The following is an 84,671-nucleotide window of genomic DNA, read 5'->3' on the forward strand; positions in this document are numbered from 1 at the left end:
TTTAAAATTGATATTTGCAGCATAAGTATCTTTAGGGAGTGAATCTGGCGCATAATAAAACAAGCTCTTTTTTACGCCATATTTCTGAGGACCGTTTTTAAGCTGTATTCTGCCAAACATTACACTATCTACAAATTGTTTCAGCTGATCAACTTCTTCTTTTTTGGGTTGTACCAGTTGTTTCATTATTGCACCCAGCCACGATCCGGCCCCACCTTCGTCGCTTAAACCGGCAATCCAGGCCCGGTTATCCTGCGTTACCTGTTGCTGTTTTTCATTATCATAAGTAATCACTGAAGGACTTCTTTTAAAAACAGGATCGGCCTGGTTAAACCATTGTTTGGTTGTTAAAAAATTACCATAACTAGCAATAACATCACTTTCGGCTTCAATTACTTTATAATTTATCGTTTGCTCCAGGCCATCTTCATAAGTAATTGACAGCCTTGCCCTTCCCCAGGTATTCCCCTTTACGGAATAAGTTTTCCATCCATTTTTGGTAGAGGCTAAAACACTTACTCTCAAGGCGTTTTCGGGCAGAACCTGAATAGATTTAATTTTTTTAGGGTAGCTGATAAATAATTTTCCTTCCACATCTTTAGGCAGCACATAACCTGGAACAGCTATCGCTACCGGTCTTTTATTCTCGATCAGTTTACTTTCGATATCTTTTGCCGTTCCTGAAAGGATAAACTGAAGGGCATAACTTCGGCTTTCGCCAGGCTTTAAAAAGGTCGAAGTTGCGGTGTTCCATTGCTCGGCATTTTTCCATTCATTTTCAGCATAGGCTTTACTGTACACCATCCATTCGTAAAAGCCTTCGAAAGCAATTCCACGGGGTGTCCGGTCGTCATTAAGCGGATTGTAAGCTTCAAATGGTGTATGCCCTAAAGGCGTGACAAGCAAAGATGGTGCATGACCACTTAAGCGGGTAACCTGCAAATAACCCGCATCTTTTCCGATGTAGGGATCGTAAAAAACATTTTTAGCATGGGTTTGCTCCAATGTACGGCCTTCTAAAATATTATCGAAAATCATCGGGATACCCAACGCACCAATTTCTACGTTTTTATCGGTCTTGTTTTTGAGTTCGAAGCGGAGCACCAGTTTTCCATTTAACATTTCCCAGATCCGTTTAACCTGTAACGGAATATCAGCAGGAAGCGTTGCAGCCAGATCGGCCGCAGCGAGTACGTTTTTACCCATGGAAATATTTTTTACGGGACTTCGTTTTGCAGCCGTGCTGAAACTTCTCCAGCTTTCTTCGCCCATATAGCGTAACTTTAAATTGATATCGCCCAAATGGTATAAACCATCTGAACTCCGCACTTTTAAACTGTCGCTGGGTACAAAATCGAAATCCTTAACCATTTTGGGCTGAAGACTTGCCACTGTTTGGGACGACTTAACGAGCTTTAGGGTAAATGCTCCGGTGTAATAAGTCGAAAACCCATTGTCGAGGCCCAAGGTAGATGGCTTTTTGCCTAAAGCAACCCATGGCGACTGGGCCATAATTACCTCAATATTTAGAAAAGATAAAATACAGCAAAATATTGCTTTAAAAGTTATTATAGATATAGATCTCTTCTTTTGTGGTTTGCGATTCATGATGACAAAGTGGATTTAGGGATGTGGTTAAATCAAAAATAAAATTTAAAAGATAAAGCTGGCATCGAACTTAAAAATAGCGCAAAATCGGTAAAGAATTGGTGTATTTATGGGGAGTTGGGCCTGAGGCGGAGCGGATAACGGCGCGACAGTGCATAGCAGCGAGCAAGATGAACAAAATAGGTTGACTCAGATTTAACTTCCCGCAGATTACGCAAAACACGCAGATGATTAATCCCTGAGAGGAAGCCAACCCCATCAGCACAGCCCCATATACCTAAACGCGATTGCACCGGCAGCTCCGAATGAAATGGGGACTATGGCGGAAAGCGCGGCTGACATTGATTGAAATGCAGGAATTGCTTTCCTATATCAAATTATTAACCATTTAAGAAATATAAGAGCATTTAAGGCACAACGATTATATTGAAATACCCGGAGCATTTAACTTCCCGCAGATTGCGCAAAACACGCAGATTATAAACGCCTGAAGGGGAAACCTAGGCCATAAGCACTACATCGGCTACCTAAACGTGATTGCAGCGGCAGCTCCGAATGAAATGAGGACTATAGCGGAAAGCACGACTGACATTGATTGAAATGCAGGAATTGCTTTCCTATATCAAATGGCTACCAATTAAAAAGTATAAGGGCATTTAAGGCATTATAGCATAAGATCTTCCACAAGTTCAGCCTACAGTGCGGATTATTAAACTGCTTTACATTTCTCTTGTAGCCACGCTACCTCTTCCGTTGAAAGAAGTGGCTGTAGCTGATCAAATACCATTTGATTATACTGATTTAACCAGGCGATCTGATCTGGTGCCAAAAGTGCTTTATTGATGATCGTAGTATCGATAAAACATAAGGTTAAGGTTTCGAAAGTGAGAAAGTCGCCAAATTCACTATTGCCCTGAGGGATACATAAAACCAGGTTTTCGATACGTACACCATGTTTTCCCGGACGATAAATCCCCGGTTCGATGGAGGTTACCATATCTGGCTTAAAGGCAACATCTACATTAGCCGGGCTAATATTCTGAGGTCCTTCGTGTACATTCAGAAAAAAACCAATACCGTGACCAGTCCCATGACCAAAATTTATGGCGTGCTCCCACAATGGTTTTCTACAAATAGCATCGATTTGATAACCCTTGGTACCTTCCGGAAAAATCAGTTTTGAACCTTCTATCAGGCCTTTTAACACCAAAGTATAATCATCGGCCTGGGTTGATGAACAATTACCAATGGGCATTACCCTAGTGATATCGGTTGTACCATACAAATACTGGCCTCCTGAATCGACAAGAAACAAACCATCAGCTAAAATTTCCTGATTGCTTTCTGCTGTTACACTATAATGCGGCAATGCACCGTTTGCATTATAGCCAGCAATCGTATTAAAACTTAAACCAACGAAAGATGTCTGCTCGGCCCTAAACGTGGCCAGTTTATCTGCTGCAGACCATTCTGTAATCTTTTCTTTTCCCAAATGATCTTCCATCCATTTAAAGAATTTCGTTAGCGCTATGCCATCGTTTAACATCGCTTTACGAATATGATTAACTTCTGTATTATTCTTTAGGCTTTTTAAATATGTACTTGGGTTAATGCCTGAAATGATTTTGGAATCAACTGGCAAGCACTGATACAAGCCGAAACAGGTACGTTTTGGATCGATAAAAATCTGTGCATTTTTTGGGAGGTTTTTTAATGCATCTGCCACCACATGGTAAGGGTGCAAAGTTATGCCCTGTTGATTTAAAGTATCGATATCTGTTTGTGATAATTTCTGCTTGTCGATAAAGAGTTTCACCTCAGCAGGTGCAATAAGCGCAAAACTTAAAGTTACCGGATTATAATCTACATCTTTTCCCCTCAGGTTAAAAAGCCAGGCAATGTCGTCAAGCGACGAAATGAAATGATAATCTGCCCCATTTATTTTTAAAGCAGCCCTTACCTCGTTTATTTTAGCCGAAATGCTAAGACCCGCAGCTTCTTCGCCAATTAAAAAGGCATTTTCTACAGGTAACCCTACCCTATCGGGCCAAATCGTGCTGATAAAATCAACGTCAGTAATCTCAATTTCACGCTGAGCCAAACTATTCTGCAGCTCGAGGGCTAAGCCAACCGTAATGAGTTGATGGTTAAAACCTACTTTTGCACCCTTTGGTAAAACCTGGAGCAACCAATCGATGTACTCGGGTGTATGAGGCACTTTCAACTTTACCAGTTCGTAACCGGTATCGCTCAGTTGTGTTTCAGCCTGTGTAAAATATCGCGAGTCAGTCCACAGCCCTGCAAAATCCTGAGTAATGACCAGCGTTCCGGCTGACCCTGTAAATCCGCAGGCAAAAGGAATAGCCTTATAATGCGCAGGTAAATATTCACTAATATGAGGATCTGCCGCGGTAATGATATAAGCATCTACTTTTTGTACAGCCATTAATTGGCGTAAGGCCTGCAATTTTTCTACAAAGGTCATGTTGAAGAAGGGTTTTTGTCGGGCCAAATTTAAATATTAGATTGACATGGACGCTTAAACAAACAAGAATTATACAAATATTACGCAACCTATCCTGATGGCCTTAGCAAATTGGTTTACCCTTAAAAAATATTAAGCACCAATACAAAAAGAGGAATTAAACATACCGGTCAATTACGGGCGCTTTAACCACCTCATAACTATCTGATTGCTGAAAGCTACGTACATTAAAAACAAGAGCTGATTCTCTTTGGGCCAATGCGTGGATACCTAGTGTAAAACGTTGTTGAAAGCGTTTTAGACAAACCTCTTTAGGGCAAATTATTTCATAACGGTCTATATCTTCCACAATCACATCCAGTACATAATTGGGCCACTGTTTTTTAATCAGATTCGGCAACCAGCTAAACTGCTGCATACTAATCAGTTTCCCCATTCCTTCAATTGCTGCTGGAGGAATATCTCCTCCTACAATCTGGATCCAGCTGCCTTCAACTTCATCAATAATACCCAACACTTTACATCCAGACAGCACCAACCATGGATCTTCCATGCCGGCCCGCATTAACTGATAGGATACGTCTTCTAAAAATTCATGTTTAAAAAGGTATGTAAGTTCGATCATAAGCTATTTCATTTTTTATCGGCAGATTATTAAGTCGTAATCCCTGTATCAATGTTACCAGTCAAACGTTTTATGGAGATCGGTTTGCCGAAATAACATTTAAAGCAAGAATCTACCGTTAATATCATCATGGCGTACATAAATGGTTGCTTTCATCAACAGTTACACCACTTTAGTACATAGGTAAATTAATATAGGCTGTACAAATGTTATCAATGTAGGCCTCAATTCCTATACTTTAGGTACAAAAAGGGTAAAAGTACGGTACGATGGGGCGTATCAATAAGGCATTTTATATGATACCATAACATTTAGGCACCTATACCATCAGGTTCAGTAACGCTTTCTTCATTGATTTAGGAAAAATTTAATAAACAAAGCAAGCATATTGAGATGAAGCCTGTGTTAAGCCAATAACAATAATCGATGTGCAGTTCGAGATTCCTGCACATCGAATGTCGTGTGAAGCCAGCTAAATGGGTTTGATTTAACTGAACAAGCCTGCAAAAATTTTATTCGAATGTAATTTTGCCTGATGATCGTAAATATGTGAGGTACTCATAATCTCGTTTACACCGTATTTCGACACAAAAGCTTCTAAATTCTCTTTGATCGTTTTAGCACTGCCGATAAATGAATAATACAACATTTGTTCCACCGCTTCTTTTTCCAACTGGTCCCAATACACATTAATATCATCGACTGCAGGTTTCAACAACTCTCTTTTACCTGTAATAACACCTAAAAACATACGTTTTACAGAGCTTGATAAACGTTCTGCTTCTTCATCAGTATCGGCAGCAACTACATTTACACAGGCCATGACATAGGGTTCCTGTAAAAATAAAGATGGCTTAAAGTTATTTCTATAAATGGAAATGGCCTGTTCGAAATAGGCCGGGGCAAAATGACTGGCAAAAGCATACGGAAGTCCTTTTTCTGCTGCCAAGCGTGCACTATCGGTACTCGAGCCCAGCACCCAGATCGGAATATCCAATCCTTCACCAGGAATAGCCCTTACACTCGCACGATTATTATCTGCAGAAAACAATTGCTGTAATTTATCTATATCTCTTGGGAAACTATGAACAGCACTAAAATTTTCACCACGGATGGCCATCGCCGTAACCTGATCGGTTCCAGGTGCCCTGCCTAAACCCAAATCGATACGATTGGGATACAAAGATGCCAATGTTCCAAATTGTTCGGCCACAATTAATGGCGCATGATTGGGCAGCATAATACCCCCCGAACCTACACGAATACGGTTTGTACCACCGGCAATATAACCAATAAGCACCGCCGTTGCCGAGCTGGCAACACCAGCCATGTTATGGTGTTCGGCAAACCAGTAACGTGTATAGCCCAAATTTTCAGACTGCCTGGCTAAATCGAGGCTTGTTTTAAAAGTATCTGCAGCAGTAAAACCGTCTAAAACGGTTGCAAGATCGAGAACGGAATAAGGTACGTTTTTTAATAAGTGATCAGCCATAAATTAAAGGGATAAAATCTATGCTGCAAAAATATCTTTAATAAAACCAAGTCAAGTTTATCTGGATATATATGACGTTTAACCAACACTAATCAACACATTGATGATAAACATTGAAGATTCTAAAGAATGAGGGCGTTAATTAGATGGTCGGGACTACACAGTTGTAGGAGTATGTATATTCTTGTAACAAAAAGAACGAACCTGCGCTCTTAGCTTAATTAAACTTATAATTCGGTTAGCCAAACCATTAATGGTGACGTATATTTTTTTATAGGTATTCCAGAATATTTTTATGGATTGTAGCTATTGCCCGCATCTTGTAAACTTAATTGACACATTTTTGCGTTAAATTAGTAAATAAGAAAAAGACTTAAAATTAATCCGTACAGATAGTTCCCTTTTCGGTACGAAAAGGCGTAATTTCGTTATAAGAGAAACAGATTTTTTGAAGATGATTAAGTGCATAGCCATAGACGACCAGTTTAGTTCCTTAGCGGGGCTACAAAAATATATCGAGGATACTCCAAACATGCGGCTCGTCCAGCAGTATACTGATCCAATTACGGCTTTAAGAGAGCTGGCCAACTCAGAAACGGTTGATGTAATTTTTATGGATGTGGAAATGCCCCAGATTTCTGGCCTGGAACTGGCCAAGGCCATCCGGTTTAGAACCAGAAAGCTCATCTTTACTACTTCGCACCAGGAATACGCTTTTGATGCTTTTGAAGCTGCAGGAGATGCTTATTTGCTTAAACCCTATAGCTATGCCAAATTTGCCACGACCATTACCCGGCTTTTTGGACAGGAAATGACAGGTGGGGCCAACGAGGATTATTTTCTGGTTAAAAACAAAGAAGAGGAACACCGTGCGGTGATGGTTAAATATGAAGATATTATTGCTTTTGAGAGTTTTCATAATTACATTAAAATACATACTGTAGAAAAAGTAATTATTGCTTACTTAAGTTTAAAAGATGTTCGGGAGCAGCTGAGTATTAAAAAAGATTTTATACAATTACACCGTGGTTATATTGTTGCCATTGATAAGATTTTGTATGTAGATGGCAACCGGATTACACTGAATAACCACATTAGCTTTACCGTAGGCGATATTTATTATAATGAATTTAAAAATTTTATTGCTGAAAAGCTAATCATCAGTAGCCGTAAAAAATAACGGCTACTGACTTTTTTTTTAAATAAGTACAATACCAGAATTTGTAGAAGAGGAAAGAGAATTTGTTGTTGGATCAGAAGCAAACATCATTTCTTTTTGCGTATGGTTTGTATAGTTTTTTTTGAATACAAACAGGGTTCGTTTAACCAGATTCTTAGTTTTCATATTTCTTTTTTTTCGAAAACTAGCTGCATCGGCCCCCTATAATATAAGTTGTTACATGAATAGTAATTTTATCTTTATGGATAGTTTGAAGTCGCTAACTTCATACGCCTGGCTTTACAAGCATAGAGTGCATTTAATTGCCTGGATTTGCTTTATTTTTTGGGAATCCATAATCATTGGTCTTGCTTCGGGTTCATTTGGCAAATTCGGCAACTATGTTGTGCACTATATGGTGCATATAACCTTTTTTTATCTTCATGTGTGGTTACTTGAAAAAGCCACTTCCTTTCCTCGTCAGGCGATTTATAAAGTTCCTTTGTTTGTTATTTTAGAACTTTGCATATATGTTGGCTTTGTCTATTATCTTGATATTTTTTTAAGGGAGTACACTAACTTTATCCCTACTCCACCTGCATCAACCAATACCCGGATACTTACATTATTATGGAGATCATCCTTTTTTATGCTCTTTTCAACAGGTTTCTTTTTCTTAAAACAATTTATTGGAGAAAAGCAGGAAAAATCCCGTATTGAAAAACAGCGTTTTCAAATGCTTATTGATAAGGAAAAAATGGATAAGGAACTGGCCATGTCTAAGAATGCTTTTATGAAAGCACAGATTAATCCCCATCTGCTTTTTAATACATTTGAGTTTGTACACCAGAAACTAAGCACCTACTCTCCTGAAGATGCCAAAGTGATGCTTTATCTTTCTGATATGATGCGTTTTGCCGCCAACACGCAGCATAATGAGGGCTTTGTATATCTTAGTGAGGAAATTTCGCAATGTGAAAACCTGATTGGTTTGCACCGCATTACCCAGGGCGCCATTTATATTGAACTGGCCAGCGGACCTGATCTTGGTGAAATCAAATTAATTCCACTTGTTTTGCTTACGATTTTGGAAAATATGTTTAAACATGGAAACCTTAATGATATAGAAAATAAGGCCACAATAGATGTTTATACCTTTGATGGCAAACTGCATATCGAAAGCCGCAATTTACCCCGCTTAGTAAAAAGTAAGGTAGGCTTTGGCTCTGGAATGGATAATATCCGTAACCGGCTAAAATATGCTTACCATCAAAATGCCGAAATGACCGCTGGCATTAACGAAGAAGGTTTTTATACTTTAAGCATCAGTATTTCATTAAATGCGTTAACAATAGAATCTGAAGAGAAAAAAACCGAACAAACGATCCATGTTTAACATTTAAATTTAGCTGAAATAAGAAAAACTTCCCTTAACCACACCCTCCGCTCCGGGAAAAATATTATCGCTTTCTTTTTTTTAATGTAACAGAATTATTACTATATTAAACCGTCTTAATTGACGTTCTGATATTTAGATAATTCTTCGTTAATGAATTAAGTATAAATCTTAACCAAACAGATTAAAAAATGAGAAAGGGTACAATATGCTATGTAAATCAAAATAGTGGACATGGTATTATTAAAGATGAAAATGAGCAGAAAATTCAATTTTTTCTAATGGAACTTCAGGAAGAAATCAGGATTAATGATGAGATTTCTTTTGAAATCGAGCTTACCGCACGGGGACTTGCTGCAACAAAAATACATTTACTGAATACGGTAGAATTAACATCCTAAAATGTAGCAGACAGGTGATCAGGAATTTATCTCTGATATTTGAAATACCGGATATTTAACATGATTTAAAATCCTCATTCAAGATTACCATTTCTCAATAGGTTGATAACCGGGTTTATCTTCCTTCCGGCTAAGTTTCTTTGTAAAATCGTCACCAAAATCATGGTTATAAACTTTAAAGCTGATTTCCCATTCATCCTTTATCATCGGAGGTACAAATTTTTCAAACAGTTTTTCAAATGATCTGAAATTGACAAAGGGTTTGCAAATGACCATATATTCAGAATCCGACTTCACTATAATTTCCTCAACAAGCTTTGGCCACCTCAATTTAATCTCATTCGGTAATTTCTGATATTCCTGCTGATCAATAAACAGCCCTATATTTTGGATAAGCGCTGCAGATAAGGAACTGCCCAACAATGGTTTCCATTCCCCACCCTCTTTTGTCATCCTTCCCAATAGCTGATCATGATCAAGCACGGTCCATGGCTCAGCTCTCGAAAGCTGGATAAGCTGAAAATGCATAACATCGCCATTAGGCAGATTAAAGAAAAAGTCGAGTTCGATCATCAATTATGAGGTGATAGCGGGTATTGCAAAATCAAAAGTATTGAACTATTTGTAAAGCGCAAAAAACATAGCGATGAAAGGTTTAATTAGTATTTCTATTCCTCAATTTTAAATTATTAAACCGAACAATTTGATGTGTTTTTTAAATATTAAATAACTGTTAAATAAAAAATTGATTTTTGTCATCAAAAAAATTCCAAAAACGTGTTAAAAACGTAATATTAAACATACAAAAAGTTTAATATTAGCAATTATTAAAATATCTTTGCTGCATGAAAAGTGCCAAATCAACCACGCTATTGTTCCTTTTAATTACTTCATTTTCTTGTTTATCTGTAGGGGTTCTTGCTCAAAACAAACAAACCAAAGAAGCTGATATTTTTGAGAACACAGCCCATCTGAATGGCAACGACATGATTGAGCGATTAGCTGCCCAACGCAGTGCATTTAACAAAAACCGTTCTAAAAATAGCCTTCCAAAGGCTGAATATATCATTAACAGGACTAACCTAACCCTCATCAGCTTTAACGGCTTAGATTATTTCGTAAAAAACAATAGGGTAATAGGCATACAGGGACTAACTCTTTCGGATGAAGTATTAAACCAAATTACAGACAAACTGGTGCTTTTAGACAGCATCCAGTTTAATTACAGTGAGCGGTCGAATACGGAGCATTTTAATCCAAACATTGATTTTCAAAAAATCAGGAATATCGACCGTCAGTTTTTGATTACGCTTAAAATGTTATCGAGCACGGTAAGAGACATTGCTGCACTTGCAAAAAATGAAAATCCATCTTTAACCGTTGAGACCAACATTACAAAAATGCGCTTACCAAATATTGATCAGGCCGCAGAAAAATCAAGTATGCAAACGCTGGTATCCTTATCAAAATAAAAGCATAATATTTCTTATTTCAGTTGGTACAGGACAATAATTAATCTGTTTTCTTTTCCGCATACACTTCGGCAATCTGAGCAGAAAGATATTTAAAAGCAACTGGCATTTCGGTAGCTGCATTTTTGATGCTTCCTTCTATAAAGATGAAACCTTTGTAATTTATTTTGTGCAGGGCTCTTAAATAGGGTTTAAAATCGTCGCCCATCACACCAGGCAACGATCTGTTTTGTTTTTCGGCCACCTCACAAAATGCAACCAATGCGCCAGCTGCAATAATTTCATCTGGCGATTCCCCTTCACGCATCATGTGAAATATATCCGCATTTAGCCTGAAATTTGGATGATCAATCTCCCTTACAATTTCTGCTGCAGACTTTAACGAGGTGATGAAGTTGGTTTCGGTGGTTTCGAGATTCTCTAACACAATGGTCACCTTATATTTTCCGGCAATTTGCCCCAGTTTTTTGCCCAAACGAATAAAATCTGATTTTGCCTTAACGATATTATAATCTGCCGGAATACTCCTTGCACCCGAGCTACCCAAAACAATAAACTTGATTCCCGCTTGCTGCGCTCTGGAAAGAACCGTTTCGGTATATGCTAAAACCTTTGCTTCATCTACATCTGGCCCGGCTATTTTTATACTCGCCGGGTAAAAAAGATTGCAGGTTAACACTTTACATTTAGCAGCTTTAATCTTTTTCAAATTGTCACGAAACTGATCGTCTGTTAAAACAGGCGAAAGCATCTTTGGAACCGATTCGCCAATCATTTTAAAACCCGAAACGTAAGCTAAACTATCCTGTGTTAAACCAGATACAATACCTAAACGTGGGTAGGCCTGTTTACCGGAAATAAAACCACAAAAACCGATGTAGATCAGGCAGGAAAAAAAAGCTAAATAAGTAGTTTTCGTATTTCTCATATTATTCTTCAAATCATTTGGTTAAAAAAATGAAATCTTAAAATTCACCACTCCTATTGGTTTAAAGATAATATAAAATCTGGTCATTAGGTTTTACATGAACAGAAATAGGAATTTTGAGGATAACCGAATAAACAGGGGGCCGTATTAACCGAATACAATAATGACCTCAGCCATTCGGCAGTTTTTAAATCCAGTTCGTCGACAATTAAGCTGTGTTGGTATAATAGCGGCATTTCTGCTGCAACGTTTTCGGGGTACAGGCGTCTTATCTACAAAACAATCACAAAATATTATTTAAAAATATAAACAACAGCATTATGAAAACCTCAATCAAAACCCTAACAAAATCGCTTTTAGTAGCTATCGTTTTAAGTTCTTCTATTTTCTCTACAAGCGTAATGGCCGATGAGAAACAACCCACCAAAGTTTCTGCGCCTAAAAACGTCAATCAAGTAATTGTAAGCGGAAATGTAGAAGTTACCTTAATTCAAAGAGAGAAAGAAGGCATTAGCTACAATGATGACAATACAGGCAAAGTGAAAGTAACACAAGATGGCTACGCATTAAAAATCAGTTCAGAAGATAAAGAAGTGGCGAAGATTACGCTTTATGTGAATAATATTTACAGGGTTAAGGCATCTGACCACGCGGTGGTAAAAACACAAGGCAAACTGGATGTTAAATATCTTCAGGTATTTTTAAAAGGAAATGCAGTTGCCGAAATCAATTCAGATACAGAAAGTTTATATACCGTAATCGAAAACAATGCCGATCTAAAATTGAGCGGTGCTACTGATAAACATACTTTGGTAATGGGTAAAACACCAAAACTAAACCTGGATAGATTTGCTGCTCTAACAACAGAAATGAGTAACCCGGATACAAACACCTTGCAAACGGTTGCCCTGGCGAAATAACCGCACAAAAAGAAATAAAAAAAGCGACAGTGATGTCGCTTTTTTTTGTTGGAAGAAATTCCTCCATTTATTTAAAATCAGGTACAGGGAATACATATCCACCAAATAAAATATACGACCATAACAAGGTCCAGAAGATGTTGAATATTTGCGCGGTAACGAATGTAAATGCGGGTTTACCGCCTTGAAGTTTGACCAGTGAGGAAAATTTAGCTTCCATACCAATCGAGATAAATGCGATTGCAAACCAAACGGTGCGTAAACCGTTTAAGGTTGGTGCAACACTTTTTGCTGTGGCCGGAGATAACAAAAAGGAAAATACTAAAGATGCCGCCACGAAACCCAATACAAATTTCGGGAATCGTTCCCATACAATTTTCAATCCCGGGCGTTCTGCTTTAATGACTACGCCATCTTCACTTTTAGGCTTTTTATAGGCCCACCATATGGCAATAAAAAAAGCAGCAACACCAATAAAAACATTTTGCGAAAACTTGGCAATCACACCTGCCTTAACAGCTACTGGTCCAACCAAATCGCCTGCAGCCGTTACCGTTGCCGTTGTGTCTAAGGTTCCTCCCAGCCATGCGCCACCAATTACCTCAGGAATATGAAAATACTTTACTGCCCAGGGTAAAATAATCATCATCGGGATCGCCATGATCAACACCAGCGTGGTTACATAAGATAACTTACGTTTATCACCATTAATAGCGCCAGCGGCAACAATTGCAGCAGAAACGCCACAAATAGATACTGCTGAAGCCAATATCACACCAAATTCATCATCAACTTTTAATTTACGGCTTAACCACATGGAAAAAAACCAGACTACAGTAACGACAATAATAGCCTGTATAATACCCGGTAAACCGGCCTTAATCAAATCGGCTGATAAAATAGTGGTACCCAATATCACCAAACCTGTTTTAATATAAAATTCCGATCGTACAGCTTCTTTTAACCAGGACGGCAACCTAATCAGGTTACCCAGTGCAATACCGATTAGCAATGCAAATACCACGTATTCTAATCCGAAATACGATACACTTTTATTACCTCCGATAATAAAGGAAACGATCGCTAAAAAATAAATAAGTGCAAAACCACCAGCAAACCGCGCAACATTGCCCCCTGATACACCTATCGCTATCGAAGCTAAGGCCAGAAAAACGACACCCGTTTCAACAATCAACAATAAGTTAGATGCGGATAATATTTTACCCAAAAGATCCTCACTGTTTGCCCATTTAAATGCAGGCAAACTGATAACAGTACCATAGCTGGTTAAATAAAGTACAGTGGCAATAATAATTGTTCCCAATATAACGGCCCACCAATCTTCGGTAAGCGCTTGTAAAAATGTTTTCTTGTCTGGGCTTATCCCAGCATCGGTTAGGGCTCCAGTAGTATCGGCTGCGTTGTTTCGATTCGACATAGTTGATTATTTATGATGTTAATTTGATTTCAATGCTAAAAATAATAACGGATATAGCTCCATTTTACTGTAAACGATGCCCAATATCGAACTAAAGTAAATATTCAGAAGGATTTTATCCGTAACAAATATTTGACGTGGTGAATGTTTATCCCTTTAGCTAAGTTTATACCTAAAGCGCAGAGCCTATTGTTATTAAATAAAAAAGTCGCCAAATATATGGCGACCTCAAAAAATAATTCTGTTTATGAATGGTGATTAGAGTTGACGTTATACCATTGGGTCAGACTCATGCTCTAGCCCTTTCTGTTTTTTCTTTCCGATACTTTGTACCATTTCACATTGCTGTGGATTTTTTTCGAATGGAGGGCTAACCATAAAAAGTGTCGACATTAAGGTTGCCAATCCAACAAGTAAACTGTTGGTTGTGGTATTTTGATGATTTTCCATGATATGATGATTAAAAAATTGCGGATACATTAACTGCAGAAATTAGTCCTGTTGTTTGATGCTGAACCATGCCAATTACTTCCCATTGTTCGGCACCGCTACTTTTAGGAATATTCAGCGCTGCAGTTCCTGATTTTGTATTCTTTAGCGATAGGGTTAAGGTTTTCCGTACGATCTGAACATGAGATAATTTAAGTCCTGCATTTTCCCCACGTTGTACGTGAGTACTTCCGTTTTTTTGTACGAGTGCAAAAACAAGGTCGTCGCCAGCCTGGGTATCTTTCGCCTCGTAATTTATTTTCAATACTTCCCCATCTCTTCTGGTATCGAAGGCCAAACTGGCGGTATGCTGTTGATTCAAAAGCTGTTTGTTAATGGCATTTCTCACATCACTTTCATTAGATCCAATAAATTCCTGAGCGCCGTTAATCACCAATTGAGGCGTATAAACCTGTGCATTTAACCAGGCACTATATTCTTTTTGCCTTTTTGTATTTTCGGGACTAGCAAAAACGTCTTTCCAGCCTAGGCTATCAAAATAATCGACATGATATCCAAGCACGTACACTGCTTTTCCTTTCGATTCTTTCTCTATTTGAGCCAGTAAATCTTCTGCTGGCGGGCAGCTTGAGCATCCTTCAGAAGTAAATAACTCCAGAACGGCAAAACCTTTTCCATTAACAGGCTGTTCCGCTTTTTTTTCCGGGCCGATCCTACCCAAATAAATGCACTGAGTGCTATTATCCCTACAATAACTGCATTTACGATCGCTATTCTTTTTAGTGTTTTCATAATTTCTATTCTTTTTTTATCAAAAATAAGCGCGTAGCATCGCTGAAATGAGCTTGAAATAGCTGAACCGGACAAATTAATGGAAGAGCTGGACAGGGAGCAGATAAACAAGACAAAGGCGCAGCAGCCTGAAATTAAAAAGGCTTGAAAACAGATACCTGCTTCAAGCCTTTTCAACACCTTATCAGGGATATGGTATCCTTACCTATCTTCCATCCACGAAAGAAAAGCAGGTGTTTTTTCCTTGTTAATCAATAATTTATCAGGGGTTTCAATCACCAGTTTTACAAATAACTTTCTTAAGAAATAATGTTCAATTTCTTTAATGGCTTTAAAATTTACCAGATATTGGCGGTTAACCCGGAAGAACTGTTTAGAAGATACCAGTGCTGTAATCTGATCAAGCGATTGGCTTAAGGCAAACTCCTGCTTATCGAAACACATAATGGTTGAAGCATCATTTCTGATGTAAAAGAAAGCAATGTTTTCGGTTTGCACGGTGGTATATTTCTGGTTTTTAAACACCAAAAAGCTCTCTTTTCCAGCCGGACTATTTAATTTGGTTAATAAATTGTTTAAATCGGGGATTACCTTCTGCTGAAAAAAATTCTGAAGGCCGTCTACTTTTTGAAAGGCTTCCTGAATATCTGTTTTGGAAAATGGTTTTAACACATAATCTACACCGTTTCGTTTAAAAGCCTCCAGAGAATATTCATCAAAGGCGGTACAGAACACAACCGGACAATTAACTTTAACCTGTTTAAATATTTCAAAACATAATCCATCTGCCAATTGAATATCCATAAATATCAAATCGGGTTGCGGCTGTTCTGTCAATGCTTTTACCGATCCCTCAATACTCTGGTACTGCCCTATTATTTTAACATCGGGCCTCAGACTCAGGATTATATTTTCGAGTGATTTAGCTGTTTTTAGCTCATCCTCAATGATGATGATGTTCATGAATTAATGGGAGTTTAATTTTAAAAATCTGGCCATCATTACTAATCTCAATTGGTTTTTCGAGAAGATGCTGGTAGCGTAGTGTGATATTTTTTAGCCCCACCCCTAATGAGTTGTTACCGGCTATTTTTAAACGGATAGGATTTTCCAAAACAATTTGTCCATCGACAGCGTACAAACTGATCTGCAGAGGTTTATCCAACGAAACAACATTATGTTTAATACAGTTTTCGATTAACAGCTGCAGCGTAAAAGGAGGAATTAAGGTCTGTAATACTGCTTCATTTAAAGTAGAGGTAAAGATGAAACCACCATCAAACCGTGCTTTTTGCAAAAACAAATAAGCATTCAGTATTTCCATTTCTTCCGACACATGAATCAGGTCTAATTTACGGCTCTCGAGGGTATAGCGATAAAAATTAGACAGTTTGAGGATAAAATCAACAGCCTCTTCATCGCCAATTTCTACCATGGCTTTTAGGGTATTGAGGCTATTAAAAAGAAAGTGTGGATTAACCTGCTGTTTTAGCAATTCGTACTGCGCACCCAAACTGTCACTTTTAATTTTCTCCAGTTCCATGTTCACCTGCTGATTTTCGTAATTTTGCTGTAACAGATGGAGGAACATATAAAAAATTAAATTGATCAATATCCCCCTTACCTCCACCATCAACATCACCGGACCGAAATTAATGTGCGAAAGAATCAATTGCTGAATCCATGCCAGGCAAAGCATCACCCCAATACCAATTAAAAGACTTTTAAATAACCTGGAGTAGGAAATGCCTTGTTTGCCAGGTCTGCTGCGCTTTCGCGACAGCATATAAATATTCAAATACCACATCAACAAGGCAAATACCGAAGTAATGCCCGCATTTACCGCAGCTTCGGCGGCGTTAAAATGATGCTCTGCTATTTGAGGAACAGAAGATAAAAGTCCAAGAAAAATGGAACTTACCCAAATAATAACAGGCGAAATCTTTAAAGGGCTTTTAGTCATGTTCGTTTTTAGCCAGGCCAATTAAGGTGGGTTGGGATAATCAAAAATAATAATTTATTACACTTAAATTTAAAGAATATGACGACTTCGTTTTAAGCTAAGCCACATCATTCTCTTCATTTTTCACCTAAAGTAACCACCCCATTCTTACAGTTAAACCATTTCGAACCTGAACCAGACAGATTGGGTATTGAAATAGACAATATCAGGTTTAGATTAATCGAAAAGCTATTTTTTTTCTTTAACAATTTTGTTAAACAAAAATATTAAAATATTTATATTTGCAAACGAATTGTTTAGCATTCAATAATAAAAGACATGAGTTTAATCATCAGATCGCTTAGTTATACCCATCCTGATGGAGAAAAGCTTTTCCAAGAATTAAATTTAACGCTTGGCAAAGGTGAAAAGGCAGCCCTGGTTGGGCTTAATGGCATGGGAAAATCGACCTTGCTACAGCTTATTGCAGGCACCGTTTTGCCTACATCCGGAGAAATTATGCTTTCTGAAAGTTGCTGGTACGTGCCTCAACATCTTGGTCAATACGATCATCTATCTATTGCTGAGGCACTAAAAATAGATGTGAAGCTTAATGCGATGCAAGCCATCCTTAACGGAAGTGTAGATCCGGTTTATTTTACTGATCTGGATGATGACTGGGAAATTGAAGAGAAAGCAGAAATGGCCCTGGCGAAATGGGGCCTTGAACATTTTAGTGCTCATCATTTCATGGGAAGTTTAAGCGGTGGTCAAAAAACAAAAGTATTTCTTGCCGGTATTGAAATTCATCAACCAAGGATTATTCTTCTTGATGAACCCACTAATCACCTGGATACAAACAGCCGCAGGATGTTATATGATTTGGTTACACAACATCAGGCAACAATTTTGACCGTTAGCCATGACAGAACGCTATTAAATCTCCTTCACAAAACTTTAGCGCTTAGCCAAACAGGAATAGAGGTTTTTGGTGGCAATTTCGACTTTTATCTGGAGCAAAGACAAGAAAAAGTTAATGCTTTACAAGCAAAACTCGAAGAACAAACCAAAACTTTAAAGCAAAGCCAGCAAAAGGCCCGCGATATGGCTGAGCAACGTCAAAAAAAGGAGGCAAAAGGTAAAAGTGCGGGACAAAGCAATTCCTTACCCCGTATTGTTGCGGGCGGACTTAAAAGTAAAGCAGAGCAAAGTACAGCTAAGGTATTGGATGCTCATCACGAGAAAATATCTGGCCTCGCTGAGCATATCAGGGAAACCCGATCGCAAATACAGCAATACCAGGCACTGCACATTAATATAGCAGCTTCTCATCTTCACCATGGTAAGATTTTGATTGATGCGAATAACGTTAACTATGGTTATCATGGCAACACTTTATGGGAAGCGCTAAGCTTTCAGGTAAGATCCGGAGACCGTTTGCATATTGAGGGCGATAATGGTGCAGGCAAAACCACCTTGCTTAAGATGATTACCGGAGCCATAGAACCTACAGAAGGCCAATACATGAGCCCGGATTTTTCATATCTTTATCTCGATCAGGATTATACCATGATAAAGCCCGACCTCAGCCTTTATGAGCAGGTGCAAAAATATAATCATGATGGATTACAGGAACATGAACTAAAATCGTTGCTTATTTATTCACAGTTTAGTCAGGAGATGTTTGATAGAAAATGTATAGGATTAAGTGGTGGTGAAAAAATGAAACTGGCTTTATGTTGCCTGGCAATAAGTAAACAAGCGCCTGATATGCTTATTCTCGATGAACCCACTAACAACCTCGATGTTCAGAGTTTGGAGATCTTAACTTCGGCCGTAAAAAACTTTACAGGTACGTTATTGGTTATTTCGCATGATCAGCATTTTATAAAAGAAATTGGCGTAACCAGCCAGATTAGTCTCACTAAAAACAGCCTTCATCTATAAAAAATGCCACTTAAAAATACAGGTACAGAACAACTGATAAAAGACACTGCTAAAAAGATATTGTTTGCCGAAGGCAAGCTTCATGCGACCACGCAGGAAATAGCTGATGCCGCTGGTGTAAACAGAACGGCGCTTCACTATTATTTTCGTTCCCGAGACCTGTTAATTGCAGCTGTATTTCAGGAAACCATGCAGGGACTAAGCAAACGCCTTAACGAAAGTATGGAATCTGAAAAACCTTTTAAGCAGAAAGTTGAACACCTGATAACGGTTTTTTTAGAAGATATGATCGCTTTCCCCTATCAGGAGACATTTTTGGTAACTGAAATTAATACTTTGGGTAAAGAACTTATGGGCAATATCCAAACAAATCCGGTTAAGCAATTTTTAAAAGAAGTACAGCAGGAAATGGAAAAGGGTACGATCGTAAAAACCGACCCGGCACATTTTTTAATGAATCTTTTTTCGCTCCTTTCCTATCCATTGATGATGGCTCCATTATACCAGCAATTGTTCCAAATTACCGTTCAGGATTTTAATGCATTAATGTTAGCGCGCAAGAAAGTAATTATGCAGCTGATTTTTGGTTTATAATATTGACTGAGCGATTTTAAGTAGATGATAGCGCTCTGGATATTGTTATGTCCAACTCGATTGGGAATCACTTAGTGTTCAATAATCATCATACAATACGCTTTAAGATTCCCGCATGCGCGGGAAAGACGACCGCTTTATTAGAATCTTTCAATGATAGCCTGTCGAAGGACAATGTTTTCACGCCCATACTTAACTTTTAACTTCATAACCTTACCTGAGCCCATCACTCCTGTCCTGCTCAGGCTTAACAATGTATAAGTCAAAACCTAATTTGTCTGTTTCATCCCGAAACGGCTAATTTCCTCCTGCTAAGCGCATTAATTTTGACATACCAAAGCGGGTAAAACCTTAAATGTCAACAAATTTTAGCACGATGGAAAATCAAAATAATTACAGCCGCAGGCGCTTTTTAAGTGTAGCCGCACTAACCGTTGCCGTTGCAGAACTTGGAGGATTAAACCTTTTAAATGCGCAGGAAAATGTAAAGAAGACATCTGGCAACCCTAAATCGCACAGCAATGCATCTTTCGATGTCATAAAGCAGATTCAGGCCGGCGTATTAAATATGGCTTATGCAGAAAGCGGACCAGCAGATGGTGAACCCGTTATACTGTTACACGGATGGCCTTATACCATTCATAGTTATGCAGATGTAACGGCTTTACTTTCTGCTAAAGGCTACCGGGTAATTGTTCCACACCTTCGCGGCCATGGCAGCACACAGTTTCTTTCGGCTAAAACGCCAAGAAATGGACAACAATCGGCCATTGCAGCAGACATTATTGCCTTAATGGATGCCCTAAAAATAGATAAAGCCATAATTGGCGGCTTTGATTGGGGCGCAAGAACGGCCAATATTATGGCTGCATTATGGCCTGAGCGCTGTAAAGCAATGGTTTCGGTAAGCGGATACCTTATTGGAAGCCAGGAGGTAAACCAAAAACCATTGTCGCCCAAAGCAGAATTATCATGGTGGTATCAATTCTATTTTGCGACTGAGCGCGGCCGTTTAGGTTATGAAGCTAACCGAAAAGATTTCGCCAAACTGATCTGGCAAACCGCTTCTCCGGAATGGAAATTTACCGATGCCATTTTCGAAAAATCAGCAGTTGAACTCGATAATCCAGATCATGTTGCCATTGTCATCCATAATTACCGGTGGAGATTGGGGCTTGCAGAAGGGGAAGCACAATATGATAAATACGAAAAAATACTAGCCACATTTCCAGTTATAACCGTTCCGACCATTACGCTCGAAGGTGATGCCAATGGTGCCCCACATGGTAATCCTGCTAATTATGCAGCTAAGTTTACGGGCAAATATGCACACCACAATCTCGATGGCGGCATTGGACATAATCTTCCTCAGGAAGCACCCCAGGCATTCGCAGACGCCATTATACAGGCAGCTATGATGGCCTGATAAAAACTATTCATCTTAAAAATTCAAATATTCACAATAAAATTTCAAAAAAATGGAAAATCAAAATGCAATTGAATCGACAAATACTTTAAATGTAGTTATCAACAAAGTACTTTATACCGGAAAAGTTCATGTAAGCGGTGGCCGTGAGGGCTTTGCCAAAAGTAGCGATGGTTTGCTTGATACCGCATTGTCATCTCCTGGCAGTGCAGGAAAAGGAACAAATCCTGAGCAGTTATTTGCTGCAGGCTGGGCTGCATGTTTTATTGGCGCAATGAAACATAATGCACCTCAACTTAAAATTGCCCTTCCAGCAGATGCGGCAATTGATGCAGAAGTTGATCTGGCTTTGGCCGACAGCGGCTTTAGCCTTCAGGCAAGATTAAATGTAATTTTACCCGGACTTACTTACGAAGAAGCCAAAACAGTAGTTGAAGCTGCGCACCAAACCTGCCCGTACTCTAAAGCTACCCGTGGCAATATCAATGTACAGATCAATGTAGCGATATAACCTGCACAAAGCAAAAAAGCACCCTGAATTAAAATCCAGGGTGCTTTTTAATTTATAAATTTAATGCTCTTGCTATACAGGTAAAGCGGTTTCGCGTTTTGCCTGCGTAATTACAAGCGAGCTGTTAAGTGTACCTATATTATCCAAACGCCCAAACTTATTAATCAGAAAATCGTTATAAGCGATCATATTTCTTGCTACAACCTTCAGCATAAAATCAAAACCTCCGGTAGTATGGTAACATTCCAGTACTTCATCGAGCTTGCTTACCTCCTGCTGAAATAACCTGAAGGTATTAACAGAATGGTTGGTAAGCTGAACCTGCAAATAAGATATCATGCAGTGCTCAAATTTATTTGGATCGATTAATGCCACTACCGAAGAAATGAATCCTAAACGTTCTAAGCGTTTTACACGTTCCTGAATGGGCGATTTTGACAAATGCAGCATTGCAGCCAGTTCCTTATAGGTTAGCCTTGCATCTTTTTGTAATAGTGTTAAAATATCTCTGTCTGTTTGGTCAGGGGTGTATAATTCCATTATAGTGGTTAGTCTATTTATCTCTTTTCTAGGCTTAGTTTATAATGAATATCCAAATATATAAATACTCTCTGTTAAACCCTTAAGCGGAGCACAAAAAAAGAACAAAATTTTGGCAAAAAGTATAATTAAAACTACCAACAGAATTAAATTCCGCAAAAAGCTATTCAACAGGACATTTTCCGTATTTACCAGCCACCTTCGTTTTAATTGTCAATGCGACAGATATTTGTTTAACGAATGAAACAACTGCGAGAAGCAGTGCGTTGATTTAGTTTAGTTAATGATACCAAGAGCGCCAGCGCGATGCCGGCGCTTTTGCTTTTTAAACTCCCTACCATTATCCTGTATAAATCTGCGATAAAAACCTCCAAAATCAAAATAATCTTTAAGCCTGGTCTTCTATTTCCAATCTTCTTACAGCAAGATAAATTCGTCACGTTGAAAAATCCGCATCATTTTTTTTTGGAATATTGAATTTTTAGTACTTACTTTGAAATACAAAGCACTTTACATAACATAGAAATATGAAGCAATTTATTCATCAGGCTTATCATAATTTGCAAATCAACCCTATAAATCAGAAATGATGAATACCGAAGAGCAAAAATTAAGGTTACATTCAAAAACATACGTCGGTATCATCATTACCGGACTGGCCATCAGCGGATTAACTGCATTTCCGTTAGAAACCGAAATGGCTTATCTGGTTAAGTACAGTGAAATTTTACCGATCAGCCTTCAAACCTGGCTTGGAGCTGTTTATCAAGCCCTTAAAGCGACCAATCTGCAGTATCCTTTTTTAAGTTATGGCACCGATTGGCTGGCATTTGCCCATATCATGCTGGCCATACTTTTTATCGGGCCATTAAAAGATCCTGTAAAAAACAAATGGGTAATCGACTTTGGTATGATCTGTTGTATCGCGATTATTCCATTGGCATTAATTGCCGGAAACATCCGTCAGATCCCTCTATTTTGGCAATTGATAGACTGTTCTTTTGGCATTTTCGGAATTGTCCCGTTAATATTATGCCGCATTAATATTAAAAAAATTGAAATATTAGCAGAACATTACGGATTATGGACTTTGTAGACAAACATTCTATCGTAAGGAAAATATGGGGCAATACAGATGTTATTCTTTTTATTTTCGCCGGTGCTGCAGCAGAATTTAGCCTGAATAAAGCTGTTGATTGGTTGTATTTTACGGGAAAACTGCCTAAAGATCCGTTGGGAAGATTATTTTCGACAGTGGCCTATGCTCAAAAAATCGTATTTTCTTCTGTAACCGAAGCAACTGCTGCAATAGATCAGATTACCAAAATCCATCAGCATGTTGAAGCCGGAAGAAACGCTAAAATTCCGGATTGGGCCTATAGAGATGTCCTTTTTATGCTGATTAGCTATTCCATCAGCGCTTTCGAAGTGCTGGAAAGAAAACTCACCTTAATAGAAAAAGAAGAAATATTTTCTACTTTCTATAAAGTTGGGCACCGCATGGAAATAAACGGACTTCCGGGCAATTTTGCAGCGTGGCAAATGATGCATGAGCAACAGCTACAGGAGAATTTAATCTACAGCTGCTTTTCTCATGATCTTTATGATCAGTACAAAAAACACCTGGGTTTTCTGAGATATTCATTAATGCGAAAAATACAAGCGCTGATCGTTCCGTTAAAAGTGAATGAATTACTTAAGCTGGGAAATGGAAAAGCAATTAAACCAGTGCTTACTTTATACAAAATAAGCCGGAAACTAAAGGTGAACAAACCTTTAAGAAACCTCATTCTTCCAGCAGCATACAAGGCACAGATTTTGGGCCTTGAAGCTGTTGAATAGCAAAAAGAATTGTATACGTCAATATAATTTTGTCATCCTGTCCAAAGGACTCCTATAGAGAGCCTGTCGAAGGGCCTGTTAATTACGCTTTGAGGGGTTTCGACAGGCTCAACATGACAGCATTTGAGGTGAAATCGTCATTATGATACAACTTCTTATTTATTTTCTATTTCCAGTCAAATGGGAGTACCCAATTGGCCGGATCCATTAATTTCTGTCTGGTAAGGCTGGCATTAGGATTACCTGCTTTTAAGAGTTTTTGATAAATGCGATCTGCTAAAAAAGCCGGGTTGTTCTGCCTGCGGGCAATCCGAACCAGATCTGGCCAGCGGTTACCTTCAAAAGCCAGCTCCAGTGCAGCCTCATCGATTAATTTACCTTCCAAGCCAACCATATCCGTCTGGTAACTAACATCAATTGCGGTTACTACTGCCCTTCCCCTAATGCCACAGTTACGGTACCAGGTACCTGAAACATCGTTATTTTTTCTGGCGTCGAAATAATACGGGGAGCTTTGCGGATAAGGCGTAATCATGGTATTTAACTCCGCTACAGAAACAGGTGCCTGTGCCCCAGCGGTAAATGTACCTACATAATAAGTATTTCTGATTCCTGTGTTTAACAATGCCCAGCCTAATTTGGTTTGTCCGTCTCTGTTGGCCGCCTCCGAAAAACGAAGGTGCAATAAAGGAGCCCTGTAAATGCCCCATTTGCCGCCATTATCGGTGAGTTTGGTAATTTCATCGCCCATGGCAGAAGCATTGAATGACAATTTACTTCTTGGATCGAAGGGAACACCACCGTAGGTCATCTGGCTATTCCAAAGGTCTTTTATGGCTTGTGATGGCTTAATCTGATAACTTTTTAATGGCGAACATAAGTCAATCATCGGATTTACAGGTTTAAATGCCGTATTGTAAGGCATAGACCAAAACCATTCTGAACTCCACGCACTTGATGTGGTTGGTAAGCCAAAAATAGCTCTCCAGCCTGCATCTAAACTATTGATTAAACTCGTAGGGTCTTGTCCGCTTCTGCTAAATAAGATGGCTAAATTGGCATAAGCCGGATCTCCGGAGTTATTGATCTTGTAAAAATTAAACCTAAAGTTATCATTCCCGTTATTGTTTTCGGCATTCATCAGTTTCGCATAATTTTCTGCTGCCTTGATGTAATTTCCTTTCCACAAATAAAGATCACCCAACAGAAAGGCTTTTGAAGCAAATAACTTTTGGGTACTGTTGGCATCAATGGTAACCAGCAAGGATGTTCCTGTCGGGTAAGCATAAGCTTCCTTATAAGGCAGGCTTTCGTTAAAGGCAATTAATTTATCCAATAGCTGGTCGAATGGTGTTTTCGGGTAATTGGTCAGGTTTTTTAAATCATCTACCGTTTCGATCGCATCGGTAATATAAGGTATGCTACCGTACTGGATGCCTAAATGCAGATAAATCCAGCTCCTTAATGTAGCAATATCAGAGTAACGTTTGTTGTAATCGTCCACACTCATCCGACGATCATCGACCATCATTTTAAAGTTTTTGAGCACATCGTTACAATTCACAATTACCTGATAATATGGTCTTGGATCAACATATTGATTGTTTTTTGTTTCGGTATGTGCTGATAGCTCCTGCAGATCGGTACTTGATTTCGAAGTAACATCCATTAAATCACCCCGGAGCTCGTTCTGAAGGATGTAGAGTTTTTCCAGTCCCAAAAACTGGCCATAAATACCTATAACCGCAGCATCTGCATCAGATACCGTTTTAAATGCATTTACACTATCCAGTTTATCTTCTGTTGGTACGTCGAGCATTTTTTTGCAAGACCAGGAACCTGCCGATAAAATACCCAATAACAAAAGGGATGCAATTTTTTTATTTAAGTTCATTTTCATGAGTATATCTTTCTTAATTATAATCCAACTCTAACACCTAGCTGAAAAGACCTGAACTGTGGCTCAAGCGTGGTATCTACGCCCTGACTAAATAAACTTCCGGAGTTGCTAAATTCTGGATCATAGCCTAAATAATTGGTTACGGTAAACAAGTTATTAGCGGTAGCATAAATTTTTGCGTACTTAATGGCTTTCAGTTTTAAAGGCACATTATAGGTTACATTAACCGTTCTCAAACGTAAATAAGCACCATCTTCTATCCAGCGATCAGAAAAACGGGCATTCCCAACCGGATCGCCATAAGTCGCTTTGGGTATTGTTGTAATTTGTCCATCACCTTTCCACCTGTTATTGATATTTGGAGTCTGGTTGTAATAAGTACTTCCGGATTCTAACTGTGACCTAGTATAATTATAAACATCATTACCACTTACAAAAGTGATTAAGGCATCTAAACTCCAGTTTTTGTAAGTGAAGGTATTATTAAAACTTCCGAACAAACCTGGATTTGGGTTCCCAATAACGGTGCGATCAGCATCATCAATGATCTTATCGCCATTACTATCGACAAACCTAACATCGCCACCCGTAAAAGGCACCAGCGCTCCTGAACTGTTGCGGCTAGATAAACCCAAGGCCGCAGCCTCTGCATTGGTTGCATACACGCCATTGGTTTTGTAACCATAAAACTGATTAGCCGACTGACCAACCTGACTGATATAAGCACCACCTGCATAACTGGTTATAACTGAATTTCCATCCGGTAAACTGGTCATTTTATTGCTCGATGTACCAATGGTTAAACCCGCATCCCATTTTAATTTTTCATTTAGAATCCGGCCGTTCAGGGCTAAATCTAAACCATTTGTTTGCATGCCGCCATTATTGCTGACAAAAGAAGCTGTACCGGTAACCACACTCAGCAATTGATAGCTTAACATATTTTTGGTGCTGTTTCGCCAATAATCTAAACTGATGTTTAAGCGTTCACTAAAAAAGGAACCATCTATACCCGTATTAAACTTGCGTACAGTTTCCCATTGCAGGTTCGGATTGGCAAAATTGCCGGTTACAATCCCCCTAATGCCCAATACATTCTGAGAGGTATAATATTTTCTGGCGGTATAATTCCCCACATCATCATTTCCAACTAAACCGTAACTCATTCTTAATTTCAAAAGGTCAACACGGTGTAAATTGCGCATAAATTGCTCCGAAGAAATCACCCAGGCAGCACCAATGGCGGGCAAAACAGCATAACGGCTTCCATTAATCCGCAACCCATCGTCGAAGTTTAAGAAACCCTGACCGGCTTTTGCGCCAAAACGTGAAGAACCATCAACAGCCATCGAAAAGTTAACCAGGTATTTATCGGCGTAACTATAATTGGCAGACAGGTAATTGTTTAGCGTACGCCATTTCCCAATATCACCACCAAAAGTTCTAAAAGCAGCATTACTGTTCCCAATGCTAATTAATTCGTCTGTTGCAGAGTTAAAACCCAAAGCATAATCCTGCTCACTTTCGCTCTGTGAGTAACGCGTACCTACTATTGCATGTAGCTTGCTGTATAAACCGAAAGACTGATCGTAAGTTAAACGCAAATCGTTAAACACATTAAAAAACCTTCCTACCTGTGTACCTAAACGGCTATCGCCCACATAATTGGAAAGCGTATCGTTGGTTACCCCTTTTCTTGGAATAAACAGTGTTTCCTGTGTTTTATCGTAAGTTACCCCACTTAGGTTAGATAATTTAAAGTTTTTGTTAAAAGTAAAATCAAAATTGATGTTACCATAAAACCGATAAGCCTTTTTCAAATTTTGTCCTTTTTCGATCAAGGCTCTTGGATTACTCACCTGTAAAGTATCATAATCGGCTAAATTAGGTGAAACGGCTCCTGCAGAATTTACTTCATTCCTGGCCATAAAAGGCGATTTAACCAAAGCTAAAAACAGCGGATTGGTTACCGGAGCAATGCCCTGGTCTTTTAAACGCTGCTCGGTATAGGTAAATGATAAACTGGTGCTTCCCTGCAATTTTTTAGTCAGGTTTAAATCGCTGTTAAAGCGTGTGCTGTATTTTAAGTTATCGGTACTATCAATCACGCCCCTGTCTCTGGCATAAGCGGCTGAAAGTGCATACTTGGCAATATTATCACCCCCGGTAACCTTTAAAAAATAATTCTGATCGAAACTGCTTTTTAATACTTCATTCTGCCAATTGGTTTCGTTGTGGTATTTAAAATAATCGGGATTCGCCGGACTATCGTTCATATATGGTTTTGCGGCAATAGCACTATTGCTCAATCCCTGACTTTTTAAGATATCTGAAAGGTATAACCTATAATCAGCAGCACCCATTACAGGCAGGTTTTTAGGTTTGAAATTAAAACCAGCATAGCCGGAGAAATCGATATTCGTGGCCAGATCGTGGGCACGGTTGGTGGTAATTAGTACCACTCCATTTGCCGCTTTTACGCCATAAGTTGCTGCCGAAGCTGCATCTTTAATAATACTGATGTTTTCAATATCCCTAACATCGATAAACTGGAGCGGGTTATTAACATGACCTTTAATGAGTGAAGTACCGTAGTTATTGGCGTCGAAAATCATTCCATCCACCACATATAAAGGCTGATTGGTGGCGTACAAAGAGTTAAACCCTCTGATGAGCACATCGGCACCTACCCCAGGTGTTCCTGAACGCCTGGTCACTTTAACACCTGCTGCCCTGCCCTGAATGTAACTCATTACACTTTCAGAATTGCTGGCCCAGTTGCCTTGCAAACTCACATTACTGATGGCAGGGATTGCCCTTGCCTGAGAAACGGTACCTAATGGGGTTAGCACCTCGTTGTAAACAGAGGTAAATGACAAAGGATAAAGTTTGGTTCTAATTTCTTTGTCTTTGTAAACGGGTAGCACCTTGGTTTGGAAACCATTACCTGAAATAATAATACTGGCTTTATAATCGGGTACAACTACAGTAAACCTTCCTTTTTCATCAGTAATGGCGGCATTAAAACCAGTAACGGTAATATTGATACCCACTAAAGGTTTATTGGTGTTTCCATCGAGTACAACTCCCCTTATTTTTTCGCCCTTAACGGCGCGGGCTTTTATTTTTACGGTAGTGGTATCTGTTTCGGTTTTCATCGAATCTACTTCCTGTGCCTGTGCCGCTAAGCCAAACACCAGTAAGCAAAGTAACATGCCCCAAACTTTTTTTATCGTTGTAAAATTATACATAGTATTTTTTTTGAAAGCAAGATTCATAATTAAGGTAAAACTGGTTCGAAGCGGAGATAATCCAGTATGAGTGTACTTACATTTACATTCGTACTGTTTGCAGCGGTTAACCTCACCTGAAAATTACCAAAGTCTGCAGGCGTATATTCTCCTAAATAGGTTTCGCCATAGGTTAAGGGATTTACCAAATGCGTATAAAATAAAGTATAACTTAAGGTGGTTGGATTATAAAAAAAGTAACGCTGCGTAAATGCCGCCACCTGCGGATCGCCGGGTAAACCAGAAATGGCCCTGGCATACACTTTATATTTGACCACCGGCAAATTGGCTTTGGTATAAAACACCCCAAATTCGGCATACTTATGGTCGTAAACCTCAATATCGTTAAAAGTTTTCCCTAAATTATCGAGTTTAGTACGGTATAAAATCGTTCGTGCAGCACTAAAAGACAGTGGTTTTTCCCCTTCGATTTTAAATTCCTGTACTTTATCCTTTAAACGGAAAGGCAGCGCATTAACCACATGCACCATTCCATTGCTGGCGCGGTACGAACGGACAATATTGGCCTTATTGATTGGCACCTTTACCCCTTTTAATGAAATAAGCGTATCTGGCAATTTTTCGATCGGAAACACGCCTTTTATCGTTAAATCTTTAACCAGGAAGAAAGAAGCATTTAAATTCGGATTAATACTTGGATAATAGCTGGAAAGTTTTGCTGATTCGGCCGTAAAAGCGGCATCCTGTAATATAAAATAAGTGTACTGCTGACTTTCGTCTCTCAGGTCGGCCACATTGACCCAGTACGTATTTCTGGATACCATGGGCGGATTTGGTGCAAAAATTGGATTACCCAATACATTATAACCAATTACAGTAGCGTTTGCGGTATCGATAACGGTAACGGATAGATTATTGATGTAATTTTTTTGCAAAGCACCATCCGTGCTGGTGAGCATATAATCCCAAATATTCTGTTTGGTTGGAACTGCCTGATCTACGGTATACAATACCCCATTTTTCACAAACTGGCCAGCACCGGCTACACTACCTTCTTCGAATTTCGTGCTGGTAAAAACACCAAACTTATTATTAAGCAATTTTAACCTGGTGGTATCGCCTATTTTGTTTAAGGGATAAGTAGATAATGCAATGTGGTTGGCTACAAAATCTTTCAATTTTGCGGGATCAGAAACAATTGCAGCATCTAAATTGGCTAAAGCCTGATTGGTTGGGGCCCAAACCGTATAATTTTGCGCACTGGCAAGCACTTTATCATAACCGGTTGTTTTAACATAACCGTTAAAAATGCTTACGTTGGCCTGAGCATCAAGCTTTTGCGCAAGATCTAAGCTGTTATCTACATTGGTAAGCTCGTTATGCAGTTCCAGGTTATCTTTACAGGAATACAAAACTGTAGTGATGCTGAGCAGGGCAACGTATATGATATATTTTCTAGTCATTATTTATAATTTTAGTTCTATGGCTCAATTCGTTATGGGCGTTTGTAAATCAGGCCCGACGGACTAAATCTTGGATAGTTCTGGTCATCATCAATTGGAATAAAGTGAATCATATCCATATTCATAATCCCACTTCCATTACCGCGCAGTGTTGTAAACCTTACCCAGTGTTTATCAGTAGTTTTAATATCGACCACACCAGCGAGTTTCCCGACCATAACCGACCATAAGTTATTTTGTGAGATGGGCTGTAAACCATTTACGCCATTGCTTACTTCAGCAGTTGTAGCCATATAGCGTTTAAAGCCATTGGTTAACATTAATCCATCTGCAGAAGGCAAAGCCGCATTGGCGGTAGGCACCCCGGAACTGGTTAATGTTTGTGCGAAATCGACCAGATTGGGTAGTAACTGCTCTTGAGGTGTACCCACATCTACCCCAACCTGTGTAAGTGGTCCAGAGCCATTGTAGGTATAACAGATCCAAACTTTGTATTTGCCTTTTACCAGCATAGGGGTTCTGATTTCCATCCAGATGGAACGTGCCGTATTACTGGTGGTTGGGTTAAATTGAATAACATCTCTATTGGCATAACTCCGCCCATCAGATGCACCTATCGGGGTTGACGACACGGCATAAACAGGGCCGATTGTGCCCGACCGGTAAGCATCTAGCCTGATGCCCGCGGTAATTAATTTTCCATTTTGCAAGAGCTGGATGGTTTGTCCGGGTGCACGCCAGGCTGCCAGTAATTTTAATTCCGGCTGATCGCCAATATCGAAGAAAACGCCTGTAGGTACCCTTGGTTTAATTTTGTAAAAACCTTTCGATTCGTGTAAAACCCCATTTGAGGTAGTCACATTACTAAACGTTCTGTTAACTTCTACTCCTGGTTCAATCACCCCATTAAATTCATCATCATTTAATAAAATTTTCGTTCCCAGTAATTTGGTGGTTATGATTTCACTCGGCACCAATGTTGCCAATGAAGGCGACGAAACAATATCAGGGGTATAACTTGCGCCTGTTGAAATATGATAAGCCACATACATCCACAAACTATCGGCATGGCTTTTCGGATTACCTGTTTTAGAAAGTTTGGCTTTTAAAGCGGCATAATTGTTAAAACCTGCGGCTTGTAATGCCGAATCGGATTCGAGAATTACGGTCTGAAAACGGCGTGTAGTATCAGGAATTACAGCTTGTACATAGTTTAACGAGTCGTAAAAACCGGTTTCTTTTAAGGCCTGGGTAAAAATGCTGTATCTGTTATTACCTTCAATGGTAGCAGCCAGTGTTTTAGTTGAAGGGATTAACACATGATCGATTACATGGATAATGCCATTCCCAACCCGAACGTTCGACTGGGTAATCAGCGCCTGTTTGTTGATAATAAAGCTACTTATACCATCTTTAAAAGTAACGCCCGTTTGCAGGTACTGACCATAAAGGGTAATCTGCGTTAACTTACCATCGGTAAATTTACCTGTGGCCACGGTATCTGGCAAAACGTGGAAACGAACAACATCTTTCAGCTCTGCAGCTGTTAATTGATCGACTGCTGTTTTATTCAAACTTTTTAACCAATTGTTCACTGCATTATTATCGGGGGTAAACATGGTGTATTTACCATATGCGGCCAAATAACCCTTTGTACCAGATCTTTCTAAGATTTGGGTAAACAAAGAAAATTTATCAGGATTTTTCTCCAGAAACCCGGTAATGTTAACATCATCGGTGGTGGTTAATGTTAAACTTTCTCTTTTACAGGCATTAATCATGAAGATTACAAATGCACTGAGTATAACCAAATAGGTAATTTTGCGGAGGTCTAATTTCACTTTCATATCACTTATTCTATTTAGTGTAAAATGGATTTTGTACAAGATTAGGATCGGTAAATAACTCGCTCTGATAAATTGGCAGGTAATGGCTATTGGGATCTCTAAATTTGGTAATGGCCGATTGCTGAAGCGTAGGCGATACGGTTTTTGCAGCAATATCTAACAGGATATCAATGCGGCTGTAGTTATTGCGTTTGGCATGGCGTAAAAGATCGAACCATCTTTTGCCTTCAAAAGCAAATTCTCTGGCACGTTCGGCCAAAATATAATCGCATAAAGCTTCAGGTTCTGAAGGATCTACAGTAGCTTTTGTGGCATTAACAGCATTACGTCTTAACCTCAGTTCATCAACCAGCGCCAAAGCTTCTGCACCACCCCCGGTTAAAGCCAAAGCTTCGGCTTTAATCATCATAATATCCGAATAACGGTAAGCCTGCCATTTTACATAAGATGGATTTTCGGTACCATATTTTTGGATGGTAAAAGCCGAATTGTAGTAAGAAGCCGCTCTGATATCATAGTTATTATCCGGATCAACATCATCTGCAATAAAAATTTCGGTGCTCAAAAACGGAGAGCCGATAAAACGTCGTCGGGTATTTACCAATAAATTATAAAAGGGGTTTTCAATCGCCTGATCAAATTCAAATATGGTTTCGATGGATGAACCTTTAAAAAACACATTATTGTACCAGCCAGCTGCACCAACCAGGGCAAACCGTTGCGAGCTGATGATTTTATTACACTCGGTAATACAATTCGGATAATCTTCCATCCACAGGTACACATCGGCTAACAAAGCATTTACGGTAAATTTGGTTACCCTACCTTTATCTAACCTTGTGCTGCCATAAGTGGTAACCGCGCCTTGTTCTGCTTTTTTTAAGTCGGCAACAATTTGTTTTAAAATATCAGCCTGTTTGGTTTTTGGCAGATCCTGTAAATCGGTATCTTTTACGGTAGCGGTTAATTTTAATGGTACATCTCTAAAAGTACGCAACAGGTAAAAATACATTAAGCTTCTTAGGGTAAGTGCTTCTGCCACGTAACCGTTTAATGCTGCATCGGTAAAAGTGGGGTCGGTACCTTTAACACCAGGAGCAAAATCGAGTACAGTATTGCAATAATTAATGGTACGGTAAAATGCTGCCCATTTTGCTGTGGTATTATCCTGGGTAATATTTACATTGATAATATCCGTTTCTTCGGTTGTAATGCTGGGCCCTCCCGCAATCATATCTGCCCTAAGCTCACCATACATAAACATGTATTCCAATAAAGATTTATCAGAAATACCCGGAGGCGGTGCCAGCAAAGAGGCATAACAGCCAGAAACTGCTGCTAATACATCTTCTTTCGTTTTCCAGAACTCCTGTCTGGTAATCCCATCTCTAGGTTGAAGATCGAGCCATTTGTTACAGGAGCTGCTCATCACCAGCATCAATAATAAACAAGTGCTATATATAATATTTTTCATCAGTTTTGAATTAAAAGTTAGCAGTTAAACCGAAAGTGATTGTCTTAATTGGCGGTGTGGTAGAATTATCGATCACCGTGTTCGACCCATTTAACTTAATTGGCACCTCAGGATCCTGACCCGTATACTTGGTAAATGTTAAAATATTCTGCACGGTAAGGTTGGTGGTAAGCGATTTCATCCCCAATCTCTTCATAAAGGTTTTGGCAAAGTCATATCTTAATACCACCGAGCTCAACCTTAAAAATGAGCCATCTTCAATGTACCGGTCGGAACCTAAAAAGTTATAACCCGTAGCATACATGGCCCTTGGCATGTCGGTAACATCTCCCTCTTTTTTCCACCGGCGCAAAACGGCAGTACTTTGGTTATTAAAGCCGTACATATTGGTGGTATTAATTTTAGTACCGTTAATAATGTCGTAACCGGTGCGGAAAGTGAAGTTAAAACCTAAACGAAGGTTTCCGTTGATGGTAAGGTTAGATCCAAATCCTCCTGTTAGTTTCGGGTTACCATTACCCAGGTACACAATATCTTTATAATCGATATTCCCGTCGTGGTTAATGTCTTCATACATGGCATCACCCGGCTGGAAAACATAATCGATAGACGGATAAGCAAAACGCATATAAATTTTATCGCCGTTCGGTCCAACAATCTGGTTTCCATTTTCATCCAATGCAACTGTTGCGTTTTTATCAGGATATACCCCTTTAAACTTGAAACCATAAAACGAACCGAAAGGATTATTTTCCTGCACAAATACCTTGTACACGTTGTTACTGGTTACTTTAGCCTTGTTCTCTCTTGGGTATAAAGGCGAAACCTCGCGGATGACGTTTTCGTTATGCGCAATATTGAAAGAGAGGTCTAATCTTATTTTTTTCTTTTTGATCACCGTGGCATTCAGGTTTACTTCCCAGCCCTGGTTATCCATGGTACCCACGTTCATATCAACACCGCCATAACCGTTATAACTCGCTACCTGTAAACCCGGATAAAACAGATCGGTAGTGCGTTTACGGTATAGATCGAAATCGATATTTAAGTTTTTAAAGAGGTTTAAGGTAATACCCAGATTGGATTGGGTAACGGTTTCCCACCTTAAATCGGTTAATTCCATATTGGTAGAATACACCCCGGCGTTATCCAGGTAACTGAAACCGTAATTCTGATAAATATTAAAGTAAGAATAATCGTTACGCGGAACGTTACCACTTTTACCATAACTGGCCCTTAAACTAAAATCGTCGACATATTTATTCGCCTTTTTCATAAAAGGTTCGCCGGATATCCGCCAGCGACCAGAAACTGAAGGGAAAAGACCGTATCGGTTAGCCGCACCGAACCTGGAATTACCATCGCCCCTGATACTACCATTGATGATGTAACGGTCTAAAAATTTGTATTGAACGTTAGCCAATAAACCTACCGACCGGGTTTGACCTAAAGATGAGGTTGCAGAACCGGTATAATTGGTACGGCTATCAACCGAAGGATCGGTTAAATAAGATGATGCCGTATTGGTTGCGAACAGGTACTGGCCTGTACGACGGCTATCTTCACTATCAAAACGTAAAAAGCCAATAATATCGTGTTTATCGTTCAGTTTGGGCGTGTAAGCCAAAGTCATGCTGGTGTTCATGGTAAAAGAATCGCCATCAGCATCTGAAGCCGTATTCACCACCGATTCGGTATAAGGACGGCCTGTTGCAATTTGAGGCAGGAAGGTTTTTACCTTGGTATTGTTAATATTCACCATAAAACTTCCATTCAGGCGTAACACACTTGGCAAAATTTCGTACTGCAAACTAAATTTGGGTGTGATACGCTCACCCAATTGGTGATTACTACCTGCCGATGCCATGGCCAATGGATTAAAAGTACCGGCATAAGCACCTTGTGCAGTTGCAGCAGGGCTGAAAAAGTTTGAAGTTAAATTGCCATATTCATCGTACTCATAAATACTTTGGTTAGGCATTTTGGTATAAGCAACATCTCGAACGCGGGTATTAAAAAGTCCGTTCTGGTCGATATGGGTATAAGAAATATCCGAACTAAACCTGATTTTATTCGACACCATATAATCTAAGTTTACCCTTGCCGAAACACGGTTTAAATCAGTACCAATGGTTGTACCCGTTTGGTTAAAATAGTTCACCGAAGCACGGTACCGGGCTTTTTCACCACCTCCTGAAATAGAGAGGTTATGGTCCTGCAGGTAACCTACCCTGGTAATGGCCGATAGCCAATCGGTATTGTTGCTGTAGTTGTAATAATTGTAGGGATCATTCGGATCGTACTGAAATTCTTTTGCATATTCTGAAGTAGAGAACTGGCGGCCTGCGTTATAATATTCTTCCAAAATAAGCGACGAATACTGGTTACCATCCAACATGGGGATGGGACTTGGCTGTTTAGAATACGAACCTTTAAAGTTATAAGAAATAGCCGGCGGACCAATCGAACCTCTTTTTGTGGTAATGATTAATACTCCGTTTGCTGCCCTCGATCCCCAAACAGCTGTAGCCGCAGCATCTTTTAGCACGCTAATTTCTTTAATATCAGATGGGGCAATATTTAATAACTGACCATAATTGTTCTCATCGGAAGTGGCAAAGTTAAAATCAGAAGGAATGGTAATATCATAAGGCATCCCATCCAATACGATTAAGGGATCGGTAGCACCATTGATGGAAGATGTACCACGGATGCGGATCTGCATCGGTGCACCCGGATCACCTGTACTAGCGGTAATATCAACACCTGCCATACGACCTTGCAAAGCCTGATCGATTGATGCCGACTGGAGGTCTTCAAGTTCTTTGGCATCGATGGTAACCGTAGCCGAAGTCTGGTCGCGTTTATCGATCGTCATTCCACTTCCGTTGCTCGTTTTAGCCCTCGAAACAATCTGAACTTCATCCATTTGATTATCAGACGCCTCCAACTGAAAATTGATCACGGCTTTATCGATATTCACCGGGGCCGAAGACTTATAACCGATGTAAGAAACCGAAATTCTATAAGTCTTATCTGCTACCGGTAAAGTGTAATTTCCGTCAATATCTGTCGAAACACCTTTAATTACCCTTTTGTCCTTATCAACAATTACAACAGATGCACCAATAATAGGCTGTTTATCTTTTTTATCAATAACCTTTCCCTTTACATAATTAATTTGTTGTGCATAGCTTAGGGATGATACCAACAAACAGCATAGTAAAATAAAAAAACTATAATTATATCTTTTAGTCATCTCGGTTTAGAATTGATATTTTAAATAAGAATTGATTTGGTGAATCACCGTTCTGTTAGATAATACGTTGCTCCTATCGGTTGTACCGAGCAAAACATTCACAGAAGTATTGGTTACATCTCTTAGTGTGAGTGTATTAGTGGTATTGGTGGATACCGTAACCTTGGCTGCATCACCCGAATCGTTTTTAAGCAAACTTTCAAAAGAGCCCGTTTTCTGTCCATCACTGGCTACCGTACCTTTAATAATGTGGTATTGGATAAATTTGGCTACCCGGCTAATGTCTGCGGCATCTGTTGGCGCATAGTTTGGCGTTCCGTTGGCTAATTTTGGTAATAACCCAGCGGTTACCGCAGCTTGTATAGCCGCATTTGTTGGAATAAAAACCGTGTAAGAAGTTCCATCTGTAACCCCCTGGATAGCGCCTGTTGCCGCAGTGTAAAGGGTCAGGTTATTTTTGAGATATTGAAAGAAGGAATAATAAGGATCGGTTGTTAAAGTTCCGTATTTTTCGATATGCTTGCTTACCGGAAGTACACTATACATCAGTACTTTGGCCGCATAAGCATCAGCACCATTAACTGCTGTGGCAACCGAATCGATCTTAATACTTTTATCGGCAACTGCTGGCAAATCTTCTGTCCCTGCTGAAGAGAAAAAACCATTATTGTACTTAATGTATTCGCCACCCGAAGTTTCTAAAATACCAGCTGTGGTGGCAAAATTTGGTACGGCACGATCGCCCAGCGGGATAATGTGCGTTTGCAACAACCGCCTTAAAACATTCAGGTCGCCCCTGATGGGTGATGAAGGATAAAAGGGATCGTATGAGAATCCTAAACTAACTAATGTGGCATCAGGAATGGGGATAACAATGTATCTTAAAGAGGCTGTTTTAATCGGAATGGCATAACCCAATACATCAAGCGCCTGTTTCATAATGTAATAGGTAGGATCTAAATTTACTTTCCCGTAAACGGTTGAAAATACGTTGGCATTTTGGGCCGCATTTACGCCGTAAAACAATCCGTTACTTAAAAACTGTTTGTCTACCACATTTGCAGGCGTAAGTTTAGTGGCCTCGCCTAAAAAGCTGTTAACCGTATTAAACTTGCTTGGCCATACGGTCGTTCTGTATAAATGGGAATTGATAAAATCCCTGATGATGTCTGACCGTAAAGAGAACAGCTCATTCAGCTGTGCTTTATAATTTCCGGGTTGTAACCTGTTTTTTGCATAATATTTTAACAGCACCTTTGCGTAAGCTTCTACCGCCTCATCAGTTGGTGCAAAAATGGTATACATACCTATCTGTGCATCGTTGGCGTCTTCTTTCAGATAATTTTCGTTGTTGGGCGAAAAACCAAGCAGTATGCTATAGTTTTTAGCGTAAACGTTATCGCTTTTTCCTGTTAACACCTGGTAGCGATGGGTAATGTCAGTATTTAAATTATAGCTTACATATTTATCTAAAAGGGATTTGAAAGCGCCATATTGTGCCTTAGTGCCAATATACTGATCGATGCTTTGTGGTGGGGTAAGTACCTTATCTACGATATGGATTACGCCATTTTCGGCCACAATATCCTGTTCGATAATTTTTCCAGGGCCAACATTTTTTCCGGTAAAGCTTGTATTGGGATAAAAATAGTTATAGTCTAGCGCACTAATGCCTGCAAAAGTGACGAAGGGTGTTAGAAAAAAGGGCAGGTTTTTATTATTGAAATCGGTTGATAAATAAGTTCCGTTACGGTTACCCGCAATTACCTTTATCGCTTTACCATCATTGTCTACGCCATCGTAAACAAAATCGTAATAAACAGTGCGTCGCCTGAAACCAACATTTTTAACGAAACCTTTTGATGTTAAGTTATCGCTTAAACGTTCTACCTTCTCTCCATCGTAAGTCATCGAATAACGTACAATTGCCGAAGCCAGTGTTGCATTGATTTCGGTTAAGTTATTTTCAGACATGTAGGTGGTAAAAGCCGCATCTGTTGGTGCAAAAACCGTCCACGAACCCGCCGTACTCAAGGTTTCTTTGTAGCCCGATTTATCTATACAATCTAAAAATCTGGTAAAATTTCCTTTGGCCTGGAGTTGTTGATAAATTGGATCGGCTAATGTTTCAGGACGGCCATAGAACTCATCAAATTCTTTTTTCCGGCAAGCGCTGAGAATGAATATAATCGTCAAATTAACGATTAAAAATTTTTGTAAAATTTTACTCATAGCAATTTCATTGGATAAACGGCCATTAAATACTGGGCAATAAAAAGCTATGGATCTAAATCAATTAGAAATTAAAAAATGCAAAAACTGACTTAAAGGGGTGAGTAGATTTTTACTGCATAGAATCGTATTAACGTTCGTTAATTAAATAGTTGGTTAAAAAGTTATTTGGTTAGTGAATTATTTCTTAAATATAAAAAGGTCGATCAAAACTCCCATCCTGTACTATCCTGTCTTTTTACTATAAAATATTATCATAAAAAGATTATATCCACCTACACTACACATAAATCGTTTTAAGTAGGACTGAGTGCCTTTAAAAAAAAATAAACAACAGCATTATTGGTCAAAAAAAATATGAAGAGTACAAGAAATAAGACAAAATACAAAGGTTATTATCCAATGGGCTGTGAAGTATTATCTAATGAAATGCTGCTGGGTTTTAAAGCTATTTGGTATTCATCCATGCTTCTGGTATGGCAATCACACAGATATTCATCGATCGGTTGTCTTTCGACAACATTGCAGACTGAATTTCGATTTTTTTACCATCCGGACTCATGGTGGGATGCGGATGATCTGCGGCGCTTTGTTTATGTCCTGCCGAGAGCAATTTCATTTCATGCGTTTTCCTGTTAATGAGATAAATGCTCCTCGAAAAATCGTCGCCAACCGCCCATTTACCATCTGGCGAACCGCTAACATGCCAAAGCCCGCTACCTGTTGGCGTTTGCCCTTCAATTCTCATTTCCCTTGTCCTTAAATTTACAATCGCCAGCCCGGTGGGTTTTTCTCGGGTACCTGATGGTCCCCAGCCATTTTCCTGCCCGGGATTAGCGCCGTTTACCCCGGTTTGCGGAGCAGATACAGCACCCGTTCCGGGTATAGGCCTGTGCCCCATAATGGCCATGGCTACCTCATCGCGCGAAATTACGGCCTCGTGGGTAACCCATTCATAATCAGCCTCCGGATATAGCGGCCGTAATCCCGTTCCATCAGCCATTACCGTCCAGGTTCTTTGCGGCGATTTCCCTCCGGTTTCCCAGCAAAAAACAATTTCGCCGGCAAGCCAGGGATTGGTTTGTATATGCCCTACCTGAAAAGGAACGGAAACTACATATTTGATTTCGCCGGTATATATATTCATCCCTGCAATACCCGCAGGACCAGCGCCCATTTTCCGTGGTCCGAAGTTCGGTTCCAGTTTAGTTCCTGCTACAAGATGTTTAGCCGCTTCTTCTTTACCCACCCTGAAATAAGCCCAGTTTTCGTCGCCATCAAGCGCCATATCGCCACCTGCAGCAATTTCTTCGGGCGTAGTTCCACAAATGCGCTCGTAAGTGGATAAGGATTTCATTTTGCCAGATTTACTATCTGCAAATACCTTCGCCAGATCTACCTCTACAATTTTCACTGCGCCGCCTGCGCGTTTATTCGAATCCACATTCCGCATAAAATAGAGCTTCATCGATTTTCTGGCCACATTCAACATTCCGGTATAACCACCTTCGGTCACCTGAACCAGGTCTCCTGTTTGCTCATTTACAGCCATTGCCTCGCCTTTAACCCTGCCCGACCGAAAAATGAGCCATTGCCCGTCAGCAGTCCACTGGTTATGCGTTTGGTAAATTTTCGAATCTCCGGCAGGCGTACTGGTTAGAAAAGTAAGTACAACACCTGTAACTGGATCTTTAAGCACTTTTCTTTCCGAAGGAAAACGTTTACCCATCTGTGCGTAACTAGGGGAGTAATTAAACACAAACATGCAGGTAAAAACGGTTAGGAGAAAGGAACAGGAGGTATATTTCATCGTTATTTAGATTAAAAGCGGTTTTCTATTTATACATCTGTACTGAACTATCGTTGATGACAAAAGGGTGCTGCTGTAGCAAACGATAAGTTTCTGCTCCTGCCAAAAGCACCGGGCCATAACTATGCGCAGCAAAAACATTTACAGGCCTGTAATAATAAAACGCTGGATCGAAGCCCATACCCGTGCCCACACAAGTACCTTCTACCTGGCCATTTGCATTTATTTTAGTACTCACCGCATTCCAGGCCAGCAGTGCCATGGGGCCATAAGCCTTAACATCAAGCCAGCCTTTGTTTACCGCACGGGCAATGCAATAGCTATAAATAGCAGTAGCTGAAGTTTCCAAATAAGAATCGTTACGATCTAAAAGCTGATGCCAAAAGCCTGTTCCATTCTGTAAAGCCGCCAAACCTTTTACATGTGCTTTTAACATTTTCAAAAGGTAAGGTCTGTCGGGATGGTTTGCAGGTAAAGCATCCAGCAATTCTATTTTGGTCATAAGTGCCCAGCCATTGGCCCTCCCCCAGTGAAACTGGGGATGAGGATCCATATCCTGAACCCAGCCATGCATATACAATCCTTTTTCGGGGTTAAACATCCGTTCTGCAAACAATCTGTATTGTTTCACCGCCTCATCAAAATATTTAGCTTCACCAGTTAACACGCCCATCTGGGCAATAGCCGGCAGGCTCATGTAGAGATCATCAAGCCATAAGGTATTGGGTTGTGGCCTGTTTCTGGCCAGTGTGCCGTCTTTCAAACGGAACTCTTTGGTCATGATATAATTTAAATAATGATCAATAACCGGACGGAGATCCGCATTTACCTCACCTGTTCGTTGCGCTTTGATCATTGCAGCCGCAATAGAACCTGCATCGTCCAATGCATGCGGATCTATTACCGAACGAACGGGCGTTACAGCCCCTTTATTTGTTTTTAAATACTTTTGATAAGCGGAAACAACGGCTGCCAAAAAATTGACGCGCTCAACCGTATAATCCTTAAATTTCCGATCTCCGGTGGCGGCAGCAGCCTCTAACATACCCGTATAGGTAACGCCCCACTCGTAACTCGTTAAACGGTAGTCTCCAGGCTTAAATATCGAACTGGAATCGGCTTTCTTTAAATCCGAAATCACCTTTCCCGAAACCTTATCGATCAGTTCGAAAGGAGTAGTTTTATCCAGATAGTTATAAACCCGATCAAGCGATACTTTAATATCTGCCATTTTTGTCTCGCCATAAGGTGTAACATAAGCTGGTTTCAGTAAATGTAGCGGCGTGGTAACATCATTACCTTTATGTTCAACATATTGTGCAAAAGCAGGCACAGAAGCGCATACCGCAGTAGAAAGGAATAATATTTTAAATCCTGAAGGTTTAATCAGATGGGTAAAAACAAACATAGTGGATGGCTTAAACTATATCATTATTCCCCAAACGGGAATAAAACATATATGGGTTTATAAATGGTTAATCAAGCCAATCTATAATAATTTAAAAAAAGAAGCGACCTGCTCTGTCCTGCTTCTTCCGTAAAGAAATTATTACGCTACGCACAAATGTTGATTTTTTTTCCCGCTCTTTGCCGCGGGGCATGGTACTTTGGAGCGCCAAAGTACCCAAAGCGCTTTGTCAATCCGGCAAGGTGGCTTCTCACTGCCCCAGGCTCATCAAAAAAACAGCGGCACTTCGTTTTGTGTTCAATACCTTTGAAAAGCTGAGAATCATGATTATTGAACACAAAACCACTGCGTTTAAGGTTTGATAGTGCTATTTGTTCTATTCTGCAGCTGTTTTTTTGATTTTTCTGCCACTTGGGATTGACGACGTTCTTCGACAAAGCCTGAACTTTATTAACGTTGGTTAGCAAAGTGCATAAGAAATTAAAGAAAAACGTTGTGTCTTAAGGGTAGGTCTGAAATTAGCAGGTTTTTAGGTACGGATTAAAATAAAAAAGGGTAAACATTCTTCATGCTCACCCTCTCCTTTGTTTAAAGTCATCACAAATTAAACAAATCCTACCTACATGAATGGATAGACAATTAATTCATGCTGCAACAAAAATAATACAATCCCGTTAAATTCGTTCATTGCAAATTGTAATCTGTTTGACAATAATCAAGAAACCTATTTGAAAGGGTTATATTTATGCTCCAGGGCAGCTTAAACAGGCTGAACAGCCACCAGCTGCATTTCTTTTTCCTTTCCGCGCAGTTTAATTGCACCTAATAACTGGGTGGTATAATGGTCGGTTAACTGGAGTTCTTCAACCAGCGCGATGGATACGAGCATTTCCTGGTTAAATTCCTTACACATATTCTGGATTCTTGAAGTGGTATTCAGCACATCGCCCGAATAGGTAATATCACGCTTTATAATTCCAACTTCACCTGCTATCACTTTTCCACAGTGAATACCGGCTTTAAAAGCTGGCAATAAACCATATTTTTCATGGTATTTATTCCTGAGCTGTAACAGATGCGCTTTAATATCAAAAAAACAATTGATGCATTTATTGTTCCTTAATCCTTCATCATAACGCCAGGCAATTACCACCTCGTCGCCTACATATTGGTATATTTCTCCCCTGTTTTCTAAAATAGGATTGGTAATATCGATGAAGATATCTTTTAGTAATTCATGGTATTTTTTATCGCCGAGACTTTCGGCAATGGAGGTGGATGAGTTTAAGTCGAGAAACATAAAAATCCGTGATTCTTCCTTAGGCGTATTGTACTTTCCCCTGATGATATCCCAGAAAATCCCTTGTCCAAATTTACTGTTTATCTGAAGCAGCAACTGCGTAATGGAAACCACAATGGCCCACACCAATCCGTTTTTCAAAAATCTTTTCGAATCGCCCAATTCATAGAGGCTCAGTAACTCGTTTACAATCAAAATCACGCATAAAAATGATCCGGCCACAATAAGAAGGGTATAACCGTAAGGCTTATCGTTATATTTTACATTTACAAAAAACACAAGCAAACTCCCTCCTAACAGCGCGCCAAAAAGGCCAATAACTGCATTGAGTAAAATAGAAGAAACTAAGGTATAACCAGGAACGGGCCCTAAAGAATTTCGAGTATGCAGCACAAGATCTTCAAAAACCGCAATTACCACCCCAGTCATCATCCAGGCCAGGATAATGATGAATAATTGTTGAAGTTTCTGCTGTGTTTGGCGATTGATTTTTACTGACATCGTGATTTTTATTCAAAATTACTGATTCAATATACCCTAAGGTTCTACTAAAATAATGAATATAATCTGATATGGCTGTGCTTAACGATTGAATAATACCCATAAAAAGATCTGAGCTTCATTCAGGTGCCTGTACATCAAAACTGTTCGCTCCCGCACAAGCACTGTTCGAAAATGAACATGCCGCAATCAGCATTAAATAAAAAAGATGCATTACAGCGCGCTTAAGCAGACATTTTCTTTTTGGCATCCGCTTGGTTAACCCTGAAACTGAAATACCGGTAAAGCTGATTTTTATTAGCACGCCATCATAAGCTCAACAAATTTTAACATTTAAATAAAAAACACCATGAAAACCTCAATTAAAACGCTAATCGCCATGGCATCTGCCGTAATTACCTTAACAGTTAGCTTTCCAAACCATTCAAGGGCGACAGAAAAAACAGAAACAGTGCTCAATAAGATTCAAAACTTCAGGAGGATTGTGATCAAGGGCAATGTTGAAGTGATGCTGGTGCAGCGGCCCGCCATCGGAATATCCTTTGCAGATGATAACGCTGGAAGTGTAAAAGTTATGCAGCAGGGCGAAGTGTTACGCATTACCGGCCTCAATAAAGAAACCTGTAAACTTATTATTTATGTAAACGACATCTACCGCATTGAGGCTGATCAAAACGCAGTAGTGAGAACAGAAGCAAAGCTTAGTACTAAATATCTCCAGATTATTCTTAAGGGAAATGCTTTTGCCGACATAAACAGCAGCAGTGAAGGTTTATATACTGAAATTCTCGACAATAGTACTTTAAAACTCAAAGGCAACACCAATCGCCATACACTGGTGATGGGTAAAGCACCAAATTTAACCATCGATCGTTTTGCTGCCACTGAAACAGAGGTCACCCAGGTGGGAACCGGGGAAGAAATTGCTGCGTTGGTTCTTTAGCTTGATTAAAAAAACTGGATTAATTAATTTAGAAAACAGTTGACGATCACTACTGGAAGGCCTAATGGATTCCAGTAGTGCTATCTGATAACCTAATATTATTATTTCAGATATAGAAAGTATTAAAGATGTTCGGAATTTACAACAATCGATACAGTCTGACCAGCATATTGCTTCAGCGGCAGATCTAAGTCAAACGTCTGCGTATCGCCCCCGCTTATCTTAAGGCTAACCTTCATTTTTTCATAAAGATGAGAAGGATCTGCAACATAAAGTTGATATTTTCCTTTCTCTATTTTTTTAAGCATTAAAATTGATGGAATATCTGTTGATAAATTAATTTCATCATCCTTAAAAGACATATTTCCCGCATAAAATACCATCTGCCATATCTTCAATTTATTATGATATACCGCCTGAAGCTTTTCGTTATTGAACTTGATTATAACATTTTTCTTTTCAAGGTAATGTTTCATTTCAATAGAATTTTTGATAGCCGGTACCAGGATATAGGCGTATTTCTCATTTTCAGGCCGAATACCATGCTGTAAGCTTAACTGAAAAACGGATTTCTGCTCTATCTTTTTATTAGCTTCCTCACCAGTCATACTCACCCCTGTCCAATCACTAATCCTGTTTTCAGCAGATAGATGCGCATTGCCACCTTGAGGAAACACATATCCTACATGATCATGCAATACCCATTCTACCTGATTTTTAAAAGTTAGGTTGATGCCTTTTTGATATCGGGTAACACGACTACCAGCGCATATGGTTAGTCCATTTCCAGAAAGCATTACCTGATTTAAAGTAGTGGCAACCGGATAAGGCAGGGTTGACTTGATACCTGCTCCTAAGCATACAATTTCATCATCAAACATAAACCAGGATTTTTTTGCTGACGTATATAGATCATTATCCATTACATAAGCGGTAGCTCCGTAGCTTGAATCAGACACTCCTCCTGAAAAGGAATGTGTTCCTCTCCTATCTCCTACACCTGGCGCCTTATCTTTAATGGTAGGCAAAGTATCTGGCAGTGTAGTGCCGGGTAGTTTGGTCCAATTCCATAGTGGAAATATATTGTAATATTCATTCCCTTTTAATTGAAGGTTCATGGTTCCTTCTGAGCCCCAAAATCCTTTCTGATTCTCCAGATTGCCAATCTCTTGTGAGTACTTTCTGTTTGAAACAGCATGTATCGACATCAAGTATGAAGGCCGGGTGTGCACCGTATAATCAGTATTCCAATAATGACGGTGGAAGGGTTCCACTTTGAAGAAAACAGGTTCTTCACCTTTCATCCTTTTTCTAATAGCACTATATTGTTCCTTTCCCTGTGGATCAATCCGCTCCAACTTTTCGAGATATGAAGAGTAGTCTTTTTGTATTGCACCAATACGCGAAATACCCCTACCCATCACATTCCAATCCATCCACTTCCCACGGATAACGCCAAATATTGATTCCAGTATAAATTTTCGAAATAGATCCAGTTTCTCACCTTTCAGCGCATACTTGGTTCCAAAAGTATAAGCAGCAGATTTAACCACGCTTGTCATAAACTCCACCCCATATCCACCATTGTACAGATACCCATAGTGCATATCGTAAGAAAGATCGTATTGAATTCCTTCTCCTGTGGTGTATTGAATGGGCAAGTAAGCCTCCTTCACCCCCACTTCTAACATTTTTTCATTCGCTAGCAAAGCACCTATAAATATCCAGCCCATCGCAATCTGGGCTTTATTGGCTCCAAAATTAAACCTGTGCATAGGGTTATTCCGTCCGATACTGGTAACGGAAGTATCTTTACAAATTACAGCCAGCGTATTTCTTTCCAACTCACCATCTAAGGGCGAATCGCCAAACCTCATATTGACAAGGCTTAAAGCTAAAGTTTGTGGACGCGTAATACCCTGCTGATACCAATTGTCACAATAAGGCAAAGGTTTATGATTAATGAAATAACTCAGGCTTTTATGTATGGCCTCCAAAATCTGTTTATTCTTATAATAACTACTTTTAGGAAATGAATAAGCTAATGTCATGGTCCTTATCCTTTCCAATACAGGTAACCAACCTGGCTTGATGCGTTTATGATCTGCATAATTTATAGATTCCCATTTTCCACTCTTTAGATTTAAACCTATCAGATTATCTTCCACCCGTTTATCCAGGCTTTTTATATCCTTTACGTCATCAATTTGCTCCTGATGAACCCGTTGTAATATGGTTTGGAATACGGATTGCGCTTTTGTATGGCTAAAAAAAGTTGAGCCGAGTATAAATAAGAAAACTAAAAAAACGGGCTTCTTCATATCGGCAAATATAAATTTTCGCTTGCTAATACCGAATTGGTAAAGGATATGTTAGTCTATGGAGTGATGGAGTGTTTAATTTCTTAATTTACCACCAGATAAAGTAAGGCAAAACACCATAAAATTAAACTGTTTTAACTTTCACCATCTTTCAAAACCCTGATTGCCTCAGCGATCTCATTTTCTCTGCTAATAATTCTAATAGAGGCTTTTTGGCCACTAAATTAAAACTCCAGATATCATCGGTGATAAAAATAAAATTGCCCTCAAAACTGTAAATGTAGTCTCCCCCTTCCATTCCGATTATCCAGTCTTCTTTTTTCGGGTCAGGATAGGCCTGTAAAACCCTCATACAATATTCGCGAACCTCATTTTCATCTCTAAAATCTTCCAAAATAGATAAAATGCTATCTTCCTTATTCAGGTTATATTTTGTTAGCATTTCATCTATCTTATTTTCCATAAATCATCTATTTTTCATTACAAGTGATTCGCCAATTCTAATTCTATTGCATTCCTAATCAGTAAAGCCGTTTCTTCTAATATTTTTGGTGATGTTGCGGTCTCATCATCAACCGGGGTATGAAAATATGGATTAAAATCGGCCCCAACAAAACCGAAATAAGAAGCATACCCGTATTTTTTGGCTACACTAAGCTCTCCTAAGGCAACATCCTTCAGCTGAGTAATCGACTTGTTATCAAAGGCTTTATGGATTGTATTCTCCATATTTGAGCTATAATAAACCCTCCTCTTAGGATCAACAGCATCAAGTTTTTGTATTCCGTCAGTTGTTTTTTGATATGCGTTTATGGCAAAACTCGCACCAAAATGCACCCACAGCCTGACATTTTCTGGTTTTGGTGCCCTTTTATCAATAAATACATGAGTTCCCCTATGATCTTCCAGTTCGTGAGATGAATTTGCGATAAAAACAAAGGTATACGGTGGTTTGGTAATGCTTACCCATTCGGCGATGGCATTAAAAATTGCAATTCCAGGTCCGCGCTCTCCACCACAGGTAAACCAGCCGCTAATTGGAGTAGAAACAATGACTTCTTTTTTGCCAGATCCAATTTTGGCGATTACGTTACGTGCCTGTACATCTTTTAAACTGCCTTTAATCTGAAGGGAAGCTGTGGCACCGCTGATTAACTGTGCGGTATCTTTTGGTGCAATCTGAACCACAGGAATTTTCCACGATGCATTTGGTTGGGTATTTAAAGCAGCTATTTGGCCTGCTTCATTATCCACAATCAAAATTATAGCACTGGCATGCCGGGCAATCAAATCATTAAAGCGATCGAGTTTTTCTAAACGGTCAATGTATTGACGGTCTTCTTTTTTTAATCTGATGATGGCAATTTTTCCCGAAACTGACTGTTTGTTCTTATCTGCATCAACTAAAACCGCATTTAAAGAAACATTGGCCTGGGCAACAGGCCAAAGCGGAAATACATTTAATACTTTATTTTTTACTTGTAGTGAAGCGCTTTCCAAAAAATACTGCTTCACCGGAAAATAAAGGTATTCGGTTTTATACCCTAATTTATCCAGTTTATTTTTCAGCCATGCCGATGTTTGGTTGTCGCCATCTGTCGCAGTTCTGTGAATCCCAAAGTCAACGTATTGCTTTACATCGGCGAACAATTTATTGCCATTAAAAATAGGATCACCGGCTTTATCTTGTGCCCATGTGCTTTTTGCCAAAACAGTGAGCATAAAAATTCTGAGTATTATTTTCATTTGATATGGATTTGAGAAATTGTAGTAAAACAAAACAGGCTACCAAAGATGGCAGCCTGTTATTTATCGTCTTATTTATATTCAATAGTGATGTTGTTTAACTTTCCGGTAAAGTTAAAGGGTGCTTTGTAACGATCGGTTACAGTCGAATTTCTGTCTGCACCTACGTCGATCCCATCTTTATATATTGCAATTCTACCTTCTGCGGCAACAACATTGCGCTCGCCTACCTTTTTATCATTGATATAAATCGCCTCAGTACCTGCAGGTGCATTTTTATCTTTACTTTCGTGAGCCGGCGCAGTGAAATTAAATTCGAACTTCAGTTTTGATTTGCCAACTGAAACCGGAACATTCGATTCCAGATACTTAACAATGCTGCCTGTATTATGTGCCACTACAAATTTCCCATCTTTAATAAATAAACTTAAACCTTCAAATTCAGAACCGGTAGCAAATAAAACCCCTTGTGCTCCTGCCGATTTGATATCAACATCTGCAGTAATTGAAAATGCATCGTTCTGGAACTGTGGTCCGCTAAGGGTTAAAAACTGCTCAATACCCGGGTAAAGCACCACCTTTTTATCAAGACCAAAAGGACTGCGGGCTCGTCCGCCGACGCTGTGACCGAGTGCATTATCATTTAATGGAAATACATTATACTTAATGGCCTCCTGCTCAAAAAGTGCCTGTAAATCTTTTACTTTTTCAGGGTATTTTGCAGCTAGGTTAATGCGTTCGTTAAAATCGTCATTCAGGTTATAAAGCTCCCATACATCTTGATTAAAATCACTTCCGGATTTATGAAAAACAGAAGCTTTCCAGCCGTCTTTCACAATGGCCCGCTTTCCAAATAACTCATAGTACTGAATTTTGTGTCTGTTTTCGGCATTGGCATCTTTAAATGAATAAACCAAACTTGTCCCTTCAATCGGTTTCTGTACACTTCCTTTAATAACTTCAGGAACCTTTGCTCCTGTTAATTCATATATGGTTGGTGCAATATCAATTACATGCCCGTATTGACCGCGGATATCGCCCTTTTTTAACTGGCCATTTGGATAATACACAATAAGCGGCTGGTGCGTACCGCCCTCACTGTTCGGGTCGGCTTTCCATAACCTGAACGGTGTATTGGTTGCCTGGGTCCAGCCTGAGGGTGCATCTTCAAAAGAGTGTTCTGTACCCAGTTTATCAATGTTTTTATATAACGCTGCAACTTGTTTATCTTCATCCAGTGAGCTGATATAACCATTTAAACTACCATGCTCCGGGCTGTGACTTGATCCGTTATCGCCAATGCTCACCAAAATCACCGTATTGTCTGCCTGTCCGATTTCTTTTACATAGTTAACAATGCGGCCAAACTCGTAGTCCGCATGCGTTAAGAAACCCGCATAAATTTCCATAAAACGGGCATATACTTTCTTTTGCTCTGGCGATAAGCTATTCCAGGCTTTAACCGTAGGATCGCGATCGGGCAGCACCGCATTGGCAGGGATTACTCCCAGTTTTTTCTGACGGGCAAAAACTTCTTCTCTGTACCAATCCCAGCCTTTATCAAATTTGCCTTTATACAAATCGCTCCATTTTTTATCTACCTGATGCGGAGAATGAATAGCACCGGTTGCAAAATAGAGGAAGAAAGGTTTATCATGTGCAATGGATTTTTGATTAGAAATATAGTTGATCGCTTTATCAGCTAATAGCGTGGTCAGGTGTTTCCCATTAGGTTCCGGATCAACAACTTTAGTGTCTTCGTAAAGATTTGGATGATACTGATCGGTATGCCCCAGCTGAAATCCGTAAAAGTGATCGAAACCCCGGCCAACTGCCCATCTATCATACGGACCAATTGCTGTAATTTCATTGATCGGCGCAACATGATATTTTCCCACGGCGAAAGTGCTATAGTTATTTTCGTGCAGCACTTCGGCAATTGTTCCCTTATCGGCTGGCATAATTGCATCATAACCCGGGAAACCACTCGAACTGTAATTTAAGGTACCCATATGTACCGAATGGTGGTTACGGCCAGTGAGCAGTGCGGCACGTGTTGGGGAACAGACCCCTGTAGAGTGGAAATTGGTATAACGTAACCCATTATTGGCCAAACTATCCAACACCGGTGTTTGCATTAAACCTCCAAAAGCACTCGATGTGCCATAACCGGCATCATCAATTAAAAATACAATTACATTTGGTGCACCCGCAGGTGCTTTTTTCTTTTCGGGAAAATATTCCTGAGATTCGGCTGCTGTTCTGCCAATTTTGCCTTTAAAACCCTGATCGGATGTTAATGGGTTTGATGTTTGTGCAGATGCCGCTTGAAATATCGATGATATTAAAATAGCTGCTCCCGCAATCTTATAATGTATCCTTTTCATAATACGTATCATTTAAAGTTTATGGTTTTCTAAAAATTTGTTTCTTACCAGCCTGGGTTTTGGGTAAGTTTTGGGTTTCTATCAATTTCACCCTGCGGGATGGCATATAAATAATGTCGCGCAGCTACATTCGTTTTTCCAACGAGTTTCAGGTTTTTAAGTAAAATCCCTTTACCTTCAGGACCAACGCCTGTAACTTCGGTTCCCGTTTGACGGATCAGGTCAAAATACCTGTGGCACTCGCCTACCAGTTCGAGGCGGCGATCCAGATAAACCGAATCCCTGAACTGATCTTTGGTTAATCCTGTCGTTAAGTCGGCCAAACCGGCCCTTTTTCTGATTTTGTTAATTGAAGTATAAGCTTTGCTTGTTGGCCCGTTAAGTTCATTTTCAGCTTCAGCATCTATCAAAATCACTTCTGCAAAACGTAAGATGTTCATATTGGCATCAGAGTTTCCGGTGCTGGCATAATTAGGGTCCCAGTTTTTATTGATGAAAGGAACAGAATCCCCTGGTGCATTGATCGTGGCATACTTTTTACCATCTGTCGGACTGGTATAATAAGTGACAAATGATACACGCTTTCTTTTATCCTTTCCTGAATAAAGTTTGTACAGACTGAAAAAATTATCGCTTCCAACGGTATAAAAAGCCAATTGATTTCCATAGGATCCTTTTAATCCGGGAACACCGGAGCGGATATCACTTGAGGTAATTAAGTGACCGGTGCTGATTGTACTTCCTTTTATCTGTGCAGAAAAAATGTGCTCTTTTCCATTTTTATATGCCGGAAGAAAAACCTGCGCATAATCATCAAATAATGCGTAACCATAACTGCCAGTAATTACGGCTTCGGCATATTTCACGGCATTGGCCCAATCTCTTCTGGTTAAATACACTTTGGATAACAAGGCCACCGCAGCACCTTCGGTAGCACGACCTGCTTCACCGCCTGAACCCGCTTTGAATAAAGAGGCCGCGGTTTCCAGATCATTGATAATCTGCAGATATACCTGTTCTTTCGGTGTTCGTGGTACCTGCAGTTCAGCAATGCTCAATTGTGTCTGGTCTTTTAACAGCAATGGAACATCGCCATAAAGCCTGACTAAATTAAAATAATAAAAGGCCCTCAAAAATTTGGCTTCGCCAAGTAAGCGGTTTTTAAGTTTGCCATCCATTTCTATGGCAGGAATTCTTTCCAGGGCAATATTCGCTTTATTAATGCCCTCGTAATGTTCCGTCCAGATTTGTTGGATGCGTAAATTTGTAGAAGCATGGGTTAACTTCGCCAGTGCCCTTACTTCTGCATTGGGAGAGCCCGGACCAGCATCCAGATCATCCGTCAGGAAATCCAATCCTGTATAAAACAGCCGGTTATATATCGGCTGTGCGCCAGTGCTATTGTCAACCATTGGATAATATATGGCATTAACAGCAGAAACAGCATCGCCAGCTGTTTTGTAAAATTGCTCTGGCGAGATGAATGATTTTGGGTTTTCGTCCAGTTTTACGCAGGCTGAAAGACTGGCAACAGCAATTGCCAGCAGTAAGTATTTTATTTTCATCGTAATAAAAATTAGATTTTGAAAAAATTAAAGCGTTAGGCTGATGCCACCCTGAATTGATTTTGCATTCGGATAAGCTGCCCTATCCATCCCCGTGCTTATGGAGTTCTGTCCATTGGTGCTTACCTCCGGATCGTAGCCAGTATACTTCGTCCACGTGTAAAGGTTAGAACCTGAGACATATACCCTTAGTGCACTTAATTTCAATTTGGAGAGTAAGCGGCCTGGAATGCTATAACCAATAGAAACATTTTTAAGTCTGATGAAAGCACCATCCTCCACAAAGCGGTCAGAAATAGTTACTGCCGGGTTTTCGATGGCTTTGTGTACATCAGTATTCCGGTTGGTCGGTGTCCAGCGGTCAAGTAATGTCGCTACAGCACCGGTATAACCAGTTCCTAGCTCCAGGTTGGCGCGCGTCCAGTTGAAGATTTTATTCCCATACGAGGCATTGAAAAAAACCGACAAATCAAAATTTTTGTATCTAAAAGTATTGGTTATGCTTGCCAAAAATTTTGGTTGAGAACTGCCCACAATCTTACGGTCGGCATCCTGCGTTATCGCACCATCGCCATTCAGGTCTTTGTACTTTTGTAAGCCCGTAGCAGGATTTACACCATCAATTTCGTACATGTAAAATGCACCAACCGATTCGCCAACTTTAATAATCTGGGTTGGTAAAGTGGTGGGACTGGCCGGATCTGTAACAAAGAAATAAGGCGCGCCACCAAGCGTAATAATTTTATTTCTGTTTGCAGAAAATATCAGGTTGGTTGTCCAGTTAAAATCGCCCTGGAAGTTTATGGTTTTCAGTCCTAACTCTACCCCTTTATTCCTTACTACACCTAAATTCTGAAATGCACTGGTCAAACTTGAAGAATAGGGCACCGGAACTTCAAGCAATAAATCTGAAGTTCTTTTATAATACACATCAGTTGTTAACTGGATTCTGCCCGAAAACAGTTCCAGGTCGATACCAAAGTTATATTGAGCTGTTTTTTCCCATGTTAAATCAGGGTTTGCAAAACTGGCTATGGCTAAACCATTAACCAGGGTATTGGCAAAAGTGTATTGATAACTCGATAAGCGCGAAAGTGATCGGTATGGATCGATCTCCTGGTTACCGGTTACACCCGCACTAAAACGAAATTTCAACGAACTGATGGCTTTTATGCCGTGAAGAAATCCCTCATTTGAGGCATTCCAGGCAATTGCTGCCGAAGGGAAAGTTCCCCATTTGTTATTGATACCGAACCTTGAAGATCCATCGGCACGGGCCGTTAAGGTTAAAAGGTATTTATTATCGTAGGCATAATTGATACGGGCAAGAAAGGATTGCAGTGCCCACTCTGTTTTTAATGATGTTGGGGTTGCGAGCACCGTTCCGGAAGCCAGATTATTGTATTTAAATGCATCGCTAACAAAATTTGAAGTACCTGCGGTAAAAACCTCGGTAACCGATTTTTGTTGTGTATTACCTAAAAGGATGTCGAAGCTATGTTTTCCATTAACTGTTTTTTTGTAGTTGATTGTATTTTCATTTAGCCAGTTTAATGTGGATAAAGCGCCTATTGATGCATTTCCACCTGGCAGACTTTCGTAAAGTGTAGAAGGCAGGTATCTGTTCTGTTTGTTATTGATGATATCTGTGCCTAAAGAAACCCTGGCTGTTAATCCATCGATAATGGTATATTCTCCAAAACTGTTGGCCAAAAACCTGGTGGTTTTTGTTTCGTTGGTCTGCAAGCTTAAAGTAGCTATCGGGTTTGCAACCGTTGCCCCAAAACTACTGTTTGCCGTAAAATTCCCATTAGCATCTTTTACCGGAACAACGGGTACCATAGAAAGAATATTGGCCACAATCCCGCTTGGTGCCACATCGGCATGGGTTATACTTCCGTTCAGATAAGCCCCCAATTTGAATTTAGCGTTTACTTCATGATCAATATTTAGCTTTGCCGAATACCGGTCAAAACCTGTATTCAAAATTATCCCTTCTTGTTTGAAATAATTTCCAGAAAGTAATAAACGTGTTTTTTCATTGCCCGACGAAATCGAAAGACTGTGATTCTGCACGGGTGCTGTTCTGAAAGCCTCACTTTGCCAGTCGGTTCCTGCTCCAAGCTGGTCCAACTGCGCCTGGGTGTAGAAGGGCGCTTTACCCGCATCGGTAAGGGCATCGTTTTTTAGTGCTCCCCATTCCCTGGCATTCAATACGCCTATATTCTTACTCACTTTTTGTGTACCGTAATAACCGCTGTAGTTAATGGAAAAACTGTTTTTGCTGCCTCTTTTAGTGGTAATCAGAATTACACCATTTGCACCACGAGAGCCGTAAATTGCAGTTGCAGAAGCATCCTTAAGTACATCTATCGATTCGATATCGGCTGGATTAATTGCAGAAAGCGGATTGATAGCCGGTCCGTTGGTGATACCGGCATCAACTGATGCATCGCCATTGTAAACCGGGAAACCATCAATTACATAAAGGGGTTCGTTCCCCGCATTAATAGATGTTCCACCACGCACCCGGATCGAAACGCCACCACCAGGCTGTCCGCTGGATTGGGTAACCTGGGCACCAGAAATTGCACCCTGGATAAGCCGGTCTGGCGAGGCCACCGGAACGCCTTTCAGTTCAGTGGGAACGGAGGAAAGTGAACCTGTAAAATCGCTTTTTTTCTGCGTTCCATAACCCACTACCACTACATTGTTCAGTGTATTTACCTGTTCCTCGAGTTTTACTTCAAGCGGCGAGCCGTTGGCTACTACCTGCAATGTTTTATAGCCCACAAAACTAATGGTAAGCGTATAGGGGAATTTTTGTCCGGTTACGAAACGAAAAATACCATTATTATCTGTTAGTGCCGTATGGGTAGTGCCATTTATGCCCACATTTACGCCTGGTAAGGTTTCACCCGTTCTGGCATCTCTAACCGTTCCGGTTAAAGTTGAATTAATAAGCGGGGTGGTTTGCGCATGCCCATTTTTTGAAAGTACAAGCAGCAAGGATAAAATCAGGAAGCTGAAGGTTATTTTTTTTCTTCCGATGAAAGAAACAGAGAATAGCTTCCTAAAGTATTGTGTAGGAAATTTTGAAGTAAGCGTGCGCCGGGCACGTACTTCATAGAAATTTTGCATAATTTTGTTTAGAATTAAGTTACCATTTGAATCAGGGCCAACGCCAATTGAGAACCTGGTTCGAAGATTTATTTAGTTTGGAGGGAGAAATGAAAATTTTTCCCTTTTTTATTTTCTGCAGTTCATTTTCATTTGTTTTGGTTTATAGTTAAGAATCTGGTTATTTATCTTTTACACATCTGAAGCCAAGGTGCTCCAGACTGCTGTCTTCTGATGTTTTCATTCGCCTTGCAACCCGATATCCGGAGCAATAGCTGGCATTACATAAAAAGGAACCGCCTCTGATCGATCTTTTTATAGCAAAAGTATCGTCAGGATCAAAAGATTTAGCCGGACCTCTGGGGTTATCGAAAACTTTGGCACTTGCATAATACCGGCTATCGTAATAATCTGAGCACCACTCCCATACATTACCCGCCATATCGTATAGCCCATAGTTATTGGGCTGATAAGACTTTACCGGTGCGGCATAATAGTAGCCATCTTTCTTCGCGTTTTGGTTAGGAAATTCTCCTTCCCAGGTGTTTGCTTTCACTTTACCGGCATTAAGGGCTTCATTACCCCAGGGATAGATTTTATTTTCGAGTCCACCCCTCGCTGCCCACTCCCATTCCGCTTCGGTTGGTAAACGCTTTCCGGCCCATTTACAATAAGCTATTGCATCTTCAAAAGAGATGTGGACCACAGGGTAATTATCTTTATTTTTAATATCGCTCTTTGGCCCATGGGGATGTTTCCAATCCGCATTTTTGGTCCATACCCACCATTGAGAATAATCATTTAAATCGACCTTATTAACACTCGGTTTAAAAACCAGCGAAGCTTTTACGAGTAAACTGGGGTCAGGTTTAGGCGTATTAGGCGGAAGCTGTTTTTTAATCACCTCCCAGTCGGGCGTTCGCTCAGCAGTAGTTTTATAATGTGTTGCATCGACGAACTTTTTAAACTGGGCATTGGTTACTTCGGTCACATCAATATAAAAACCTTTAACACTTACCCGGTGCTTCGGATATTCATCGGCCTGTGCCTGCTTATCGTCGCCCCCCATTAAATAATTTCCGCCCTTTATCCAAACCATTCCACCGATGGTCTTTACCGCAACACCGGGCGTATTTTCTTTAGACTGGTTTAATGTTGTAAACTTCACTCCATACCTGTTTGGAAGCTTAGCTGAACAGCACGATAAAACAGCATCAGCCGCCGGATGAGATTTAACCACCGGGTATGCCTGCCTGAAGTTCAAAAAAGGGCATGCCAGAAAAATAACCAAAGAGCTGATTACCAGTTTCCTGAAAAGGAGATTCATAAAAGGGATAATAAGGATATACTAAATAATATTTGTGACGAGCGCTTGGTAGTTAGCTGCACATACAACAATCTGCATCTAGTCTACAACAGGTTTCAGCATGGCTTAAAACAACATTCAACTTTAAATCAGGTCGAGTAGATTTGTTAATGTAAAGATGGTTCATATCGTTATGTGTAACATTGACAGTGCAAATATATAAATATATCTATATTATCTATGGATATAGTAGATTTATTATAAATATTAAATAATCAGCATGATACATTAAGGATTTTGCAAAAAGAATGGCCTAAAAAAATACAGAATTGCCAATACTATAATGAAAAAGCTGGTGAGTTGACCTGGTAATCTGGTATATACTGACAAACTCAAAAATCCGCTTCAAACAAAAAAGCAGTCCTTTTCAGAACTGCTTTCAAAATTTTTATTGGAAATCTGATTTAGTTTTGCTCAATTTCCTTCAGGCTATTCATTTTTTTATAGGCTAAGAAACCTTTGATATCTTCAAAATGTTCACGAACACGTTTATTACCAAATTCAAATACTTTTTGCACCAATCCATCTAAGAAATCGCGGTCGTGTGAGACCAAAATCAACGTACCATCAAAATCTTTCAATGCATCTTTAATAATGTCTTTGGTTTTCATGTCCAAATGGTTGGTTGGCTCATCGAGGATTAATACATTCACGGGTTCTAACAACAGTTTGATCATAGCCAAACGGGTTTTCTCCCCACCGGAAAGTACCTTCACCTTTTTAGTGGTATCATCGCCACTGAACATAAAAGCGCCTAAAAGGTCTTTGATTTTTATTGAGCCATCGCTTAACGGAATCTGATCAATGGTTTCGAATACCGTCAGGTTCTCATCAAGTAAAGCGGCCTGATTTTGTGCAAAATAGCCAATTTTAGCATTGTGTCCTACTTTTAAACCACCTTCAAAATCAATCTCGTTCATAATGGCTTTAATCATGGTCGATTTTCCTTCACCGTTTTTACCCACAAAAGCCACTTTTTCTCCCCGCTCGATCACCATTGATGCTTTTTCGAAAACTACATGATCGCCGTAAGTTTTGGTCAGCTCTTCTACCATTACCGGATACTGACCCGAACGTGGTGAGGGAGGAAACTTCAATCTTAATGCCGAGGTATCCACTTCATCAATTTCAATTACCTCGAGTTTCTCGAGCATTTTCACACGCGATTGCACCTGTAAAGTTTTAGAATAGGTCCCCCTAAAACGATCGATAAATTCCTGGTTATCGGCAATAAAACGTTGTTGTTCTTCGTAAGCCTTCAACTGGTGTATACGACGCTCGGCACGCAATTGCAGGTAATGGGTGTATTTGGCTTTGTAATCGTATATCCTACCCATGGTTACCTCGATGGTACGATTGGTAATGTTATCTACAAAGGTACGGTCGTGTGAGATGACCATCACCGCCTTTGCCGAATTGATCAGGAAATCTTCCAGCCATTGAATACTTTCGATATCCATGTGGTTGGTCGGCTCATCCAGTAAAATCAGATCCGGTTTCTTTAATAAAATTTTAGCCAACTCAATACGCATGCGCCATCCACCCGAAAACTCAGCGGTTTGGCGGGTAAAGTCCTTACGTTCGAAACCCAGGCCTTTTAATACTTTCTCTACTTCTGCATCATAATTGGTTTCTTCAATCGAATAAAATTTCTCGCTCAGTTCTGATACCCGCTCGATCAGCTTCATATAATCGTCGCTTTCGTAATCGGTACGAATAGTAAGCTGCTCGTTCAGCTCATCAAGCTCTTTTTGCATTTGATTCACCTCTGCAAAAGCTTTCATGGTTTCCTCAAAAACAGTAACGTTATCATGTGTGAGCAAGTGTTGTGGCAAATAGGCAATTACGGCTTCTTTCGGACCAGTTACGCTGCCAGAAGTAGGTTTAGCTACATCAGCAATAATTTTTAGAATGGTCGACTTGCCTGCACCATTTTTACCCATTAAGGCGATTTTATCGTTTTCGTTTATCGAAAAGGTTACGTCGCTAAAAAGGGTGGTTCCGCCAAATGAAACGGAGATGTTATTTACATTAATCACGATTGGGAATATTAAATTCGCGGCAAAGATAAAGGAAAGCGGTTAAATTTTAGCTACAATAATTTATTGCAGACACGAACACAACATAAATCATAATATCCAGTAAAAATTTATGCAAACACCACCCTTTACAAGATTAAAGTGTTTTTAAAACACCACCATCAGCCCTTAAGCTGGCTCCATTGGTAGCCAAAGAAAGCGGGCTGGAAAGATAGGTAGCCAGGTTTGCAATTTCTGCCGGATGAATAAAACGCCCTATTAAGGAGTGCGGGTTGGTTTGCTGCATAATTCCAGCTTTTAACTGCTCTACACTTAGGTTTTGCATACCTGCAATATGCTCAATGGTCCTGGCCACACCATCAGAGTAAGTAGGTCCGCCCAAAATCGTATTAATAGTGACCTCAGTACCTTTGGTTAATTTTGATAATCCATTACTTACCGCCATCATTGCAGCCTTGGTCATTCCATAGTGGATCATATTACCGGGAATATTTACACCAGATTCACTGCTGATAAAAATAATTCTTCCCCAGTTCTTTTCAAGCATTTGTGGCAATAATTTTCTCGATAACCTTACGCTACTCATCACATTGATTTCAAACATGTTGTACCAATCTTCATCTGTAGTCAGATCAAAATCTTTAAGTTCGAATATGCCCACATTGTTGATCAGAATATCGATATCATTCAATTGAGCCAACAAGGCTTCTACCTGCTCTTTTACTGAAAAATCTGCTGTTAGGCCAGACACTGTAGCATTTGGAAACTGTTGCTTTAGTGCAGCAACTGCGGCATTCATTTTTGCCTCTTCACGGCCATTTATAATCACCTCGGCCTCCTCAGCTAATAATTGTTGTGCTATTGCAAATCCAATTCCTTGTGTAGCGCCACTAATAAACGCTCTTTTTCCCTTTAATTTTAAATCCATTGTATTTTTATTTTTGTATCGATCAATACATAATTATTCAAAAAAAATTAAGCAATAATCCCCAACTGCATTTCTATCTGCGCTACGAGTACCTCTTTATCTGGATACATTCTTCTAAGCGTATTCAAGCCACACCAAAAGGTGATCAGATATTTGCCCAAAACCGCTGCAGATAACGGATTATTGAGCTGACCTAACTTTTTTTCCCTTTCTATTGCCCCAACAAACATCTCCTCAACATCTTTCAATATGCGAATCGACTCTGCCCCTAGTTCTTCATCCACATAAGTCATCTCCACAACAGTATTGGCTATGATACACCCTTTAAGATGGTCTTCAGGGCCTGCTTTTGCGATACTCCTGAAAAAGTCTTTTATTAACGCCAATGGTGATTCACTCCTTTCCAGTTCTTTTCTAAAATCATTAAATGCTTCCCTGCGTTGCAGCATTGCAGCCCTAAAGATTTCTTTTTTTCCTCCTTTAAAACTGTTGTAAAAACTACCCGAACCCACTCCTGTTGCGGTTAACAAATCGCTGAGCGAGGTTGCCGTGTAGCCCTTTTCCCAGAAAATGCTTTGTGCCTTGTTCACCAACTCGCTATGTTCAAATATTGCAGGTCTTCCTTTCATTTGACTTTTTATTTATGTATTGATCGATACAAAAATAGATAATTAAACTTATTATTCAAAATATCAGCAGAAGTGATCAGTTGAAAGACTGGCGATATTGTAAAGGAGTTTGCGTGGTTTTTTTCTTAAATAGCTTATTAAACGACTGTGGGTACTCAAATCCAAAACGATATGCAATCTCGCTAATGTTCAGGTTTGTTGTTGAAAGCAATACTTTAGCGCGCTCAATAATATGGTTATGAATATATTGCAGGGTGCTTTGCCCGGTGAGGTTACGCAACATGTCGCTTAAATAGTTGGCAGAAAGATGAAGTTCATCTGCAAGTAATTTAACACTTGGGAGTGACGTTACTGCCTTGTTTTCATTTTCAAAATAGCCGGTCAGAATTTGTTCTAATCTTGATAAAAGATCATGGTGTACAGCCTTTCTGGTAATAAACTGCCGGTTGTAAAAGCGATTTGAATAGCTGAGCAATAACTCTACATGCGAAACAATCACATCCTGACTGTATTGATCGATACTATTTTTAAGTTCCTGCTGCATTTGCTTCAAGAGGGAAAAAACAACTTCTTCTTCTCTTTCTGACAGATGGAGTGCTTCTGCAACGGCATAAGAGAAGAAACCATAATCCTTAATATGCTTTCCTAAAGGATAATTCTGGATCAACTCCGGCTTAAATACCAGCATATAGCCATTTACTGCATTTCCGTCTGTTTCCCTAACCGAGAAAACCTGTCCGGGTTTGGTAAAGGTCATTATCCCCTCTTCGAAGTCGTAATCCTGCTGCCCGTAACGAAATTTACCGTTGGTACCTGTTTTGATGGCTATGCAATAAAAATCATTGGTAAAGTGTCTCCATACATCACTGTGTTTGTAGCTTAGCAATGCGAAATCAATCACACTCACCAAAGGATGATCGGGCTTTGAAAGTGCAAATAAACGGTGCAGCTCAGAAATCGATCTGATCTGGTAAGGTGATTGATCTGTCTTTTTCATTTCCTCAAAGTTAGCCAATTAATCCAAGTCAGTAGATAACGATAAGTGCTTCCATTGCTCCATTTCCGCTTGTTCGTTTTTTCGTTGTTCCAAAATAGAGTTGTAGCTATCTGGCCCAAGGATAAGGTGAACAGGTGGCTCTTGTGCCTTTACTATAAGGTTCAATGCTTGTGCCAGCTTTTTCGGATCACCTGGCTGGTGTCCGTTAAAACTGCTCAACATCGCTGCATGTGCTTTTTTACCGTACCCTTCTATTTCTTTTTCAGCCACAAGCAGCGTAGTTTCAGACATGAAATTGGTACGAAACATACCCGGAGCCACTACAGTTACCTTAATACCGAATGGCTTAACTTCTTGCGCCAAGGCTTCTGAAAGACCTACCACAGCAAATTTTGCAGCATTATAGCTTCCGGTATTGGCATACCCCATGTAGCCCATATTGGAGGCAATATTAATAATGTGACCTGATTTTTGCTTTCTGAGGTATGGCAGTACATGACGGATAATATTCACAGTACCAAAAACATTAACCTCTTGCGTTTTACGAAATTCTTCTTCAGAAATTTCTTCGAGACTGCCAACCAGATAATAGCCTGCATTATTTAATACTACGTCTAATCTTCCAAAATGTACAATGCTCTTAAATACGGCATCACTCACTTCTGCATCTTTGGTAATATCTAATGCCAAAGGAAGAAAATTTTCGCTGGCTTCGCCAAGATTGCTAATCAGTTCGTTTATATTTCGTGAGGTGGCAACCAATTTGTCACCATTTGCCAATACGAGTTTGGCAGTTTCAAGTCCCATCCCTTTGGATGCACCTGTGATAAACCATACTTTTTGAATGTTCATTTTTAAATTTTGATTATAGTACAAAATTCAGCAATGACCAGGTGCTAAAAGTATCCATTTTACTGTAAAGTGTATCCAGTTTCAGGTAGTCGAACGCTTAGCATTCTAACCCATTGGGAAATGTTCTCCATTAAAAAAGGATCTCTTGAACGATAACAAGAGATCCTTTTTATATTATTATACCTTATTACAGCGGTAAATTAAGTTTGACTATTTCAGTTCAACTTCGGCCAATACCGGAAAATGATCTGAAGGAAATTTACCAAAATAGGTATCCGTCAAAATGCCCCACCTGCTTGCGGTAAATTGTTTGCTCATAAAGATATGATCAATTACGGTTTGCCCACGTGGCGTGCGGAACCCATTTGAAGATGAATTATTGGCATAAGGGAACTTAACTTTTGCATGTGCATCTGATAAAACACCTGAAGTTGCAATTCTTTGATACCATTCGCTGTCTCTGCCCCCATTTAAATCGCCGGTTAACAAGGCTGGTGCAGCGCCGGCAATTTCAGCTATTTTTTTTAGGATTAGTTTACTGCTTTCTTTACGGGCAACAACCCCCTGGTGATCATAGTGAACATTAAAGGCATAAAACTTCTTTTTGCTTTGTACATCTTCTAGGAAAACCCATGAGCAAATTCTATTGCAGCAGGTGGCGTCCCATCCTTTCCCAGGCTGATCAGGGCTTTCAGATAACCAGAAGTCACCACTTTTAAGTAGTTTAAAACGATCTTTACGATAAAAAATAGCAGAATGTTCCCCTCCATCTTTACCGTCATCTCTTCCCTTGCCATACCGCGCGTATTCTGGTAGGGCTTTAGAAATATCATCCAACTGGTTTTTTAAACCTTCCTGAATTCCAAGTACATCGAACTTATGAAAGCGGATAAGGTTAGCAACAACAGGTGCCCTGTTTACCCATAAATTACCTGAATCAGCAGGATTATCATAACGGATATTAAAGGTACCAATGGTAATCTGCTGCGCCTTCACCACCAATGTAGTTAAGGATAATAATGTTGCAGTCAACAATAATTTTATTTTCATTTTTATTTATCTGTTAAATCAGTAATTATTCCCAGCCTGGGTTTTGTTTCAGGTTAGGATTTCGTTGAAGATCGCTTAAAGGAATTGGATAATAATAATTTCGCTCATTCCATTTTCGTGGAATTTCTTTCATCCAGGTAAGTTCGCCAGAACTACCATTCTTCAACAATTGTGAATTGGCCGCACCACCAATAGTTGCAGAAACATCCACATAAGTTACACCTGCTACTCCAGGTGTTGGGCGTGTTCCCTGATAAAATGCAACATCCAAAATACCATCCTCATTTAAATCCATAGGGGTATTTAAAGCTGGCACGTAGAAACCGTTCCATTCTTGCTCCATCAAAGGGCCTCTTTTCCATCTCAATAAATCAGCATAACGCAGTCCTTCCAGACTCAGTTCAATACCACGTTCTCTCCTGATCTCCAGTAAGGTGGCATCAGTAATACCTGGAAAGTAATTGGTAGTTAAATAAGGATCAGCAAAGGTTGGTTTGATGCTTAAACCTCCGGTAATTCCGGCCCTCGATCGTAGCGCACCGATGGTCAAAGCCCACTCCGCGTCAGTTAAGGTACCCAGTTCGGCTTTTGCCTCAGCATAATTCAGCAATACTTCTGCATAGCGAAATAAGGCTATTGCATTGGTATTCAGGGCACCTGCATCAAAGTAAGTATCATCAAGTGTGTATTTGATCGGCTGGTAACCAGTAAAGGTATAGGAGAAAACTGGCGGCGCAGGCACTTGCTGCCCACTGCTTACTCTTTTATAGTCGCCTAAACGGATGGTTTGCTTCAATCTTAAATCACGATTTTTCACCTCATCTTTAAAAAGCATTGTACTATAAGCCGGATCGTTGGTATATGGTGTACCATCCAGTTTCAGGAAAGTATTAATAAAGGTGCGGGTAAAACTTGCTTTTGCACCGTAGGTACCACTGGTCCACCACCAATTGGCCTCATTTAATACGCCAAGGTTAACATCAGCAACAGCTGCCTGAAGCACTTCATTTGCCAACGGTGTATTGCTTGTAAATACCTGACGATAAGATACGCCTGCACCTCCAGCCGTATTGAGTGAATAACCACCCTTTTTGATAATCTCGTCAGCAGCTGAGGCCGCATCTTCCAGCCATTTGTTTGCCGTTGCACCCAAACTTAACTCGGTATGATATTTCCTGTACGTGCCTTCAAAAAGACAGATCCGGGATTTGTAAGCATAGGCTACCCATTTGGTAATCGTGGTTCTGCTGGCATCGTTGGTGGCCAGAATGTTTGAACAGGCAAAATTGATATCGGCCAGTACTGAATCCATTACCAGCTCTCTTTTATTTCTACCTGCATTTAATGCCGGGTCATCAATATCTAAGGGCTTGTTAATCCAGGGTACATCGCCAAAACGCTTTACCTTTTCCATATAAAAATAAGCACGAAAATAACGTGCTATACCCAGGTAGTTATTGCGAACTGTAGCTGACACGGCGGGATCGTTACAGTTTTCGATAAAATAATTAATGTTCCTTAAATCTCTCCAGGTCCAGCCAGAGCTGTTATTGGCGGCAAAACCACCCTCGCGGATAAAATCAGGAACGGACTTCACGGCCAGATAATCGGACATTGCATCCTGACTGGTAGAATTCTTGGGAAGAAAATCCATGCCATAAAAGGAGTTGGTATATAATTTTAGTCCGTTCTCTGTACCGAAAACAGCTTTTTTAGAGGCTGTTGATTCTGGTTGCTGATCTAACTTTTTGCAGGCTGCCAAACTCAGGCAGGCCAAAAGAATCCAGATATATTGTTTTTTCATCATTTCTATTATTTAGTAATCCACAGCTTAAAAACCAATGTTTAATCCAAAGGAGTAAGATTTCATTAAAGGATAGTTATAACCATCACCATTTGTACTGTTTGGATTCAGGTCCTGATCTGAAGGCACGGCATTTTCTACATCGATGGTATGTTTTACAATTTTGTACATCGGCGAGTAGGTAAATAGGTTTTCACCCGAGAAAAACACTTTCGCACTGCGTACACCAATCTTGTTTATCCATTTGGCTGGCAGGTTATATCCCACCTGAAGGTTTTTCATTCTCAGGTAAGCCACATTTTGCAGGTATTTTGTTTGCGCCACGCCAAGTGTACGGTTGGTATTACTCGATGCAGCCCTCGACATTGTTCTTGGGAAGTAGGCATCGGTGTTCTGTGGTGTCCACATATTTCCCAAATGAAAAGTTGGGATATTGTTATATGGCCTGTTATACTGCCCCCAGAACATTTCTGTTTCGGTGCTTGGGTACCATTGTTGTTTGCCTACCCCCTGGAAGAATACAGAAAATGAGATATTATGCCAGTCTGCACCCAGATTAATACCATAAAGATATCTCGGTGCCGAATTACCGATGATTTTTCTATCTCCGGATTTGCCCACTTTATTCTCGCCTACGTTGATAAAACCATCTCCATTCAGGTCTTTAAGTTTGATATCGCCAGGGAACCATTTACCGGTTGGAGATGCCCTCATCTGTGGATCCTGTTTGGCATGAGCTGCTATATCGGCATCATCAATAAAGAAACCTTCGGTTTCATAGCCCCAAATTTCTCCCAAAGTTTGTCCCTCATAATAATCGCTCAACAACTTATCCGGATTATTGTATTTATCGATCTTGGTTTTGTTATCAGAAAGGGTTAGCCTCACATTATACCTGAAGGGCTTATCCGATCTTCCGATCCGGTCATTCCAACCTACCGAAACCTCCCAGCCACGGGTTGTTAAGTCTGCATAGTTCCCTTTGGGAACATCGGCCCCAAACACTGCAGGTGGCGTAAGGCCGAAAGTAAACATATCAGTAGTTTTACGGACATAAGCATCTCCTGTGAATGTCAAACGGCCTGAAAGCATGGTCAGATCTAAACCAAAGTTGGTCGTGGTAGAGGTTTCCCAGGTTAAGCCATCTGGCAATACTGCCGGAATTTTGGTTGTTTGTGGTTTAACACCATTCAGAATAACATTGGATTGGCTGATATTGAAGATTTCCTGAAATGCATAGGAAGCAATATTACCATTTCCAAGAGATCCGTAAGAAGCCCTTAATTTTAAATCGGAAATAAATTTATCAGATACTTTCCAGAAAGGCTCTTTATTGATCCTCCATCCTGCTGAAACCGAGGGAAAAAATCCATAACGCTGATTTGAAGGGAATTTTGATGATCCATCATAACGTGCATTTACCTCTACCAGATAACGATCTTTAAAAGCGTAGTTTAACCTGGAGAAACCACCCAAAATAGCCCACTGCTCATATCCTCCACCTGTGTTGATTGATTGGCCCAAAGCGAGGTTGAGGTCTGTGGCGTCTTCAAAAATAATTCCATTACGCTGAATGGCAACACGGTTATAAGTAGATTGCTCATAGTTGTAACCTGCCATTACTTTTAAATAATGATCAGCCCCGAAACGGTTTTCGAACTCGGCATAAATATTCGTGGCCAGGTAATTCGTTTCGCGTTTATCAAACAACAGATCGTTAGTGGTTGTGCCTACGTAGGCCGTTACTCCGCGTACATTACTATAAGGCACCTGCACTCTTTTCTGGTCGATATCGTTATTGGTATTGCGAAAGGTAAAATCAGCATTTACCCTTAATTTATTGTTTAAAAAACTGCTTCGTAAGCCTGTTATATTCCTAAAAACCTGACGTCGGGTATCAATCCCGTTTTTTCCGTAGATAAAATCACCAACGGTATATGCAGATGCAAAAGTTAATGATCCGTCAGGATTAAATAAAGGCATTGTTGGTTTTCCTTCGTCGGCAATGTTCCGCCATATACCGCCACCCTCACCAACGTTAATGGGATTGTGATAATTCATCACCGAGTAATCGGCATTGTTTTCGATACTCAGCCATGGAAAAACCTGAACAGCACCTCTTGCACGGATATTTTTCATATCATAATCATCGCTATTGTATCTAAACAAACCGCCCTGATTTAAGAAACGTCCTGAAACCAGAAACGAAGCTTTATCACCACCGCCACTTACCGACAGGTTATTTTCAAAGGCAGCAGTATTCTTTTTATACAGCTCGGCATAATAATCGGTGCTGCCATAATAAGTATATTCTCCTGTAGTTGGATTAACCTCAATTTGATTGTAAGGCTGACCAGATTCTGCTCTTTTCTTAAACTCATCAAGATATGCCTGCGAGAATTTCTGGGTTTTGTTCGCATTTTGAGGAAAAGCACCATCGCCATTTACAAAAGCTTCAGCAAACATTTTTGCCCAGGTGTAACCATCAGTTACATAATCTGGAACCTGCAATGGGCTTTTTATTGAGTAATTGGATGAATATGCAACACTTGTGCGCCCTTTTTCAGCTTTTTTAGTGGTGATCAGCACAACACCAAAAACACCCCGTGCACCATAAATGGCTGCAGAGGCAGCATCCTTTAAGATGGAGACACTCTCAACATCGTTGGGATTAAGCAGACTTGGGTCTCCCTCAAAACCATCAATCAGGATCAGTGCACTCCCACCTTGGCCGATGGAAGTTGTACCCCTAATATTATAGCTGGGTGACTGGGTGGGCTTACCATCCATCATTTTCAGATTTAGATTTGGAAGAAGTCCCTGAAGCCCTTGTGTAAGGTTTGTAATCGGTCTGTTCTCAATGCTCTTAGAGGTAATCTGATCAACTGCCCCGGTTGCATTTTCTCTCTTCTGGGTGCCATATCCTACAACAATCACCTCGTTTAAACTTCCGGTCTCTCCTTTAAGGGTTACATTTAGGGTGATTGTTTCGTTGCTTTTCGCTACAACTTTATTTAAGGTTACAGCCGTGTAAGAAATGAAACTTACCTGAATATTATAAGTTCCGTCCGGAACATTTATGCTAAAGCTACCATCAGGTTTGCTTTGTACAACTTTGTTTAATTCCTTGATCAGTATGCTTGCACCCGGAAGCGGATCGCCCTTTTCATCAACGATCTTACCACTGATGGTTCCTGTGCCTTGCTTTTTTATAGCATGTACTGCATGATCCCAATAAATCGCAGCGTTTGCAGGTACTGAGATTACACCGGATAATAGACTTGCCAATGATACGCATAGCAAAAACTTCCGCTTAAGCAGTAAAGGTTTTTTCATGTTAATTAAAAATTAGTAATCGGTTCTAAACCGTTTTAGTTTATATTCTGGGTCCCTTAGAATGCTGGCAAAGCTACTCGACCTATGTAAACACTATATTAACTTACTTTAATTTTTAAAGCCGAAATGAATGAGGTGAGGAATGGGGAAATTGATTTTTTTATTTTAGGGTTTAGCGGAGAGCGTTAGGGGTTTAGCGATAAATCTACACTAACTGCCAAGCGCTAAAGGTTTAACAAAAAGATTGTTAGCTAAAAAAAGAAAGTGCCATAGGAGTTTCCTAAGGCACTTTATGATTAAGGTGAAATCCCTTGCTTTGTCAGCGCGGATAAACAGGATATTCTTTGATATTTATTTTATTACGATGATCCTTTGTAAAATACCAAATTCAACGAAATATGGATCATGTCAGAAATCAGTTCATCCTTTAAATCGGAAAAGAAATTACCTGATTTGTAGGTAATGCCCCATTTTGTCCGGTCAATATCCATTTCAGCCTCAGCTTTTAAACCACTTCCATTAGGGCTAATCGTAGCCACAAATACCAGCGGTTTGGTCACCCCTTTTATGGTCAGGTCACCAGTTACCTGATATTGATTTACCTTACCCGTTGCTACAATAGACTTCACATTGATGGTAGCTGTAGGATATTGGGCAGTCGCAAAGAAGTTACCCGCCTTGATTACCTGTTCAGACTCCCTGTTTTCGCGTGGCAGCAATTTGTCTACCGCTGTAATGGAGGTCATATTCATCACAAAATTCCCATTCCGCAATTTCCCTTTTGCATCAGCATTTAATACGCCCGAATTGAACAAAAGAAAGCCATTATGTCCACCATTAACCTTAGTAGCCTTCCAAAAGAGCTTGCTCATGTTCAAATCCAATTTGTAAACAATCGGCTTGCCAGCTGGCTGCTGCCTCGCCATAGTTGTATTGATCAGGCAGAACAGTATCGCCAAAATCACTAAATATTTATTTTTTATGGGCTGGTTAATCAGCGCAATTTTTGGCCACCCGGCAACAGGCTTGTCTACCGAACTTTCCTTTTGCCGGGCAAAACCCGACAGGGAAAACATCATCGCCTGAAATAATAAAATAGTTTTTGTTTTCATAGGAACACAATTAGTCTGGCAAATCTAATTTGGCCAGCGCATTCCATCACCAGTAAGATTGTAAAAAGAATTGTAAAGAATGTAAATTCAATTTAAATGTAACGCTAGCATTATAAAAGCAAGTGGATTATGAAATGAATGGCGGAGATCTGATTGCTGATTGAATTATCCAATCAGCACATTGCGGTGCTGGTACCTTGCCCATAAGTGATCAGGAAGAGTTCAGATAAGCAAAAATTTATAGGTAATTTAAAATGAATTGAAATACACTAAAATGACAACGCAGATGAACTGGGAAAAACTTAAAAATTAGAGAGGAACATCAAGTACTCAGTCCGAAAGTCGTCGATAAAAAAGAAAGCCGCTAAAAGTCTTGCTAAAAAAACGGGGATTAGTACTATAACCAAAAAAGTTGCATGTTTAGCCAAAATGCAACTTTTTTATTTACCCTCCCTACTCTAAAACATCGCTTAAAATATGTAGAGTTTCAATGCATTACTTTAGGCTTTTTCTTAAATTTCTGTATAAACTTTGCTTGTTCGGTTAGTTGTTTTTGTTGTGCAATACTTTCATTCTTAAGCTGGATTAGATGTAGTGTTAATTCTTCTATCTTTTTAAGCAAAAGTTTATTCATCTCTCCTAAGGCAACCCCGTTTGTTTGTGCTTCATTTGCGGTTGGCATATCTGGCAGGTGTTTATTGGTTTTAATATAACTTTCCAGTTCTTTTAGTGTCCCAACCTGATAACCTTTCTCAAAAACATAATCGGGCCAGTTAGTTGCATCAACTTTTATTTCGTGCGCTCTGATCTTACCATTTACAGATAGTTTTTCTTTCGGAAGATGTGTACCTATACCAACATCACCATTATCCATTAATGTGAATCTATTATTGCAAAGTGCCCCAGGCGCACAATTCAAGTTGTCATAAGCCCAAAATTGTAAAGAGTTTCCATATCCACCAGACATATTAAAAATCCTCCAGATACTCGCAGCTCCATTTGCTGTTTTAGCAGGGTTTTGGATTTCAATTGATCCACCAATATTTGCATCTGCAATTGATGTAATTAAATTTCCTCTAACCAACGTGCTTCCATTCACATCTAACTTTGCTGCAGGAGTGCTTGTACCTAAACCAATATTTCCAGATTCGTCGGTCATCATCATCGGTACAATATTGATGGATGAGGTGATATCTGTACCTGTTGGTGTAGAAGCCTGGGTGGTAACATTTACATACTGTGCAGATAATGCATTTCCAAAAGAAAAAGAAGTTACAGCGAATGAGGCATAATCGTTAGGATTAGGCACAATGTAAAAATCAATATTGGCTTCATTTCTATATGCTCTTAATGCGATTCTACTTGAAGAATAGCTACCTAAACTAATTTGTTTAACACTTAAACCTGCTCGATTGGAAATATAATAGCTTGTTTCCCCATTTGAATCGGAAAAAAAAGAGCCTCCAAATATTTTGACAACGATTTTTTGTGAATTCCCTCCGGAATCCTGATCAAATATTAAACTTCCTACATATACATATTTAGTCCCAGGCACAGAAATTACCTGAACAGGAGTTTGTGCATCTGAACTTAAGTAGTAAAACAGACTAACGATTAGTAGTATTATTTTTTTCATATTCATTATTTTTTTGTTTCATAAATAGCTCCAGTAGCTGCTTTAATTCAGCATAGCCTTTTTTTAATACTTGTATCTCATCCTGTTGTCCTTTAATCAGTGAGTCTTCCTTTTGCAGCTGCTTATCCTTTTCAATCAGGTGTAAAGTAAGTTCCTCTACTTTCTGCAACAGTTTAATGTTCAATTCACCAAGATTTACACCACTGTTAACCATTTCGTTGGCTGTTGGTATTTCGGGCAGGTGTTTGTTTGTTTTAATAAAAGCTTCTACATCTGACAGGCTTCTCAATTTGTAGTCTTTGTCAAAAACAAAGTCTGCCCCAGTGGTATTTACCACAATTTCGCTTACTCGCGCTTTTCCGTTTACATCGAGTTTATATGAAGAATTGGATTGAGTAGTTTTTCCAACTACCAGATTGCCATTCCGGTTAATGTGCAAGGCCGAACCCAAAGTTGATCCTGAGGGATAAAAATTTATTCCAGCATTGATACTTGAAGCTATTGTTGGTATATCTGGACCATAATTACCTCCCCAGGTAAGGTTATACCCATCAGGCATATTAATACTTCCATTTACATCGAGTTTTGAAATAGGGGTATTTGTACCAATCCCAAGATTTCCATTCGATAAAATAGAAAATCTCCTTGCTCCTCCCAGATAAGCCGTTAAATAATCGTCGCCTCCTTCTATAACAACTGCCTGATTTGCGCCTTGAAAAGCCATCGCAGGAATATTGTTACTATTCTTTTTTAATGCTAAGGTTATACCTGCTGGGCCATTTACAATTGCTGCCCCATTCACATCTAACATTGCCTGAGGATTTGTAGTACCAATCCCCACATTACCGTTCTGTGTAATCCGCATTTTTTCACTATTTTCAACCGGTTGATCTAGATTTAATTCACCACTTACACCAGTATGAAAAGTAATGCCATGATAATAGTTTAAAGAAACAAAAGATCCAGAGTCATATATACTCCTTGTTTTTTTCACGGAATTAGTTATCGTACCTGCCACTACGTTATTCCCCAGAATAGTCGATGCACCAGCACTGGTTTCAGACAAAGAGGCATAGTCGATCAGATAGCTGCTGGCCCTGTCTGCAAGTTTAATATTACCGTTTACGGTTAGTTTTTCTGTCGGAAAATTACTTAGGCCAATGCCAAAATTCCCATCTTCATTACTGATTAATAAAGAACGCCAGCCACCCCAGCCTGCATTATTAAGGCCTGATCGGAGGAAAACTTTATTATCATCACCAAAAGCAAATTCATGTGCCTTACCACCAGAATCGTCTAGCCAGCCTCTTAAGCCCAATACAGTATAATAGTAACTTGTAGAAAGACCCAAGGCGGTAGCCGCTTTAAAATGCCCCTGTAAAGACCTCTTATAAGAATCTGGACTTGATGGAACTGATCTGGTATCTTGTATGACCAGCGTATCTGTTTGTGCCAGAAGGGCCTGTGTTATTAATGTCAGGGAAACTGTGATTAGATATTTTCTCATGATCCTATTTTTTAACTTTTAATAACATCTCCAACTTCTCAATTCTTCCCTCTTGCGATTGGTTCTTTTCTTTCTCTTGTGTGAGTTCTTTATCCTTCTTGATCAGATACAACGTGAGTTCTTCTACTTTTTGCAACAGTTTTACATTCAATTCGCCGAGGTTTACGCCGTTCTCAATCATTTGTTTAGCCGTTGGTATTTCGGGCAGATGTTTGTTGGTTTTTACAAATTTCTCGAGTTCATTTAAATCGGGAAGTTTATAAGTAGGTTCGAATACAAAATCGGCACCGGCATTCGTAGAGACTTTTATTTCGCGTGCACCGATTGTTCCGGCTACGGTAAGCTTTTCCTGTGGGTTAAAAGTACCAATACCAATCTGACCGTTAAGATCCAAGAACATAGCCGTCTGATACTCTAGTGCTTCATAACTATTTTTACTTTTTGCATATTGAAACTGTAAACCAGGACCGCCATTATCAACATTGGTTGTTATTTTCATACCATATGAATTTTCCTGTGAATTATGGTTGATCATCTCTAACGCAGCGTTTCCATTACCCAATTGTCCAAGTTGAAGTTTTTCGAAATTATAGACTCCTGGAATAACCACCTGTTTTGACAGATTTGAATCATTAAAATTTCCTATTTGGAGTAGAGCCGTCGGATTAGCAGTACCTATACCTACTCTTGCTGCATTAAGTACCAAAGGCTGATTACCATCACCTGTTTTTAAGACAACAGGATAATTGTTATTCAAAAAATTTATGCTAGTGAAGGTATTATCTATAGATAAAGTTCTTGCATCCCCTGGTCCAACCCTACTTGGGTAAAAATGTGATTTCCCGTATACTGTTAAGGGAACTTCCGGATGATCAGTACCAATCCCAACATTACCATCTGCATTCCAAATACCATTACCCGAAAAATAAACATCTCCTTTAAACCGGTTTCTGTAAGGAACCTCAACCGTTTTCACTCCCGTTAAAGGCTCATCTGCCGTGATCCATCCTTCAAACCAACTCGAAACTTCACCTAGTCCCTGAGCGTAAGCACTTACCGTAAACCGCTGATAAAAACTTTTGTCGTCTATGAAAATAATCACTTTTCCATTTTCGGCTGACAAAAACACTTTTGGCGTATAAGCTCCTGAAGAAGATATAGTTGCGTTATGAAAGTAGAAATTAGCAGGATCACTAAAATCACTCCCACCTGAATAGATGTAATAAGCAATGGTTAGATTGATTGTTTCTGCTGATTGGTAGTTATAGCCTGTAATATTAATTGTCGGCATTTGACTTGCCGGGATAAAAGGCAAATTGGTTTTAATTTTCACCCCATGTACTGGTGCGCTTTCTGCGGAGTAATTAAGGATATTATTATAGTTTTGAGCTAAAACTGTATTCGAGATGAATACGATTAAAATTACATAGAAATATTTCATCATATATTTTGTTGTTGATCTGGTTTTTTAGATTTATTGCCTTAGTATTCATTAAAGTAATTGATACAAGCTGCGATCAAAAAATTTAGCTGTTTTGCTCCTCGAGGTCTGTGAAACTTCAACGTTAACAGTTAGTGGAATCACGATAGCCTTACCGATTCTTCATCAATGATGAAGCAGCTAATTTTCATAAAAACATTTGTGCATGAGCGATAAACAACTTGTACAATAACGGATACAAAATAATTGTTTTTTTTAAGTCGACCGAGCGCAGCGCATAACCAAAACAGCCAATTCATCACCGATTTAGGCAGATTCGTCAAACAAAACATAACTTTTGTACAGCAACATCTAAAAGCACCATATTTTCGTCTATAATTTCTCCAATTTTGTAGCTGATGATTAAAAATTTCAATACAAAAACATCATCATCAAACAGCAATTCGATGAGCTTATTGTTTACACTCCTTTTTAATTCTATCGGATATAACTAAAGGGCATAATAAACCTTGCACTAAAGATGATTACATGCATCTAATATTAGATCGTCTCTTTTCAAAGTCAGGCCCCTGAATAAAAGAATAAACCCAAAAGTTTAAAGTTTAGAAAAATGAAAATAAAAAATTTAAAAGCCACTGTATTAAAAACATATGGAATCATCTGTCTGGCGGTATTTTTTGCAAATGTTGTAAAAGCACAAAATACCTTTCCACCGGATGGGAATACCGGAATTGGAACACTTTCTCCGGACAGCAAATTGAATGTAATTGGTGAAATACACAGTACCGGCATGCTTGGTAGTAGAGGCACTTATTTTAACGTGATGAAAATCCCTGCTCTGGATAACTCACCGGCCTATTTTTATATGGATACGAATATTCCTGCAAACGATACTCCTGCACCACAGATACAGATTACGGGGTATATGTATGGAAGTGGCAATTATACCTATGGAAGCGGCAACAAAGCAATGAAAGTAACTTTAGGCTGGTACTATTATCAGGGTTTTTATTGGACTCAATTCCAAAGCGATTTAGGCTATCAAAAACCTGACCGAATCAGGCTCGGGAAATATGAAAAAAATGGTGCAGAGTATATTCGTATAGAGATTTCCAATAATTCTACCTACTGGGCCAACTATACTATCTCGGCTACAGACCGTGCTGATTTTTGGTCTTATTATTCGGACTGGACTTTCGGCACTGGAGAAATGCCAGCCAATACTACCCAAATTACAGAGGTTGTACAACAAAAGGAAGTGGTAATTGATGGTAACCTCGGCCTGGGAACTGCAGCACCCGAGGGTAAGTTAGATGTAAGAGGTGTTGGATATTTTAATAATCCGGCGGGACAAAATTATGGTGCAATTGCTGTTGGTGCCTCTGGCGTTGCTTATGGTACAGTTGGTTATGGCTATCGCTTTACGCCAACCAGTGATGCATATACCTATGCCAGTACCGATTTTTCTTCGCAGATTTTTTTTGTCCAGGGTGGGATGCGGTTTAGAACAGCTCCATGGGGCAGTTTAGGGAACAATGTTCCTTTTACCGATGCCATGACGATTCTGCAGAATGGGAATGTGGGGATAGGAACCATAGCCCCATCTTCACCCCTACATGTAGCAGGTGGAGGACTAATGACAGGTGGCTGGAATAAAACCGCTATGTTAGAAGCTAATTATCCTGTACAGGTTTTTAGTAGTGCGGCGAGTAAATATGGAGGTATAGGATATGATCGCGACAATGGAATGTGTTTATGGGTGAATTCACAAAGTACAGATTTAAATGGCTCTGGTACACTTGCTTTAATTATCGATAATTATGGAAATATGACAGTAGGGAGAGGTTCGCCTTCTACCAATACATCTTACAAGCTAAATGTGTTCGGAAAAGCCAGGGTAAATGAAATTGTGGTAAACACTACCGGTGCCGATTTTGTATTCGAAAAAGGTTATAGCTTACGCTCGCTGCCAAAACTCGAGCAATTCATCAAGGCAAATAAACACTTACCCGAAATTGCAGATGCAAAAAACATGCAGAGCCAGGGTGTAGGCGTAGGTGAACTGCAAACCAAGCTGCTACAAAAAGTAGAAGAACTGACTTTGTACGTGATCGAATTAAACAAAAAGAACATCAAACAGGAAAAAAGAATCAACCAGCTGGAATCGAGACTAAAAAGCAAAACATCCATCAGAAAATGATAATTTTAATTAGGCCGATGTTTTGTTTTAGAAATTAATCCATCCAACCATATTTGACCAATCATTTTATAATCAATATTTTTATCGCTTAACGCTCAATACTGCTTTATGTTAACACGTTTATTGCTGTTTCTATTTTTGGCTGGCGCTATCCTTACCGTACAGGCACAGGCTCCTGCAAACGATGACGTTAAAACAGCAAGTCCGGTTAAAAACACTTTGGTATACTGTTCTGCCGATGCCGAATTCAATAATAACCATGCAACGCCGAGCGGTTATAAACAAGGTGCTTTCTGGGGCAGCGAGGGAAAGGATATATGGTATAGCTTTACTGCCATCGGAACAGATGTTATCGCTACGGTAACCGGGCAATCTGCAGGGAATAATAACACATTGGTTAATCCGCTGGTTGCATTTTACACCTATAAAGACAATATCCTTACCGAGCAAATCGGTTCCATGACGACCGACCTTAACATCACTACGGCCTATAAAGGCGGGCTGGTTATTGGCAATACTTATTACCTGCGCGTTAGTGCCGAAAATAATGCAACAGGAACTTTTAAACTCTGTATCAATAGTTACAATCCGCCAAACAAGCCGGGACAAGATTTCTCCTCTGCCTCCCCTTTATGCAATAAAGACAGTTTTACCGAGCTTATGGTGAGTGGTGCCGGGCAGAATAACCGTGAAGCCGCCGGAACATGTTTAAGTACCGAATCGAATAGTGCCTGGTATACCTGGATAGCAGCCAATAACGGGAGCCTGGGTTTTACCATTACCCCCACAGCCGTTACCGACGATATAGACTGGGTATTATTTGACCTGGGGCCAGCCATTAATGCAGCAGTACCATCAGCTGTTAATGCCATCCGCTGCGCAGCCGGAAGCGGGGTAAGCTGTACGCCGAGGTATTATCTTACCGGAGCAAACAGCAGCTCGGCAGACCTTACCGAACAAGGTGGCTGTGCTTTAAATCAAGATGGCTTTGTAAAAGCAGTTGATATGGTTGAAGGCCATCAATATGCCTTGCTGATTGATAATTTTTCGAACAAAAACAACGGATTTAGTCTTTCATTTGATGGGAACGGAGAATTTCAGGGACCTAAATCGACTATTGTAAGGAGCACTGAAAATGCCTGTATGGATACCCAAAAATTTATATTCAAGGCTGATGCAAGTAATTATAGTAGTTTAAACTGGAGTTTTGGTGCAGATGCAAACCTGGCCAACGCCAATAGCGCAGGACCTTTCGAAATTACCTATGCCACTGCCGGCATAAAAACGGTAATACTCGAAGCCTTTTCGCCAAGAGGATGCCGTACGGTTAGCAGTTATTCTTTTTATGTCGCTTTAAAACCCGAAAAACCAGTCATTTCTGCCAACAGAACCAGTTTTTGCTTAGGCAGTACCATGGAACTCCGCATTCCCGAAATACCGGATGCCACCTACCAGTGGTCGGGCCCAGCCAACTTTAATGCCCTCACCGCAGCCGTTAGTGTACCGATTAATAGTTTTGCACAAGCTGGCGATTATGCTGTAATGGTGAAAGTTGGCGATTGTTATAGCGATGTAGCTACCATTAATATTCCAGAGATTGTTAAAAATCCGGTGGCCAGTTTCCAAACCGACCCAGCTATCCCGGGTAAGTTTGCTGCCCCTACGCCCATTACTTTCTTAAACCACTCGCGTGATGCCGACCGCTATGAATGGGATTTTGGCGACGGCGAAACTTCTACAGCTCATCAGCCTACACATGTTTATCAAAAGAAAGGTCGTTATAAAATTGAACTTCGGGCTTTTAGCACGAATGGCTGCGTTGACCTATTTACCATCGATGACTTAGTGCTGCTGGATGGAACCGGGCTACAGATTCCCAATTCTTTTTCGCCGAACGGGGATGGCATAAACGACCTGCTGAATATTAATGTAACCAATTTAAAAAGGTTCAACTTCAAAATATTTAACCGTTATGGTGATGAAGTTTTTTTCACCACCAACATATTCGATTCGTGGGATGGTAACTGGCGTAATAAACCTGTACCGGTAGGCGCTTATTATTATGTATTAAATGGGACAGACTTATTAAACAAAGATGTTCGCTACACAGGGTCGATCACCCTGATCAGGTAAATTACCACTGCCGTTGCGGGCACACCACTTTGTACACATTATTGAGCAGCAGGCCAAGTACGATTTCGTGGCTTCCTTTGCTGGCCTGATTGAGTGTGGAGGTAGTTACATCGTAGCTATAGCTCAGGTTGAAAAGATGGTTGACGTTAAATCCGGCCATCATGTTCAGGGCATCTTGCTTTCGGTAGCCTGCACCGATCCAGATGCGGTCTTTAAAACCCATCTTCACATTAACATCTACCGATAATGGTACATGGCTTACATATTTAAATAATACTGAAGGCGTAACATTCAAATCTTCGGCTAAGTAAAACTTATATCCGCTATTCAAAAATACGTGTGCCACCTGTTTTCCGGTATTGTATTGTTCATCGCCCGAAAAATTTAGCTTTTGGGGTAAAACCTGCTGAACAGATAACCCGGAAAAGAAATTTGCACCGTAAAGCCAAAGGCCTGCTGACAGATCGGGCAATAGCCGGGCATTGGCGGCATTGTTTAAAGCAGGATCGCGGGGATTTTCGAGCTGAAGGGCATTAATATCTATGGCTACACGGCTTAAGCCACCGGCAACACCTAAGGAGAGGTTAAGTTTATTGTTCAGCTGTAAATGGTAGGCATAACTTATATCAAAGGTAGTGGTTGATAATTGACCAGCTTTATCAGACACGGCTAAAAAACCCAGGCCATGGTGTGCTGGTGAAGCAGTATAGTTCTGGGTATAACTTAATGAGCGGGGATCGTTCCCATCGCCTGCAAACGAAAGTGCATTTGACCATAAGTATTCATCTCCAAGCGCCCAATGTGCAGATACAAAAGCCGTTTTAGGTGCATCCTGTAAACCCGACCATTGTTGCCGGTACCCCAATTTAACATCCGTATAATTTTCGATACCGCTTAATGCCGGGTTTAACAGGTAACTGTTCAGCAGGTATTGGCTATATTGCGGCCTTTGCTGTGCATTAAGCCCTAAGGCAGCGCATAACATCAACAACGAGAGCCACTTTTTCATTACCAGTTTTTATTTACCATTTGGTTGCCGCCCATTTATTTTTTCTCCAGCTTCTTTTCTAACAGGCGGATCCGCTCTTCCTGTTTTTTCACATCGTCCTGCAGGCCAATATACTGCTTATCCTTTTCAATCAGGTGCAGTGTAAGTTCTTCTATCTTTTTTAATAACAGTTTATTCATTTCGCCAAGGGCGATGCCATTTTCGGCGGCTTCTACAGCTGATGGAACTTCGGGCAAGTGTTTGTTCTTTTTAATATAACTTTCTAATTCTTTCAACGTTCCAATGTTATACCCCTCTTCAAATACATAATCTGGCTGACCATTTCCATCAACTCTGATCTCGTTGGCCTTAATTTTACCGTTTACGGTGAGCTTTTCAATTGGTGCTGTTGTTCCAATCCCAAGGTTACCTGCAGCGTTCCATATTCCATTCGGAAAACCAATATTGGCATGCCCCCAGCCACCGTCGTAGCCCAGCTCAATGGTTCCCTTTCCGCTTCTAATAAAATCGACCCGCTCGCCTGCGTCGTGAAAACCTATGGTAGTAAAATCAAGGCCTGATATCAACATATTGGTTCCATACGTCCAATTACCTGTATTTGGGCTTGAGTTCATGGAGATATCTCCAATACTGATATTTCCATCAGTATCATTAAACGTTGCGTTTCTGCCAACTACCACTCCACCGCCTACTACACGAAGTTTTGATTCGGGCAGACTGGTTCCTATTCCTACTTTACCATCAGCAGAAACCCTTACCTTCTCGCTTTGGTTCGTATAAATAGAGAGGCCTGTACTGTTGCTGTGCAGATTTTCTGCAACGCTGGCTATACCTGCCCATTTATCTTCACCAAGATAACCCGAATAGAACTTAAAGCCATTAAGCTCTCCTGGAGAGGCTGCAGTAACCCTCGAACTCATCATCCAACCATTTTGATTGGATTGAACATCAAGCAGGGTTTTCGGATCAGTAGTACCCACTCCAAGTCTTGGACCATTCAAGGTCATATAAGTCTCGTTTCTGGTTCCCCAACTTTGAATCTCTCCAGCCGGATCCCGCTTCCACCAGGTACGGGCATCAACACCAGGAACGAGACAAGAAACATCAATACTTATTCCATCGAATAAGGCAGCGCTCGTCCAACCAGAACCATTTACCCATCGGTACAACCACAGCTTGTTTTTGAAATCATTGTTGGTAAAACCAGCTCTTGAACCAATCTCTAGGTAATCGCCCTGGTTGTAGCCTAAATTCTGCGCAAAAAGCATTTTGCCAGTTAATACGTTACACAACAATAAAATAATCAAATAATACTTTTTCATTAATATCTATTTAGGCTTGTTTATTCGTGCATAATGGTTTTACCATCCATCTTCTTTTCCAGCACCGCAATCTTTAAATTCTGGTTATCTATTTTCTTGTTCTGCTCTATCAACTGTTTATTCTGTTCGATAACATGAAGCGTAAGCTCCTCTATCTTTTTCAATAATAGTTTGTTCATTTCACCGACCGCTATACCGTCACGTTCGAACTCTTTTGCCGAGGGTATTTCGGGCAGGTGTTTGTTTAATTTAACATATTGCTCGGTTTCTTTGAGTGATAAAATTTTATAATCTTCTTCAAATACGTAATCGGGTGCCCCTGCTCCATCAACCCTAATCTCGTTGGCCTTAATTTTACCGTTAACGGTTAACCTTTCTGTAGGGTTGGTAATGCCGATGCCAATATTGCCCCAAGAATCTATTCGCATCTGTTCTTTGTTGTTATTGGTACTAAAAGTCATAAAACCACCTAATTCGCTACTGCCCCTGTAAAAACTTACCGAACTATTTGTCTGCCCGTAAAAGCTATGTTCCAATGCAAAAGTTTTCCCATTGTAAGTGGAAAATTGGGTCTCGTACCCCTTTACCCCCAAGTAAGTTCCATCTCCGCTTTCGTCTCCTTCTCCCATTCTTGATAGTACAATACCAAGACTACCAAAACCTACATACTTAGCTACATCTAATACTGCTCTAGGTGCATCTGTGCTAATGCCAACATTACCATCGCCAGAAATCCTCAATCTCTCCGTCATTCCTGAGTATAAGGCAAGTCCGGTTTTATTACTGTGCAAGCTTTCTGCAACACTGGCAATCCCGGCCCATTTATCGTCACCGATATAACCTGAGTAAAATTTAAAACCATTAATCTCTCCGACAGATGTCGCATTAACGCGGCTATTCATGGTCCAGCCACTAGTAGGTTGCATCACCTCAAATTTTGTAGACGGAAAAGTGGTTCCTATGCCAACATTACCATCGCCAGAAATCCTCACCCTTTCCATCATTCCTGAATATAATCCAAGCCCGGTTTTATTGCTGTGTAAACTCTCGGAAATACTGGCTATACCTGCCCATTTATCATCGCCAAAATAACCTGAATAGAATTTTAAGCCGTTTATTTCTCCTACAGTTGGTGCATTAACCCGGCTATTCATCGTCCAACCGCTGGTAGCCTGCATCACTTCAAATTTAGTAGCAGGAAAAGTAGTCCCGATACCAACATTACCGCCTTGAGGGTTAATAAAAGTATTGCCCTGATTATAGTAGTTAATATAGGTACCAAAGCCAGCTCTTGAATCAAGGTGCAGATTTCCGTTGGTTACGGCTACAAAGGCATGATCGGTTACCTGGCCATTACCACCAACCTGCAGGTACTGCGACCAGGTAGAATTTGGCCCATAAAGATGGTATTGATCATTTGTGATATTTATGGCCTGTCCACTAGATGATCCAATTGTACAGGAAAACAATAAAGCAATTAATAAGATACTTTTAATTTCCATTCCTTTTAAGTTTTTGGTTTTCTGCTTCTAATTTTTCTACCCGTTTATTCATCTCGATCATATGCAGTGTGAGCTCTTCTATTTTTTTCAACAACATTTTATTCATTTCACCAACAGCCATTCCGTCGCGTTCCAACTCTTTTGCAGATGGTATTTCAGGTAGGTGTTTATTTGCTTTTATATAACTTTCCAACGCTCCCAACGTTGCAATCCTGTAATTTTTTTCAAAGACATAATCAGGCCAATTGTTAGCATCTACTTTGATTTCATGGGCGCGGATATTGCCGTTTACAGATAATCTTTCTTTTGGAAAAAGCGTACCAATCCCAACCTGTCCATTTAAATCCATAAACATGCCTGTACGATAATCGAGCATTCCATAACTGGTTTTACCCTGGGCATATTGAAATTGCAGACCAGGTCCGCCATTATCAATATTCGCCATTAATCTTATACCATAAGAACTTTCTGCTGAGTTATGGTTAACCATTTCCAAAGCAGAATTTCCATTCCCTAATTGTCCGAGTTGAATTCTCTCAAAATTATAAGTACCAGGAATGAGAACTTGCTTTGGCTGATTAGAATTATTGAAATCACCCAATTGGAGTAAGGCTATCGGATTTTTTGTCCCTATACCAACGTTGCCGTCCCATGCTAACCTCATTTTTTCTGTTTCACCGGAATAAAAAGATAAAGCAGTTTTATTGCTTTGAAAATTCTCAGCTACACTGGCTATACCTGCCCATTTATCATCTCCTATATATCCTGAATAAAACTTTAACCCATTAATATCACCTGGGTTAAAAGCATTGGTTCGCAAACTTAATGGCCAGCCGTTACTAGTGGTTTGTACCTCAAGCTTCGAAGTAGGAGTAAGTGTTCCTAGGCCTAAGTTACCTCCCGAAAGCATCATAAAAGTTTGCCCCATATCCCCCCACATCTGCTCCCCTGTAGCAGGGTTCCGCTCCCACCACGTTCTGGTATTTACCTGCGGCTGTAAAAAAGAAACATCTACCGCAATACCGTCATGTAATGATGCAGTAAACCAATCGATACCAGCTTGATTACGATAAAGCCATATTTTGCGCATCATATTATTACCTACCGTTGAACCTATATTCGATATTTCGAATACATCTCCCTTAGCAGTCCCGAGTTGGGCCTTTACATTATTAAAAAAACTGCCTAAGAATATTAATACCAATATTATTTTCTTCATTTTGTTATTTTTTTAACTTTAAATAATGTTTCCAGCTTTGCGATTCTTTCTTCCTGCGATTGATTTTTTTCTTTTTCCTGGGCAAGTTGTTTAC

Annotated in this window: 59 protein-coding genes (1 of these 59 running past the window's edge); 14 read left to right on the forward strand and 45 right to left on the reverse strand. The window is 39.9% G+C overall.

Annotation, left to right across the window (positions count from 1 at the left end; genetic code table 11):
* From AC04QZ_RS24650 to AC04QZ_RS24665, 4 genes are all read right to left on the reverse strand, one after another.
* Positions 1-1,512, reverse strand: the 5' portion of a protein-coding gene (locus AC04QZ_RS24650; RefSeq protein ID WP_478359865.1) for a DUF5695 domain-containing protein. It extends 1,158 nt beyond the left edge of the window; only the first 1,512 of its 2,670 coding nucleotides appear in the window; it begins with the start codon at positions 1,510-1,512; its stop codon lies beyond the left edge, outside the window.
* An 805-nt stretch (positions 1,513-2,317) separates the two neighbouring features.
* The gene (locus AC04QZ_RS24655; protein ID WP_478359866.1) at positions 2,318-4,093 is read right to left on the reverse strand and encodes an aminopeptidase P family protein; all 1,776 of its coding nucleotides are present in this window, start codon (positions 4,091-4,093) and stop codon (positions 2,318-2,320) included.
* A 157-nt stretch (positions 4,094-4,250) separates the two neighbouring features.
* Positions 4,251-4,718: a hypothetical protein gene (locus AC04QZ_RS24660; protein ID WP_478359867.1), complete on the reverse strand. Its 468-nt coding sequence runs from the start codon at positions 4,716-4,718 to the stop codon at positions 4,251-4,253.
* A 487-nt stretch (positions 4,719-5,205) separates the two neighbouring features.
* Positions 5,206-6,210, reverse strand: a complete 1,005-nt coding sequence (locus tag AC04QZ_RS24665) for an LLM class flavin-dependent oxidoreductase (RefSeq protein ID WP_478359868.1) — start codon at positions 6,208-6,210, stop codon at positions 5,206-5,208.
* A gap of 454 nt (positions 6,211-6,664) precedes the next feature.
* Between AC04QZ_RS24665 and AC04QZ_RS24670 the strand changes: the two genes are divergently transcribed.
* The 3 genes from AC04QZ_RS24670 to AC04QZ_RS24680 all read left to right on the forward strand — a co-directional run bounded on the left by AC04QZ_RS24670 (position 6,665) and on the right by AC04QZ_RS24680 (position 9,166).
* Entirely contained in the window at positions 6,665-7,390 is a 726-nt protein-coding gene (locus AC04QZ_RS24670; protein ID WP_086545639.1) for a LytR/AlgR family response regulator transcription factor, read from the forward strand.
* A 220-nt stretch (positions 7,391-7,610) separates the two neighbouring features.
* Positions 7,611-8,765: a sensor histidine kinase gene (locus AC04QZ_RS24675; RefSeq protein ID WP_478359869.1), complete on the forward strand. Its 1,155-nt coding sequence runs from the start codon at positions 7,611-7,613 to the stop codon at positions 8,763-8,765.
* A gap of 191 nt (positions 8,766-8,956) precedes the next feature.
* Positions 8,957-9,166: a hypothetical protein gene (locus AC04QZ_RS24680; RefSeq protein ID WP_478359870.1), complete on the forward strand. Its 210-nt coding sequence runs from the start codon at positions 8,957-8,959 to the stop codon at positions 9,164-9,166.
* 84 nt (positions 9,167-9,250) lie between these two features.
* Here the strand turns inward: AC04QZ_RS24680 and AC04QZ_RS24685 are convergent, their stop codons facing one another.
* Positions 9,251-9,739 (reverse strand): hypothetical protein, encoded by a 489-nt coding sequence (locus tag AC04QZ_RS24685; RefSeq protein ID WP_478359871.1) that lies wholly within the window; start codon positions 9,737-9,739, stop codon positions 9,251-9,253.
* Positions 9,740-10,011: 272 nt separating this feature from the next.
* Here AC04QZ_RS24685 and AC04QZ_RS24690 point away from each other — a divergent pair, with 272 nt between their 5' ends.
* Positions 10,012-10,638 carry a hypothetical protein gene (locus tag AC04QZ_RS24690; RefSeq protein ID WP_478359873.1) on the forward strand — a complete coding sequence of 209 codons (627 nt, stop codon included), beginning with the start codon at positions 10,012-10,014 and terminating at the stop codon, positions 10,636-10,638.
* Between the two features lie 40 nt (positions 10,639-10,678).
* Here the strand turns inward: AC04QZ_RS24690 and AC04QZ_RS24695 are convergent, their stop codons facing one another.
* On the reverse strand, positions 10,679-11,566 hold the full coding sequence (locus AC04QZ_RS24695) for a sugar phosphate isomerase/epimerase family protein (RefSeq protein ID WP_478359874.1): 888 nt from the start codon (positions 11,564-11,566) through the stop codon (positions 10,679-10,681).
* 320 nt (positions 11,567-11,886) lie between these two features.
* On the opposite strand from AC04QZ_RS24695, the gene AC04QZ_RS24700 reads away from it, so the two are divergent.
* Entirely contained in the window at positions 11,887-12,486 is a 600-nt protein-coding gene (locus AC04QZ_RS24700; RefSeq protein ID WP_478359875.1) for a GIN domain-containing protein, read from the forward strand.
* Between the two features lie 67 nt (positions 12,487-12,553).
* Here AC04QZ_RS24700 and AC04QZ_RS24705 read toward each other — a convergent pair whose 3' ends face one another.
* The 5 genes from AC04QZ_RS24705 to AC04QZ_RS24725 all read right to left on the reverse strand — a co-directional run bounded on the left by AC04QZ_RS24705 (position 12,554) and on the right by AC04QZ_RS24725 (position 17,129).
* Positions 12,554-13,924: a YeiH family protein gene (locus AC04QZ_RS24705; RefSeq protein WP_478359876.1), complete on the reverse strand. Its 1,371-nt coding sequence runs from the start codon at positions 13,922-13,924 to the stop codon at positions 12,554-12,556.
* Positions 13,925-14,194: 270 nt separating this feature from the next.
* Positions 14,195-14,374 carry a hypothetical protein gene (locus AC04QZ_RS24710; protein ID WP_478359877.1) on the reverse strand — a complete coding sequence of 60 codons (180 nt, stop codon included), beginning with the start codon at positions 14,372-14,374 and terminating at the stop codon, positions 14,195-14,197.
* 10 nt (positions 14,375-14,384) lie between these two features.
* Complete coding sequence (locus tag AC04QZ_RS24715; protein WP_478359878.1) at positions 14,385-15,095, reverse strand: DUF1223 domain-containing protein; 711 nt, start codon at positions 15,093-15,095, stop codon at positions 14,385-14,387.
* Positions 15,096-15,367: 272 nt separating this feature from the next.
* Positions 15,368-16,129: a LytR/AlgR family response regulator transcription factor gene (locus AC04QZ_RS24720; protein WP_478359879.1), complete on the reverse strand. Its 762-nt coding sequence runs from the start codon at positions 16,127-16,129 to the stop codon at positions 15,368-15,370.
* Complete coding sequence (locus AC04QZ_RS24725) at positions 16,110-17,129, reverse strand: sensor histidine kinase (RefSeq protein ID WP_478359880.1); 1,020 nt, start codon at positions 17,127-17,129, stop codon at positions 16,110-16,112. Before AC04QZ_RS24725 ends, AC04QZ_RS24720 begins: the two co-directional genes overlap by 20 nt.
* Positions 17,130-17,447: 318 nt before the next feature.
* On the opposite strand from AC04QZ_RS24725, the gene AC04QZ_RS24730 reads away from it, so the two are divergent.
* From AC04QZ_RS24730 to AC04QZ_RS24745, 4 genes are all read left to right on the forward strand, one after another.
* On the forward strand, positions 17,448-19,055 hold the full coding sequence (locus tag AC04QZ_RS24730) for an ABC-F family ATP-binding cassette domain-containing protein (RefSeq protein ID WP_478359881.1): 1,608 nt from the start codon (positions 17,448-17,450) through the stop codon (positions 19,053-19,055).
* Positions 19,056-19,058: 3 nt separating this feature from the next.
* Complete coding sequence (locus AC04QZ_RS24735) at positions 19,059-19,649, forward strand: TetR/AcrR family transcriptional regulator (RefSeq protein ID WP_086545627.1); 591 nt, start codon at positions 19,059-19,061, stop codon at positions 19,647-19,649.
* A gap of 376 nt (positions 19,650-20,025) precedes the next feature.
* Positions 20,026-21,075 carry an alpha/beta fold hydrolase gene (locus AC04QZ_RS24740; RefSeq protein WP_478359882.1) on the forward strand — a complete coding sequence of 350 codons (1,050 nt, stop codon included), beginning with the start codon at positions 20,026-20,028 and terminating at the stop codon, positions 21,073-21,075.
* Between the two features lie 52 nt (positions 21,076-21,127).
* Positions 21,128-21,586, forward strand: coding sequence for an organic hydroperoxide resistance protein (locus AC04QZ_RS24745; RefSeq protein WP_086545625.1), 459 nt, complete (start codon positions 21,128-21,130; stop codon positions 21,584-21,586).
* 72 nt (positions 21,587-21,658) lie between these two features.
* Here the strand turns inward: AC04QZ_RS24745 and AC04QZ_RS24750 are convergent, their stop codons facing one another.
* Positions 21,659-22,126: an Lrp/AsnC family transcriptional regulator gene (locus AC04QZ_RS24750; protein ID WP_478359883.1), complete on the reverse strand. Its 468-nt coding sequence runs from the start codon at positions 22,124-22,126 to the stop codon at positions 21,659-21,661.
* Positions 22,127-22,712: 586 nt separating this feature from the next.
* Here AC04QZ_RS24750 and AC04QZ_RS24755 point away from each other — a divergent pair.
* Together AC04QZ_RS24755 and AC04QZ_RS24760 are read left to right on the forward strand one after the other, a co-directional pair.
* The gene (locus AC04QZ_RS24755; protein WP_478359884.1) at positions 22,713-23,222 is read left to right on the forward strand and encodes a hypothetical protein; all 510 of its coding nucleotides are present in this window, start codon (positions 22,713-22,715) and stop codon (positions 23,220-23,222) included.
* Positions 23,210-23,968 carry an oxygenase MpaB family protein gene (locus AC04QZ_RS24760; protein ID WP_478359885.1) on the forward strand — a complete coding sequence of 253 codons (759 nt, stop codon included), beginning with the start codon at positions 23,210-23,212 and terminating at the stop codon, positions 23,966-23,968. Before AC04QZ_RS24755 ends, AC04QZ_RS24760 begins: the two co-directional genes overlap by 13 nt.
* Positions 23,969-24,134: 166 nt before the next feature.
* Here the strand turns inward: AC04QZ_RS24760 and AC04QZ_RS24765 are convergent, their stop codons facing one another.
* The 10 genes from AC04QZ_RS24765 to AC04QZ_RS24810 all read right to left on the reverse strand — a co-directional run bounded on the left by AC04QZ_RS24765 (position 24,135) and on the right by AC04QZ_RS24810 (position 44,413).
* Positions 24,135-25,862 (reverse strand): RagB/SusD family nutrient uptake outer membrane protein, encoded by a 1,728-nt coding sequence (locus tag AC04QZ_RS24765; RefSeq protein ID WP_478359886.1) that lies wholly within the window; start codon positions 25,860-25,862, stop codon positions 24,135-24,137.
* A gap of 23 nt (positions 25,863-25,885) precedes the next feature.
* On the reverse strand, positions 25,886-29,119 hold the full coding sequence (locus tag AC04QZ_RS24770) for a SusC/RagA family TonB-linked outer membrane protein (protein ID WP_478359887.1): 3,234 nt from the start codon (positions 29,117-29,119) through the stop codon (positions 25,886-25,888).
* A 29-nt stretch (positions 29,120-29,148) separates the two neighbouring features.
* Entirely contained in the window at positions 29,149-30,582 is a 1,434-nt protein-coding gene (locus tag AC04QZ_RS24775; RefSeq protein ID WP_478359888.1) for a fasciclin domain-containing protein, read from the reverse strand.
* A 32-nt stretch (positions 30,583-30,614) separates the two neighbouring features.
* Positions 30,615-32,429, reverse strand: coding sequence for a fasciclin domain-containing protein (locus tag AC04QZ_RS24780; RefSeq protein ID WP_478359889.1), 1,815 nt, complete (start codon positions 32,427-32,429; stop codon positions 30,615-30,617).
* 10 nt (positions 32,430-32,439) lie between these two features.
* Entirely contained in the window at positions 32,440-33,903 is a 1,464-nt protein-coding gene (locus AC04QZ_RS24785; protein WP_086545617.1) for a RagB/SusD family nutrient uptake outer membrane protein, read from the reverse strand.
* Positions 33,904-33,913: 10 nt separating this feature from the next.
* Positions 33,914-37,162, reverse strand: coding sequence for a SusC/RagA family TonB-linked outer membrane protein (locus tag AC04QZ_RS24790; protein WP_478359890.1), 3,249 nt, complete (start codon positions 37,160-37,162; stop codon positions 33,914-33,916).
* Between the two features lie 6 nt (positions 37,163-37,168).
* On the reverse strand, positions 37,169-39,358 hold the full coding sequence (locus AC04QZ_RS24795) for a fasciclin domain-containing protein (protein ID WP_478359891.1): 2,190 nt from the start codon (positions 39,356-39,358) through the stop codon (positions 37,169-37,171).
* Positions 39,359-39,842: 484 nt separating this feature from the next.
* Complete coding sequence (locus AC04QZ_RS24800; protein ID WP_478359892.1) at positions 39,843-41,204, reverse strand: TolB-like translocation protein; 1,362 nt, start codon at positions 41,202-41,204, stop codon at positions 39,843-39,845.
* A 25-nt stretch (positions 41,205-41,229) separates the two neighbouring features.
* Positions 41,230-42,612 (reverse strand): glycoside hydrolase family 88/105 protein, encoded by a 1,383-nt coding sequence (locus tag AC04QZ_RS24805; RefSeq protein WP_478359893.1) that lies wholly within the window; start codon positions 42,610-42,612, stop codon positions 41,230-41,232.
* Positions 42,613-43,372: 760 nt separating this feature from the next.
* Positions 43,373-44,413 (reverse strand): adenylate/guanylate cyclase domain-containing protein, encoded by a 1,041-nt coding sequence (locus AC04QZ_RS24810; RefSeq protein ID WP_478359894.1) that lies wholly within the window; start codon positions 44,411-44,413, stop codon positions 43,373-43,375.
* A gap of 349 nt (positions 44,414-44,762) precedes the next feature.
* Between AC04QZ_RS24810 and AC04QZ_RS24815 the strand changes: the two genes are divergently transcribed.
* A complete protein-coding gene (locus AC04QZ_RS24815) occupies positions 44,763-45,356 on the forward strand; it encodes a GIN domain-containing protein (RefSeq protein WP_478359895.1) in 594 nt (197 codons plus the stop codon).
* Positions 45,357-45,478: 122 nt separating this feature from the next.
* On the opposite strand, the gene AC04QZ_RS24820 is transcribed toward AC04QZ_RS24815, so the two are convergent.
* From AC04QZ_RS24820 to AC04QZ_RS24910, 19 genes are all read right to left on the reverse strand, one after another.
* Complete coding sequence (locus AC04QZ_RS24820) at positions 45,479-47,677, reverse strand: polysaccharide lyase family 8 super-sandwich domain-containing protein (RefSeq protein WP_478359896.1); 2,199 nt, start codon at positions 47,675-47,677, stop codon at positions 45,479-45,481.
* A 151-nt stretch (positions 47,678-47,828) separates the two neighbouring features.
* Complete coding sequence (locus tag AC04QZ_RS24825; RefSeq protein WP_478359897.1) at positions 47,829-48,140, reverse strand: hypothetical protein; 312 nt, start codon at positions 48,138-48,140, stop codon at positions 47,829-47,831.
* 17 nt (positions 48,141-48,157) lie between these two features.
* Positions 48,158-49,423 (reverse strand): protease-associated domain-containing protein, encoded by a 1,266-nt coding sequence (locus AC04QZ_RS24830; RefSeq protein WP_478359898.1) that lies wholly within the window; start codon positions 49,421-49,423, stop codon positions 48,158-48,160.
* A 71-nt stretch (positions 49,424-49,494) separates the two neighbouring features.
* Positions 49,495-51,810, reverse strand: coding sequence for an arylsulfatase (locus tag AC04QZ_RS24835; protein ID WP_086545606.1), 2,316 nt, complete (start codon positions 51,808-51,810; stop codon positions 49,495-49,497).
* Between the two features lie 44 nt (positions 51,811-51,854).
* Positions 51,855-53,375, reverse strand: a complete 1,521-nt coding sequence (locus AC04QZ_RS24840) for a RagB/SusD family nutrient uptake outer membrane protein (RefSeq protein WP_086545605.1) — start codon at positions 53,373-53,375, stop codon at positions 51,855-51,857.
* Positions 53,376-53,402: 27 nt separating this feature from the next.
* On the reverse strand, positions 53,403-56,516 hold the full coding sequence (locus AC04QZ_RS24845) for a SusC/RagA family TonB-linked outer membrane protein (protein ID WP_478359899.1): 3,114 nt from the start codon (positions 56,514-56,516) through the stop codon (positions 53,403-53,405).
* Positions 56,517-56,676: 160 nt separating this feature from the next.
* Entirely contained in the window at positions 56,677-57,822 is a 1,146-nt protein-coding gene (locus AC04QZ_RS24850) for a formylglycine-generating enzyme family protein (RefSeq protein WP_478359900.1), read from the reverse strand.
* Positions 57,823-58,265: 443 nt separating this feature from the next.
* Entirely contained in the window at positions 58,266-59,900 is a 1,635-nt protein-coding gene (locus tag AC04QZ_RS24855; protein ID WP_478359901.1) for an ABC-F family ATP-binding cassette domain-containing protein, read from the reverse strand.
* A gap of 136 nt (positions 59,901-60,036) precedes the next feature.
* Complete coding sequence (locus AC04QZ_RS24860) at positions 60,037-60,828, reverse strand: SDR family NAD(P)-dependent oxidoreductase (RefSeq protein ID WP_478359902.1); 792 nt, start codon at positions 60,826-60,828, stop codon at positions 60,037-60,039.
* A gap of 47 nt (positions 60,829-60,875) precedes the next feature.
* Positions 60,876-61,457, reverse strand: coding sequence for a TetR/AcrR family transcriptional regulator (locus AC04QZ_RS24865; protein ID WP_478359903.1), 582 nt, complete (start codon positions 61,455-61,457; stop codon positions 60,876-60,878).
* Between the two features lie 76 nt (positions 61,458-61,533).
* A complete protein-coding gene (locus tag AC04QZ_RS24870) occupies positions 61,534-62,454 on the reverse strand; it encodes an AraC family transcriptional regulator (protein WP_478359905.1) in 921 nt (306 codons plus the stop codon).
* Between the two features lie 18 nt (positions 62,455-62,472).
* Positions 62,473-63,306, reverse strand: a complete 834-nt coding sequence (locus AC04QZ_RS24875) for an SDR family NAD(P)-dependent oxidoreductase (RefSeq protein ID WP_478359906.1) — start codon at positions 63,304-63,306, stop codon at positions 62,473-62,475.
* Between the two features lie 210 nt (positions 63,307-63,516).
* On the reverse strand, positions 63,517-64,356 hold the full coding sequence (locus tag AC04QZ_RS24880) for an endonuclease/exonuclease/phosphatase family protein (protein WP_478359907.1): 840 nt from the start codon (positions 64,354-64,356) through the stop codon (positions 63,517-63,519).
* Between the two features lie 25 nt (positions 64,357-64,381).
* On the reverse strand, positions 64,382-66,163 hold the full coding sequence (locus AC04QZ_RS24885; RefSeq protein WP_478359908.1) for a RagB/SusD family nutrient uptake outer membrane protein: 1,782 nt from the start codon (positions 66,161-66,163) through the stop codon (positions 64,382-64,384).
* A gap of 24 nt (positions 66,164-66,187) precedes the next feature.
* Positions 66,188-69,496 carry a SusC/RagA family TonB-linked outer membrane protein gene (locus tag AC04QZ_RS24890; RefSeq protein ID WP_478359909.1) on the reverse strand — a complete coding sequence of 1,103 codons (3,309 nt, stop codon included), beginning with the start codon at positions 69,494-69,496 and terminating at the stop codon, positions 66,188-66,190.
* 359 nt (positions 69,497-69,855) lie between these two features.
* On the reverse strand, positions 69,856-70,608 hold the full coding sequence (locus AC04QZ_RS24895) for a YceI family protein (protein WP_478359910.1): 753 nt from the start codon (positions 70,606-70,608) through the stop codon (positions 69,856-69,858).
* Positions 70,609-71,095: 487 nt separating this feature from the next.
* Entirely contained in the window at positions 71,096-72,244 is a 1,149-nt protein-coding gene (locus AC04QZ_RS24900; protein WP_478359911.1) for a hypothetical protein, read from the reverse strand.
* On the reverse strand, positions 72,216-73,751 hold the full coding sequence (locus tag AC04QZ_RS24905) for a hypothetical protein (protein WP_478359912.1): 1,536 nt from the start codon (positions 73,749-73,751) through the stop codon (positions 72,216-72,218). Before AC04QZ_RS24905 ends, AC04QZ_RS24900 begins: the two co-directional genes overlap by 29 nt.
* 4 nt (positions 73,752-73,755) lie before the next feature.
* The gene (locus tag AC04QZ_RS24910) at positions 73,756-75,195 is read right to left on the reverse strand and encodes a hypothetical protein (RefSeq protein WP_478359913.1); all 1,440 of its coding nucleotides are present in this window, start codon (positions 75,193-75,195) and stop codon (positions 73,756-73,758) included.
* 607 nt (positions 75,196-75,802) lie between these two features.
* Between AC04QZ_RS24910 and AC04QZ_RS24915 the strand changes: the two genes are divergently transcribed.
* Together AC04QZ_RS24915 and AC04QZ_RS24920 are read left to right on the forward strand one after the other, a co-directional pair.
* Positions 75,803-77,392: a hypothetical protein gene (locus tag AC04QZ_RS24915; RefSeq protein ID WP_478359914.1), complete on the forward strand. Its 1,590-nt coding sequence runs from the start codon at positions 75,803-75,805 to the stop codon at positions 77,390-77,392.
* 108 nt (positions 77,393-77,500) lie between these two features.
* On the forward strand, positions 77,501-79,525 hold the full coding sequence (locus tag AC04QZ_RS24920; RefSeq protein ID WP_478359915.1) for a T9SS type B sorting domain-containing protein: 2,025 nt from the start codon (positions 77,501-77,503) through the stop codon (positions 79,523-79,525).
* Position 79,526: 1 nt separating this feature from the next.
* On the opposite strand, the gene AC04QZ_RS24925 is transcribed toward AC04QZ_RS24920, so the two are convergent.
* From AC04QZ_RS24925 to AC04QZ_RS24940, 4 genes are read right to left on the reverse strand one after another with little or no spacing between them, the layout of a single operon-like run.
* On the reverse strand, positions 79,527-80,534 hold the full coding sequence (locus AC04QZ_RS24925; protein ID WP_478359916.1) for a PorP/SprF family type IX secretion system membrane protein: 1,008 nt from the start codon (positions 80,532-80,534) through the stop codon (positions 79,527-79,529).
* Between the two features lie 35 nt (positions 80,535-80,569).
* Positions 80,570-81,856, reverse strand: a complete 1,287-nt coding sequence (locus tag AC04QZ_RS24930; RefSeq protein WP_478359917.1) for a hypothetical protein — start codon at positions 81,854-81,856, stop codon at positions 80,570-80,572.
* 20 nt (positions 81,857-81,876) lie between these two features.
* Complete coding sequence (locus AC04QZ_RS24935; protein ID WP_478359919.1) at positions 81,877-83,358, reverse strand: hypothetical protein; 1,482 nt, start codon at positions 83,356-83,358, stop codon at positions 81,877-81,879.
* Complete coding sequence (locus tag AC04QZ_RS24940; protein ID WP_478359920.1) at positions 83,348-84,577, reverse strand: hypothetical protein; 1,230 nt, start codon at positions 84,575-84,577, stop codon at positions 83,348-83,350. The genes AC04QZ_RS24935 and AC04QZ_RS24940 overlap by 11 nt, the downstream gene beginning before the upstream one ends.
* Positions 84,578-84,671 lie beyond the last annotated feature (94 nt).

It is taken from the genome of Pedobacter folensis, from assembly GCF_056490665.1.

Excerpts from the sequence above, each read along its gene's own strand:
- AC04QZ_RS24775 (WP_478359888.1), bottom strand. The coding sequence starts at position 30,582 with ATGACTAGAAAATATATCATATACGTTGCCCTGCTCAGCATCACTACA.
- AC04QZ_RS24765 (WP_478359886.1), bottom strand. The coding sequence starts at position 25,862 with ATGAACTTAAATAAAAAAATTGCATCCCTTTTGTTATTGGGTATTTTA.
- AC04QZ_RS24740 (WP_478359882.1), top strand. The coding sequence starts at position 20,026 with ATGGAAAATCAAAATAATTACAGCCGCAGGCGCTTTTTAAGTGTAGCC.
- AC04QZ_RS24875 (WP_478359906.1), bottom strand. The coding sequence starts at position 63,306 with ATGAACATTCAAAAAGTATGGTTTATCACAGGTGCATCCAAAGGGATG.
- AC04QZ_RS24870 (WP_478359905.1), bottom strand. The coding sequence starts at position 62,454 with ATGAAAAAGACAGATCAATCACCTTACCAGATCAGATCGATTTCTGAG.
- AC04QZ_RS24760 (WP_478359885.1), top strand. The coding sequence starts at position 23,210 with ATGGACTTTGTAGACAAACATTCTATCGTAAGGAAAATATGGGGCAAT.
- AC04QZ_RS24940 (WP_478359920.1), bottom strand. The coding sequence starts at position 84,577 with ATGAAGAAAATAATATTGGTATTAATATTCTTAGGCAGTTTTTTTAAT.
- AC04QZ_RS24755 (WP_478359884.1), top strand. The coding sequence starts at position 22,713 with ATGATGAATACCGAAGAGCAAAAATTAAGGTTACATTCAAAAACATAC.
- AC04QZ_RS24905 (WP_478359912.1), bottom strand. The coding sequence starts at position 73,751 with ATGAGAAAATATCTAATCACAGTTTCCCTGACATTAATAACACAGGCC.
- AC04QZ_RS24785 (WP_086545617.1), bottom strand. The coding sequence starts at position 33,903 with ATGAAAAATATTATATATAGCACTTGTTTATTATTGATGCTGGTGATG.
- AC04QZ_RS24910 (WP_478359913.1), bottom strand. The coding sequence starts at position 75,195 with ATGATGAAATATTTCTATGTAATTTTAATCGTATTCATCTCGAATACA.
- AC04QZ_RS24920 (WP_478359915.1), top strand. The coding sequence starts at position 77,501 with ATGTTAACACGTTTATTGCTGTTTCTATTTTTGGCTGGCGCTATCCTT.
- AC04QZ_RS24820 (WP_478359896.1), bottom strand. The coding sequence starts at position 47,677 with ATGAAGAAGCCCGTTTTTTTAGTTTTCTTATTTATACTCGGCTCAACT.
- AC04QZ_RS24700 (WP_478359875.1), top strand. The coding sequence starts at position 11,887 with ATGAAAACCTCAATCAAAACCCTAACAAAATCGCTTTTAGTAGCTATC.
- AC04QZ_RS24690 (WP_478359873.1), top strand. The coding sequence starts at position 10,012 with ATGAAAAGTGCCAAATCAACCACGCTATTGTTCCTTTTAATTACTTCA.
- AC04QZ_RS24660 (WP_478359867.1), bottom strand. The coding sequence starts at position 4,718 with ATGATCGAACTTACATACCTTTTTAAACATGAATTTTTAGAAGACGTA.
- AC04QZ_RS24850 (WP_478359900.1), bottom strand. The coding sequence starts at position 57,822 with ATGAATCTCCTTTTCAGGAAACTGGTAATCAGCTCTTTGGTTATTTTT.
- AC04QZ_RS24735 (WP_086545627.1), top strand. The coding sequence starts at position 19,059 with ATGCCACTTAAAAATACAGGTACAGAACAACTGATAAAAGACACTGCT.
- AC04QZ_RS24885 (WP_478359908.1), bottom strand. The coding sequence starts at position 66,163 with ATGATGAAAAAACAATATATCTGGATTCTTTTGGCCTGCCTGAGTTTG.
- AC04QZ_RS24880 (WP_478359907.1), bottom strand. The coding sequence starts at position 64,356 with ATGAAAATAAAATTATTGTTGACTGCAACATTATTATCCTTAACTACA.
- AC04QZ_RS24825 (WP_478359897.1), bottom strand. The coding sequence starts at position 48,140 with ATGGAAAATAAGATAGATGAAATGCTAACAAAATATAACCTGAATAAG.
- AC04QZ_RS24925 (WP_478359916.1), bottom strand. The coding sequence starts at position 80,534 with ATGAAAAAGTGGCTCTCGTTGTTGATGTTATGCGCTGCCTTAGGGCTT.
- AC04QZ_RS24705 (WP_478359876.1), bottom strand. The coding sequence starts at position 13,924 with ATGTCGAATCGAAACAACGCAGCCGATACTACTGGAGCCCTAACCGAT.
- AC04QZ_RS24810 (WP_478359894.1), bottom strand. The coding sequence starts at position 44,413 with ATGTCAGTAAAAATCAATCGCCAAACACAGCAGAAACTTCAACAATTA.
- AC04QZ_RS24835 (WP_086545606.1), bottom strand. The coding sequence starts at position 51,810 with ATGAAAAGGATACATTATAAGATTGCGGGAGCAGCTATTTTAATATCA.
- AC04QZ_RS24710 (WP_478359877.1), bottom strand. The coding sequence starts at position 14,374 with ATGGAAAATCATCAAAATACCACAACCAACAGTTTACTTGTTGGATTG.
- AC04QZ_RS24745 (WP_086545625.1), top strand. The coding sequence starts at position 21,128 with ATGGAAAATCAAAATGCAATTGAATCGACAAATACTTTAAATGTAGTT.
- AC04QZ_RS24860 (WP_478359902.1), bottom strand. The coding sequence starts at position 60,828 with ATGGATTTAAAATTAAAGGGAAAAAGAGCGTTTATTAGTGGCGCTACA.
- AC04QZ_RS24750 (WP_478359883.1), bottom strand. The coding sequence starts at position 22,126 with ATGGAATTATACACCCCTGACCAAACAGACAGAGATATTTTAACACTA.
- AC04QZ_RS24845 (WP_478359899.1), bottom strand. The coding sequence starts at position 56,516 with ATGCAAAATTTCTATGAAGTACGTGCCCGGCGCACGCTTACTTCAAAA.
- AC04QZ_RS24790 (WP_478359890.1), bottom strand. The coding sequence starts at position 37,162 with ATGACTAAAAGATATAATTATAGTTTTTTTATTTTACTATGCTGTTTG.
- AC04QZ_RS24830 (WP_478359898.1), bottom strand. The coding sequence starts at position 49,423 with ATGAAAATAATACTCAGAATTTTTATGCTCACTGTTTTGGCAAAAAGC.
- AC04QZ_RS24685 (WP_478359871.1), bottom strand. The coding sequence starts at position 9,739 with ATGATCGAACTCGACTTTTTCTTTAATCTGCCTAATGGCGATGTTATG.
- AC04QZ_RS24890 (WP_478359909.1), bottom strand. The coding sequence starts at position 69,496 with ATGAAAAAACCTTTACTGCTTAAGCGGAAGTTTTTGCTATGCGTATCA.
- AC04QZ_RS24695 (WP_478359874.1), bottom strand. The coding sequence starts at position 11,566 with ATGAGAAATACGAAAACTACTTATTTAGCTTTTTTTTCCTGCCTGATC.
- AC04QZ_RS24770 (WP_478359887.1), bottom strand. The coding sequence starts at position 29,119 with ATGTATAATTTTACAACGATAAAAAAAGTTTGGGGCATGTTACTTTGC.
- AC04QZ_RS24725 (WP_478359880.1), bottom strand. The coding sequence starts at position 17,129 with ATGACTAAAAGCCCTTTAAAGATTTCGCCTGTTATTATTTGGGTAAGT.
- AC04QZ_RS24915 (WP_478359914.1), top strand. The coding sequence starts at position 75,803 with ATGAAAATAAAAAATTTAAAAGCCACTGTATTAAAAACATATGGAATC.
- AC04QZ_RS24895 (WP_478359910.1), bottom strand. The coding sequence starts at position 70,608 with ATGAAAACAAAAACTATTTTATTATTTCAGGCGATGATGTTTTCCCTG.
- AC04QZ_RS24930 (WP_478359917.1), bottom strand. The coding sequence starts at position 81,856 with ATGAAAAAGTATTATTTGATTATTTTATTGTTGTGTAACGTATTAACT.
- AC04QZ_RS24730 (WP_478359881.1), top strand. The coding sequence starts at position 17,448 with ATGAGTTTAATCATCAGATCGCTTAGTTATACCCATCCTGATGGAGAA.
- AC04QZ_RS24720 (WP_478359879.1), bottom strand. The coding sequence starts at position 16,129 with ATGAACATCATCATCATTGAGGATGAGCTAAAAACAGCTAAATCACTC.
- AC04QZ_RS24900 (WP_478359911.1), bottom strand. The coding sequence starts at position 72,244 with ATGAAAAAAATAATACTACTAATCGTTAGTCTGTTTTACTACTTAAGT.
- AC04QZ_RS24680 (WP_478359870.1), top strand. The coding sequence starts at position 8,957 with ATGAGAAAGGGTACAATATGCTATGTAAATCAAAATAGTGGACATGGT.
- AC04QZ_RS24665 (WP_478359868.1), bottom strand. The coding sequence starts at position 6,210 with ATGGCTGATCACTTATTAAAAAACGTACCTTATTCCGTTCTCGATCTT.
- AC04QZ_RS24780 (WP_478359889.1), bottom strand. The coding sequence starts at position 32,429 with ATGAAAGTGAAATTAGACCTCCGCAAAATTACCTATTTGGTTATACTC.
- AC04QZ_RS24655 (WP_478359866.1), bottom strand. The coding sequence starts at position 4,093 with ATGACCTTTGTAGAAAAATTGCAGGCCTTACGCCAATTAATGGCTGTA.
- AC04QZ_RS24670 (WP_086545639.1), top strand. The coding sequence starts at position 6,665 with ATGATTAAGTGCATAGCCATAGACGACCAGTTTAGTTCCTTAGCGGGG.
- AC04QZ_RS24815 (WP_478359895.1), top strand. The coding sequence starts at position 44,763 with ATGAAAACCTCAATTAAAACGCTAATCGCCATGGCATCTGCCGTAATT.
- AC04QZ_RS24935 (WP_478359919.1), bottom strand. The coding sequence starts at position 83,358 with ATGGAAATTAAAAGTATCTTATTAATTGCTTTATTGTTTTCCTGTACA.
- AC04QZ_RS24805 (WP_478359893.1), bottom strand. The coding sequence starts at position 42,612 with ATGTTTGTTTTTACCCATCTGATTAAACCTTCAGGATTTAAAATATTA.
- AC04QZ_RS24675 (WP_478359869.1), top strand. The coding sequence starts at position 7,611 with ATGAATAGTAATTTTATCTTTATGGATAGTTTGAAGTCGCTAACTTCA.
- AC04QZ_RS24865 (WP_478359903.1), bottom strand. The coding sequence starts at position 61,457 with ATGAAAGGAAGACCTGCAATATTTGAACATAGCGAGTTGGTGAACAAG.
- AC04QZ_RS24800 (WP_478359892.1), bottom strand. The coding sequence starts at position 41,204 with ATGAAATATACCTCCTGTTCCTTTCTCCTAACCGTTTTTACCTGCATG.
- AC04QZ_RS24840 (WP_086545605.1), bottom strand. The coding sequence starts at position 53,375 with ATGAAAATAAAATACTTACTGCTGGCAATTGCTGTTGCCAGTCTTTCA.